The organism is Candidatus Palauibacter sp. (assembly GCF_965197445.1).
In the GTDB taxonomy this organism is placed as follows: Bacteria; Gemmatimonadota; Gemmatimonadetes; order Palauibacterales; family Palauibacteraceae; genus Palauibacter.
Window position 1 is genome coordinate 1 of record NZ_CBDANE010000002.1, and the last position, 114922, is coordinate 114922.

Here is a 114922-nt window from a genome sequence, read left to right on the forward strand (position 1 = left end):
CATCGACTCAGCTAACCGTAACAGTCCGACAAAGTGCCACCTGTTGGATCCCAAGAGCTCGATCGCGTCGACAACCGCCTTGCACTCCGCTGCTGCGCAACCTGCGGTGAGCGCGGCCGTAAGCGCTCCAAACAGAAGATACCCCCTGGCCGTCACTGGATCGGCGTCGTAAGGGTCGCTTGTTGGAGCAAAGATGAGGCGTTGGATCTCTTCGACTACGATGTGCGGCCGTTCGAACAAAGGCGCCACGTCGCTCCAGGCTCTGACAGAGTCAAAATCGCTATCACGAAACGTCGTATTAACCGGCTTTCCTGTATCGATTATGGCGATCGGCTTCGCTTGGTGATAGAGACACCGCGCTCTACGCGTAAGCTCTGGCCGATTCCGTTTGTATGCGTAGCGCTCCATGGTGCCGGCAAATCGAAGAGCTACAGTTTCGTCGACTAGCAGTTGATTCTCGGACGTGATCTGCGACAGCGCTAATTCCGGATCGTCGAGAACCAACAGAGAATTCGCTAGGTCGCCTGCGTCCACACGCGACGTCCTCTGGTCAAGTTCATGACTCAACAGGAGCAGCCTAAGCGTGTCGCCCCACCGCCCAAGAGCGGAAGCCGCAGCATGACCCGCCAGCAGAATGGGCCTGAGATGGGCGTACGGCAGGAAATCGTACATCGCGGCCCGTAACCAATCAGAGGACAGCTGTTCGAGCACATCGGCATGCCTTTCGGCCCGCGTGAGGAACAGAATTCGGGCACGTGCGACGGGATCTAGGCAAGGACGTCCACTCGATCGGTCGGCAAGACTTGAATAGAATGTCCGTTCGTCCTCGACTGAGTCACGTCCGGGCAGCCGCGAACGCGTCTCCGATTTCAGAAAGCTCACCAGGCTGTCGTGAATGAATGTCAACAGGCCATCGTCAACGCGAACGAACGGCGCCAGCAGTCCCTGATAGATGTCCTCGATCGCTCCCCTTTCAGGCCACTCGACAAGCCAAGTCACAGGCAGCGTTCGCGCCGCTCTACATAACAACCCGAGGAGGTTCCTCGTCTTGCTATCTTGCAGAGATGGCGATAGGCGCTCCTGATAATATTGCGCAATATCACCTTTGTAATCTCCGGCCAGTTCTAGCGCTGCCGTCACGCTAGCGTCACTTGACTGTTGTAATAGCAACAGGAGGTACGTCAGAATCAGCGGATTCCCAAGAGAGGCGCTGTACAGCAGATCCCGATCCTCGCCGGTCGTCGAGGTCGGTCCAAAAGGTGTGTAAAAGACATCAGGCGGCGATCCTCGGCCGACCTTCCGGGACGGGCTTTCCGTCCTCGAACCTCTTCCCTTCGTAGACATCTCCGAGCAACTGGGGAGCGTTCAGCTTCCGGAAGCGCTTCTCGGCCACCAGCAGCAGCCTCCAGATCAGCGCCGTGGCGTTGTCCACCCGCTTGAACCGCTTCGCGGCCGTGGTGCGCAGCCGAACCGAGGCGAAGGGGCTCTCGACGATGTTGGTCGTCCTCAGGTGCCGCCAGTGCGGCTCGGGGAAGTCGTGGAAGGCGGTCATGCGGTCCCAGTCGTCCTCGAGCACGGACACGGCGTCCGGTTGCGCAGCCCCGTAGCGGGCCCCGAACGCGTCGCGCGCCTCCACCGCCTCCGCCCGCGACGGCGCGTAGGCCACCGCCCGCAGCAACGTCTTCGCCTCGGCCTGTTCTCTTTTCGGCAGCCGGTCCAGCACGTTGGCCGTCTTGTGGTTCCAGCACCGCTGCTCGGCCGCCTCCGGCCACACCTCCCGCGCCGCACCCCAGATCCCCAGGTTCCCGTCGGCCACCAGCAGCTTCGGGGTTCCCAAGCCCCGAGACTTCAGATCCCTCAGCACCGACGCCCACGACTCGGTCGACTCCCGGTAGCCGGGGACGACCGCCAGCACCTCCTTCGTCCCGTCGCTCATGGCGCCGATCACCACCAGCAGCGCCGCCTTGTCCCGCTCCAGGCCCGCCTTCACGTAGATCCCGTCCGCCCACGCGTACACGACCTTCCGGTCCCCCAGCGGCCGTCGGCGCCACGCCTCGTACTCCGCCGTCCACTTCACGCGCAGCCGGCCCACCGAGGTCTTCGACAGCGGCGCCCCGTCGCCCAGGAGTCCCCTCAGCGCCAACTCGAAGTCGCCCCCGGCCAGCCCGTGCAGGTACAACTCCGGGATCAGATCCCCCACCTCCCGCGTCCGGCGCGCGAACAGCGGCAGCACCCGGCTCTCGAACCGCTCCTCCAAGCCCCGCACCCGAGGCCGCCTGACCTCGATCGTCCCCGAACTCATCGCCAGACGCCGCGGCTTCCCGTACCCGTTCCGGTAGCCCGGCGGCGCGTCCACCGCCGCCCGCCGCTCCGACTTCCCACGGCCCAGAAGCTCCGTCAACTCCTCCTCCAGAGTCGCCTGGATCATCTCCCGAACCCCCTCCCGAACCCACACCTCCAGCGTCTCCCACGCTGGCCCGCTCGACCTGCCCCGCGTATCGTTGCCCATGAGGCGACGTCCTTTCTCCGGGTCTCACCCCGGATCCGCTGTTACTGGTCAGCTGAAAGGTACGTCGCCTCCCTTTTTACACACCTTTTGGTCCTACCTCCGGTCGTCGGGCTACTGAGCTTGGAGACAAGGCTATGGACCTCCGCACGGCTTAGGCCGTCCACTTCGATTCGTCTCTTGTCGTCGGCGACTGTTGTTGCCACAGCTGCGGGAATTACGCTTGCGAGCAATGCTTGCGGCTGACTGCTCAGGATGATCAGAAAACCGGCCGGGACTTCGCTTGGGTGTGGCAACTCATTCAGCACTCGCGTTTGAAGATTGACTTCCCGCATCACATGATCTAAACCGTCGATCAGCAAGATGGTCTTGTGGCCGTCGAGAACATAACGCTCATTTGCGCGCGCCATGTGCCACCGAAGGGCGTCTCGGCCTTGGGCAACGTCAAGAACACCGACGCTACTCCGCGTCGGATCAAATCGATCGAGACGCGCAACGACATCTTGAAAAAACGTCAGTGCTTCGGCCCGGTCGCGATTCCCATCGGTGCTCGGTAAGAAGGCGTAATACGGTACGAAGAACGGATGTGCGGAGTCGGTGAGAACATCCTGCACAAGCGTTGATTTCCCAGTGCCGGCTGTGCCCGTAATCGCAACGTACCCTCCGCGGACAGCGTCAACCAGCGCGTGCAATCTATCCGCCGCTACATGGTTCTTCTCGTACGGAATATCCGGCTTTGGGAAGCGCTGGATTAGTCCGGAACGGTTCAAGTGCAGCCCGATGTCTACAAGGAGGTAGTCTCGTTCGATGAATTCTTCGTTGGGATTGTCTGTGAGCCAAGTGGCTATGGCCTTATGAAGGCTGTCGAACTGCCTAAGGTAGTGCTTCCGGTCAGGATTGTCGGGGCCAGGACCGGGAGGCGGCAGCTGTCCAAAAGCCAATATGCAGTTTGCCGCGAACTCCGATAACTCTGGTCCCGTCAGGCCGACGTGTTCGGCAATCCTACTCCACGCTTCACGCGCTTCATCAGAATCGGCTGCATCAGGACCTGAAGGCCAGTGGTTATCAACGAATTCCGCGAGGCTGAAGGATGGGATTAGCTGTGCATGATGTCTTGCGTGTGACGCTGGTCGGTTGGTGTGGAGTCGCACAGTTATGGTCTGCCGGTCCCAGCGGTCTCGGAGCGCCTTCCACCCATTGGCGAGATCTCGTAGCAGCCCTGAGGCGGCCAATAAGGTCCCTCCACAAGAAGTCTCTCGCATCTTCGGACCACTTGATCGAATTGCCCTCAACGGATTCTGTCCGTACGAGAACAAAGTCATCGACTCGACCAGCCTCAAGGTCTGCTAGCCGGACACCCTCGAAGCCTGCAGTGCCATCACGCAAATCCGTTCGCAGGGAGTCCAGGATACGCTCTGTGGCGACTTTGTCCTGGTATCCGTATCCCCATCGCGCCCTCCTTTCCCCCATGGCGGGGGCATCCGGTGGTGGTGAGGACGAGGAAGGCTCAGTCATGATTCGGCTCGGCGGATAGGACACCCGGAGCTCGTATTGGTCTGCTTCCAAATCGATGAGAGGGACGTTCGTGGCAATGGTTTCTCATGGCTCGATGCGCTGGATGCCTGCTCCAGCTATTGGCGGTTTCTCGTCAACAGTTCGCGGACGGCCGCTTCGTCTGTGATGTCCGCGGGCCAGCCGTAGGCGGCAGCTACGGCGGTGTCGAGTTGGGTGTGGGCGTTGACGAGCCACTGCGGCCGGGCGTTGTACAGGGAGGTCAAGGTTCGCTTCTTTAGTGCGGTCCGGGCCTTCTCGTCGCGGGGGACTTGGCGCGGGGGATAGCCGGGGACGGGTTCCTCGATCCACACCACCCACTCGGGCGGGTAAAGCCAGCGGTCGCGGAGTTCGACGAGTCGCCGGGCGGGCCGAAACGATGGCTTGGGCGCGTGGATCCGTGATGTAATCGGTCGCGGCCAAGTCGGGCGAAAGTCCGTCCGGGAAGGGGAAAGTCTCGAAGGTGGTCGTGGGGGTGTAGCGCGGCCGGTCTTCCAGGCTCGTCCCTTTGCGTAGCGACCAAGCCTCGTGGAAGCGGCTGTGAAGGATCCCGAACGTGGTGTCGTCGTCACGCGCGATGACGATGAGCTGGCTGTCCGGCAGGACGCGGACATCGAGCCAGTCGAATAGGCGGTGCTTGGCGACTCGCGGTGTAACGATGTACCGAGATAGCCCGTCAAGAGCCGCCCGCAGGTTCTGTCGCGGCCGAAGGTGTCGCCACCAATGGACGCGGTGGACTTCGTCGCGATTCCCCTTTCGCATCGGGTAGACGTGCTCCTGGGCGTGCTGGAAGGGGGCTTCGTACAGGGCGGCTTCTTCCTTCACCATTGTCCAGCCGAAGTCCACGATCCACTTGCCGGCGGGGCGCCGGGTGACGGCCATGCCATTCATCCAGGGGGCGAGCACATCGGAGTTGGGGCGGCCGTTGGGGTTAGTGGGCTCCTGGAGCCACTCCCGAGCGAGGTCTCCGGGAACGTCAAACGGCCCACCCTTCGTGTCCCCCATGAAGGCCACGCCCGCGTTCCGGGCGAGCCGCCGTGCCTTCGTCAAATCGACGCCAGCCTCGCCGCGGCGCGCCGTCAGGTCCGTGTAGATCTCGTCCACCCTCTCGCCGTCGAGCCGGCGCTCCGGCGTGAATTCGTCGTCTGCCTGCGAAAAGCACACCAGCGAGACGCGCACGGCCGCACCATCGATCACCCACGGCTCGTCGCTCCACGCGTCGAAGATCGGCCTTCCGCCCGTCGCTCTCTCCAGCGCCCGCCGGTTCGCGCCGCCGCGGATGGAGTTGGTCGCGACCAAGCCGACCCGCTTCGAGGCCCCTCCGCCCAAGTGTTCTCCAGCCTTCACAAACCAGTAGCAGACGAGGTCGGCTTCGCGGGGCACCCGATCCTCGTACGCGCGGAACAGGTTCGTGACGTATTCCTCTCCGAGATTAGTGATGAGCAGCTTGCCGCCCAGGAACGGCGGGTTTCCGATGATGACGTCGGCTTCTGGCCACCCCGGATCGCCACCTTCGGGCGTCAAAATCGCATCTCGGACACTCAATCGTCTCCAGCGGATCGAGGACGGGCTCGCGGGAGCCGGGAAACCCGTTGCGTCGCATCCACTGGATCTCGCCGATCCACACGGAGACGCGCGCCAGTTCCGCGGCATACGCGTTCAACTCGATCCCCTTCACGTTGGCGGGACCGACCGATGGAAAAGCGCGCTGGAGTCCCATCGCCTCGGCTTCCAACTGCACCCGGTGTTCCAGATCGTGCAGGGCGTGGAGCGCCAGGTAGAGGAAGTTGCCCGAGCCGCAGGCCGGGTCGAGCACGGTGAACTTTCGTAGCCGCTCGAGGAACGAGCCGAGCGAGTGCTCAGCCTGTCTGCGGTGCCGCGTCCGCCGCAGCCTTGGATTTCGCGGCATTCGCTCGCTCGAGGCTGCTGGCGATCCCGGCTTTGGCGGTTTCCCACTCGGCCAGCCACGGACGGACGATCAGCGGATCGATGATCCGCATGATCTTGTCCCGATCCGTGTAGTGAGCTCCGAGCTGGGAGCGCTTGTCCGGGTCGAGACCGCGCTCGAACAGCGTACCGAGGATCGAGGGATCGATGTTGGACCAGTCGAGTTCGGACGCTTCCAGCGTCGTCTCGATCTGGTCCTTGTCGAGGGGGAGGGCCGCGTCGTCCTCAAACAGCCCGCCGTTGAACCACTCTACGGTCTCGAAGCCGACGCGGCCCCCGGAAGACATCGCGCCGAACAGGCCGCGCGCCAGCGTCGCGAATGCCTCGGGCTCTTGCCGCGCGTGCTTGAGCATGCGGGTGAACATCTCGCCGGGGAGCAGACCCACGTCTTCGGCGAACATGCAGAACACGAGGCGGTTCACGAAGTGCGCCACCTCATGTGGGGCGTGGCCGTGGTCCCTGAGCGACTGCGCGAGCTGCGCGAACGTTTGCGCGGCGCGTTCCGTCAGCGTCTGGCGGGTCTCGCCCGGCCGTAGCCGCTCGGGATCGGACATCGCCCATTTGAGCTTGTCCCGGACGGCGGCGTCCACGAGATCGTCCAGCCCGAACTCCAGCGTCTTGCTCACGGAGTTCGTCCAGTTCGTCCGGATCCGGAACCGACGCATGTCCGAGACGATCAGGAGCGGCGGGTTCTCAAGCGCGAGCGCGTACTGCCTCAACTGGTCGAAGGCGGCATCGAGGTCGGCGTGCTTCCCCTTGTACTCCCACGCGAAGCAGTGCCGCTTCCACACGTCCGCCCACCCCGCCCCGCCGGAGTCCTTCCGCGCTCCGCGCTCGAAGCAGTAGTGCTCGCCCTTGGGGTCCGCCTCCGCCGGCGTGGGTTTCCCCGAGCAACCGGCACAGGTCGATGAAGTGCTCCTGCGCCGCAGAGCGCTCCTTCAGCTCCGAAGCTTGCCACTTCGCGATGAACTCGTTCGGTGTCACCGTCAGCTTCTCCCCGTTCCGCGAGGCTGGGCCGATCGTCCATCCTGATCGGCGCGATGGCCCCTCAGATCCTGGCCACTCCGCCGGATCGGTCGGCCGGCCGGTTCAGCCTGGACTCGCTGGCGCCGCAAGCGTGAGCGTCTCCGCGCAGTTGCCGCAACTGATGCGGATCGGAACGAGCAACTGGGGGGCTCGATTCGCGGTACCGCAACGTGAGCACCGAACCGTGATCGGTGCCAGCCCAGGCCCCCAAAAACCCCGATCGCGCCGTTCGCCCAAGGGGGATCGGAAAGTACTCGGCAGCCTGGTCCAGAGCCCTTGCGACCTCCACCACCGACGCCTCGAAGAACTCCCGTCCCGGGATTCACGCGGTGTTCCTGCAGCAGTTGATGCGCATGTCCCTCGGCCCGATCACGGTCGGAGACGTGGACCCAGTAGACGAGTTCGAATGGCCTGTACACGGATGTCGAACTGCTGAGCTGGTGCACTCGTACCGCCGGGGAGACCTTCGACTGCCCAATCTTGAACACCGGATCCACGAAGGACGGGTTCCGCGCCGCATAGATCCACCCGACACGCTTGTACTCCCGTCGCCGCTTGTCGAACGACTTCAGCGCCATGATGCTCTGCATGAGGGGGCCGAACTGCGGCATTTGCTGCATCGTCACTCCTCGAGAAGTCGCGTACTGATTAGGCGGCAAATCGACCACCGGCGCTGAGACTACACCTGCGCCTCGGCCTTGACCATCCCGTGTTGTTGGGCTTCGCCGGTCCGAGACAAGGTGAGGTCTCGCGCGCACTCGCACTGGGGTGCATGAGCAGATCCGGGGCGCCATGAGTCGGGCTCAACAAGGAGCAGACTCGGGGATTCGCATCAAGTCGATCCAGGTTGTGTACGGCCTCGCGACACGGGTCGTATGTTCTCTCGAAGCAGATTTGGTCGCTGCCAATTCGGCCTCAACCGCAGAACCAGTGCTCTGGAAGGCCCTAGATGTACGGAAACCTCCGTCCAGCTGAGCGAAGATCTCACCGCAAGCGCCACTTGGCGGCACGTACCGGTTGCACCCGCTGGAGGCGAGGGTCCGATCGACGAGGGCCGCCTGCAGGAAGTCCTGTTCCGGCACGCAGACATCCTGCCGCTCGGTGAGATCGACCCAGCTTACATCGATCCGGTTCCCGTCTGCATGGAACTCGCCACGCGGGCGGGGTCCGCCGATGCGTTGTACCTGACGCCGACCGGGAGGATCATTCTTGCCGAGTTCAAGCTCTGGAGGAACCCGGGCGCGCGGAGGGAGGTGATCGGCCAGATCCTCGACTACGCCCGTGTACTCGCGTCGTGGAGCTACGACGACCTGGAACGAGCGGTCAGGAACCGTACCAAACGGTCGCCATTTGACATCGTTTCCGAAGCGCACGGCGGCCGTGCAAGAGCAGGATTTCGTCGATAACGTCGCCCGCCGGCTCAGGCGCGGCGAGTTCCTGCTCCTGATCATCGGCGACGGGATCCGGGAGGACGTCGAGGACATCGTCTCTTACGTGCAGAAGCACAGCGGCCTTCGCTTCAATCTTGCGCTCGTCGAGGCCGCCGTTTTTCGTCGTGCGGACGGAGAAGACCTGATCATCCAGCCACGAGTCCTGGCGCGGACCGAACTCCTCCCCGCACGGTCCTCATTCGCAAGACGATTCTGGAGGAGCCGGACGACCACCCGATTGAAGAGCATGAACCATCCCCGATTGAGGACGAGAACGAGCGATTCTGGAGGGCGGTGCTGAGAGAGTTCGCCTTTGACGATCCTGAGCCCGAGGTGCCTCAACTTTCGGAAGACCCAAGCGTCTACGTGTTGGTCGAAGGATCAGGGTTTGGAGGCTGGGGCATCTCGTTCGGCGCCCAGGTGAAACGCAACCAATCCAGTATCGCATGCTACCTGACACGGCGGGCCGGCTTCCCGGAGTGCGAGAGAGCCTACGATGAAATCGTCAGCGCCGTGAGCGAAGACGAGGAGTTGGGAGACAGACTCGACGGATGGGCGCAGTGGGCCACCTCCGGCGGTCAGCCGCGGCTGGGGTTCCAACGCAACACGGAGTTCGTGAAGGGGACGGCGATCCGCGATTTTGACGAAGCCGTCGAGTGGATGCGTGAACACTTCAATCGCCTTGTGAGCACGCTGCACTCTGAATGTCGGCGGAGGCTGCACGGGAGGCGCTGAGCTCGTGGCGAAGCTGCGGGAGAGTCCGCGTCGGGGGCGAGGCGCCCTGCGGCAAGGGACGACACGGGATCCGACGCAATCGACTTACTTCGCCCTGTTGAGACAGTCCGCAGAACGTCTTGGGACAACTGGACGGGCCGCGACCGCTGGCGCGGTCATCGGATGGGCATGCCAAACTGCGGCACGTTGACCGGGCCGAGGGCGCCCAGATTTCGCTACGACCGCCTTCGGCGGCCCGCGTAATCCGGGGGCGACTTGGCAGACCAGGGGTCTTAACAGTACGCCCGGCCAACATGACCAGGCGGGCCGAATCGGGGCGCCCGGATTTGAACCGGGGACCTCTGCGTCCCGAACGCAGCGCTCTACCGGACTGAGCCACGCCCCGAGGGTACGGCGGAGTTCCCGCGCGCCTGGCGCGGGGCCGGGCTCGCGCTCGCTAATGGGGTCGGCGAGTCGGCAACAAGAGCGGGTGACCGGATTCGAACCGGCGACCTCAACCTTGGCAAGGTTGCGCTCTACCAGCTGAGCTACACCCGCGGATACTCCATCCTCAAAAAAAAGAGCCACCGGTCGGATTTGAACCGACGACCGCCGCATTACGAATGCGGTGCTCTACCCCTGAGCTACGGTGGCGAGCCGTCCCCCGCTACCCGAGCAGCCCGTGGCGAAAGCTCCGCTGCATTCGAGCGGCAATGTATCTTGGCTGACACGCTAACGCTCTGCGTTGCTTCTCGGTCACATAGCGCTGCTATGCTCCCTCGTCGCGCCTTGTCAGGTGCGACGGCAGTGGAGCCGGCGGGACTCGAACCCGCGACCTCTTGAGTGCGATTCAAGCGCTCTCCCAGACTGAGCTACGGCCCCTCGTTCGACACGTTGTTTGGGAACGGGGCTGACGGGATTCGAACCCGCGACCTCCGGTGTGACAGACCGGCACTCTAACCAGGCTGAGCTACAGCCCCCTGTAGCGGCGTTCCGATGGGGCCTACTGGACTCGAACCAGTGACCTCTACGATGTCAACGTAGCGCTCTAGCCATCTGAGCTAAGGCCCCGCCGAAAGACAAGACGAGCGGACCCCGGGGGGGAGCCCGCTCGGACGCTACATGCTAAAGGAACGGCCCGAATCGGTCAACCTTTGCGGGTGCCTCGGCGGGCGCCGGATCGGCGGTCCCCGGCGACGGTTGCATCCACCGGAACGGGCTTTACCTTGTTCGCGTCCCGCGCCCCCGACGCGGGGGGCCAGCCGGGTGACTCACATCGTCGATTCCCCCTCAGAGAGGCGGATGAAGATAAGCTCTCGCGCGGCCGCGGCCGTCGTTGCCGTGGCCCTCGGCGCCACCGCGATGGCGCTGTACCGGCCTTCAACCGGCGAACTCGAGATCGCAACCGCGAGCCTCGACCCGTCTTCTTTCCTGCACCTTCAGGAGAGTGCGGGAGGAGGGTCGGCCGACCCTCAGGCGGCGGGCGAGGGCGAGACTGCCGCGGCGTCCACCCAGTACGCGGATGAGCAGGATCTCGCGACCATGCCTCCGCAGTGGCGCGCGATCTACGACCACGAGAACGCGAGCCGCGGACCCGAGCAGCCGATCCCCTTCAACCACCGCTTCCACGTCACGGACCTGCAGATCGACTGCATGTACTGCCACGTGGGTACGGAGCGGTCGGTTTCCGGGATCGTGCCGTCGCTCGCGGTCTGCATGGGCTGCCACCGCGTCGCGGGGAACGGACTGCCTCCGGTCGAGGAGCTGCGCGCCTACGAGACGCGCGGCGAGCCCGTGGAGTGGGAGTGGGTGTACAAGCTGCCGGAATTCGTACAGTTCAGCCACAAGGCGCACCTGCGCAACCTGGAATGCCAGGACTGTCACGGTCCGGTCGAGGAGATGGATCGGGTGTACCAGTGGGCGTCTTTGACGATGGGCTGGTGTCTCGAGTGCCACCGACAGCCCCCGTCCGAGAGCGACGTCGCGACCGACCACACGTTGTCGCGCGACAACCCGCCGCCGCGGGCTCCGGCGCCTCGCCAGCCGGAGGGATTCTACCCGCGAGACATCGACACCGACTACGGCGAGACGCGGGCCCCCACGGATTGTGCGGCATGTCACTACTGAACGGCGGCTGCGGTTGCGGTGGATCCTGTTCCGGCGGCGCACCGCGGACGGAGCCTGACCCGGTGAACGAGGTCAGCGAGAACGGGACCTCGCGGCGACGGTTCCTCCAGGTCCTCGGGGCGTCGGGCGCCGGCGCGGCCACGATGGCGGCGTGCGGTCCGCCGAACTTCGCGGACAAGCTCATTCCCCACCTCGTGGAAGAAGAAGGGATCACCCCCGGCGTCTCCGACACGTACGCCACGGTCCTGCCCGATGCGGGTCCGGAGCCGGTGCCCGTACACGCGCAGGTGCGCGACGGGCGAGTCCTCGGCCTGAGCCCAAATGGCCGGTTCGGCGGCGGCACGAGCGGGCTCTCGTCGCTCACGCATTCGACGCTCCAGGATCTCTACGATCCGGATCGGGTGAGCCAGCCGCTACAGCGCAATCCGTCGACCGAGGAAGGGGCCCCTCCGTTCCAGTTCGCGAGCTGGGAGGATGCGACGGCCGCGCTCACGGACGCGGTGCGGGTCGGCAGCGCCGTGCTGCTCACCGGTCGGGTCACGGGCACGACGGGCCGATTCATTGCCGACTGGGCACGCGTGATGGGCGTCGAGCACGTCGCGTGGGAGCCGTTCTCCAACCGGGCGCTGGCGGCCGGCACGTCGGACGTGAGCGGCGGAGCGGGCATGCCGCGCTTCGACCTGTCCGGGGCCGACCGGATCGCCTGCTTCGGGGCCGACTTCCTCGGCACGTGGCTCGCTCCCACGCAGCTGGCGGCGGGGTTCGCCGCCGCGCGGGATATCGAGGCCCACCACCACGCGAAGTTCACCTTCGTCGGCCCGCGCCTGTCGCTTACGGGCGCCAACGCGGACGAGTGGATCGAGGCGCGTGGCGGGACCGAGGGCGCCGTGGCGCTCGCGGTGGCCGGAGTGGTCGCCGCCCAGCGGGGCACGGCGCTCCCGGCCGGACTGCCGGACGTATCGCCGGAGTCGGTCGCGGACGCCGCGGGCGTATCGGCCGAAGCGATTCGCGCGCTCGGTGAGGAGTTGGCGGCCGCGGAGAACGCGGTCGCGATCCCGCCCGGGCTCGAGTCGCAGGGCGCGGACGCACGGCAGGCACACGCGGCGGTCGCGGCGCTGAACGAACTGCTCGGAGCGGTCGGCCGCTCGGTCTTCCCGGGCCGCGGCGCCCCGGAGGGCACGACGGCCGGGTTCGGCGACATGCAGGCCCTGATCGGGCGCATGCAGGCCGGCCAGGTGCGGACGCTGATCGTGGCAGGCGGCAATCCCGCCTACTCGCTCCCCGCGGCGGCCGGGTTCGCGGCGGCGATGGCGAACGTGGCGAACACGGTCGCGATCGGACCGCATCTCGACGAGACGGCCTCGGCCTGCGGCTGGGTACTTCCGAGCCACCACGCTCTCGAGTCGTGGTGCGATGCCGAACTCGCGGGCGGCGCGATGGCACTGGGGCAGCCCCTCATGCACCCCGTGTTCGACACCCGTCAGCGCGAGGACCTGCTGCTTCATGTGGCGAACGCCGCGGGTCAGAGCGGCGCCTTCAGCGCGGCCGACTACGCGACGGTGCTCAGGAACGCCTGGACCGTGCGGCTCGGCGGCGACGACGCATGGCTGGACGCGCTCCGGCGCGGAGGCGCGACTGCAGCGGCGTGGGCGGCGGGCGGCGGGGCGGACGGCGGCGCTGGGGACGGCGAGATGGCTGCCCCGATGAACGGGGCCGGCGACCAGGGTGGATTCAGCTTCCCATCGGCGTCCTCGGGCACGCAGCTCGTCGTCTACCCGACGGCCCAGTTCTACGACGGCCGCGGGGCGAACCGCTCGTGGATGCAGGAGCAGCCCGACGCCATCACCAAGGCCGTGTGGAATTCGTGGGTGGAGATGCACCCCGACATGGCCGACGAACTCGGCGTGAAGCGAGGCGATCTCGTCCGCATCGAGTCCGGCCAGGGCGCGATCGAGGCGCCGGTCTACGTGTACCGCGGCATCCGCCCGGATACGGTCGCGATCCCGCTGGGGCAGGGCCACACGGAGTACGGCCGCCACGCGCGCGGCCGAGGCGTGAACCCGCTCGACCTGCTCGCCCCGGAGGCTGATTCCGGCTCGGGGGCGCTTGCCTACGCGGGGACCGCGGTCACCGTCACGGCGACCGGCGAACGAGGCCGACTCGTCGTCACGCAGGGGTCCACCGACGACTTCGACCGTGAGATCGTTCACGCGATGAACGTGGACGACGCGCTGCACGAGATCGAGGCACATGAGATCGATCTCGTCGAAATGGTCGAGGCCGCGTGGGACTCCGATCCCAACAGCCCGTACCGCTGGGGCATGGTCATCGACCTCAACGCCTGCACCGGCTGCGGCGCCTGCGTCACGGCCTGCTACTCCGAGAACAACATCCCCACCGTCGGCGAGGACCAGGCGAACCTCAGGCGGGAGATGTCGTGGATGCGGATCCACCGCTTCGAGGAAGAGACGGACGACGGCGGGTTCCAGACGGTCCAGCAGCCGATGCTCTGCCAGCACTGCGGCGACGCGCCGTGCGAGCCGGTGTGTCCGGTCTACGCGACGTACCACAGCCCCGAGGGGCTCAACGTCCAGGTCTACAACCGCTGCGTCGGCACGCGGTACTGCGCGAACAACTGCCCCTACAAGGTGCGGCGCTTCAACTGGTTCAACTACGACGCGCCCGGCCGCGGAGACGACCGGGCCTTCCCCTGGCCCCTGAACCTCCAGCTCAACCCGGACATCACGGTTCGCGAGGTGGGGGTGATGGAGAAGTGCACGATGTGTGTGCACCGCATCAACAAGTCGAAGATCGACGCCAAGGAGGAGGGGCGGACGCTGATGGACGGCGAGGTGGTCACCGCCTGCCAGGCCAGCTGCCCAAGCAACGCGATCACCTTCGGCAACCTCAAGGATCCGGGCAGCGAGGTCTCCCGCAAGGCGAAGAGCGCCCGCGGCTACCACGCGCTCGGAGAGCTCGGGGTTCGACCCGCGATCACCTACCTCGAGGACGTGACGCACCAGCACATGGCGGGCGGGCACGGTGAGCCGGCCGCCGGTGAAGGCGAAGAGGCGCACTGATGGCCACCGTCGAGGCGAAGGTGCCCGCCCACCCGACGCTGGCCGACGCGAACCGAGACATCACGCGTCCGATCTCGCGGCCCGACAAGCGCTTCTTCCTCGTACTCGGCGTCGCCGGCGCGGGGCTGGCGCTCATGTTCGGGGCCTGGTTCTACCAGATCGGCGCGGGCATCGGGGTCGCCGGGATCACGCACCCCGTCTTCTGGGGCGTGTACATCACGACCTTCGTGTTCTGGGTCGGGATCGCCCACTCCGGGACGCTGATCTCGGCCATCCTCTACCTCTTCCGCTCCGGCTGGCGCACGACGATCAACCGTACCGCGGAGGCGATGACCATCTTCGCGGTGATGACGGCGGGACTCTTCCCCCTCATCCATCTGGGTCGCGTCTGGTACTTCTACTACCTCATGCCGTACCCGTCGCAGCGGCAGATCTGGCCGGACTTCCGATCTCCGCTCGTGATGGACGTGTTCGCGGTCTCCACCTACCTCACGATCTCCGCCCTGTTCTGGTACACGGGCCTCATCCCCGATTTCGCGGTCCTGCGGGACCGGGCGAAGGGGTGGGCGCACAAGATCTACGGCGCGTTCTCACTGGGGTGGCAGGGAACGGTGAGCGAGTGGCGGCACTACCGCCGCATCTACCTCTACATGGCCGGGATCGCGACGCCGCTGGTGCTGTCGGTGCACTCCGTGGTCTCGTGGGACTTCGCGCTCGCGATCGTGCCGGGCTGGCACTCGACGATCTTCGCCCCGTACTTCGTGGCCGGGGCGATCTTCAGCGGCGTCGCCCTCGTGATCACGATCATGATCCCGCTCAGGTGGGCGTTCGGGCTCGAGGCCTACATCACCGAGAAGCACTTCGAGAACATGGCGAAGCTGGTCCTCCTGACGTCGCTCATCGTCGGATTCTCCTACGGGACGGAGTTCTTCCTCGCCTACTATTCGGCCGATCCGATCGAGATCGAGAGCTTCCGCTACCGGGCGCTCGGGGACTACGCGCTTCCCTTCTGGGTCATGGTGTTCTGCAACGTGGTGGTGCCGCAGGCGCTGTGGTTCAAGAAGATTCGGACGAGGCTGCCGGCCCTGTTCGCGCTCACGATCTTCGTCAACATCGGAATGTGGTACGAGCGCTTCGTCATCATCGTGGCCTCGCTCGCCCATGAATTCGAACCGGGGGGATGGGGGATCTACGTGCCGAGTTGGGTCGAGTTGTCGATTCTCGTCGGCAGCTTCTGCTGGTTCTTCTTCTGGTTCCTGCTCTTCTCGCGCAGCCTGCCGGTGATTTCGATCGCGGAAGTGAAGGAGCATCTCGCGCACGAGCACGGGAACGGTCACGGGGACGACCATGAGTAGCGGCGTCCTCGGGCAGTACGACACGCTGCCCGGCACGCTCGACGCGATCGCGCGGCTGCGGGATGCGGGGCACCGCAACATCGAGGTGTTCTCGCCGATCCCGTCGCCGGAGATCGAGGAGGCGATGGACATCCACTCCTCGCCGGTGCGCGTGTGGGCACTGACGGGCGCGATCACGGGCTGCATGCTCGGGGTACTGCTCACGGCGGGCACGTCGCTGGCCTATCCGCTCGTCACGCAGGGCAAGCCGCTCGTGTCGCTGCCTCCGTTCGTCGTGTTCATGTTCGAGCTCACGGTTCTGCTCACGGGGATCTTCGGACTCGTCGCATTGCTCGTGCATACGAGGCGGCCGGTGATCAAGCTGGACCCGGCATATCGCACCTCCTTCTCGGTCGACCGCTGGGGCATCTTCGTCCCTGCCGAGGGCGAGGGCCGCGCCGCCGCCGAGGCGCTGGTGCGGGACACCGCCGCGGTCGACGTGGAGGTGCAGGAATGACCGCCCGGGCGGCCGCGGCCGTGCTGCTGACCGCTCTCGCGGCCGGCGCGTGCGATGACCAGATCAAGCACATCGAGCAGCGGACGCCGCTGTTCAGCACCATGTCCTGGCAGCCCTCCATCGAAGCCTTCGAGGAGCGCGCCCGGATGCCGGTGCCCGGCACGATGCCGATCGATGGTGAGCGCACCTACGATCTTCTGGCGGCCGACAGCATGCTCTCGAGCCCGATCGCGGGCACCGGGGCCGACCTGGCCCGGGGAGAAGAACTGTTCGGCCAGTTCTGCACCCCCTGCCACGGTCCGGCCGGTGCGGGCGACGGCTCCGTGGTCGGATTGAACCGGATCCCCGACATCCCGCTCCTCAACATCCGCGGCGAACTCACTCGCGGCTACACGGACGGATACATCTGGGGCCTGATCACGAACGGGCGGGGGCTGATGCCGGCCTATCCCCGCATCCCGGCCGAGGATCGCTGGGTTCTCGTCGCCCATGTGCGGCGCCTGCAGGCCGAGGCGATGGCTGAAGAAGCGGCGGCCGAAGAAGCCGCAGCGGCCGCGGCGGCCGCGGCGGAAGCCGAAGCCGCGGCGGACTCGGCGACGGAGACCCCGGGGACGGGAGGCGGCCGGTGAGCGGCGACCGTCCGACGCTCGCCACGAGCGATGCGCTGAAGACGATCGGCGGCCGGATTCCAATGACGTGGCTGATGGTGTGGGGGGGCGCCATCGCGGTCGGCGCGGTCGGGTTCGTGACGACGGTCGGCGGCGACGCGCAGCGGGCCTGGATGAGCGTCTGGTCGAACTTCCTGTTCTGGACCGCGATCTCGATGGCGGGAATCGTGTTCGGCGCCGTGCTCCAGGTCGCGAAAGGGCATTGGGGGAAGAGCTTCCGGAGGCTGGCCGAGGCGGCGGGGGCGTTTCTTCCCGTTTCGTTCGCGCTCTTCTTCACGCTGCGCCTCGGCGCCGAGCACATCTTCCCCTGGCTCGGGCCCGTGGAGACGGAACATCTGAACCGCGACTGGCTCACGCTCGACGGGGTCTTCCTGCGAAACGGGGTCCTGATCGCGCTGCTCTACGCCTTCGGCTTTCTGTGGCTCTTCTATTCGATCCGGGCCGACGCCCCGCTGGTCGCCGGCGAACATCGGGGCTGGCGCAAGACGGTCGTCTCTCTCTTCGCGCGCGGCTGGCGAGGGGACGAGGAAGAGGTCACACGCTGCCGGAACCGGATCGGACGTCTGTCGGCTGCGCTGATCCTGAGTTGGGCGATCGTCTTCTCGCTGCTCGCGTTCGACTTCGGAATGTCGCTCACGCCGGGGTTCGTGAGCATGGTGTGGGGCCCGTACTACTTCATCGGCGGCTGGCTCGGTCTGCTCGCGCTCGTCGCGATCATGGCCCACCGCTACAACGGGCGCTTCGATGGACTCCGCCTGTGGGGGAAGTGGGACTTTCACGACCTCGGAAAGCTGACCTTCGCCTTCGTCGCCTTCTGGACCTACCTCTGGTTCGCCCAGTACCTCGTGATCTGGTACGGCAACATCCCGCGCGAGACGAATTTCTTCATGCCGCGTTCGACCGGTGCGTTCGGTTTCATGTTCTGGCTCCAGATGGTCCTCATCTTCGTACTTCCCTTCCCCTTCCTCCTGGGCCGAAGCCCGAAGATGAGTTCCCGATGGCTCGCCTTCGTCGGCCTGATTATCCTGGCCGGCTTCTGGGTCGAGCGCTGGAACATGGTGGCCCCGTCGATCTGGCACGGAGAGGGGCTGCCGCTCGGCGCTCCGGAGGCGATGATCTCGGTCGGATTCCTCGGCCTGTTCGCGCTCGCGTACAGCGCGTATTCGACCACCTTCCCGAAGGTTCCACTGCGCGAGACGATCGCGGTCGGGAGCCCCGGACGCGGGCCGTAAGCCGCGAGGGGTGCCCCGGTCGACCTCCGGCGCATATTCTCAAGAGTCGTAGCATGACGTGACGGCGCCAGTCATGCCGGCCGGGTGCGACCTCGCGCCGCGAAGTTTCTGACCAAGGCGAGTTGGATGGAGCTTTCCGAGAATTACGAGCAGTTGTTGCAGCGGACGAACGCGACGGTCGAGAAGTACCGTGAGGGGGCCGACGAGCTGAGAGCGAAGCTCCGGAAGGCCCGGGCCGGCCGTAAGGTCCAGATCATGGCCATGATCGACCGGCTGGAACGCAAGTACGACGGTGCGAAGACCCGGTTGGAGGAGCTCTCCGATTCCGAGGACGACGGGAACAACCGGGCCCTCGGCGCCCTCCACCAGAAGGTGGTCTCCGAACTCTCGGACATGAAGCGGACGATCCAGACCCGGATCCGCTGACCCCGGCGCGCCTCAGCATCCCCGAAGCGAGCCGCGCGATGACAGTATTGCGACCTGTTGCAGATCGTACTACCGTCTCCGCATGAATTCACTTTCCGTCAAGCTGCCCGCCGAGATGGATGCGGCCCTTACGAGGGAGGCGCGGCGGCGTCACGTCAGCCGCTCGGCCCTGGTCCGCGAACTCCTCGGTGGAGCACTCGATTGCGACTCCGGCCCAGAGTCTCCGAGTTGCCTCGAACTTGCGGGTGATCTGGCCGGCTGCTTCGACAGCGGCCGTTCCGATGCGGCGACCGACCGGCTCCTGCTCGAAGAGGCCACGCTCCTCGACGCTGACTACGTTGCCGCCGACCGTAGTCGTTGACACGGGCCCCATCGTCGCGTTCCTCGACCGTCGCGAGGCTCGTCACGATTGGGCGCGACGCCAGTTCGACACGCTGAAGGCGCCGCTCCTCACCTGCGAAGCCGTGCTTTCCGAGAGTTCGTTCATCCTCCGGCGCCTGGGTGCCGACCCGAGCCTGCCCGTGAAGCTCATCGAGCGAGGCGTTCTGCGAATCGCGCGGCTATTCGATTCCACTGGTGATGTCGTCGCCGTGGGCCGCCTCATGCGCCGGTACGCGGACGTTCCAATGTCGTTTGCCGACGCCTGCCTCGTACGGATCGTCGAGTCCACGGAGCACGCTTCGGTCATGACGCTCGACTCCGACTTCCACATCTACCGGCAGAGTCGGCGTCGAGTCATTCCGCTACTCGTCCCGGGGGAGTCGTGAGGGAGCTCGACACGATGTTTCTCCGGCGTTGTATCGACACTCTCGAACGCGCGCTCGTCCGTGCGCCAGAGGACATCGAGGACATCCGAACGCTGGCTGGAACAGGGCGGCAAGCTGCGGCTCGCCGCCTTCTTGCCAGCAACCGCTCGTGTTCAAGGACCTCTTCCGGCACGCCGCCAGACACGGTCTCGTCCGTGTGGAGGCCGCCGAACGCTGGCTGCTGTACCGGGACAACCGCAACCGAACCGCGCACGACTACGGCAAGGACTTCGCCGAGGCGACGCTGCGGCTGCTGCCTGGCTTTATCGTGGACGCCCGGGCGCTCGCAGACGCCATCGAGGAAGCGGGGGATGGCTGACCGGCTGCACCTCGGGAGCCGGCACCGGACGGTGATCGAGGCCCTGCTGCGCGAACACTTGCCCGACGTGGAAGTCTGGGCCTACGGCAGCCGCGTCACAGGGCGGAGTCACGAGGGCAGCGACCTCGACCTGGTGCTACGCGGCCCGAATCTCCAAGAGATACCGATCAGCCGTTTCGCAGACTTCGTCGAAGCACTGCGGGACTCCGCAATCCCCTTCCTCGTCGAGGTACACGACTGGGCCCGCCTGCCGGAGCGCTTCCACGGCGAGATCGAACGCGACCATGTGGTTGTGCTGGAACAGTAATGAACCGGCAGCGGCCCATCCGACAACGAATGCCGGTCAACTCCTGGCTCAGCTGCCTGAGTTTGGCGCGCGCTTCGGGGTCGTAAGCCTGGGCGTTGCCGTTGGCGGGGCTGAGGCCGCTGAAGTACTGCCCGCTCTCGAAGTCGTCGGAGTCGACCACCTGCATCACCGCATCGGCACCTTCGGCAATGGTGGAGCGCGGTGTCGCGCCCGCCCGCCGTACCATCTCGGTGGGCATGTATGTAGCCGGATGGAGCGAGCCGACCACAATGCCGCTACCGTCCAGCTCTTCGGCCAGATCGAGGGTGAACATGACCTGCGCGAGCTTGCTCTGGGCGTAGGCACGACGCCCGCTGAAGTTCTTCTCGATCATCACGTCGTCGAAGTCGATCGGGGTCTGCGCACCGGACGACACGTTCACGATGCGGGACGGCGCGCTGGTGAGGAGGCGCGGCATGAGCATGTGCGTGAGCAGAAAGGTGGAGAGGTAGTTCACCTGGAAGCGGTACTCGTGCCCGTCCTCGGTGACCCACCGCTCGTCCGGGGCCGAGCCGAAACCTGCATTGTTGATGAGGATATCCAGCCGGTCGTAGTCGGCCAGCAGCGTCTCGGCGAACTGCCGGACCTCCTTCATCGACGCCAGATCGGCGCGGTAGAAGCGGGCGCTCCCGGGTCCCGTCGCATTGATGGCGTCCACCACCTCCGCCCCCCGTTCCTCGTCGCGCCCGTGCACGATGACGTGATCGCCCCGCGCGCCCAGCCGCAGGGCGAGCTCTCGCCCGAGCCCGGAGGTCGATCCGGTGACGAGGGCCACCTTCTGTCCGGGTTCGGGCAAGGGGGTCGCCTGGGCCAGTAGCTCGGTGGTGGAGGCGGGCCAGGCTGCCATGAAGGCGGCGAGGGCCAGCGCGACCGCTGGGACGGGGTTCCTGGGTGCGGTGTTCATGGTGGGCCGACTCCCCTTCGTGTATGGTTTCATAAGGGTTCTGCGGACCGCGGCAGCGTGTCAACTTCGACATCGGCCGCGGCGGCGGCGCGGGGCAGCGCGGCCCGCGCCTCGAGCTCCTTGATCGCACTCGAGATCGCCTGACCCGTGGGGTTTCGCGCGCCGGTGCTCCTGAGGACTTCGCGGAGCCGGGGCAGCGCTTCCACGGCGTTGATCTCCGCGAGCGCGTTCGCCGCGTGCGTGCCGGAGACCCCCTCGAGCGCTTCGCCGAGCGCCTCGATGACCTGCGCCCTGTATTCGCCGTCGTACGCCTTGAGACGACCGAAGTCGCCGCCGAACGCCCCGGCCACGATGTCGACCAACTCCCCTTCGCCCAGGTTCCTCAACGCATCCGCGACCCTGTCGCCCACGCGTGCGCCGTCGGCCTCTCGCCTGTCGCCTAGAAGACGGATGAGGGGGCCGGCCGCCGTCCGGTCCTGAATCCGGGCGAGTGCTTCGATGGCCCGGGCCGCGAGCAAGGGGTCCTCGTCCCCGAGAACGGACGCGAGGGCCGGAACGGCTGCGGGGTCCCCCAGCCGTCCGAGTGCGGCGGCGGCGTCGCGACGCGGTCCATCGCCTTCCCAGAGGATGTACTTGTCCTTGATCCGGCCCGCGGGCGCACGCAGGCGCCGGATGTGGATCCGGACATCGTCCTCATACTCCTTTCCTTCGTGACAGACCTGCTGCAGGACCTCGGCGAAGAGGTCGAACAGGGTCCGGAGCTGCGCGAGATCCTTGATGGTCCCGGTCGATCGGAAGTGGAGTTCGTCCACCCCGGCGGGGAACTTGCCGAACAACCCGTCGTGCCCCTTTACGGACAGGTGAATCTTCGGCTGGGCATCAATGAGATGACGGATCTTCCTGTTGTCGAAGAGCCGCCGCACGCGCCGCGCCGCATTGCTCTTGATCACGAAGTCCCGATCGAAGCGAGTGTGGCCGACCTCGATATCCTCCATGCCCAGCGCCTTCCCCAGCTCGCTGAACAAGCCCGCCCGGTAGATCTCGAACCTGAAGCCTTCCGGATTGAAATACGGAGCGCGAAGCCTCGTGAAGGTCTGGTGCGTGTTGCCGGTGCTCTGCGTGTACGTGTCGAGCGTGATGATCCAGTCGTCGGTACGAGCCTGGACGGCAGATTGGGTCAACAGGCCTCCTTCGTGGAACTGCCCACCCACGTCTCCGGAGAGCTGACGCCAGATCTCATCACGACTCGGCCCGAACAGGGCTTTGAGCAAGCTCATCGCAGTCGTACCACCGGGTGCCTGACCCTCAGGTCGGTCTTCCGGTGCAGGTCGTGAACGGTTACACACAGCCAGCGGTTCTCGTCCACCGAGTAGGTTACGCGCAGCCGGGGTGCCGTTCCTCGGCCGGCAGGGTTGAGAGGCAGCGCCGGGTCAGCCTCGTTGAGGCACAGGCAGAAGGCCCGTTCGCCCGCGGTCCCGGGCACGAAATAGCGGGAGCCGTTGGCCCGCTCGGTCCAGTCGACCGGACGCCCGGCGACGCGCCCGACCTCGCAGATGAAGAGGTTGATCTGTTGCTGGCCATCGAAGCCGGGGGCGTAGTAGCGCGTCACGAAGTTGTCGACCGTCGGGAAACTCGTTCCACCGGGGATGAGCAGCTCGTACTCGGCCTCCTTGTCGTCGTCCGGCAAGACGCGAAGCGCATAGTCGTGGTAGATGAAATCCTCGACGTGCGCGCCACCCGCAAAGATGCACGCACCCCGAGCTACGCTCGCGAAGGGAAGCCACTCCCGTACCTTCTCCCGGCCGAGCACGTCGCCCACGACGTTGCGCACTTCCGGAAGGAGGGTGGACCCACCCTCGAGGATCACATCGTCGATGTCGTCAGCGGGTACGCCATGCCGGGTCCGCAGCTCGGTGAGCAAGGCGCCCAGGAGCTCCCGCATCCGCGCGTACAGGCCGTTCTCGGCGAGAATGTCGCTCAAGACCTTGTAGTCCAGCTTCCCGTATGATTCGTTGCGGAAGGTGAGGTCGCCCTCGCTCCCCGCGCTCGCGAGCAGCTTCACGCGCTCGGCCTCCCATCGGAGCGCGACCTCCCATTCGGGCCAATCGTGCAGGGCCGTCGGGACGAACCGCTCCAGAATCCAGCGGTCGACGTCGTCGCCGCCGAGTTCCACGGCCTGTTTCGCCAGCACCTCCGCCCGGCCGGTCTCCACCGTCCGCGCGCCGTGGGTCCTGACGACGGCGGCCTCCATCGATCCACCGCCAAAATCGAAGGCTACGAGCGTGGTGGGGCGTCCGACATCCACGCCGTAGCCGAGCGCGGCCGCGACGGGCTCGTCGAGCGTGCGGAACACGATCCGGGTTGGCTTCCCCCGGAGGCGCGCCCACATGCGCTCCCACCAGCCACGGTGCTTCAGACTCCGGATGATCGCCTGCAGCTCGGCCCGGTACGTCTCGTAGAAACCGCTCGGCGTGGCGATGGTGACGTCGGTGATGTCTTCGCCGAATCGCCCCTCGAGGACGCTGATGACCTCCCGGAGGAAAAGCGAAGCGACATCCTGAGCGGTGAAGATCCTCCCGTCCGCGCGCGCCATGGCCCGACCGCCCTCCGTGCCGAGGTAGCGCTTGAAGCCGCGCGCGAAGCCCGTGGCCTGTCCGTCCCAGTTATAGGTAACGGCCTGCTGCCCGATCAGGACGTGCTCACCGTCCCGGTCCATGACGCATACGCATGACGGCATGACCGGTGTCTGCGTGAGGGGCTCGATTTTCGCGAGGTCCGGCAGGTTCACGATGTGGGGCCGGCCGGACCGGTCTTCGCAGATGGTCGTGTTGGACGTGCCGAGGTCGATGGCCCAGTGGGTCGTCATGCCACGACCTTGCGCCGACCCGGCGGTGCGCTGACATCGACAACGAGAACCGTGATGGTGCGACGCTGTTCCCGTGGAATGCGGTCGATCAACCTGTCCCGAAGTTCATCCGATGACTCCGGACGGGTGCCTGCGGGGGGTGCTCTTTTCAAGTGGTCGGCGCCGAACCAGAAGACCAGGTAGATCCCGTAGCCGCCCGACCTCGGGTCACGCGTGTACCTGGCGATCAGCTGCTCTTCGATGGCACTCCAGAGATCCCTGCTGTCCGTCTTCTTGACTTCCACGACCACGGCATGGACGCCGTGGACCGCAATGATGTCCGACCGATTGTCCTCCGCATGGTGTCCTTCCGGCTGGGCATCGACATCGTGCGCGTCCAGCAGGAGTTGGAGATCCGAGAGCAGGGCGTCCCGGCAGGGATCCTCGGGCTTGGGCTTGTCGACCTCCCTGCCTCTTGGATCGTCCGGGTCGGTGTGCCAATACTGCTGCCAGGTATCGGTATTCCCGTCGCGGATTCTCGTGGCCAGTTTCACCAGCTTGTCGGAGACCAGCGCCGATAGGTCGGCCGCGCTGGTCGGCGGACCGCCACAAAGCGCATCCCGTATCTGACGTACGGTGGGAGCCTCATAGGTCGAAATCCGGTGCTTTGCCGCCTGCTCGTCACGAGCCCGAAGGAGCATCGCGTGCCAATTCTTCAGAGTCGGGTCGTCCGCGAGGTCGGAAAGGGCGGCGATCGCCTCCTCTTCCACTCGGCCCGCCAAGGTCTTGACCCAGGCGTTCATGAGAGGGTCCACCTTCAGCTCGGTGGCAAAGCTGCCGCTGGCCATGAACTGGGCGGAGGAGTCACGCAGATCGTCCCATGGCAAACGCAACTCTCGCCCCACGACCTGAATGAGCGCAAGCAGGTCGGCGGTTGACCAGTCCTGGTTAGGCAGGGGCTGTCTGTCCTGAACCAGGAAATCGACAAGATGACGGATCCGTCGCGTCTTCCGGCCCTTGGACACGAAATCGAAGAGTCTCGGAAAGCACGCTTTGGGCTCAACAAACAGGCCTGCACCGAGCCAGTGCGCCTGCTGGGCCACATCCATCCCCTTGCGACGCAACCTGCGCCGGACCAGCCGGCCCAGCTCATCCCGGGGCATGAATCTTAGGGCAGCCCACAGGATCGGGCGAAGCGCCTCTATCTGGGGCTCGGTGCAGCTGCTGGCGAACGGACTGAACATCCTCGGCACGGCGAGCGGCGCCACCAGCTCGTATTCCGCCTTTGTCGCCAGGTCGTACAGGTGCTGATCGGGGAACTCCTTCGCGCGGACGCGCGCACCGTGCACGGCGGCGAAGGCGTCGGCGACGGTCTGCGGGTGGGTTTCGAGAGCCTGGAGGAACCAGCCAGGCCGAGTATCCTCCGACCGGCTGAAGAGCCTAGGGGTCGGATGGCGTCTGGTGGGCAGGCCGGAGAGCAGATAGAAGCCCAGGGTCCGGCGGAGGGCTCCTTCGTTCAAACGCTGAAGCGGATCCTCACCCGCACGCTCGTCCTCGGCCAGGCCGGCCAGGAACGGGAGGGAAAAAAACGACGTCAGGCCCTGTTCGTGAAACCGAATGATTCTGTCCAGACCCGGAAGATCCGTTCGGCCCGCGAGGCCGCGGAATCCCCGGATCACAGCTTCGGGGAGATCCTGGTCGGACGCGCGGCTGGAGGCAAGATGGCGCCCCAGCTCCTCGCAAGGCTGATCGGGACCGCCTTGCTCCACGCCATTCCAGTAGACGCGTCCCAAGTCGTGAAACCGTCCTGACGGTGTCTGACCCGCCTCGACGGCAGCAAGCTCTTCGCGGATGGACGCGAGATACGCTTGGCGCCGCTCCCGGACCTCCCGGTATCGCGGGGACTCGCGTAGCTCAGCTTCATGTGCAGCGTACTTGGCCTCTGCCGTAAGGCGCTTCTCGTGCCACTCCCGCAGCAGCGGAGTGCCCTGTACAGCAGCCACGACGGCATCGTCGGATACCGGTGGTCCCCATTCCCTTCGTCGCGTCACCGCCCAGCATGCGAGCTCGATGGCAGCAGGCGGATTCGTCCTCGCCAAGGCGACCGCCTTCTCCAGACACCATCCGCGAAAGCCGGCCGGTGCTTCGTCGCCCAGGAACTTCACTCCGATCGGATGATCGAGCATCCTCTCCCTGGGCAATGATGCGTGGCGCTTCAGAGCCTCCAGAATCAGTCCGTGCTGGATTTCGCGATGCTCGCGGAGCCAGCGGTAGATCCGGCCTTGTTCTTGCACATGGCGGGAGCTCACGCCGACGTTCCGGCAGTGAGCCGGCACCAATTCGGCCCGTTCGTAGTGGGCTTCCACGACGTCAAACCACTCATACAGTTCGGAGACCTCCATCCCCTCGCCGAACAGCTCAAGGCCCCTGGCCAGCAGGCGAAACACCACCGACTCGACATCGTTCTGCGCGAGGAGGAAGATCAGCTCTTCAGCCCTCGCAACCAGGCCATCGAGGAGCGATCGTATACCCTCCGGTGCCGACTCCTTCACCAAGTGCTCTGTCCAGAACGCCTCGCCCTTGCCCCTCGGGACGGGGCTCACGGCCGGGTCGTCCGGAGCGCGGTCGTCAACGTGCCACATCCGCATCGCGCAGTCCCACACCTCCCCGGCGGCGATGTGCTGCGGATACAGCCGGGTCAGCAACTCGCCGCGCAACTCGCCGTCCTCGTCTTCCGGGATCCGGCCCTCGTCGATTTCGCGTAGCAGACCGAGCAGAATCGGTGGACCGTCTGCTTGTTGCTCCAGCAGATGGATGAGCGCGACCAGCGCCCGCTGCCTGACGGTCGACCGCCAACTGTCATCTCGCAGGACCGCAGGGAGGATCTCGCGCGCCGTGGGTGCCGTGTAGCCGCTTCGCGGGGTCGCCGCCAAACCCCGGAGGAGGAGGCCAACCAGCCCCTGCCGGGCATCGGATGGGTCCGGGGTCCGAAGCATGTCCCACAACAGGTCTCGGGCCGGACCGGCCATGAGGGCGGCGAGAGAAGCGGATGAGGCCGACTCCCCATGATGCGCGAGCTGTTCCTCCACACCGCTCAGCAGAAGTGCCGTGTCGTGGCGGTCGAAGCCCCCCGCGTCCCCGAGGAAGGCCACGCCGACCGGGTCGGATTCGATGAGGGGGCGTCGGGTGTCCGGGTTCCTTGCCGCCAGCCACACGGAAATGCCGCGCAGGTCGGGCATCAAGACCCCGTCGATCCCGCGCATCCAGGCCAGGACTCTCCTCGCAGGCACATGATTTTCCCGAATTGCACGGTCCAGGTACTTCCCGGCGAGAAACTCGGCGATGCGGCGGTGACGTGGCTGCCTTCCAGCCTCATCGGTTCCCGTGAACAGCTTGCTGTCCAAAGCGAACTTCAGCAGAGGCTGGTCCCGGCCCGCCTCGCTCAGGGCCGGAAAGTCGTCGTCGCCGGGGCCACGCCGCGACCAGCCGGACGTGCCGGTCAGCAGCAGGATTGCGCACAATCTACCTGCAGCGAGCACCACTTCATCGCTCGCGAACGGGTTGCCATCCCGGGCATCCAAGTGCCCTTGGTTCGTTTCCCTGGCCAGTTTCTCGCAAGCCCACTCGAACGCGGCGAGCTGGCCGTTGGGCCAGGATCTGGACGTCTCGGCCTGGATCACGATGTCAAGCAGGAGGGGGTTCTGCAGGAAGACCTCCAACCCGCTATCCACGGCTTTCCAGAGGAAACCCTCGCGATCCGGGACTTCGGCGGCGGCCAGAATCCGGCGGGCATCCTCCACGGTAAGAGGATCAAGCCTCAGTAGGTGCAGCTCATCACGGTCGACAACTGAAGTCAGTTCGTGGAAATCGTTTCGCCCCAGCCAGGAATCTTCACGACAGGAAAGCCTGAAGGTTGGCTTGCCCAGCTGTTCGAGCCGGCATACGAGCGCATCCAGGGGCTCGCGCGGATCGCCACCCTGGGCACGAACCTCATCGAGACCATCTATCAGGAGGGTCCCGTGTCTCCACTCCGGATGGGCGTCGAGGCTCCGGCGGATGAAGTGGCGGGCGGTGACCTCGACTCCGTTCTCGTCGTGCCCTCTCTCCAGTTTGAACGCCTCGGACTTACCGGATCCCGGCTCACCCAGGAGCACGTAGCCACTTGCCGACCGGAAGTCCGACAGCTTTTCGCCCTCCGACACCCACCTTCCCTCCCGCCATCGCGAGACCGTCCGCTCAACGAGCACGGTGGGCCTCCTCCAGCCAGAAGTCGGCGGGTTCGGACAGGAACTCGTTGAACGGCACCCCTCCTGTTCCCACTACGAGCCGCTTCGCACCAGGAAAGCGGTCTTCAAACGCCTCCAGACCGGCAGTGCGACCGCCCCGGCGACCGCTCTTCACCTCGATCGCGAGCAGTTGCCGGCCCGATGCGAGCACGAAGTCGACCTCCCGGGCTCCGTCCCGCCAGTATCGGAGCTTGACGATCCTGTCCGGCGGGAGGGTGTTGTGCAGATGGGCTCCCACCGCGCTCTCGCACAGCCGTCCCCAGAAGGCGCCGTCGTCCCTGACGCGCCCAAAGGGATAGGCGTATCCGGCGGTCATGATGGCGGTGTTCAGCACGTTCAGCTTCGGGGTCGACCGCTTCGACAGGTGCGGCTTGGCGCTGTACTTCTGCAGTCCTGTGATCAGGCCCGCGTCCGCGAGCAGGTCCAGGTAGCGGGCCAGCGTCGTGGTGTTGCCCGCATCGTCCAGCTGACCCTGCAACTTCCGGTAGGAGACGACCTGTCCCGAGTAGTCGGGGGCCAAGTCCATCAGCGCACGCATCAGCGAGGGTTTTTCGACCCGTGTCAGGGAAAGGATGTCGCGGTCGATCACCGGGTCCATGATGGCGTACCTGATATGCCCCCTCCACCGGGTGGCATCGCGAATGTGGATAGCGGCTCCCGGATACCCCCCGAAGAAGATGTATTCGTCCAGCGTCACCCCGAATGCGCGCTGCATCTCCTCGAGCGACCAGTGCATCACGGGGAAGGGATCGAACCGGCCAGCCAGGCTCTCATGCATTCCGGTCAGCATCGCCCATGGGGCAGACCCCAGGATGACCACGCGCAGCCGGCAGCCAGTCCGGCGGTCGCCGTCCCAAAGGCCCTTGACGATGCTGGACCAGTTCCGAATGCGCTGGACCTCGTCAAGCGCCAATACCAGACCCTGGGGGGAACGGTCCGCGGCCGCGCGAGCCCGGCTCCAGGTCGAAACGAGCCATTCCGGTCCGGGGGCTCGGCCGGGAAGCGGGGTCGCCGCATCAGGGGGCGCAGTGTCGAAGGGCTGCTCGTCCGGCGTGGGATCGTCAACGGCGACGTACCAGCATGGGAGACCACTCCTCCTTAGTTCCTCCCGGGCTTGAAGAACCATGGTCGTCTTCCCCGTCTGCCGGGGACCGGTGACGGCGACTAGACGCATGGGACCGTCCTCGGTGAGGAGGTCGATCAGGCGGGCTACGAGGGGACGGCGGTAGGTCGGTAGGTCGGTCATGGGGCTAATGATAGACTATTGAGCAAAAATGCTCAATAGTCCACCAGAAGCATGAGCTTCAAATTCGACCGCACGCCACCCAAGGCACGATGGCTTGGGTGGGGACATGTCAAGATTGCTCCTCCCCCTCCTTGCTGCCCGCGAATGACGCCTTCCTCCGCCGCGTCCTCTTCTCGTACGCCGCCCCCCGATACTCGCCCACTGCACGGTTCATACTTGCGAACACGGTGTGCACACTTCCCTTGTCCGTCCGGAAGTCCTGGACCGACCCATCATCCATCCGAAGCCGCCCGGCCTCCTCGGTGATGAGATGTCACCGGTCGGGGGCGTCCAGATACTCGCGTTCGCGGCCAATGGCATCGTGATCCACTCCTGCACCTCGAGGTTGTATTCGGACAGGGCTAGATCGCGAGTATGGTAGCCGTCGGCGGTGCGATAGACGTAGGGGCTCGCGGTGATGGTGCCAGCCTCGTCCGTTAGCGCGGCGGCACTGCCGTAGAACGCGGGGTGGCCTTCCAGGTAAGCCCGCAAGCGCTCCGCATACGCGGCTGCGTCGGCCGGTCGCTCCGCCACCAACTCCGCCACCAAGGTGTCGAGGGCGGCAATCACCTCGGTCTGCAGCGCCTCCTGGGCGGGCGCGCCGACACGGCAAGCCTGGGTGGCACCGAGGGTAAGCAGCAGGAGAGTCCCGGCGATCGTGGGGCGCATGGTGCCTGGGTACACGCTCGAGAGTGGAGTGATCGGGGCAGGCGGAAACTCTATGGCGTTGGCACACGCGCGACAATACGACGATGAACTGTTTCGCGCGCTCTCCGTAGCTGTCCTGGTTGGCGCCCAGATCAGCGCCAAGGAGGCCGCAGACGTCAGGACAGCCGGAGCGCGGCGCGGAGCAGGCGCTGCTGGCGGCGGGCGTGTTTGCCGAAGTAGCCCTCGGCGGGGCTGGCGCGTTCGGGGCGGCCGATGTAGACGGGCTCACGGCCGATGAGTTGACGCAGGTACGGCCGCATGAAGGTCCAGGCGCCCATGTTCTCCGGCTCCTCCTGAACCCAGCAGATCTCCGCCGTGTCGGGATACGGAGCCAGTGCCGCCTCCAGCTCCTGCGCCGGGAACGGATACGGCTGTTCCACGCGGAGGATCGGAATATCGCGTTCGGCAGGGGTCTCGGCGAGCAGGTCGAAGTAGACCTTCCCGCTGCAGATGAGGACCCGGTCCACGCGGTGGGGCTCGACGGTCACGCCCTGGTCCCCCAGCACCGCGCGGAACATGTCGCTCGTGAGATCGGCGAGCGACGAGCGGGCCCGCGGGTGGCGAAGCAGGCTCTTGGGCGTCATGACGATGAGCGGGCGGCGAGTGGCGCGCAGCGCCTGCCAGCGGAGCGCGTGGAAGTACTGCGCGGGCGTCGTGCAATTCACGACGCGGATGTTGCCCTCGGCGGCGAGCTGGAGGAAGCGCTCGAACCGGGCGCTCGAATGTTCCGGCCCCTGCCCCTCGTACCCGTGCGGGAGGAGCAGGACGAGCCGGGATTCCAGGCCCCACTTCGACCGGCCCGACACGACGAACTGGTCGATGATCGCCTGGCCGACGTTGGCGAAGTCGCCGAACTGCGCTTCCCACAGAACCAGCGCGTCCGCCGCGATGGTGGAGAAGCCGTACTCGAAACCGAGCGTGGCGATCTCGGACAGTGGGCTGTTCGCGATCTTGAGCGGCGCCTGGCCGGCTTCGATGTGTGCGATGGGGGTATGCCTGCGCCCGTCCTCGGCGTCGTGCAGCACAAGGTGGCGATGGCTGAAGGTGCCGCGTTCGGTGTCCTCGCCGGTAAGCCGGACCGGAACTCCCTCGGTGAGCAGACCCGCCAGGGCCAGGGCTTCCGCGTGGCCCCAGTCGATGGCCTCATCGAGCGCGGCGCGGCGGCGCTCCAGTTGCCGCCGCAGCTTGTGGAAGGGCGTGAAGTCTGCCGGCCAGCGATGGATCGCGTCGTTGAGTTCGCGCAGCCGGGGCTCGGCAATGCCCGTCGACCGGGCCTCCTCGGCCGGGTCCGTAAGCAACCTCCGGTCAAGGGGCGCTCCGGTGCCCGGGTCCGCTTCCTTGTGCGCTGCGATCGCTCCGCGCGCCTCTTCCAGTTCGGCATCCACCTGTTTCACCATCGCGTCGGACTCGGCCTGCGTGAGGAGGCCCCGCCCGACCACGACGCGGGCGAACTGTTCACGAACCCTCGGGTGGGCCGCGACCCGCTCGTACATCATGGGCTGCGTGTACGACGGTTCGTCCCCCTCGTTGTGGCCGTAGCGTCGATAGCCGACGAGGTCGATGACCAGATCCTCGCCGAACTCGAACCGGTAGTCGACGGCGAGCCGCACCGCCGCCATACACGCCTCGGGGTCGTCGGCGTTCACGTGCACCACGGGGAGCCGGAAGCCCAGCGAAAGGTCGCTCGCGTACCGGGTCGAGCGGCTGTCGCCCGGGAGCGTCGTGAAGCCGAGCTGGTTGTTCGTGATGATGTGGATCGTGCCACCCGTCTCGTAGGCGCTGAGCCGGCACAGGTTCAGCGTTTCGGCCACGACCCCCTGCCCCGCGAAGGAGGCGTCGCCGTGGATGAGGATGGGGAGGATCGCCGACGCGTCACAGGACTCACCGGTGAATCGTGCCGCCCTCGCCATGCCGAGCACGACAGGGTTCACATGCTCGAGATGGCTGGGATTGGGGGCGAGCCGGACGTCCAGCGAGACTTCGTCCTCCGCGACCTGTGACCTGCCCCCGACGTGGTATTTAACGTCCCCCGACCCATGCTCCGGAAGCGCCGTCATGATCCCTCGCGCGGCTTGCTCCTCGAACTCGGCCACGATCGACTCGTAGGATAGCCCCATGACGTGGGCCAGTACGTTGAGGCGTCCGCGGTGCGCCATGCCCACGAACACCTGCCGCGCACCACGCCGACCGGCGCTCCCCACGATCCCTCGCAGCATGGGGACGATCATGTCGAGGCCCTCGACGGAGAACCGCTTCTTGCCGAGGTAGGTGCGGTGGAGGAAGCGCTCGAGTCCCTGCACGCGGGTGAGCCACTCGAGGCAGCCCCTTGCCCGCGCGCGACTCATGAGGAGCCGGTGGCGGTGCGACTCGATGTAGTCCACGAGCCAGTCGCGCTGGGTCGGGTTCTCCATCTGATCGAGTTCGTAGCCGATCGGGCCGCAGTAGATCTCCTCGAGGCGGTCCAGGACCTCGGCGGCGTTGTCCCCCAGGTGCTTGAGCCAGACGGCGGAGGCGGGGACTCGCGCGAGCTCCTCGCGGCGGATGCCGTGGTATTCCGGTTCCAGCAACGGATGTCTCGGAGGCGTCGACCCCAGGGGATCGATCGTCGCACCGAGATGTCCGTACGCGCGATAGGCCTCCACCAGGGCGCCCGCGATGGCGGCGAGCCTCAGATCCTCCGTGGCCACCACCTCGGCGACCGCTGGCGTTGGGGGAGGAGCGGGAGGAGGCAGGATCTTCGGCGGCACCTCGAGCGCCGGCGCGGCCGCCGGGCCCCAGCCTGCCAGCGGAGGCGGGATCAGACCCCGGTCCCGAAGCGACCGTTCGTAAAGCCCCTCGGCGTATCCCGCGTTGTACCCGTCCGCCACCCAGCCGGAGTCCCCGGCGCCGCCGTCTCCGTCGTTGTTGTTCATCAGCGATGTGACGCGCCGGTCCCGTGTCCGTGTTCGACGTTCTCGCCGCCCGCCGCGCCGGACAGGCTGCGGTACACCGTGTCGAGCCAGCGCTCCGTCGAGATGAAGCCGCCGCCCCACTCCGCCCACTCGTCGGAGACGCCCTCGCCCTGGACCTGCTCGTTGCTCATGCCCCCGTCGATCTTCCCGCGCACCATGGCAATCGTCTCGGTAATCATCCGGTGGTACGTCCTCAGGTCGTCCACCGAGGAAAGCGGACCATGCCCGGGGATGATTCGGATGTCGGCGGGTACATTATCCAGCACGCCGGCGATGCCGCGCGCAAGCCCTTCCACGCTCCCCCCGTTGTCGATATCGACGAAGGGGAACCTCCCGGCGAAGAAATCGTCTCCCATATGGAGCACGTTGGAGCCCATGAAATAGATGAGCGCGTCCCCGTCCGTGTGTCCGTTCGGAATGTGAAACGCCCGGATCTCTTCGCCGTTGAAGTGGATCGAGAGCGCTTCGTCGAACGTGACCACCGGGAGCGCCTCGTCGGGCGACCCGCCCGCCACCAATCTCGAGCGCACATTGGTGTGCGCCACGATCGTGGAGGCCTCACCGAACTCCGCGTTGCCGCCCGTGTGGTCGCCGTGAAAGTGGGTGTTGAGCAGGAAGCCCGGCTCGGCGGCCTCTTCGGACTGGCCCACTTCGCGCAGCGCGTCGCGAATCCTGTCCGCCAGAGGCGCGAACTGGTCGTCGACCATCAGCACACCGTCGGGACCCGACGAGACGCCGATGTTCCCGCCCGACCCCACCAGCATCCAGACGCTGCCGGCGACGTGCGTGGCCTCGATCCGGACGGCCGAGAAGTCCTGCTGCGCAAGAACGGGGGTGGAGGCGATGCCGCTCCACAGGGCGGCAAGGACGAGCGATCGAACTCTGATGCGATTCATGGCACAGACTCCTGAGTACGGACTGTTTCAGCGGGCGGGCGCTCGAAGATGCGTCCACGATGGCCCCTTGCCAACTGGCGATCCGCTGCAGGGCCCCGCAGCGGGCGAGGCAAGTTCCTCCTGCCGGCCCCGCGCTACCGGGAAGGCACGTGACGCAGGGTCCCGCCGAACGGATTCACACCCACGGGATGTCGGGCCGCGACGACGCCCGCCCCGCCCGCGCCCACGTCGATGACCGCGACGTCTGCGCCACCGGAATTCATCACGTAGAGCTTGCTCCCATCGGGCGAGAAGAGAGGGAACCCCGGACCGGGCCCGAGCGTGACATGACCTGTAACTTCCCGCTTCTCGACATCGATGAGCGCCACATTCTCCGTGTCGTTCCGCGTGGACGCCGCGAACCGTCCGTCGGGCGAGATCGAGATCCGGCCCGCTCCCCGGCCTCCGGTGTCGATCGTCTCGAGTACCTCGTCCGTCGAGGTGTCGATCACCGTGACGGTCCCGTCGTAGTCGGAGTGTACCCACGCCTCCCCGTCCGGCGTGAAGTCGACGCCGACCGGGCCACCGGGCACGTCGATGATCTTCACGATCTCGTCGGTACTCGTGTCGATCACGACGACGCGATCGTCATCCCGGTGCGGGTAATACAGCTTGTCGGTCCGCGGGTCGATGGCGAGGAAGTGTCCCCCTTCCAGGAGCAGGTCGATCTTCCCGCTCACCTCGCCGCGAGACACGTCGTACACGACGAGACCCGGGACCTCGGACCACTCGACGCCGACGTACAGCTTGGTCCCGGCCCGGTTCAGCGCGACTCCGTGCGGGAGCGCGGATTGGTTCGTGACGACCTCGGGCCCGAGTTGCCGCGCCTCCGGAGGACGATGGAAGTGCTCCGACTCGATCCTCCCCTTCTCCTCGAACGTGGCCGCGTCCAGGATCACGACGTAGGGGGGGTCGCGCGGGATCGCCACGAAGATCGTGCGGCCGTCGGGCGTCACGACGGCTTCGTGAGGCTGATTCTCGGCGGTGAACTGGTTGACGATGCGGCCGGTCGCCGGATCGAGTTCATAGGCCGTGAAGTCGGAGTGGCTCAGCGCGATGATGGTATGGTCCTGCGCCGAGGCCGAGCCGGCTCCGCAGAGCACAACGCCCGCGATCGAGGCGAGGACAAGCCGTCTCAGCGACTCGGTGGCCGTTTTCGGGAAGACTCGGAACATGACGTGCTCCTCCAGTGGGGTCCGCAGCGGCGTCTGGCCCCGACCGGAACCCTTGACCGCTCGACAATCCGCAAAGCACACTGCGCGAAATGCGCAGCTATATCGTCTTTATTCTTCTCCTGGGTATCAAGGCCGCGGGCAGAGTCTTCTGCAAGGTGCGGCTGGAGTGGGTCCGTGAAGTCGACGACCCGTGGTCGGGACTGCGCGTACTCGTCCTGCTCAATCACACCAGCCTGTTCGAGCCCGTGCTCCTCGCCGCGGTGCCCAGCCGGCTGCTCTGGCAACTGGCGGCTCACGGCGTCGTGCCGGTGGCGGACAAGACGGCAGAGCGACCCGTAGCGGGGCGACTGTTCCGACTCATTGCGCGCCAAGTGGTGCCGGTGACCCGCGAGCGCGATGACACGTGGACGGACGTACTGGACCAGATCCGGGATCCGCAGGCCCTGATCGTCATCTGTCCCGAAGGGCGCATGAAGCGCCGCACGGGGCTTGATCTCGCCGGGAATCCCATGACGATCCGGGGCGGCATCGCGGATATCATCGCGCTGCGACCCGGAGGCCGGTTGTTGATCGCCTACAGCGGGGGTCTCCACCACATACAGGCGCCCGGCGAACGGTTCCCGCGCCCGTTCCAGCGAGTATGGCTGGGGGCGGAAGTCGTCGACATCGAGACCTACCGCCAGAGGCTGGTGGGATGGTACGGTGCCGATTCGCTCAAGGGTGCCGTCATCCAGGACCTGACGCGCCGGCGCGACGCGTACTGCAACCGTGCCCCCGAGCCGGCCGAGTAGACGGCCCTCAGTCGAAACGGACGCGCGTCCAGACGCCGCCCGGGCCGACGGTCCAGGCCCGTCCGCCGATCACGACCAGCGAGATCCGGCTCGCGTTTCGGATGTCCGCAACGGGATTTCCCTCGATGACGAGGAAATCCGCGCGCTTGCCGATCTCGATCGTCCCCCGTTCGTGCAGCTGGCCGAGGGCCGTCGCAGCGTTGCGGGTGGCCATGCCGATGACCTCCAGCGCGGGGATGCCGGCCTCCACGAGGAGTCGCATCTCGCGGTGAAAGCCCTCGCCCCACGTGGTCGTCCGCGGAGCGTCCGAGCCCACGAGCATCCGGACGCCGTGGCCGTACAGGGTCTGTACCAGCGCCTGCGCCCTGGGCCAGACGGCCGCGAGTTCGGCCCGTTCGGCGTCCGATGCGGGAAGGCAGCCAATGGCGGCGGGGGGGCAGTCGAGCGGCGCCGCCGCGCTGGCGAGAAGCGGGGCGAGCGAAGCGTCGTTCGACAGCAGCGCGGTGACGGCGCGATCCACCTCGGGTCCGTCGGGCTCCAGCCGCCGGAGCCATGCCACGTGACTCCGGGTCCCGCCGCCGGCCGCGAGCGTCTCGAACGCTCCCCGCTCGTCCTCCGGCAGCAGATCGGAGTCACCGGATACCAGAGGGCTCGCCACGGCAGCTCCCGCGCGCAGGGCGAGGAGCCAGCCCCCTTCCCGTCGGTCGGCCCACAGCGGCACCTCCGCCCGTCGCGCGGCGCGGGCGATGGGTACCAGCCACTCCTGGGGCACCCTCGGGGAGACGGAGATGAACTCGGCCCCATCCTCCGCCTGGCGCGCCACCTCCCGGACGGCGTCCGCTTCCGACTCCAGCGGCATGCCGCGCGCCTCGCTCCCGGCGTCCAGCACGGGCCCGCCGACGTAGACGACCGGAACGGGATCATCACCGAAGCCTCCTCTCCCCCGCTCCTCGAACACATCCATGGGCATCGCGGCGTCCCGCACGCCGGTGATCCCGGAGGCCAGCAAAGCCCGCAGGTCGTCCGTCGTCCGTGGCGACGCGTGGACATCGATGAACCCCGGGAGGAGATAGGCGCCCGAGAGATCCACGAGGGCCGTCCCCTCCGGCACCGCGATGGAACCCTGAGCCCCGATGTCGCGGATCCGGCCGCCCCACACGAGAACGGCGGAGGAGGGGCGCGGCGGCCCCCCGCGGCCGTCGATGACCGTCACATTGACGAACACCTCGGCACTCGCCGCGGGGAACGGGTCCTGCGCGCCCGGGGCTCTCCCGGGCAGACTCACGAGGCCCAGCAGCGCGGCCAGCGCTGCGACCCCCCATCCCGCCGGCGTTCCGGTTCCCGACATCTCAGTCACGGGCCGGAGTTTGAGCCACCGTCGGATTCGGACCGTATGTAGAGCTCTCGTCTGGGATAGGGAATCTCCACACCGGCCTTCTCGAAAGCCCGCAGCGCCTGTTCGCTGATCTCGTCCGCGATGCTCCGCCTTGATCTCGCCTCCAGAATCCACACACGGAGCTCCAGGTTTACCTCGGATGGCCCAAAGCCCCGCGCGATGACAATCGGGGCGGGGTCGCCCTTCACTCCCTCGATCCCGGTGGCGATGTCGACCAGCAGTCCCTTGGCTCGGTCGATGTCCGACTCGTAGGCGACCGAGAACGGGATTCTGAGCCGGATGTCCTGACCCGACATCGTGTAATTGATGATGTCCCGCTGCATGATCTCGTTGTTGGGGACGACGACGACGAGGTTGTCGGGGTTCCGGATCTTCGTCGCCCGCAGCCCGATCTCGATCACGTCACCCCACGAGCCGGTCTCGTTGGGCGTCGTCCACAGTTCGATCCGGTCCCCCACCTGGAACGGGCGATCCACGATCAGCAGCACTCCCGCGATCAGGTTCGAGAGCGTGTCCTTGGCGGCGAGTGAAAGGGCAAGCCCCATGACGCCGGCGCCGGCGAGCAGCGGCGCGATGTTGATGCCCAGCTCCGACAGCGCGAGCACGACACCGAGCGCAACGACGATGAAGCGGATGGCCGTGTTGATCATCGGGAGCGCCGTCTTGTCCAGCGGCGTCTCGGTGCGGGTGACGACCTCGCTCTCGATCGCCGTCAGGAAGTCTCCCACGAAGCGGCTGAGCGGGAAGAACAGGACGCCGATCCAGATCGCATACACCCATTGGGCGATGGTGGGCAGTCCCCAGATGCCCAGCAGGCGCCAAATCGCCCACGCCCCGCTCGAGAGCAGCAGGGCCTGCCGGAGCAGCCGGACCGCCAGGTCGTCGAGCCTGGTCGCCGTCCGCGTCACCCAGTTTCTCTGCGCGCGGCCCAGAATCGCGCGCGCCACCACATAGACGACGCCGGCGATCAGCAGCACAACCAGGCTGGGTAGCCAACGGGGAGCCGTAAATGCGACGACCTGGCCCCACCACTGGCCAAGGTCGATCGAACTCAGGTCGAATCCAAGTGTCTCCATCACGCCTCGCTGTTCACTCGGGTCGCTCGCCGGCCCCCCCGGTTCACGATCCGGCCTCCCAATGGTACCGCGGTACACGCGCTGCGGGTAACTTGCGCTAGCGAGCGGCAGGAATCGAACCAGGAGTGAAGATGTTCGAGAGAAGGTTCCAAAAGATGTGTGCGGCGGCCGTGCCCTGTGTGGTGCTGAGCGCGGTGCTGATCGTCACCGGTTGCGCGCCGGAAGCTGAAGCGGAGAACAGGGAGAACGCGGAGCACACCGTCCTGGCGGACGGCGGTACAGGCGACGCGACACTGGCTGCGGCCATCGCGGCTGCTCCGACCATCAAGGTCTACAAGTCCCCCACCTGCGGGTGCTGCGCCCTCTGGGTCGACCATATGCGGGAGGCCGGTTTCGAGCTCGATGTGGAGGACACCCATGACATGCTCGGCGTGAAGATGGACGCGGGGCTACCGCTGCAACTTCAGTCGTGTCATACGGCGCTGGTCGGCGACTACGTGTTCGAGGGGCACATCCCCGCGGACGTGATCGCACGCTTCCTCGCCGAAGCACCGTCCGCGCGCGGCCTCGCCGTGCCGGGCATGCCGATTGGCTCGCCCGGCATGGAGTTCGGCGACCGCGTCGACCCCTACGACGTGATCCAGTTCGATGCCGAGGGCAGCACGTCGGTCTACGAGAGTCGCTAGGTCCTGTGGTCCGTCAAAGGGCGCCGAAGCGGCGCCTCCGCGTCTGGCTCCTGGTGGCCTCCCTTCTTGCGCTGGCGACCGCCACTCCGGAGGCCGCCCGGGCCCAGGACGAAGAACAGGAGATCATCGAAAACGAGGTCTATCTCGCCGAAGGCAGAGCCCTCGAGCTGAGGAGCTACGAGGATTATCCGGGGCGCGCGCGGGACGTCCACACCGAGATGCATCAGCCTCAGGTCACGATCCGGGACGATGTCGCATGGATCACCTACTATTGGACGGACTCCGGCCGTATCGGCGAGGAGCGATTCACCAGCCGGGGTAAGTCAACCCGGATCTTCGTACGCGAAGGGGGTCGCTGGCTCTGCATTCACGGCCACTACACCGCGGTGCCTTGACAGCGACTGATTTCCCCCCGTCTTGTGGGGGGGAGCAGGGTTTGTCTCACGCCGGTTCGGGACGGTAGTTTCCGTCTCCCGAAAGATCCGGCGTTTACTCCTGGACGGTCATGGGCTCTATGGACTCCAGCGACGGTCGTCACGATCACGGGCATGACCACGATCATGACCACGACCACGACCACGACCATGGGCACGGGCACCATCATCACCACGGCCATGATCACGACCATGGCCACGGGATCTTCAGCGCCCACGACCACTCGGAGGAGCTGAGAAACGCCAGCAAGCGGGACCTGACGCTGGCCCTGGTGATCATCTCCAGCTTCATGTTCGTCGAGGTGGTCGGAGGCATCCTGTCGGGAAGCCTCGCGCTCATTGCCGACGCGGGGCACATGCTTACCGACGCGGCGTCCATCGGTCTCGCGCTGTTCGCCGTGCACTTTGCGACGCGGGCCGCCTCGGTGGAGCGCACCTTCGGATACCACCGGCTGGAGATCCTGGCCGCCCTTATCAATGCCCTCACGCTCTGGCTGATCTCCGCCTGGGTAATCTTCGAGGCCTACCACCGCTTCCAGGAGATACCGGAGGTCGAGGGCGGCCTGATGCTGATCGTCGGGGTCCTCGGACTCCTCGCGAATCTCGCCGCCGCCTGGGTACTCCACCGGTCGGCGAAGCACAGCGTGAATGTCGAAGGCGCCCTGGCCCACGTAATCGCCGACCTGCTCGGGTCGGTGGCGGTCATCATCTCCGGAGTGCTCGTGTGGGCCTTCGATTGGTACATCTCCGACCCGATTCTCAGCGTCCTCATCGGCGTGCTGATCCTGCTCAGCACGTGGCGCCTGCTGGCGAAGGTCGTACATGTGCTGCTCGAAGGGACGCCGGATCACGTCGATGTGTACAGCCTCTGCCACCAGATCGAGGACCTCGAGGGCGTTACGGTAATCCACGATGTCCACGTGTGGACGCTTGCGCCGGGCTACGATGCACTCACCGCACACGTTCTGGTGGACCCCGAGCACGAAGGCGATACTGCGACGCTGCTACACCAAATTCAGGAGATCGCCTACAAGAAGTTCAATCTCCAGCACATCACGGTGCAGGTGGAGGGCACGGCAAAGCTCTGTAACGAAGACCACCACGTTGACCATCTCGTGGCGACCGCGCGGCCACATTAGAAGGAGGGTGACTCATGGACGGACACGATCACGCCTGCGAAAGTCACGACCACGAGCATGTACACGGAGAGGACTGCGGCCACGAGGCCGTGGAACACGACGGGCACACCGACTACGTCGTCGACGGGCACTTGCACCATCAGCACGGCGACCACTGCGATCACCACGGACCGGCGGCCGGTCACGATCACAGGTGCGAGGGCCATGACGACGGGCACGTACACGGAGAGGACTGCGGCCACGAGGCCGTGGGACATGACGGGCACACCGACTACGTCGTCGACGGGCACTTGCACCATCAGCACGGCGACCACTGCGATCACCACGGACCCGTCGGGCAGGACTGAGCCCGGAATCTGAGTGTTTCAGCTGATAACAGTGCTCGTGGCGCCGGCCTTCGGCGTCGTTCTTTATGTTACGCTGCACCGAAGACCGGGCACCATCCGGCTCATCGACACCATCGTCTTCATCGCGCTGCCCCTCCTGATCGCCTGGCAGGTGCTCCCCCATGTCTGGCTCGAACGCCAGATCGGGCCCCTCATCGCGGTCGGCGCCGGCATCGGCCTCCTGTACCTCCTTGAGAAACTCTCCGCGACCCTGGCCCGGCACACGGACAACACAACGATCGTGCTCGGGGTGCTGTCACTGGTACTTCACGCCCTCCTGGAGGGCGGTGCCCTTCTGGTCGGGACCTCGAGCGCTCCGTTCACGTCCGCCATCGTCCTCCACCGCATCGCCGTCGGATTGCTGATCTGGTGGCTGCTCGAACCCCGGCACGGAGTTCGGGGAGCATTGACCGGGGTCGCCGCGATCATGGTGGCGACGGTCATCGGGGCTGTTGCGGGCACGGAAATACTGCCGGACGAACATTCCGTCCTCGAGATCTATCAGGCGTTCGTCAGCGGCTCCCTGCTGCACGTGGTCCTGCATCAGGGCCGTCGCGACCATCAGCACGGACCCGGACACGCCCACGTCTGAAGGATCCGGGGTCGTCGCTGGTGGCCGGCGACTCGGGAGACAGCGTACGTCGGAGCCACGGTTGGGGGCGGTAGCCGCAGTAGGCTTCGGGCGCCGTGCCCGCGAGGAACAGTTCAGGCTCGCCTCGACACCCCCACCCGGCGCGCCGTCCGGTCGCAGGCTCGATATCGACCCGTTCCACCCCTGCGGGGAAGCGGAAATCGCGACCGCCGCGCGGTCCCAGAACGCGGATCATGAAGTCGGCAAATATCGGGAGCGCGGCCCTGGAGCCAGGGATACCAACCGGCGTCCCGTCGTCGAATCCCACCCACACGCCTACCGCCAGTTCCGGTGTGTAGCCGACGAACCAGGCGTCGCGGGAGTCGTTCGTCGTCCCGGACTTCGCCGCCACCGGACCCCGATATCCCGCGGCACGGACGCCGCTCCCGGTCCCGTGCTCGATGACACCCCGGAGCGCGGATGTGACCAGGTACGCCTCCGCCGGATTGACGACCGACTCGCTGCGGGCCATGGTCTCACGGCGCGCGGTACCGTCGCGGGCGAGCACCGTTAGCGCCGAGCGCGGAGCAGTACGCAGGCCCTCTGCCGCCAGCACCGCATAGGCCGCCGTCAATTCGAGCAGCGTGACCTCGGAGGCGCCCAGCGCCAGGCTCGGATACGGCGCGAGGGGGCTCTCGATGCCCAGCCGCCGCGCTGTCTCGATGATCCTGTCGGGACCGACCGCCAGACCCAGGCGCGCGAACGGCACGTTGCGTGACCCCTCCAGCGCCTCGCGCAGCCTGATGGGTCCGAGGAACTCGCGGTCGGCGTTCGCCGGCTTCCACACGCCGGCAGGCGTATCGAGCGCCAGCGGTTCGTCCTTCAGCACGGAAGCCAGGGTGAAGGAAGGATCTGCTCCCGGTGTCAGGGCGGCCAGCGCCACGACGGGCTTGAAGGCGCTTCCCGGTTGGCGCCGGGCGTCCACCGCGCGATTGAACTGCGACTCGCCGTACGAGCGACCGCCGACCATCGCCAGGATGTCGCCGGTCCGCGGGTCCAGGGCCACCAGCGCCGCCTGAAGCGGCCCGGCCTGTTCCCTGAGGCGGGGACGCAGGCGCTCCATGTTGCGGATCCCCTTTGACACCGCGGTCTCGGCGGCGCGTTGAAGCTCCGGCGCAAGCGAAGAAATCACCGTTGGACCGCCACCCTCCGGTTCCAGCGAAGCATCGCCGGCAGCCAGCCCCCGCCGCAGGAAATCCAGATACCAGCGGGCATCGAAGTTCCGCTCCGGAGGACGTCGAATCTCCGGATCGGCTTCGAGTTCGGCGTCGCGCCGAGCGTCGTCCAGGTGCCCGACGGCGTGCATCTGCCGCAGCACCATGTCGCGCCGGGCCCGGGCACGCTCCGGGTGGCGATGGGGCGAGTACACGCTCGGCCCCCTGACAATCCCGACCAGCATCGCCGACTGACCCAACGTCAACTCCGAGATGTCGCGGTCGAAGTAGAACTGCGCGGCGCGCCCGAAGCCGTGGATGGCGGTCCCTCGGTGCTGCCCGAGATAGATATGGTTCACGTAGGCCTCGAGCAGACGCTGCTTGGAGAACCGTCTTTCCAGCGCCACCGCGATCGCCGCCTCACGCAGCTTTCGGAGCACGGTGCGGTCCGTCGACAGGAAGAGCGTGCGGGCGAGCTGCTGGGTGATCGTGCTTCCCCCCTCCACGACCCGCCGCCGCCGGAGGTTGGAGAGCGCGGCGCCGGCGATGCGGCGAGGATCCAGCGCGCCGTGCTCGTAGAAGCGGCGATCCTCAACTGTCAACAACGCGTCGACCAGGTGTTCCGGCACCTCGTCGAGGCGGACGGGCACCCGGTCCCGGCCGTGCTCTCCGAGGGACGTCCCGATCACCTCGGGATCGAGCAGAAGGCGGGCGAGGCTCTTCCCCTCGGCGTCCCGAATCGCGGAGATGCGCCCGTTGCTCCGGAACCGCACCCGCGCGCGAATGCCGGGGTCGACGAGGCCACCGAGACGAATCGCGCGGCGGCCCAGGAGAAGATCGCGGCCGCGTGCGCTGAACTCTCCGGCTAGCGGCGTTCTGCCGGAGACCGATCGGTAGCCGACTTTCTTCAGGTGGTCGATGAGGCGCCGCGGGTCGACCCGATCGCCAGCGCGGAGGGTCCACGGTCGCGCCAGGATGCGCGCCGGGGAAGAGGAATCGAGCGCGTCGAACTCGCGTGCTATACGGGCTTCGAAGACCAGATAGCCGAGGCCGGCGGCGAGAATCGCCGCGGCTAAGAGCATGAACCGCCGACCCCTGTGCATCTTCTCTCTCGGCGGGAGCCTCCGCCGAGCCCTTCCGCTGTCTCTCACACCGTCTTTGACGCCCCGGGGGCACCAAAGGGTTTCCATAGGTTTTCCACCACTGCACGAGGTTGCCTGAAACCGTAACGCCAGCCTATCGTCCCGGGCCCGCGATTCAGCTTGTGGCCCTTGACACGCCCTGACACGCAGGAGTGGCAGATTGGGAGGAACCATGCCTGCGGCATGTGTCGACGGAATCCGTCGGCATTCGCTAGCGCTCGTCTTGTGTTTTGCGGTCGCTCCCGCGCTCGTGATTCCCCAGGTCTCCGCGCAGGAGCCGGGGCAAGGGCACGTGTTCGAGGGCAGTGTGCGCGACGCGGGTACCGGTTACCCCCTGGCGGGAGCGCACGTATCGGTGGTCGGGAGGGAAACCAGGGCGGTGACCCGCGCGGACGGCACCTTCCACCTGACCGGGATGGCCGCGGGCGTGTATACCCTTCGAGCCGATCGCCTGGGGTACCGGGGCGCCACCGTGGAAGTAACCGTGGGGACCGTGCGCGCGCGCCGAGCGGTGGCGGAGTCGGCAGAGATCGTGATCGAGTTGGCGCCGTCTCCCATTGGAATGGCGGACTTGGTGGTGACGGCGACGATCAGCGAGCGCACCGCAGCCGAGGCGCTCCGGCCGGTCAGCGTCATGACGGGCGATGACTTGCAACGCCAGATGACGGCGACCGTAGCGGGGACGTTGGCGTCAATGCCGGGGCTGGCCGCCGCCGGGACGGGTCCATCGGTTGCGCAACCGGTGATCCGGGGACTGAGCGGGGATCGGGTACTGATGCTCGAGGACGGGACTGCGGTTGGGGATGCCTCCAACTCGGGCGCGGACCACGCCACCGCACTCGATCCGTCGTCGGCACGGCGGATCGAGGTTGTGCGGGGTCCCGGCGCGCTGCTCTACGGGGGCAACGCGCTGGGCGGGGTCATCAACGTCATCCGCGACGAGATTCCGACTGCCGTGCCGCACCGCCTGACGGGCGCGGCGACACTGCAGACGCAGACCGCGGCCGGCTCGCTGGCTGGCAGCGCGACGGCCGTGTTCGCCATCGCGGAGCGCGTGCCGGTGCGTGTGGAGGTAGCCGCACGGACGGCGGGAGATTTGAAGACCCCCGCCGGCACGCTTCTCAACACCGACGGCGAACTGTGGAGCGGGGGTGCGGGGACGGCCTACGTGGCCGATTGGGGTCGCCTGGGGACGTCCTTCCGCGGCTACCGCAACTACTACGGCATCCCGGGTGGTTTCGTGGGTGGGCACGAGGAGGGGGTGCGCATCGAAATGGAGCGAGTCTCATCGAAGTTCCGGACCGTGGTCGAGGAGCCGGTCGGGCCCTTCCACAACCTCCGCTTCGACGCGACCCACACCCGGTACACGCACCGCGAGATCGAAGCACCGGACATTTTGGGCACGCTCTTCGAGCAACAGAGCGCGAGCGCGGACGTCCTGGGTCGGCATGGGAGGTGGGGACCGTTTACGGCGGGTGCGATGGGCGGCCGTGCGTCCTGGGAGGATTTCGGATACGGGGGCTCCCTGCACACGCCAGACACGCGTCGGTTCAAGGCGGCCCTGTACTTGCTCGAGGAGGTCGACCTGGGCTCCATGCAGATCGAGTCGGGGCTACGCTACGACTGGACCTTGGCCGATCCAAAGGAAGATCGGGTTTCGGACATCGGTGAGATTCGTGACCGCAGATTCCACTCCTTGTCGGGGTCGTTGGGTGTCCTTTACAAGTCCGCCTCGGGGCTGGTGCTCGGTGCCAGCGTTGCCCGGGCGTTTCGCACACCCGACGTCACCGAACTCTATTCGGAAGGGCCGCATCTGGCGGCCTACGTCTTTGAAGTTGGAAACCCGTCTCTGGAGGGCGAGGTCGGGACGGGGCTCGATGTCTTCCTCCGCTTCGAGTCCGACCGGCTGAGGGCCGAGGTCACCGGCTTCCACAACGACATCAGGAACCACATCTACGGAGAGGACACGGGCCGCCTGAGCCGCGTGCGCCTCCCCATTTATCAGTTCCGGGGCAGCGACGCCGTGTTCAGCGGCTTCGAAGCCGGCGTGGACGTCGACGCTGGGCGGGGGCTGGCGCTGGAGGGAGTGGCCTCATCGGTGAAAGGCAGTCTCAAGGGGACCGGTCAGCCTTTGCCTCTCGTTCCTCCGCTCAAGGGACATGTGGCCCTGAAGTACGAGAGGCCGTCGTGGTATGTCCGGGCGGAGGCCGAGATGGCGGGCCGGCAAGACCGGGTTGGCGAATTCGAGACGCCGACGCGTGGGTACACCGTCTTCAACGCCACAGCAGGGGTGCGGCTTACGCTCGGCGGGCATCTGAACGTCCTGACTGTGAGCCTCGTCAACGGCGCGAATACCGAGTACCGCAACCACCTCTCCCGGGTGAAGGAGATCATGCCGGAGGCCGCGCGGAGTCTGAACGTCAGCTATCGGGTGGTGTTCTGACGCGCGCGTACACAAGCCTTGGTGCTCCCGCCGTCTCCCCTACGCCACCGCCACCCTTTTTCGCGACAGAGCCACGGGCTGCTAGCGCGCCAGCCAGGCGATGAAGCGCTCGTTCAGTTCGTCCTGGTTGTCGACCCAGAACGCCCAGTCGTAACGAAGCGCACGATCCACGTTGCCCGCGCCGGCCGGCATGTGGGGCGCCATGACGACCCCTGCGACTGCATGGGTCGTCACCAGTGGCATGCCTGATCTGCGCGCCGGGGAATAGGAGATGCGGCGGCCGATCCGCGCCAGAGACTCGGCGCTGGTGCTGAAGGCCACGTATCTCAGTGCCTCTTCCAGCCTCGGTGTACCCGCGACGATCCCGACCTGACCCACGTCCAACAACTGCCCGTCCCACACGATGACGAACGGTTGGTTTTCCAGGATCTGGGCATTGAAGATGCGGCCGTTGTACGCCGTGCTCATGACCACTTCCCTGTCGGCCAACATCTGCGGTGGCTGGGCGCCGGCCTCCCACCAGACCACCTCGTCCTCGATCGTTTCGAGCTTGGCAAAGGCCCGGTCCAAGCCCTCCGGAGTCTCCAGCGTCGCGTACACCTCGTCGAGCGGCACGCCATCGGCGATCAGGGCGAACTCCAGGTTCACCTGCGGTACCCGCCGCATCCCGCGGCGGCCCGGGAACTTCTCCAGGTCGAAGAAATCGGCCATGGTGGTGGGCTTTTCGCCCGGGAAGTTCTCGTCGTTGTACGCGTACACGGTCGACCAGTACAGATTGCCCACGCCGCACTCGGTCTGGCTCTCGGCCACGAAGTCGTCGGCCGCGGGAGTGCCGTCGGGTCCGGGAGGCAGATCGTCGATGTCTATCAGCTCGAGCAGCCCCTCGTCGCAACCGCGCACGGCATCGGCGATCTCCAGGTCGACCACATCCCAATGGATGTTGCCGACGTCCACCTGCGCCCGTATCTGGGCCAGACCGCCGTTGTAGGCGTCCAGGCTGACACGGATGCCGGTCGCCTCGGTGAAGGGAATGTTGGCGCCCTCGTTGACGGCGCGGCCGTAGGAGCCGCCCCAGGACACGACGGTGATCGACTGCCCGGCGACGGGGAGGAGCGGGACGCTGGAAAGGAGCGCAACGAGCCCCAGGGTGGTCACCGCCGGAACACGTATCACGACTCCTTCTCTCATTCCGTTTCTCCTTCATGGTGAAGTGGCCCCCAAAAGTTGGACACCGGACCTCCGGGTTTATTGTGCTGCTCAGCTCTCGCGGTAGAAGTCCTCGATGATCCTCAGGGGCGGCCGGTCTTCGAGGGAGGAGTGCCGGCGCACCTGATTGTAGTAGTTGATCCGGTCCCGGACGACGGCCGCGTGTTCTACCAGCTGGGGTTCTGAAGTCGCGGTAGGCTCAGGCCGGGCCGACGCCGAGGCGGGCGTCACCCGGCCGCCCGGAGGTGCATGGCGAAGGTGTCGAGGTCGATGTTCGAGCCTGAGAGGACGAGGCCAACGCGCCGACCGGCGAGTCGGTCACGCAGAGGGCCGCACGCGGCGGCCAATGGCGCCGCGCAGGCGGGTTCGGCGACCAGCTTCGCGTCGAGGAAGAGGGCCCGCATCGCGGAACGGATCGCGTCATCGTCGACAAGCACGACATCGTCCACATACCGCTGGACGAGCCCGAAAGTGTAGGGCGCGGCGTGGGGCGCGCCGAGGCTGTCGGCGATGGTGTCGATGCGGTCGAGCGCCACCGGTTCACCGGCGTCGAGGCTGCGGCGCATGGAGTCGGCACCGACCGGTTCCACTCCGTACACACGACATGCAGGCGCAAGCTGCTTCACGATGCTCGCCGTGCCGGAGATCAGGCCGCCCCCTCCGATCGGAACCACGAGGGCCTCCAGCGAGGGCAGTTGTTCGACGATCTCGAGGCCGACCGTGGAAGTCCCAAGGACCGTCGCCTCGCCCTCGAACGGGTGAACGCTGACTCGGCCTTCCTCCCTCTCGATTTCCTCCATGCGCGCGAAGCCGCTCGCCCCGTCCTGCGCGAATTCGATCTCCGCACCGAAGTTCCGGCACCGCTCGACGCGGGCCGGGTTCGCCGAGGAGAGCATCACGACCCTGGCTGTCGTGCCAACAGCCCGGGCCGCGTAGGCCACGGAGATGGCGTGGTTCCCCGCGCTGACCGCCGTGACGCCGCGGGCCAGCGTCGCCGGGTCTGCCGGGAGCACGTTGTTCAGGGCGCCGCGGACCTTGTAGGAACCGGTACGCTGAAACAGTTCCAGCTTGAGAAAGAGTTCCGATCCCGCGGGTAGCGGCGCGACTCCGGAGTCCGGGACCCAGCGTCTCACCGGGGTGCGTTCGATCCAGGGCGACACGCGCGCCCGCGTCTTTCGACTCCGCTCGGGCGTCGGTCCCTGCAACTCCCCTGCCATGGGGTCCGTCATCGTATGTCCGCAGTTGAGGTGGTTCGGGAATCCGACGCGAGCCGGCGCGACGCGACTAGCATACGCGCTTGACAAGTACACGACAGGGTGCGATCCTCCGCGCCCATGACGAACACCCATCCGTTTTTTGGCTATTATTATTTCCACCGCGAGGGCGGAGGCCGGTGATCGTCTAGCTGTATCCTGAACATAGGTTGCGAACGATCGATGCCGGCCCGAGGTGGCCGGCTTTTTTTGTCGCTGCCTCCCCGCCGGTGTCGGCCCCTGGAGCCGACGATATGACCCGCCAGACAACAAGCGTCACCGCGCCCGGACAAGTCGTCGCGTGAACCCGCTCGCCGCGTCCAGGGAGGCAGGCGGGCTCTACCGCCGGTTCCGGCGGCGAGGGATCGCCGTGCGCCGCTTCCCGAACTTCCCGGACCTGCTCCGGATCACACTTCCCGGAGACGAGGCGACGTTCCGACGCGTGCTCCGAGTGCTCGACATGCCGTTCGACGATTCCCGTGGAGAGGACTCCGATGAGCACCAACCGTAGAGACGGGCGAAACGATCAGCGGGTGGGCGAGCGATCCCGGCAGACGCTGGAGACGCGTATCCGGGCGAGCGTGGATCTCGCCCAGGCAGTCGCCCGAAGCTCCACCGCCGAGGTTCCGGGCACCAAGGGGGTCCTCGACCTCCGGAGGGTGTCCCTATGAGCGCCGCGCGGGTCGCGGGACCGGGCGAAGTCGGCATCGTCCCGACGGGCGTGGCCAACCTCGAAACGGTGGCGGCTGCGTTTCGCCGCGTGGGGCGGACACCGCGCCTCCTCGATTCCGCAGCCGGTATAGCGGGCGCCGCCTACGTCGTGTTGCCCGGCGTCGGATCGTTCGCGGACGGCATGGCGGAACTTCGACGCAGGGGGTGGAGCGACGCCATTCGCCGGCGGGTGGAGGAGCGCCGGCCCACGCTGGCCATCTGCCTCGGATTGCAGCTCCTGTGCGCCGAGAGCGAAGAGGCGCCGTCCGTCCCCGGACTTGGCTGCGTACCGGGCCGCGTGGTGAGGCCGGAGGGCGAGTGCCGGGTGCCCCAGCTGGGCTGGAACCGGATTTCAGCTCCGGCGGAAGCCGTGTTCCTGCGGTCGGCCGTGCTCTATTTCGCGAATTCCTATCGGCTGGAGGGCGGACCCCATGGCTGGGCCACGGCGATCGGACGGCATGGTAGCCGCTTCGTGGCCGGGTTCGAGCATGGGGGCGTGCTGGCGTGCCAGTTCCACCCCGAGCTGTCGGGCAGGGTCGGCACCGGGCTCCTGAACCGGTGGCTCGAACGGGCTCCGGGCGCGGCCGCGGCCAGCGAGAGGTCTGCGGACCACATGAGGCTCGCCGCGGCATGCTGAACGTTCGTGTCATCCCATGCCTCGACGTGAAGAACGGCCGGGTCATCAAGGGAGTTCGTTTCGACAACCTCGAGGACCAGGGGGATCCGGCGCGGCTCGCCCGGCGCTACGAGCGCGAGGGCGCGGACGAGCTCGTGATTCTGGATGTGGCGGCCACGGCGGACGGGCGGCTGGCAAGGTCCGAAACGATCGGTCGCGTTCGTGACGAGATTTCGATACCGCTCACCGTCGGAGGCGGCGTGCAGACGGTGGAAGACGCTGGCGCCCTGTTGGCGGCGGGGGCGGATCGGGTCGCGGTGAACACGGCGGCCGTCGAGCGGCCCGCGCTCCTGTCCGAAATCTCGACTCGCTTCGGCGCCCAGTGCGCGGTCCTCGCCCTGGATGCTTCCCGCGCCGGGGCGAAGGCGTGTCCCAGCGGCTTCGAAGTCCTCACGCACTCCGGCCGGAAACGCACCGGGATCGATGCGGCGAAATGGGGTCGGCGCGCGGTGGACCTGGGCGCGGGCGAGATCCTCCTCACCAGCTTCGACCGTGATGGCACAAGGAGCGGGTACGACCTGGCGCTGATCTCGATGATCCGCCGCGTCGTGCCGGTACCGATCGTGGCCTCCGGAGGCGGAGCCCACGCGGGCCACATGTGCGCCGCCGTCGCAGCGGGCGCCGACGCGGTGCTCGCCGCATCGATCTTCCATCAGGGCGACTGGTCGATCGGCCGGCTCAAGGATCGACTCCAGCAACTGAGCGTCGCGGTCCGGCGATGATCGTCCCGTCGATCGATCTCATGGGCGGCCGGGCCGTGCAGCTCCGTCAGGGCGCGACGCTCGAAATCGATGCCGGCGATCCACGGCCGCTCGCCGAAAGGTTCGCGGTGAGACTGGAGGATCTGGAAGGACACGCGCGCTCCGCGGCCCACCGGCTCATGTCGACGGTCCGGGCGGGTTCCGGCCCGCAGGCCCGCCTCTCGTGAGGTTGTCGAGGGCTCGATCCACGGCGTCCTTCGTAGAGGCCGTGATCCCCCCGCGCTCGTACTCCTGCACGACCATGCGTTCCAGACGGTCGACGAGCATGTCGACGCCCGGACGCGGCGGTGAAGGCAGCGCCTCCGCCTGCTGCGCGGCGCCGAACAGATTGATCCAGTATTCCGTCCGACTCCCGAACTGCAGGAGCAAGTAGAACTGGCGCCCGGCTCGCGGTCCCAGTCCCAGGAGGTCCACCAGGGCCACGAGCAGCGAGACCGGCAGCAGCACGGCGTCCCTGCACCCATCGAGGAGCAGCTTGAGCTGAAAGACCCCCACATCGCGCAGGAGATTCCAGCGTGACGGAATGACTTCAGGCCGCAACGTTGATCCCACCGGAAGCTCGCTCATCGTATATTTCGTTCCTTGTCTCGATCCTCGATCCCCGGCAATCCGGGGCGCCGCGGTCGCTCCCCGACGCGCGGCATGTGCGGCCGGGAGCCGGGAATAAAGCTCGCGGCGTTGTTTACCCTTCGCGAAGCGAACAGCCAGCGAGGGGTGCCCGCGGCGATGGGAGCCACATTTGAACAGCTCGGAGGCAACCGACAGGGCGCTCGTTCTTCGCGCACAGCGCGGCGAGCGGGCGGCTTTCGGCGAACTCGTCACACGATACATGCAGCGTGCCTACTATACGGCGCTCGGTCTGGTGGGGAACCACGACGACGCCCTCGATCTTTCGCAGGAGGCCTTCGCCAGGGCATTCCGCGCCCGAGCCACGATCGACGCCGAGCGTCCCTTCTTCCCGTGGCTATATCAAATCGTTCGACGCCTTTGTTTCAACCATACGCGCGACCAGAGATCACGCCGCCAGAAACTCGAGCGGGTGGGAAGCTGGCTCGCCGATACGACGATGGGCACGCGCCCCCTCAGCCCGGACCGGGCGGTCGAGCGCTCGGAGTTGCGGGCGCAGGTGTCTGCGGCGATCGGCCGGCTGGCCGAGCGCGAGCGGGAGACCCTGGTTCTGCGCGAGTTTCAGGAGTTGCGTTACCGGGAGATCGCTGAACTGCTGGGAATCCCCATTGGAACCGTGATGTCGCGTCTCTACAGGGCACGCCGGGCTCTGGCCCGCGAGATCGAGGCCGCGCGGGCCCGGCCCAAAGGGCGGGAGGTGCGGGACGATGAGTGACAGGAAGACTGAGAAGAACGTCAAGCACGCGATGCAGCCCGACGACGAGCGGGTGCGCCATCTCATGATGGCCGAAGTGGACCGGGAACTCTCGGGGGAGGCCCGCGCCGAACTCGAGTCGGCGCTCGCCGAGAACCCGGATCTTCGCAATGAACTCGAGACGTTCCAGCGCCTGAAGGAGGTCACCGATACCATGACGCCGTTGAAACCCCCGGGTGAGACCTGGGACACTTACTGGGAGCGCGTCTACCGACGGCTCGAACGCGGCATCGGCTGGGTTCTGGTCTCGCTGGGAACCATCACGGTCGGGACGTGGGCGCTGTGGACCGCCGTCCAGGGGTTGATCGAGGACACGACGATGCCCGCCTACATCCGCTGGGGCCTGCTCGTTCTCCTGGCCGGTTTCGTGATCCTCTTCGTGTCCGTGGTTCGCGAGCGCCTGTTCATGCAGAAAAGCGACCCCTACAAGGATGTGGTCCGATGATCATCTCGTCTCGAAACGACCTCGCCGGGCACCGGATCGTTCAGGAGTTCGGCCTGGTGCGCGGAAGCACGATTCGGGCGCGCCACCTCGGCCGCGACATCCTCGCCGGACTGAAGAGCATCGTGGGAGGCGAGATCCAGGAGTACACGAAGATGATGGCCGAAGCCCGGGAACAGGCGATCGACCGCATGGCGAAGGAGGCGTCGGACGCCGGCGGGAACGCGGTACTCTGCGTGCGGTTTTCCACCGCCTACGTGATGGGGGGCACGGCCGAGATTGTGGTCTACGGTACAGCCGTGAAAGTCGAGAAGAGCTAGCGATGGCCACGGGGCGGACACTCCGGCACGGGCTCGGAGGCCTGACAACCATGCATCGGCTGGGGATCTGGACGGCCGCCGGGTGCGCGTTCTCGGCGCCGGCGCTGGCGCAGGAACCGGCCTCCGGGATCGAGGGCAGGTGGGCCGGGTCCGTCGTTCTGCCGACGGGCGAACTGCCGTTCTCCGTGACCTTCGAGGCCACGGACGGAGCACTCTCCGCCACCATGGACATCCCCGCTCAGGGCGCCCTCGGTCTCCCGCTCACCGCGGTGTCGTACACGGACGGCCGCGTGCACTTCGAACTCCGGGCCTCAATCGGCCTCGCCGTGTGGGATGGGGCGCACGACGGCAGCAGCATCGAGGGCGGCTTCACGCAGGGGGCCGCGAGGGGCACGTTCACCGCCCGACGCGCCGATCCGGCCGCAACGGAGCCCGAAGAACCCGTGCCCTATCGGGAGGAGGAGATCTCGTTCGAGAACGGCGATGTCCATCTCGAGGGCACGCTGACGCTGCCGGAGGGCGCGGGACCGTTCCCCGCCGTGGTTCTGATCACCGGGTCCGGCCCTCAGGACCGTGACGAGGTCGTGTTCGGGTTCCCCGTCTTCCGGGTCCTCTCCGATCACCTCACGCGGCAGGGCATCGCGGTGCTCCGCTACGACGATCGCGGCGTGGGCGGGTCGACGGGCAGCGTCCCCGGCTCCACCACCTCCGACTTCGCCGGCGATGCCCTGGCCGGCATCGCGCGGCTCTCCGTGCACCCGGACATCGATCCGGCGCGCGTCGGCCTCCTGGGACACAGCGAAGGCGCGGCCGTGGCGCCGCTGGCCGCCTCGCGCTCGGACGCGGTCAGGTTCGCCGTGTTGCTGGCCGGCACCAGCGTGCCCGGCACCGAGGTGCTGTACGAGCAATCCGCGGCCATGCAACGGGCCTCGGGCGTTGGCGACGAGCAGATCGCCTGGAATACGGACTTCCAGCGCCGGCTGTTCGCAGCCATGGAGGCGGGGGAGGATCTCGACGGCTATCGCGAGGAACTGGGGGTCCGGATCCGCGACGGGATCGACCGTCTCTCCGAGGCGCAGCGCGCGCCCATTTCCGACGTGGACGGACACGTGCAGACGCAGGTCGACCAGCAGATCAACGCGGTGCAGACCCCGTGGTTCAGACACTTTCTCACCTTCGACCCGTCCGAAGCGCTCCGGGGGACCCGGGTGCCGGTGCTGGCCCTGTTCGGCGGCCTCGACCTGCAGGTTCTCGTCGACCAGAACCGCGGACCGATGGCCGAAGCGCTGGCCGGTAATCCGGACGTGACGATCGAGGAGGTGCCGCGCGCCAATCATCTCTTCCAGGCCGCGACGACCGGCTCGCCGGTGGAGTACGCGATGCTGGAGAAGACGTTCGTGGACGGTTTCCTCGACACGATCTCCGACTGGATCCTCGCGCGCTTCGGAAACTGATCCCGACGCACCAGACAGCGCCCGCGTCTGGCGCCCGGCGCAGCGGCCGGTACCTTCGCGGAAGCCGACGTCCTGCTCGAATCCGGGGAGACCGAGAACCCATGCACGCACCCACTTCAGTGGCCAGCCACGCGGTCCGGGCCGTTGCCGGCGCCGTCCTCCTCGCCGCAACCCCGGGCGGACTGGCGGGCCAGACCGCGAGCGAAGACGTACGCGCCCTTGTAGATCACCCGGCGGTGCAGAACGCCTTCGGGATCATCGAGGAACTCGAGCCGCGGACGATCCGGGAACTCATCGAACTCACGCAGGTTCCGGCGCCCCCCTTCATGGAAGCGGAGCGCGCGAGGGTCTACGCGGAGTGGCTGCGCGAGGCCGGAGCCGACTCGGTGTTCATCGACGAGGAGGGCAACGCCGTCGCGATCCGTTACGGCCGCGGCGGCGCGCGCGGGTCGACGGATGACGGGGGGCGGAGAACCGTCGCCCTGTCGGGACATCTGGATACGGTGTTCCCGGAGGACATCGACGTGACCGTCTCCCAGCGCGGCGACACGCTCTTCGCCCCGGGAATCGGCGACGACACGCGCGGTCTCATGGCGGTGATCACCGTACTTCGGGCGCTCGAAGCGAGCGGGATCGAGACCCAGGCGGATGTCCGGTTCATCGGAACGGTGGGAGAGGAGGGCCTCGGCGATCTGCGCGGGATGAAATACCTGTTCCGCGAAGGTGCGGATCCGATCCACACCTGGATCGATGTGGACGGCACGGGGCTGGGGAGAATCGTGAACAGGGGCCTCGGCTCCCACCGCTACCGCGTCACGTTCCGGGGGCCCGGCGGCCATTCGTGGGGGGCGTTCGGGCTGGCGAGCCCGGCCCACGCGCTGGGCCGCGGGATCCGCCACTTCCAGGATGTGGCCGACACCCTCACACGATCGGGCTTTCGCACGAGCTACAACGTGGGGCGGCTCGGTGGCGGCACCTCGGTCAACGCGATTCCGTTCGAGGCCTGGATGGAGGTGGACATGCGCTCGGTGAGCGATGAGAGTCTCGCGCGCATCGATGCCGCGTTTCAGGCGTCCATGCGGCGGGCGTTGGCGGAGGAGAACGCGTTGCGTCGCGCCGGGCCCGAAATCGAACTCGAACTGGACCAGATCGGGGACCGGCCCTCCGGTGAGGTCGCGGACGACCACCCGCTGGTCGAACGGGCCCGTGAAGTCATGCGCCTGTTCGGCGCCGACCCGCAGCTCGCGCGCTCATCGACGGACTCGAACATTCCGATTTCGCTCGGGATCCCTGCGGTCACGATCGGAAGCGGCGGCGTCGGGAGCGGCGCCCATTCGCCCGGCGAGTGGTGGATCAACCGTGACGGCCATCTCGGGATCCAGGCCGGACTCCTCCTGCTTGTGAGCGAGGCGGGGCTGGCCGAGCCCATCCCCTGAGCAACGCGGACGTGCGGACGCGGACCGGAGACGAAGCCGGCTTCGGGCTCCACACGGCGATCGCGGTCGTCGTGGCCAACATGGTGGGGACCGGTGTCTTCACCAGCCTCGGGTTTCAGCTCCAGGACCTCAGGTCCGGCTTCGCCCTGCTCATGCTCTGGGTCGTGGGCGGCGTGACGGCGGTGTGCGGAGCGCTCACCTACGCGGAACTCGGCTCCACGATCCGGCGGTCGGGCGGCGAGTACGCCTTCCTGTCGCACATCTATCATCCCGCGGGGGGATTCGTTTCGGGCTGGATCTCGGCCACGATCGGCTTCGCCGCTCCCACCGCGCTGGCCGCCATCACCTTCGGTACCTACCTGTCGTCGGTCTTCCCGACGCTCTCCGCGACGTGGCTGGCCGTCGGCCTGGTGGTACTGCTCTCGGGGGTGCACGCCAGTACGCGCCGTGCGTCGGGCGGCTTCCAGCGGTGGTCGACGACACTCAAGGTGGGGCTCATTCTCGCCTTCTGCGCGGCCGGGCTCTTTCTGGTCGCCGAACCTCGGGAGGTCGGCGTCCTCCCTACGACTTCGGGCGTCTCGAGTGTGTTTTCCGGCGGGTTCGCGGTCTCGCTCATCTTCGTCTCCTACTCCTACTCGGGGTGGAACGCCGCGACGTATGTGACCGGCGAACTCCGCGACCCACGCCGCATTCTGCCCCGCGCGCTGGCGGCCGGAACCCTTCTCGTGATGCTGCTGTATGTCGGGCTCAACTATGTCTTCCTTCGGGCCGCGCCCCAGGAGGAGCTGGTCGGGCAGCTCCAGGTCGGGTACATCGCCGCCGGCCACATCTTCGGTCCGCGGGGCGCCGACCTGATGGGGATCACGCTCGCCCTCCTGCTCGTCTCCACGGTGAGTGCGATGGTGCTGGCGGGTCCGCGAGTCCTGCACGCGATCGGGGGCGACTACCCGACGTTCCGGTTACTGAGGCGGGAGAACGCGCGCGGGGTTCCGGCCGTGGCCATCTTCACGCAGGCCGGGATCAGCCTCGCCTTCATCCTGACGGAGTCGTTCGAGACGATCCTGGTGTTCTCGGGGTTCACGATGGGCCTGAACACACTGCTCGCCACGGCGGGCGTGTTCGTGCTGCGGCGGCGCGGTCCCCCGGTGCCCGCATCCGAGACCCCGCCATACCGCACGTGGGGGTACCCCGTCACGCCGGCGATCTTTCTGGCGGTCACCGGCTGGACGCTGGCGTATATCCTCATCGACCGACCCCTCGAAGCGGGACTGGGATTGGGCCTCATAGCGGTCGGGTTCGCGATCTACGCCGTGACACGGGCCCGGGACCGGGCGCTCGATCGCTGACCACCGGCATCGCCGCATGACCCGACCTCACGCTTCCACCAGGGATCTGCTGCTGGCGTTCGCGGCAGTGTACCTGGTCTGGGGGTCCACCTATCTGGCGATCCGCTTCGGCGTCGAGACGATCCCCCCCTTTCTGCTGGGCGGGGTCCGGTTCTTCACGGCGGGTCTCATCCTCACCGCCGTATCGCGCCTGCGGGGCGCTCCCGCGCCTAAGCCCTCGGAGTGGAAGGCGGCGACGATCTCGGGGACGTTCATGGTCGCCGGAGGCAACGGGCTCGTGTGCTGGGCCGAGCAGTACGTGCCCTCGGGGCTGGCGGCCCTCCTTGTCGCCACGGTGCCGTTGTGGCTCGTCGCGATTGCGCGTCTGGGACCGGATCGCGAGCCGACGAGTCGCCTGGAGGTTCTGGGGCTGGTACTCGGCCTCGTCGGCGTGGTCGTCCTCGTCCGTGGTTCCGGCTCGGAGATCGGGATCGGCGGGGCGAGTTCGGACAGGGTCATGCTGGGTGCGTTCGTGATCCTCGGCGCCTCGCTGAGCTGGGCCATCGGATCCATGTACAACCGTCGGGCGGCGCTTCCCTCTCCGCCGCTCTACGCCACGGCGCTGACCATGACGGCGGAGGCCTGGTCCTCATACTCATCGGGCTGGGCGCGGGAGAGTTCGGCCGCCTGTCGCTGGCCGACGTCTCCGCCAGGTCGTGGTGGGCGCTGCTGTACCTGATCCTGTTCGGTTCGATCGTCGCCTTCTCGGCCTACATGTGGCTCCTGCGCACCGTGCGGCCCGCCGCGGCCGGGACGTACGCCTACATCAACCCGGTCGTGGCGCTGTTCCTGGGATGGTGGCTCGCGGATGAAGGGTTTACGCTGCCGATGCTGGCGGGGACGGTGATCATCGTGGCGGCGGTGGTGCTGGTGCAGCGGGGGCGGGCGCCGAAGGGCGGCCCGAGGCCGGCGACCGTGCGGGCACCGGCCTCGAGGTAGCCACCCGGGCGCAGATCAGTCGAAGGGCGGGCGGCGGCGTTGCATTTGTTCGGCGACCCAGCCCTCGTACAGCGCCATCTGATCCTCGCTCAACACCTCGGCGAGCTTCGTGTTCGTCTCCGCTTGCATGTTCTGCACGATCTCCATCATGGCCTCGCGGTTCATCGAACCCCGGGCCCCCTGGAAGCGCTCGCGCCGGCTCGTCGCCTGCGCTTCGAGGATTTCGCGGACCTTTGTTGCCTGTTCCTCATCGAGTCCGAGGAGTTCCGTGAGCTGTGCCATCTGGGCGTCGAGGTTCATGCGTGCGCCGGCGCCACCGCGCCGCTGCTGGGCCTCGAGCGGCGCCACAAGGGCGAAACCGACCACGATGAGGGCGAGCCCTCCGATCATCTTTCTCATCAACCGTCTCCTTCCTGGGTATTCGGCTGTGTATTCGTTTCTGCGCGGGAATCGGCCTTCAACCGTCCCTTTTCTGACGACACGCGCGCGCGCCGAAACGTTATGGCCCTTGCGCCAGGCGCTCCCGAGCCGAGACGCTCAGCTACCGGTCGTTGGCTTCCCATCGCCAACGGGACCGGATCGGCCGGGTCAGCCAAATGGGGGTTCGCATGCGCACTCGTCATCCATCCCGGGTTCTGTCCGTCCTCGCGGTCATCCTTCTGTCCTCCGCCTGCGGCGTGGAGGAGGGAGTCGAGGCTGCGGCGTCCGACGCAGCCGGGGCCGGGGAAGTCGGCACCTCGGATGAAGCCCATGTGCGGGGGCACATCGCCGGGATGGCTGCCCACCACATCTGTTCGGGCGTGTTCGTCGTCGGCCGCGACTACGAACGCTCGGTCGAGGAGGTCGTGGCACAGGATATTCGGCGCTTCGACATCTTCAAATGGCAGGACGACTTCGAGTATGCCGTGAACTTCGAGACGCGCACCGCCACCGTCTCGGCAGCGGACTTCGGGACACGGTCCGCCGAGTACAACGGGGACCAGGGCTGCACGATCCTGCCGGCCGGTCTGGAGGATGTGACGTACGAGCCGCAGGTCGTCGAGCGGCTCAGCCCGGATCCGGAGGTGACGGTCTGGCCTACGGGCGACGTCGGCGCGTACTACGACCCGCCGCCGCCGGAGGTCGACATGGCCGCGCTCGAGGCGGCACTCGACTGGACGATGGCCCAGAGCGAGCACAACACCCGCGCGCTCGTCGTCATCTACGCGGGAAAGATCCTCGGCGAGCGCTACGCCCCCGGCTTCACGCGCAACACGCCGCAGATCTCATGGTCCCAGGGGAAGAGCATCGCGAGCGCCCTCGTCGGGGCCGCGATCCAGGTCGGCCATCTTGACGCCGGACTCGACGACCCGGTGCCCGTGCCCGACTGGCAGGGGGAGGAGGACCCGCGCCGGGAGATCCGCATCCGCGACATCCTGAACATGAGTTCCGGGCTCGACTTTCTGAACCGGGGCCTGGGGAACGAAGACTCCTGGACGCATACCAACGAACACTTCAGGATCTACTTCGAAGGCATCGACGTGTTCGAGCACGCGATCGACCAGCCCATGGACACAGTTCCGGGCGCCATCTTCCGCTACCGGAACTCCGACCCGCTCACGGCCAACCGAATCGTGCGCGCGGCGGTCGAGGCGCGCGGGGAGGACTGGCTCACGTACCCCCAGCGCATCCTGTTCGACCGCATCGGGGCGCGGAACTACGTCCTCGAGACAGACGCCTGGGGCAACTTCATCATCACCGGCTACGACTACGGGAGTGCGTGGGACTGGGCGCGGTTCGGGCTGCTCCATCTCTGGGACGGCGTGTGGCCGACCCCTCATGGCGGGTCCGATCGCATCCTGCCGGAGGGGTGGGTGGACTTCGTCAGCGCACCCGCTCCCGGCGCCGAGGCCCTGCAGTACGGCGGGCTGTTCTGGCTCAATCGCGGCGGCTCGCTGCCCCGGGCTCCGGAAGACGCGTACTGGTCGGCCGGGTTCATGGGGCAATACACGGTCATCATCCCCTCGTACGACCTCGTCATCGTGCGGCTGGGGCCGAGCCCCGGGGACATCGGCGCATACCTGTCGGACATCATCGGCGAGGTGACGGCGGCGATCGACCGCTAGCCCGCTTCGTCCTCGCGAAATGGGGGGTCGCATGAGCGCTCGTATCGGAGTTCACCGCCGGTGCTGGACCGTGGTCGCGGGGACGGCCGCTCTCCTGGTGCCGGGCTGTGCGCCGGAGCCGGATGGAACCGAGGAAGACGAGGCCCACATGCGCGGACACGTCGCCGGGATGTCCGCGCACCACCTCTGCGCCGGCGTTTTCGTGGTGGGCCGGGATTACGAGCGCTCGGTCGAGGAGGTCGTGGCGCAGGACATCCAGCCGTTCGACCGGTTCGACTGGCAGGTTGATTTCGAGTACGCGGTGGACTTCGAGACCCGCACCGCCTCGGTTTCGGGAGACGGATTCCTCACGCAGTACGCGGAATACAACGGCGACCAGGGCTGCACGCTCCTGCCGGCCGGGTTCGACGATGTGACCTTCGAGCCTGCGGTCGTCGAACGACGCAGCCCGGATCCCGAGGTGACCGCGTGGCCCATGGGTGATGTGGACGCAACCCATGACGCGCCGCCCGCGGAGGTCGACAAGGCCGCGCTGGATGCTGCGCTCGACTGGGCGATGGCCCAGAGCGAACAGAACACGCGCGCCCTGGTCGTCATCTATGCCGGGAAGATCCTCGGCGAGCGCTACGCGCCCGGCTTCACGCGCAACACGCCACAGATCTCGTGGTCCCAGGGAAAGAGCATCGCGAGCGCTCTCGTCGGCGCCGCGATCCAGGCCGGCCACCTCGACGTCGGACTCGACGATCCCGCGCCGGTGCCCGAATGGCAGGGAGCGGACGACCCGCGCAGGGAGATCCGCATCCGGGACCTCCTGAACATGAGTTCGGGGCTCGACTTCCTGAACCTGGGCTCGGATCCGGCACTCCGCTGGACGCACGCTCACGAACACTCCCGGATCTATTTCGAGGGGATCGATGTGTTCGAGCACGCCATCGACCAGCCGATGGACACACTTCCGGGCGCGATCTTCCGGTACCGGAACTCGGATCCGCTCACCGCGACCCGCATCGTGCGGCAGGCGGTCGAGGCGCGCGGAGCGGACTGGCTCACCTATCCCCAGCGGATCCTGTTCGACCGCATCGGGGCGCGGAACTACGTCCTCGAGACGGACGCGTGGGGCAACTTCATCATCACCGGCTACGACTTCGGGAGCGCGTGGGACTGGGCGCGGTTCGGCCTCCTCCATCTGTGGGACGGAGTGTGGCCGGCCCCTGATGGGGGATCCGACCGCATCCTCCCCGAGGGCTGGGTGGACTTCGTCAGCACGCCCGCTCCGGGCGCCGAACTCCTCAACTACGGCGGGTTGTTCTGGGTCAATCGAGGCGGGGCGTTTCCCAGGGCCCCGGAAGACGCCTACTGGGCGGCCGGGGCCATGGGACAGTACACGGCCATCATCCCGTCCTACGATCTGGTGGTCGTCCGGCTGGGACCGAGCCCCGGCGACCACGGCGCGTACATGTCGGACATCATCGGCAAGGTGACGGCGGCAATCGACCGGTAGCGGTCCGCCATCGTAATGTGTAGGCCCTTTCCCCGACGTTCCGGGGGGAATCGTCCAGTTCCCGTCGCCAGGAGGCGTCCGTGTACTCCGTGACCCGTTTCCGGAAGCTTCTTCCCGTCTTCCTCTTCGTTCTCATCCCTGCTTCGACCGTGGCGCAGGACTCCGGGGGCGGACTCCCCTCGATCGAGGACAAGACGGCCTCCATGCGGGCCATCGACGGCTTCATCCCCATGCACTGGGAGACGTCGACCGGCAAGCTGTGGCTGGAGATCTCGCGCTGGGACACGGATCTGCTCCACATGACGGGCCTCGCTTCGGGGCTGGGCTCGAACGACATCGGACTCGACCGCGGTGCACTCGCCGGTTCGCGGCTCGTGCGCTTCCACCGGGTAGGGCCGAAAGTCCTGATGATCCAGCCCAACCTCGACTTCCGGGCGAGCAGCCCGAACCCGCGCGAGGTCCGGGCGGTGACGGACGCGTTCGCCCCTTCCACGCTGTGGGGCTTCACGGCGGCGGCGGAGACGGATGGGCGCGTGCTCGTCGACGCGACGGATTTCGTCGTGCGCGACATGATCAACTGGGCCCAGCGGCTGCGGCCGGGGACGTACCGGTTCGACGCGAGCCGGAGCGCGGTCCACCTGCCGATGACGATGGGGTTCCCGGAAAACACGGAGATCGAGGCCTCCCTCACCTTCGTCCGCCAGCCGGGGGGGGGGCGGCGGCTTCGGCGGTTTCGGAGGCGGGGGCGGCGCGTTCGAGGGGGTCGGGAACGTGGCTTCGACCGGAGAGGCCGCGACGATCCGTCTCCACCACTCCTTCGTGGAATTGCCGGAACTGGGGGAATACACGCCGAGGGCGTTCGATCCGAGGGCCGGCTTCGGCGCCATGAGCTACGCGGACTACAGCGGCGCCGCTGGGCGAGGACATGCAGCAGCGGTTCATCCGGCGGCACCGGCTCGAGAAGCGGGACCCATCGGCGGCCGTGAGCGAATCGGTCGAACCGATCGTCTACTACCTGGACCCGGGCGCGCCGGAGCCGATCCGGACGGCGCTGCTCGAGGGCGCTCGCTGGTGGAACCAGGCGTTCGAGGCGGCCGGTTTCCGGGACGGTTTTCAGGTGGAGATGCTGCCGGACGGCGTGAGCTCGCATGATGTCCGGTACAACGTGATCAACTGGGTGCATCGGTCGACCCGAGGCTGGAGCACCGGGGGCTCGGTGACGGACCCGCGCACGGGCGAGATCCTCAAGGGCGTCGTGACGCTGGGGTCGCTCCGCTGGCGGCAGGACTATCTCATCGCCGAGGGTCTGCTCTCCCCCTACGCGAACGGCGACGAGGTCCCGGAGGACATCGCCGCGTGGGCGCTGGCGCGCATTCGCCAGCTGTCGGCACACGAGGTGGGGCACACTCTCGGCCTTGGCCACAACTACTACGACAGCGAGCGCGGCCGGATCTCGGTCATGGATTATCCGCACCCGCTGGTGACTCTGGGGAACGACGGCCGGCTCGACTACTCCGAAGTCTACGACGTGGACATCGGGGAATGGGACAAGGTCGCGATCACGTACGGCTACTCGCACTTCGCGCCCGGGACGGATCAGGCCGCCGAGTTGCGGCGGATCCTGGACGAGGCGTGGGACGAGGACATCATCTACTTCACGAACCAGGACATCGGCATCCACGCGCGCGCCGACCAGTGGTCGAACGGGGTGGACGCGGCGGTCGAACTCACGCGGATGATGGAGGTGCGGCGGCACGCGCTCGACCGCTTCGGGGAGGCGGCGATCCGAGGCGGTCGGCCGATGGCCACGCTGGAGGAGGCACTGGTTCCACTCTACATGCACCATCGCTATCAGGTGGACGCGGCCGCTTCGGTGCTCGGCGGGCTCGAGTACATCTACGCCTTCAGGGGAGACGGGCGGACGCCGGTGCGACGGGTGTCGGGCGGGGCGCAGCGGGCCGCCCTCGGAGCGCTCGCGGCGACGCTGAGGCCTACCGAGTTGGCCGTCCCCGAGGGCGTGCTCGATCAGGTGCCGCCCCGGCCGCCCGGCTACGGTCGCTCGCGTGAGACGTTCCCGCGCTATACGGGGCCGGCCTTCGATGCGGTCACGCCCGCGGTCGTGGCGGCGGACCATACGGTGTCACGGGCGCTGGAGCCGGCGCGGGCCGCCCGACTGGTGGAACAGCACGCGCTCGACCCGCAACTGCCGGGACTGGACGAAGTGCTGGTGGCGCTCGTCGACGCGGTTCGCCCCGAGGCGAACGAGACGCCGTACCACACGGAGCTGCGGCTCGCGGCGTACCGAGTGCTCGTGGACCGGATCATGGCGCTGGCCGAGGGGGCTCCCATGCCGCATGTGCGGGCCATTGCCACGCACCGCCTCGTGGAGCTGCGAGCCGAAATGGCGGCCAACCCGCCGCCGGAGCGGGACGCTGCCTTTGTGAGGCTCGTAGACCGCGACATCGAGCGCTTTCTCGACAAGCCGTCGTCGCCGTACCAGATGCCGGGGACGCCGAATGCGCCGCCGGGTGCGCCGATCGGTCAGCCGGCCATGGACTGGCTCGCTGGAGACACATGGTCGATGGCCGGGCCCGCAGGCTGGGCAGCGGAGTGGCTTGGAGGCTCCCCCGCCTGCTCGGCGGAAGGTGGCGGGTTCTGAGGAGCGCCGGCGTTCCCGCGGGAACGCGTGAAGGTCAGCTGTACCCGATCGCGATGGCAATCACGAGAGCGACCGCGCCGAGCGCCATCAACATGAGGTAGCGGGGGACGACGAAGCGCAGCCACGCCTCGTAGCGCACGCCGCTGGCGGCCAGAATCGCCATCAGCGCGCCGTTGGTCGGCGTGATCAGTTCACAGAGCCCCGCCCCGTACTGGTAGGCGAGGATCGTGATCTGCCGAGAGGCCGAGCAGGTCCGACAGCGGCACGAGCACCGGGAGCGTGAGCACGGCCTGGCCGCTCACGCTGGGCACGGCGAAGTGCAGCACGCCCTGCGCGGCCGACATACCGATGGCCGAGAGCGCGAGCGGCAGTTCCGCGAGCGGGATGAAGAGCCCGCGTACGATCGTGTCGATGATCCGGGCGTCGTCCATCACGACGTAGATCGCGTTGGCGAACCCGATCAGAAGCGCGGCGTACCCCATCGACTTGAAGCCCTGCGCGTAGGCCTCGGCCGTCCCCGTGATCCCGAGCCGACCGACCATCCCGACGACCACCCCCATGACGAAGAAGAGCGCCGACATGTGATCGAAGTCCCACCCCAGCCCGAGCAGCCCCCACACGAGGATGCCGAAGGTGGAGGCGACGATCCCGAAGATCATGAAGTCCCTCCAACCCATCGCCGCCTCCGGTCCGGCTACATCCGATCTCGACTCTTCCTCCATCTCCGGACCCACCCGTGTGCTCGCAGCGTACCGCATCGTCCACCAGATCCACAGACCGAGGGCGATGGCCAGGAACACCAGACGGAACACGCTGCCCGAGAGCGGCGCCACGTCGGCTACCTCCTGCGCGGTCAGGACCTGGAACGGGTTGATGGGGCTGAAGGCCGATCCCACGAAGGCGGAACCCGCGCTCACCGCGACCCCCACCATCGGCGAGTAGCCGAGCCGCTTCGTCAGGAGCATGAGCGCCGGAACCAGCGGGATGATCTCTTCCTGTAGATTCTCCGTTACGCCGCCCGTCGCGAAGGCGAGCGAAACCACGGGGATCGCGAGGATCTCGCGGCCCTCCAGCCGCTCGACGAGCCAGGCGATGCCGCGCCGAAGGGCTCCCGTCGCGTCGAACACGGCGAAGGCCCCGCCGATGAGGAAGATCAGGAACACGACATCGGCGCGGTCCGCCATCCCCCGGGGGATGGCCACGATGGCGTCGAAGATCCCGATGCGGTTGGCTTCGACCTCTTGATAGGTCCCCGGCACGACGATGCTGCGCCCGGTCTCCGGATCGTCCCGCCGCTCGTACTCCCCCGCCGGCAAGACGTAAGACAGCGCTGCAGCCGCGAGGACTACCGCCGTCAGCAGCGTCAGCGGGTGCGGAAACCGCAACCTCCTCACCCGCTGGCCGAACCGCCCGCGGAACGCCCGTAATGTCGCCATGGATCCCGAAGATGCGCCTGCCCCGCCCCGCCTGACAATCGGAAGCGTAGAGTCAGAAGAGGCAGGTCTCCCGGGCGACCCGCGTACCGGCCGCACTCTGAAGCCGGAGGCGGATTACTGAGTCCACGCCCAGCGCATCCGAGACGATGCCAAGGACTACGCCGTCCGCTGCAATTTCCAACGGGACACGGGGCCCGAGCAGCCCACGTGGATGTTCAATGGCTCCAAGTCGCACCGGGGTCCCGACCTCGCCCCGATAGCGGCCGCAGTTGTCGAACAGGTCCCAGGTTGCGCCGGCCTCGGGCCCGGCGGACTCACGCCGGACCCACAGCCAGCCCTCCGGCGACACGTCCAGAGCCGCAATGATGGGCTCGAATCCGGATTCGCCACCGGCGTCGTTCGCAACGGGCGCGGGATCCCCAAGCGCGACCGTTCGAACCGTATCTCGGTCGAACGTCACCTCGTGGAATCGATACGCCGACCGGTGAGCCACCCAGAGAGTTCCAACGCTCCCAAACCCCCAAACGAATTGTTGAGGGGCCATGAATGAGGGCCAGCTCATGATCAACTCACCGCGGCCATCCTCGGTGGTGCTTGATTCCGGGGGGCCCATGGTTACGAACCGGGTCTCGATCAGGAGCGTATCGCCGGCGAGGAGCTCATGATCCCCGGACACTGAATGACGCACAGCGTAGGTGTGTCGCAGGTAGTCGCGGTCGGGCGTCCGGTAATCGACAAGAGTCACTTCCTTATAGACGAAACCCAAAGTGTCCGCGTCAATCACCCTGCCCCAGATCGGCACATTTCCCGGCCAAAAGCCAGCACGCCGATCGGAACGGTGGAGTTCATTCCCGAGCGAATCGAGACTCAACTGCTGACGCCCATCGCCCACCCACAGCCGATTGGGCGCCTGCCATACAACGTCCTGGTCGATTCGGGACCCGTAACGTTTCTCGCCGGGTCCCCCGCCTGCGCGCGCCATGCGCCGCAGATACCGGCCTTCGCGACTGAAGACGCGGACCTCTTTCCAGCCGACATCCAGCACGTAGATGAGCCCGTTCTCCCCTACGGCGATGTCGCGTATTTCTGCGAAGATGTCGGGTCCACTGCCCTCGACGCGGCCAAGCCTGAGGTCCTCGACCAGACGCCACCCAACGCTTCCGCCACCCTGCGTGCGCGAAGGATTCGTCACCACGATGCGCCCTCCCGCCAGGGTGTCCACGGTCACCTCCTGGGGCAGCGCCACGCCGCGCACTGCGAACGGGCACAGGAACACGATGAGCACGGTCATCGCAGCGGATCGCATGGGGGTCAGAACGGGCAAACCTCTGCGACGATCGGCGTCCCGCGTGCGCTTTCCAGGCGGAGACGGAGGACGTAGCTCACATCCAGGGCGTCGCGGGCGATCCCATGGATTACGCCCCCCGCACCGAGATCGATGGGTTCCACCATATCGCCCTCATACCGAACGGTTCCGATTCGCGCCGACGTGGAAACCTCGCCCCGATAGCGGCCGCAGTTGTCGAACAGATCCCAGACGGGGTCCTCGTCCGGGCCGTCCGGGTGCCGCCGCGCCCAGAGCCAGCCCTCCGGCGACACTTCCAGACTCGCAATCCGGGGTTCGAACTCCGACTCGTCGGAATCATCCGGCGGGGGCGGGGGCGGGTTGCCGAGTTCGACCGTACGCACGGTGTCGCCGGCGAACGTGACCTCGTGGAAACGGTGTACCGCCCTGTTCGCCAGCCACGCGGCTCCGCTGCGCCCGAACGCCCACACACGCCTCGGAATGGACACCTTCACGACGCCTCCGATCGAGATCGTTGCGCCACTCCGACCTGTTGTTTGAAGGGTGCTCGTCGAGACGCGCCTGTCGAGCAGGAGCGAATCCTGCGGCGGGACCGGGTCCGGATGCTCAGGGTATACGGGGAGGCGCACACCGTAGGTGCGGCTACGCGTGACGGTCTCGTCTCCTTGAGTGGTGCGGTCCCAGACGCCGATCTGCTGATAGACGAAGCCCTCGCCATCGGCGGCGACGATCCTGCCGCCACGCACGCTACGTATTAAGGCGGCGGCTCCGCCGATCGGCATCCCGGGGCCGAAGGGCTGGCCGGATCGGCTGAGTTCGTTTCCCAGCGAATCGAAACTCAACTGCTGATGGCGATCACTGATCCAGAGCCGGTTCGGAGGTTGCCAGATGATACGGTACACAGGGGAGAACCCGGAGTAGCGGAACTCGCCGGGTCCCTCTCCGTCGCGGGCCATGTTTCGCAGATGCCGACCCGCACGGTCGAAGACGCGGACCTCCTTCGAACCGTAATCGAGCACGTAGATGTGGCCCTTCTCGTCCACGGCGACGTCGTGCACGTCCCCGAAGACCTGCGGCCCGGTCCCGTCCACCCGGCCAAGGCGGAATTCCTCGACGAGGCGCCACTCGTCGGGTCCCCCGCCGCCCGCGGAGTTCGACACGACGATGCGGCCGCTCTCGAGCGTATCGACGGCCACCTCCTGCGGGAGGTGTGGCGCCCCCGCGCCGAGAGCGAGCGCGGGCACCGGGATGATCAGGAGACCAGCCGCCACGGCTCCTTTCGCGCGGAGGAGGACGCGAAGGAGAGACTCGTGTAACATCGGCGACCTCCTATCCGCTTGAGCCGCCGCGCTCGCCGGAGACGCCGCCCTGTTCGGACACCGGCTTGCCGATGAGTTCGAGGCCCAGGTCGCGGCCCTTCACGACGGCCGGGACGCCCTCGGCCATCCAGCGCGGGGCCGGGGCGTCGACCAGGTAGTGGTCGAAGAACTGCTGCATGCGGATCGCCCAGTCCTCCTGGTTCGGCTGGCGTCCGAGGCCGTGGCCCTCGCCGTTGTAGTTGAGCATGAACACGGGCAGCGCCAGACGGCGCATGGCGACGAACATCTCGATCCCCTGGTACCACGGCACGGCGCCGTCCTCGTCGTTGTGGAGCATGAGGAGCGGCGTCCGGATCTTGTCCGCGAAGAAGAGGGGCGAGTTGTGGACGTAACGGTCGCGCTCGTCCCACAGCGTGCCCCCGATGCGGCTCTGGGTGCGCTCGTACTGGAACATGCGGCTCATGCCGGTCTGCCAGCGGATGCCCCCGTATGCGCTTGTCATGTTGGACACCGGCGCGCCGGCCTCCGCCGCGGCGAAGATGTTCGTCTTGGTGATCATGTAGGCGATCTGGTAGCCGCCCCACGAGTGGCCCTGCACGCCGACCCGGTCGGGATCGATGAAGCCCTGTTCGATCAGCGACAGCACGCCGGGCACGACGGCATCGAGCGCGCTCTCTCCCGGATACCCGATCTCATAGGGGATATCGGGGACGAAGACCACGTAGCCGCGGCTGGCGTAGAAAGAGAACCGTACCGAGGCGCGGTTCGGCACGGGCGGTTGATACGCGTGCAGCCCGTCGGACATGCGCTCGTAGAAATAGACCATGAGCGGGTATTGCTGTGACGGATCGAAGCCGTCGGGCTTGATCAGGATCCCGTCGAGCGGCGTGCGGTCGCTCGACATCCAGGTCATCAGTTCCGCGTCCCCCCACCGGTACTCCGCCTGCTGGGGGTTCGCGTCGCTCAGCTTGCGGGGGTTCCCGAAGTCCGAATCGCCGACCCAGACATCGGGAAACTCTACGAACGTCTGGCGCGTCCACACGTAGCGATCGGCGTCCTCGGCCTTGGCCGGAGACCCGTACCGCGCGTCGCCCATCAGCAGTTCCTCCAGCCGGCCCGTCTCGTCCGTCCGCCCACGGACATACCCCGCTGACTTCGTGCCGAGATCGAAGACCGAGAAGAGCACTTCCCCTTCCTCGATACCCTCGCCGCCGCCGCCGAAGCCGAAGAAGTTGCCGCCTCCGCCCTCCCCCACACGCTGGACGCGGTACCTCAGATCGGCGCCTCGTCCGTCGGTGAGGCGCACCGCCGCCCGCTCGCCGCTCGGGTCCAGGCGCCAGACATCGTTGCGATCGTAGACGAGAAGCGCCCCGTCGTCCTCAATCCACACGGGCGCGCCATATGGCGGCGGCCCCTGAGGGTGATCGTCCAACTCGTTGAAGAAGGCGACCGGCAGATGACCCGTCAGGCTCCGCGCGGGCTCCTCGCCTTCCATCCGCGCCGCCTTCCAGTCCCGGTCCGCCTCATCCCACCAGTAGGCGTACGTGCCGGCGGGAGAGAGGCTGGCGCCGCCGAAGCCGCGCACCCTCCCCACGACCATGCGCCGTTCCCCGGTCGCCACGTCGACGGCGTACGCGTCCTCGTACCGGCCGTCCCACGAGATCTCCTGGCGGTGGGGCATGTCGGTCGTGGCCAGGACGTAGTCGCCGGCCCCGGTCTCGGTCCGCTCCACCTCGGGGACGCTCGATGTGCCCAGCTGGACCAGGCCATCCCGTCCCTCGTGCACGACCGCGAGATAGGAACGGTCCCGCTCGCGGTTCGCCTGAACCAGCTGCATCGGCTGCAGGTAGTCGTCCCGCCAGTTCCAGATGTCGAGGTTCACGCGGTCGTCATCCAGGATCTCCTCGTCCGGCTCCGGTTCGGGGCGCGGCGCCGTACCGAAGAACACCCGCTCGCCGTCTTCGCTGATCGAGACATCCCCGTTCTCGCTCACCCACCATCCGTCGGGCACCCCGCTCGTCTCGTGGTCCGCCAGCCGCTCGAGCGATCCCTCGGCGTACCGGTACAGGGCGAAGGATGGCTGGTCCATCTCCCATTCGTCGCGGTTGCTCAGAAAGGCGAACCGTTCCCCGGATTCGTCGAACGCCAACTGCGCGTAGTGGCCCTCGCCGGAGAGGATCTCCATGCTCTCGCCGCTCGCGGGATCCACGAGGTGGACGCCGTCCCCTCCCTCGTCCTCGGTCGAGGTCACATACGCGACTCCCGTGCCCGAGTCCGCGACCTCGTAGGTCACGACATCGGCGAACGAGTGCTCGGAGCCCGAGTCCGGATTCAGGAGGACGAGGGGCGTCCCGTCGTCCTTCTCATGCCGCTTCTCGTACTCCGCGGAACGCTCTTCCTCTTCTTCGCCCTCCTCGGCCTCAGGCTCGGCGTCCTCTTCTTCCTCGTCTTCTTCCTCAGGGTTCTCGGACAGGAGATAAGCCACGAAGGCGCCCCCATCCTCGGGAACGCGGAAGGACTCGATGGGGCCGGCCCGCGTGACTCCCGCGTCGTCGTCCTCGGCGCCGAAGGCTTCGGCGAGCGTTACGACCGCGAGGGAGTCTCCCGGGATGTCGTCTCCCTGCTCCCCTTCCAGCCGGAGCGAATCGACGACCGCCTGCACCGGCGTGACGCGGAAGGCGAGATGACGGGAGTCCCGCGTAAAGGCCGGACTACGGCCGCGGAAGCGACGCTCCGCCGATCCATCCGTGCGTGCGATCACCAGCGTGGGGTCGCCATCCCAGGGCTGGAGCACATAGGCCAGCCAGGCGCCGTCGGCGGAGATCGTGCGTCCGCCGATGGAGTTCCAGCGATACGTGTCTTCGTGATCCAGCGCCGGTTTCGTCTCCTGCGCGGCCAGCCAGCCGGGCGCCAGGGCGAAGGCCGCGAGGGCGGCGACGGAAGCGGCCATAAACGTACGAGAGGTCGAGGACATCCGGCCCTCCTGTTTCGGGGTGCGTTTCGGAAATCGGGTGGCGGTCATCGCTTGAAGTAGACGGGTTCGGTCGGAAGCGCATCTACATCGATGATCTTTCCGGCCGCCATGACGACCGACTGCTTGCGGATGTTGCTGATGTCGGCGAGCGGGTCGGCGTCGAGCACGAGGATGTCTGCCAGCTTACCGGCTTCGATGGTGCCGAACTCGTCGAGCGCGCCGGCCGCGATGGCTCCGTTGCGGGTGCCGGCCACGATCGCGTCGCCGGGCGTCATCCCCATCTCCACGAGGCCTTCGATCGCGAGCAGCGTCCCGATCCCGGGCTCCTGCCAGATCGGCTTGGGCGTGCGGCCGTATTCCGGCGCCACGCCCGCGTAGTTGTCCGTCCCCAGCGAGGTGATGCAGCCGCCGTCGATGAGCTTCTTCGCGTTCAGGCGCCGCACCTCGTTGCCGTGGCCCACGGCGCGCTGTTCACGGCGGATCTGGTAGCTCGTCTTCTCCCGCTCGACGGGACGCCGCAGCCGCCCCCACTCCCGCGCCCGGGCTCCCTCCGCCTCGCGCGCGAGCCGCTCCTCTGCCGTCTTTCTGTTCGCGAGATGGTTCTCCCAGGCGGGACCCGTGAAGGTGTTCACCAGCATCGAGCAGACGATGCCGCGATCCACGATCTGCTTCACGAGGGCGTCGGAGATTTCCCGGCTGGCGAGGACTTCGGGGTGCTGTATGAGGTCGATCCCGGCCTCGACCGAGAGCCGGAGCCCCTCCGGGTTGGTCGAATGGGTCTCGGCGATGAGGCCGCGCGCGTGCGTCTCCTCCACGATCACGCGCTGTGCTTCGGGCGAAAAGCCGATGAGGGTGGGGAAGGACCAGTGACTCGTCCCGCCGTACTTGAGAAAGTCCACGCCCTTGTCGAGATACTCGCGCATTCTTGCCCGCAGTTCCTCCGGGTAGAGGTCCATCAGGTCCTCGCCCGCCCCCTGCGCGATGTGATCGGAGAACTGCTCTTCGTAGAGCGAAAGATCGTCCTCGGGAATGAGGGCGAAGGTGATGGAGTAGGGGCCGCCCCAGCCGACGATGTTGCCGGCCACCTGGAGTCGCGGGCCGATCGCCTTGCCCGAGGCGATGGCGTCGCGCACCTGCTGGAGTTCGGGCAGCGCGCCGTAGCTGTCGCGGAGGTGGGTCACGCCGAACTTGAGGTGCATCTGTGCCGCCTCGAGCGTCAGCTCCCGGCCCATGCTCCGGTAGAAGACCGAGCTTTCCTTGCGGTCCTTGTTTCCGCCGCCGTAGAGGGAGATGTGGACGTTGGTGTCGACGAAGCCGGGAGTCACGAACTTCCCGGCGCCGTCGATCACGCGGGCGCCCGCGGGGACCTCGACATCGGCCCGCGGTCCGACGGCCGTGATGCGGTCCCCTTCCACGACGACGGTGGCATCGGTCAGCGGAGCGCCGCCGTTTCCATCGATGAGGGTCGCACCCACGATCGCGGTGGCCTGGGCCCAAGCGTCGCTCGTGCCCGCGACGGCCGCGGCAAGGGCGAGGAAAAGCAAGGCGGAAACGCGTCGGACGTGGCGGGACATGGCTTACCTCCGGTCTTCTCGGCCTATACGTCCGCTCAGACTAACAGATTGTTCGGGTCGCGAGTAGCCGCGCGCGCGGAGGCGCGCTAGGCTGTGCGGGATTCACGTGAGCGCCCCGCGCGAACATGATTCCGCGAAACACCAGCTGAGAGACACGAGAATGGCGACGACGGCGACGACGGCGACGATGACCTCGAAGTTCCCCGTCAGGCGCGTCGAGCGATCGAGGCGCCCCTCGGTCGACTTCGACAACCTTCCCTTCGGCTCGATCTGGTCGGACCACATGTTCGTGGCCGACAACATCGACGGCGCGTGGACCGGCGCGGAGATCCGGCCCTACGGCCCGATGGAGATCTACCCGAGTTCGAAGGCGCTCCAGTATGCCGTCTCGATGTTCGAGGGATTCAAGGCGCACAAGACGCCGGAGGGCGATCTCGTCGTCTTCCGGCCGGACATGAACCAGAAGCGGTTCAACCGCACCGCGTCCCGGTTCGTGATGCCGGAGCTTCCGGAGGAACTGTTCTTCGACGCGATGCGGGAGCTGCTCGATGTCGATCGCGGCTGGCTGCCGGATGCCGCTCAGGGGGCGCTCTACATCCGTCCCAGCTACTTCGGTACCGATCCGACCCTGAACGTCACCCCGGGCCGATCGTTCCGCTTCGTCCTCATGACCACGCCGGTCGGGCTCTACTTCACCGGATCGCAAACGGTCAGTCTCGTGGCGACGCGGAAGTTCGTGCGCGCATTCCCCGGCGGGACCGGCGCCCACAAGCCCGCGGCCAACTACGGCCCCACGATGCTGGCCTCCGTGCACGCGCAGGAGCAGGGATACGACAACGTGATCTGGCTCGACGGGCACGAAGGACGGTTCGTCGAGGAGTGCGGCGTCATGAACATGTGGTTCGTCATCGACGGTACGGCGATCACGCCTCCGCTCGAGGGCACGATCCTCCCCGGCGTGACCCGGGACTCGCTGATCCAGCTGTGCGCCGACTTCGGGATCCCGTGCGAGGAGCGACGGATCTCGGTGGAGGAACTGCTGGACGCGCACGCCGCCGGCACGTTCGAGGAGGCGTTCGGTTCGGGTACGGCCGCTACGGTCCAGCCAATCGACCGCCTCGGCCTCGACGGGACCGACGTCACGCTGCCGCAGCATCCCGATTCGGTCGCCGCGCGCCTGAAGGCCGAACTGTACGGGATCCAGACCGGACGCATCGAGGACCGGCACGGCTGGCTGTGGCGCCCCTGACCCAGCGTAGATGACGCAGCCCTAGGAGGCGCGCCACCATGTCGTCCGAACCGCCGTTCAAAGCCACTCTCTGGATCAGGCCGGCTTTCCGGACGGACTTCATCGATGTCCGGGCGAAGCTCGAGGAGGAGTTCGGGTCCGAGTTCGACCGGTATCCGAAGGCGCTCTACATCTCCGACCATACGACGGCGGGGTTCCTGGACCAGCGGCTTGCGCGGCGTCTCGACAATGACGACGCGAAACTCCAGGAGTTCATCAAGGTCTTCCACAGGATTTTCCCGCCCAACGCCGGCTACGTCCATGACGAACTCGACCTCCGTACCGAGCTATCGGACGAACAGAAGGCCACCGAACCGGAGAACGCGGACTCCCACCTGACGTTCATCGGCGCCGGACTCCAGAGCGCCGCTACCTACGATCACGATAGGGACAAACCCGTCTGGTTCGTCGATCTGGACGGCGTGCACCGGGGCGGAACCCGGCGGCGGCGGACGACGGTCGTAGGGTACGGGGCGGAGGAAGTGGTGGCCCGGATCGAGGTGGAAGTGGAGGCCTCGCAACGCGCGATCGATACGACCGACCTTCGGCAGCCGGACTTCGGCTTTGTGGACCGTCTCCAGAAGTTGGTCGAGGAGCACGGCGTTTCGTTTGGGCGGCTTGATATCTCCCTGGCGCCGGAGGAGAGCGGCGCCAGCCTGACGGTGAACGAGTTCGAGCCGCTATTGATGAATCGAGATGTCCGCGGGGCCCTCCTCAGTCCGCTGCGTTTCATGGCGGATCAGGGCAAGGAGGTGCTGAAGGCGCCCCTGACGCTGCCCGGCAAGGCGCTGCGTCTGCCGGGCAAGGCGCTGCGCTTTTCCGGCAGGGCGCTCGACGTGGCCCGGAAGGGAAAGAACGTGCTGAGAAGTCCATCCGGCCCGACCAGGGCCCTGGACTCCGCCACGGTGGAGGCCGTCCACATCCTCAACACCGCCCTGGAGGGAATGGGGGTGGATGAGTCGGTGATCGCGCGCGTGATCAACCGCAGTCTGGCTCTCCCGGTGTCCCGCTTCCATGGACTGCGGAGGGGGATCAGCCTCCCCGTCATCGATCAGGACGGTGACGGGACGGGCGAGATCCCATGGGGAACCTACCAGAGCCCGATCCTCATCCAGTGGAAGGCGCCGGAGGGAGCGACCCGGAAGTTCGACGTGAAGCTGGTCCGCTTCGTCTAGATCGAGCTGCCGGACCGGGTGTCAGGCGGGGTCGGCCGCAGCGTCCGGAACAGACACTCCGAACACCTTGTCCTCAAGTCGAGCCACACGGTCGGTCAGGGCCACGCGGGTATCGGCGAGTTCGCCCCGGAAGGCATCGATGCGACCGCTCAGGCGGCCCTCGACCTCGCGGAGTTCGGTCCGGAATCCCGCGATTTCCCCCCGAAGCTCCTCGCGGACGCCCCGTATCTCGCTCCGAAGCCCCGCGACATCCCGGTCGAGCTTGTCGCGCACGCCATGGATCTCGCCACGAAGCTTGTCGCGCACGCCATGGATCTCGCCACGAAGCTCGTCGCGACGCCATGGATCTCGCCACGAAGCTCGTCGCGAACGCCATGAAGCTCGCCACGAAGCCCGTCGCGAACGCCATGAAGCTCGCCACGAAGCCCGTCACGAACGCCATGGATCTCGCCACGAAGCCCGTCCTGGACGCCCCCCAACTCGGCCCGGAATGCCTTCATCTCGGCGGTGAGCTTGCGTATGGCAGCAAAGGTAAGGCCGCCTATCGCTGCGCCCACGCCGATGATGGTGAGCATCAGGGTGATGATTCCGGCCACATCCAATCCCATCATCGGGGCTCCGGTCAAGGTTCGTGCGGCACGACGACTGCGTGCCTGTCCGCACCAACCTCCGGAGGCCAATCAATGTGGTATCAACCGGGACGTCGCTTCAAGCGGCAGGCCCGCCGTCTTCGCCAGTGGCCCGTCTCCGGCGGCGGCGGGGCGCGGGCCGGTTCAGGCAGTGGGAGTTAGACGAGGGATCGGCCCTGCGAACCGTCCACGGCGATACAGGCGCCCGTGATCAGGCTGGCCCGCTCCGAAGCCAGGAACGTGACGACGTCCGCGACCTCGTCGGCCCGCCCGAACCGCCCCAGCGGCAGGTTCGCCTTCACGAACTCCCGCATCCCCTCGGGGTCCGACTTCACTCGCTTGTCCCAGCTCCCGCCGGGGAACTGGATGGATCCGGGGGCGACGCAGTTCACCCGGATGCCGTCCCTGGCCAGCTCCAGAGCCATGATGCCCGCCGCCGAGATCAGCGCCGTCTTGGTCGTGTTGTAGATTGAGAGTCCGGGACCGCCCTTTTCCCGCCCGAACACCGACGACACGAAGACGATCGACCCGCCACCGGCGGCACGCATGTGAGGGATCGCCAGCCGGCTGGCCCTGAACCCCGACAGGACGTTGAGCTGGATGATGTCCAGCCAATCCTCGTCGCTGGTCTCCTCGAACTTCCCGCGCCGGTTGCCGCCGACATTGTTCACGAGCACATCCAGCGCCCCGTAGCGGTCGGTGGTCGCCCCCACCAGCTGAGCGGCCCCGTCCTCCTCGGCGATGTCGCAGACCACGGTGAGAACGTCCGCGACACCTTCAGCCCGTAGCGACGCCGCGGCCGATTCGAGCCCCTCACGGTTGCGCGCGCATAGCGCCAGCCGCGCACCTTCGGCCCCCAGCGCGCGTGCGGTGTAGAGGCCGATCCCTCGGCTCCCCCCGGTGACGACCGCGACTTTTCCCTTCAGTCCCATATCCATGCGCGAGACTCTACCGGGCGTCCCGATCCCCCGCCAGCCCTCTTCCTCCCGAGTGGACCCGCCGCCCCGGTACTGACATGTTCACCCGCCGAAACCGGATCCTTCCAGCCGAGGACGCGCCATACAGAGCTTGCGGATGATGTGGTGCGGATCCTGCTCCTAAGTGCAGAAGCTGGGCGACGCGGGACTCAATGGCCGGGACGACACTCACCGGTTCACCCATGCAACGTGGCGAGCCATGCTCTGGCGACTGCTGGATTCGAGGCCGACCTGAGTCGCGGTGCTCCCTCCGGCGCCGCGCGTGCGAGATCAATCGTCCGGGGCTTCTTCGCCCGGATCGCCACGCATGAGCTCCACAAGTTCATCCGTTGGTTCGGGGGGGCGACGCACCAGGTCCGCCACGAGGGCAAAGCCCTTGCGGGATAGAAGCACTCTCTCCCTTCGCTCCCACGGGTCGAGGGTGACCAGTTCCGGGAAGAGCGCAAAATCGCGATCTCGCGTGAGTAGGGCTTCCACGCCGTGGGCCAGGCAGAGGGCGGCAACGCGGGCATCGTGGACGAGCGGGCCGCGGACGCGCTGGCGTGTAATCAAACGTTCCAGCAGGTCCAGGAAACCGTCCGTTTCTCCCAGCAGGCGGTTGGAGGGGGACTCGGTCCAGGCGCGAAGCTGGGCCCACGCTCGGTCGGGTGGCGTCGCCGCGTTACGCCAGATACGCCGGTTCGTCACAACACCCAGAAACTCGTAGAGGCAGGGCCAGGGGATGGCCCAGGCCAAGTCGCCCTCGGCCAGCGTCCTGAGCATGTTGCGCGCGGACTCGTGGAGGGGCGACTCCCGGCGATGCGCGTATACCAGGATGTTGGTGTCTACCGCGATCAAGGGGCGTCGGGCTGTTCGTAGATCCTTTCGGGCTCGTAGATCATCTCGGAGAGATCCTGCCACGTGTACGCGGCGAGCGGATCGTCGTCACAGGGGTCTCCGTGGCTGAGGTCCGGCATCCGGTACCTGGAGGCGGTCGGGCTCGCCGACAATACCCTCCTCAGACCCTCTTCGACCACGGACCGCAGGGAACGACGGTTGTCTCTGGCGTACCGCTTGGCCCGAACGAGAAGCTCACTGTGGATATCGATGGTCGTTTTCATGACCCATACTACCCATACTGCTTCGTATGGGCAAGCAATAGTCATTCTCGAACAGGGTGCCCGGCGTCCCTCGGTTCTCTGGTCAGCGGACGAACATGACCGGGCGGGTGGGGAGTGCCTCCACGTCGATGACCTTCCCCTCCTTCATCACCATCGTCTGCCTTCGGATGTTGTGGATGTCCTCGAGCGGGTTCGCCTCCAGGAGGACGAGGTCCGCGAACTTTCCGACTTCGATCGTCCCGAAGTCGTCGAGACCGCGCGCGGCGAGAGCTCCGTTGCGGGTCCCGGCCACGATCGCGTCCGATGGGGTCATTCCGAGTTCGACGAGACCTTCGATCGCCATCAGCGTACCGATGCCCGGCTCCTGCCAGATCGGCTTGGGCTCGCGCAGGAACTGGATGTCCGCAGCCGGGAAGTTGTCCGTGCCGGGGGTGACGATGCAGCCCGCCTCGATGAGGCTCTCGGCGTTCTGGCGGCGCATCGCGTTTCCGTGGCCGAGTGCGTTCCGTTCCCGGCGCAGTTCGAACGATGTCTTCTCCCGGGTCACGGGACGGCGCAGGCGCCCCCACTCGGCCGAATCCCCGGCATGGGCCCGTCGTGTCTCCGCCGCCGCGACATCCGCGAGATGCTGTTGCCACGCCGCCCCGGTGATCGTGTTCACGAGCATCGCGCAGATCACGCCCCGCTCCCGGATCTGCGTTAGCAACGCCTCCGAATACGGCCGGCCGGCCAGCAATTCCGGGTGCTGGATGAGATCGATGCCCGCTTCCACGGCGAGGCGCAGGCTTTCCGGGTTCGTGGCGTGCGTTTCGGCGACGAGCCCTCGCCGGTGGGTCTCCTCCACGATCACGCGCTGCGCTTCGGGCGAAAACCCGATCATCGTCGGGTAGGACCAGTGGCTGCTCCCACCGTATTTGACGAAGTCGACGCCCTTGTCGAGATAGTCGTTGATCGCGACGCGGAGTTCCTCCGGATACATGTCCATGAGGTCTTCCCCCGCTCCCTGCGCCAGGTGATCGGAGAACTGCTCCTCCCACAGCGACAGATCCGAGTCGGCGATGAGGGAGAAAGTGACGGAGAAGGCCCCGCCCCAGCCGACGATGTTGCCGGCGACCTGCATCCGCGGGCCGATGTCGCGACCCTCCGCGATCGCGTCCCGCACCTCGATGAGCTGAGGCAGCTGTCCGTAGCTGTCCCGGATGTGCGTCACCCCGTGCTTGAGGTGCATCTGCGCGGCCTCGAGGGCGATGTCGGCCCCGCGCTCCCAGTAGAAGACCGCGTTCTCCTTGCGGTGCTTCCCGAAGCCCGCGCCGTACAGGCTCGTGTGCACGTTGGTGTCGACGAAGCCCGGGGTGAGGAACTTCCCTGTCCCGTCGATGACCCGCGCCCCATCGGGCACGCCCGTGCTGGCGCTGGGTCCTACGGCGGTGATGCGGGCGCCCTCGACGACCACGGTGGCGTCGGGTATCGGAACGCCCCCGTTCCCGTCGATGACGGTGACCCCCACGATCACGATCGTCTCCTGGGCCATCGCCCCCAGGGAAGGCGGCCACGCGATGAAGCACGCAAGAACCAGTGAGACAACCGTTCGACGAATCAACATGCGGACCTCCTTAGGCATTAGAGGGCAGCTGCTTTCTCCAGGAAGCGGTCGTACCGCAGGGAGAGTGACGACGCTGAGGGGTAGTCGGCGCGGCGGCGAGGAAGAGCGATACGCCGACCGTGAAGACCCTGGATGGCGTGTCGCAGCGTAGGGCCGTCTTCTTCCGCGAGGATCGCGGGGCGAACCCGGATGGTGTAGTCAGGGCGTACGCCGAGGAAGAATCGGTCGAAGGCCGCATGGTGCAATCGACACAGCGCCAATCCGTTCCTCACCTCCGGCTCTCCCTCCGGTTCGGCGTCGGGGATGATGTGGGCGGCGTCGAGCAGCTCCTCATGACGAAGTCGGCAAAGAGCGCATTGACGTCTGTACGCTTTGAGAACCCGCTCGCGGAAAGCCTGTTGATGCAGTCTCCGGCGAGTCTCCACCGTCACATACTCACGGCGTAGCGACGTCTCGCGACGTACCTCCGCGCCCTCCCACACGCGCATCGAGGTCGAGACCGGACCCAACTTCTCGGCATCGACTTCGATGGAAAACGTCAGCATCTCCGGTGCATCTCCAACCACATACACTGGCCACACAGCGCAATACCTGCCCGGGAGAAGACCATGAAAGTACACCAAGGGCAGGTTGTGGTACATCGCTTTGCGGAGTCCGACGTTGTCGAGGTGGTCGGGGTCAGTCCCACGGTAACGGTATCGAAGGAAGTGGCCGGGCCCGAACGCATCGTTGTAGGGTCCCGTCGGAGTGGTGGTGATCGACAGCGGGACGGCCATCGTCCGGGGCTTGAAGATCCCCTGATGGCCGACGAGGTGGATGCGTCGCCCTGCGAACTCGAAACCCTTCTCAAGGAGAGGACGTCGCGGAAGCACGTCCCCGTGAATGTTTCGTTGGCTGGCGAGCCACTCGAAGGTCGCCATCCTGACCCGCTGGTCATACAGCTGGTCGAAGTCCGCTGTAGACACGGGGTGGTCGTAGGGCATGCCGCAGACTACCGATGAATTGCGCGACCCGTCAATCAGGTTGCGGGACGACGCCACCGATATGTCGCGCGTTACCGAGGGACCGACTTCCAGGGACAACCGGGATGTGCGCAAGGCGAGTCTTCAGGTGCAGGTTGGGGGCGGACGCAAACCATTCGCACGAGGTGCCGATGAAATACGCTCTTCCTCTGCTACTGATCTCATCGCTGACGCTCGGTTCCGGCGGCAGGTTACGGGAGACGCCGCCCGACAGGCCCACGGACACGTATCCCAAGAACCCCGCCATCGACGCGCTCAACTACGCGTTCGAACTCGCGCTGAGCGACGAGACCGATCTGATCTCGGGCGAGGCAACCATCGATCTCCGTTTCCTGGCGGACGGCGTGGATCGGGTCCGTCTCGATCTCGTCGGGATGCGTGACGATGGCACCGGAATGCGAGTTCGGGACGTCATCGGGAATTCGGGGCCGCTCGAGTACACGCACCGGGATGATGCGCTCTTCGTCTCGCTGGCGAGGCCGACCGAGGCGGGTGATCGGCGGCAGTTCATCGTGGCCTACGAGGGAGTGCCGGCCACCGGCCTCATCATCGGCCCCAACAAGTACGGGGACCGGACGTTCTTCAGCGACAACTGGCCGAACAAGGCTCGCAACTGGCTGCCGACCATCGACCATCCCTATGACAAGGCCACGAGCGAACTCATCGTCACGGCCCCGTCCCACTACCAGGCCATCTCCAACGGACTGTTGATCGAGGAGACGGACCTGCTGGACGGGACCCGCCGGACACACTGGAAACAGTCCGTCCCGATCGCGACCTGGCTGTATGCGCTCGGCGCCGCTCGGTTCGCGGTACAGACTGTAGACTACTATAACGGCGTGCCGATCCAGACGTGGGTCTATGCCCAGGATCGTGACGCCGGCTTCCATGACTTCGCGGTGCCGACGAAACAGGCGATGGAGTTCTACGGGGATTGGGTCGGACCCTATTCGTACGAGAAACTCGCCAATGTGCAGTCGAACAGCGTGGGCGGCGGGATGGAGGCGGCGACCGCGATCTTCTATGGCGATGAATCGGTCACCGGAGAGCGCTCCGTCCGCTGGCGGAACGTCATCATCCATGAGGTAGCCCATCAATGGTTCGGAAACGCGGTCACCGAATACGATTGGGACGACGTCTGGCTCAGCGAGGGATTCGCCACCTACTTCACACTCCTCTTCATAGAACACCAGTACGGGCGGGATGAATTCGTTGAACGGTTGAAGGTGAGCCGCGACGGGATTCGCGCGTTCATGGCCGAGAACCCGGACTATCGGATCGTCCACGACAACCTCTCCGACATGAGCCGGGTGACCAGCGGGCCCGGCACGTACCAGAAGGGTTCGTGGACGCTGCACATGCTGCGCGGCGTGGTGGGCGAAGACGCGTTCTGGGCCGGAATTCAGGCGTACTACCGTGAGTTCCAGGACCGGAATGCGACCACGGCGGATTTTCGTCGTGCGATGGAGGAGGCCTCGGGTCTCGACCTCGGCGACTTCTTCGATCAGTGGCTGTATCGGGGCGGGTGGCTCGAGGTTGAAGGAGGCTGGAAGTACGACGCGGAAGCTGGGGCGATTCACGTCGAAATCGATCAGGTCCAGGAGGAGCGCTACACGTTCCGCATGCCTGTCCAGCTGGCCATCCACCTTCCGTCGACGGAGCCCCCCGAGAGAGGCGTACACGGGTCCGCACCGCCCCCGCGTATCGAGACGGTGCGGGTCGACGCGCGGCGGAGCCGGTTCACGATCCCGGTCGGTCGCGAGCCGCTCGACGTGGTCCTCGATCCCGGCACCTGGCTCCTGATGGACGCCGCTTTCGCGCGGCGGCGCTAGCGGAGGGTGCCGCACCGCCACGGTTGCAGGAGACATGGCGGGGGCGACAGCTTTGACGCCACGGATTCGCTTTGCGAGGGGACGGCGCAATTGGCGATTGATCGACGCGACTTTCTGAAGACAGCCACGGCTGGGGCGGCCGGGTTGTCGCTCGGATCCGCTGCCCCGCTCGCCGGAACGACTCCCGCGCCGCGGACGACCCCCCTGCGAAGACCCGCCGGCCAGGCCCCCGATGTCGTCGTGATCGGGGCGGGCAACTTCGGCATCTGGACGGCCCTCAACCTCGTTCGCCTCGGCGTCACCGTGACGGTATTGGACGCATACGGCCCCGGGAACTCGCGCTCCACGTCCGGTGGGGAGACGCGCGGCGTTCGCTCCTCGTACGGCGGCCGCCCCGGAGGCCTCGTCTGGAATCGGTGGGCCAACGAAGCCATCCGGCGCTGGATCCAGTGGGATGAAGAGGGACAGGAACTCCTCCTGCCGCGCGTCTTCTACCAGACGGGCGATCTCATCCTGCGCGAGGAGATGGTCCCCTATATCGAAGACACGATGGCCCAGTGGGACCAGCTCGGGGTCGACTACGAGTTGCTGGACACAGATGAGATCAACCGCCGCTGGCCCTGGATCCGGACGGAAAGCGTCTCCCTGGGACTCTACGAACCCAACGCGGGCGTCGTCCGGGCGCGCCGGGCGATCGAGTCGGTCGCCAAGCGGTTCGAGATGGAGGGCGGCGAGATCCGGATCGCGAGAGCCGCTCCCGGGCAGTCGGACGGCCGCCGCCTGGGCGACGTGACGATCGGCGACGAGTCTCTCGCGGCCTCCACCTTCGTGTTCGCGGTCGGCCCCTGGATCGGGAAGACCTTCCCCGAACTGGTGGGCGACCGGATCCGCATCCCCATCGGCAACGTCTTCTACTACGCCGTGCCGGACCCGCGCTTCATGTTCCCCAACATGCCGAGCTACGGGGTGCCCGGCTGTACCGGCTGGCCCGCCCTCGGCCCGGATCACCGCGGCTTCCGCGTGCGGACGGGCGGGCAGCAGGGCGACGACCCGGACACGAGCGACCGCTGGGTGCCTCCCGAGGCGCACGAGCGCCCCCGCCAGATCCTCGAGCAGTACTTCCCCGACATGGTGGGAGCGGCGATCAACGAGACACGAGCCTGCCACTACTGCTTCGGCCCCAGCCGCAACTTCCTCATCGACAAGCACCCCGACTTCGACAACGTGTGGCTCGCCGGTCTCGGGACCGCCGAGTCGTTCAAGCAGGGGCCGGTGCTCGGCGAGTACATCGCGAAGCGAGTCCTGGAGATCGAGGACGATCCGGAACTGGCGGAGCAGTTCAGATTCTCGATGGAAGCGTCGGAAGGCAGGGAGCCCGACCCGGAGGATCTGGGCGGTTGAACGCGCGGCGATCCTTCGCTGCGGCCGCCGTCACTGCCGTCGTCACCGCGATCACGGTGACTGGATGCTACGGCCCGCTCCGGCTGACCCCGTCGGACCACGCCACGGTGCTGGCCGGGCAACGGCTGGAGGCGGATCATCCCGCCCTTCCCGGATCCTACGAAGTGCAGCGGCTCTACTACGGGAGCGGGACCGACCGGCGCCGGCCCGAGTACCGGGACTCCATCTCGATCGTGACCGAGACCGTCGATGCCTCGAAACTCGTGTCGCTGGGCGAGTCGGCGAAGGAACGGAACGGCTACTGGGGCTTCACTCCGAAGGCGTTTCCCATCAACGGCCGCGCCTGGTATCCCGACGGCGAGGGCCCCTTCCCGCTGGTCCTGATCGTCCACGGGAACCACAACATGAAGGACTTCTCCGACCCCGGTTACGGATATCTCGGCGAGTTGCTGGCGAGCCGCGGCTACGTCTTCGCGTCCGTCGACATGAACTTCATCAACGGGGGTATCCGGAACGAGAACGACGGGCGTGGCTGGTTCCTCCTCAAACACATCGACGCCTTCAAGGAATTCGCGGCGGACGAGTCCACCCCCTTCCATGGCAAGATCGACTTCGACCGCATCGCCCTCATCGGACATTCGCGCGGGGGCGAAGCGGTGGGACACGCCGCGGCCTTCAATCGGCTGTCGCGATATCCGGACGACGCCTCGCTCGAGTTCGACTTCAATCACGGGATCCGCGGGATCATCGCGATCGCCCCGGTGGACGGTCAGTACCTGCCCACCGGACGTCTCGTCCCGGTCGAGAATGTCAACTACATGGTGTTCCACGGCTCGCACGACGGGGACGTCACGAGCTTCCACGGCCTGCGCCTGTTCAACCGGCTCGAGTTCACCGACGGCGGGGACTACTTCAAGACCTCGATCTACATGTACCGCGCGAACCACGGCCAGTGGAACACCGTTTGGGGGAACAAAGACAACGGGCCCCGTAGCGCGCGACGGCTCGATCTGCGGGGACTCATCGACGGCGAAGCCCAGCGTGAGTTCGGGAAGATCTATATCTCGGCCTTCCTCGAGACCGTGCTGCGCGGCCAGCCCGACTACATGCCGATGTTCCGGGACCATCGCGCGATCGGCGGCTGGCTGCCCGAGACGATGTACATCACGCAGTTCGAATCGAGCGGTTTCCGCCCGCTCGCCACATTCGAAGAGGACATCGACGTCACCACGGGGACCGCCACCGGCGTGACTCTGGAGGGGGACTCGCTCGGGGTCTGGCGGGAGGAGCTACTCGACCTCCGTTCGCGTAACCGGCCGACGTCGTCGAGTTCGCAGCAGAACAACGCGCTCCGGCTGGGCTGGAACAACCGCGTGGCCGGAGACGAGGACGCCCTGGGGGCGCCCGCGAGCTACGCCATCGCGCTGCCCGCCGGGCTGGGCGCGGACTGGGGGCTGGGCGCAGGCTCTCGCCTGGACCTGCAGGTCGGGGCGGTGGAGGGCCGGCCGGGGCCGCGCAGCGCCGGAGACGAAGACCAGGGGCAGGGCGACGACGCGAACGCCCCCTCCGCCGGACGAGGCGACGACGATCGGGACGAGGACGAGGAACCCGTGGATCTGTCCGTCGTGGTCACCGACGCGGACGGAGAGTCGGCGAGCGTGCGGCTATCCGACTACGGGCCTGTCCGCCGGCCCCTCGATACCGTGGTGCGGCGTCGCAATGACGCGGATTCGTTCGACAATCAGTGGGAACTGGTGCTCCAGTCGTTCTCCATCCCGCTCTCGGATCTCGTCGAAGCCAATCCCGCCTTCGATCCGGCCCGCCCGCGCGAGATTCGACTTCTCTTCGACCGCACCGCCGCCGGGACCGTCGTCGTGGACGACATCGGCTTTTCCGAAAACCGGCCCGACCGTTGAACCACGCCGACACCCGACCGGTGGGCTCTGTCACGCGCGAGCTCAGCCAGCGCGAGCATGAGGGCAAATCCGTGCACGCGCTCGTTGCGGCGAGGGTCTATGGCGTGGATCGGGAGGACCTGTGGGACGCCCTGACCAACGCGACCCGGATCCCGAAGTGGTTCCTGCCGATTTCCGGCGACCTGCGCGCCGGCGGCAGCTACCAACTGGAGGGAAATGCGGGCGGCGAGATCCTCGCGTGTGAACCGCCGGGACGCTTCGCCCTGACGTGGCGAATGCACGGAGACGTCAGTTGGGTGACCGTGACGCTATCGGAACTGCCGGGTGGCCGAACCGAGGTGCGCCTCGAACATCTCGCGCAGTTCCCGCAGGAGTTCTGGGCAGAGTTCGGGCCGGGGGCGGTCGGGATCGGCTGGGACCAGGCGTTGTTCGGACTCGATCAGCACTTCTCCCCGGCCCCTTCGGTCGTCCCGGAGACGGCGGAGGCGTGGATCGCCTCGGAGGAAGGGAGGGACTTCACCCGCCGGAGCGGCGCTGCGTGGTGTGAGGCCTCCATCGCCCTGGGAACCGACCGGGAAGCGGCGCGCGCCGCCGCCGACCGGGTGGCTGCCTTCTACACGGGGGAAGACGCGACCTGATCCGAGCCAGCTGTCAGCCCGCGAACTCCAGGCGTTGGAGACGGGGGGCGATTCGGCGGGCCACGAGCCGGGGCGTCAGGGCGTTTGCGATGACCAGCGCCACGATGGTCGAGGCGGTCGCGGCAGTGCTTGCGTACGCGGCGTGGAGGGGCAGGGGGAGCAGCGCGATCAGGATCCCGGATATCACCATCGCCGTGAACACGCCGGCGCTGAAGCCGCCCTTGGCGGGTGGCTCGGAGAACGGGAGGCGCGGCGCCAGCAGCAGTCTCAACTGAACCGCCAGGTTGGAAACCAGCCCCAGAACTCCGGCGTGCGCGACGGCGTGCAGGACATCCCCGAAGGCCCACACGAAGACCCCGGCCAGGATCGCCAGGTACGGGATGAGCACGAACAGCGCGATACAGTGACCCGCACCGGTGACGAGTCTCGCGCGGTCCACCGGGAAAGCGAAGAAGATCCAGCCGGCACGAAAGGAATCGCTGCGGAAGAGGCTCTCCAGCAACATTTGCGGCCCGCCGATCGCCACGAAGTGGATCGTCCAGAGGCCGCCGGCTCCGAACCCCAGATCGACGAACGGATCGGGCAGCGACCCTTCGCGTAATGACAGATAGACGTAGAACAGCGTCATCGGAACGATGCTCAACACCGTCATCCGAAAGTTCCTGTCGTGTCTGAAGTTGCCCTTCATCAACGTGGCCACTGCCCGCGACTCCACGGGGAATCGGCGCCTCGCGGGCCGCCTTGGCGAGACCTTGCTGCGGTCGGAGCCAGAGGCGGTGAGCAGGGCACCCATCCGCTCGGCGTAGGAAAGCGACAGGCGCCGGCCCACAATGTAGAAGAGACAGACGGTACTTCCGGCCGCAGTCAGGACGGCGAGCACTCCCGTCACGCTCCACTCCCCGTGGACCAGCGGCAGGGCGCTGGCAAACCAGGCGGCGGGAAGGGCATACAAGGCGGGAGACGTGCCGACCTCCACCGCTTCCAGCCGATCCTCCAATTCCCCCAGGAGCAGCGGCGCGGCCACGACGCTCGTCACGAGCAACACCTGGATGTATGAGAGGATGCGGTCGAATCGGGCCGGCCGAACGGCGCGGAGGAGTGCTGCGTAGACGGACACGAGGGCGAGGGTTGTCCAGGCAACGGTGGCGGCCACGATCACGGGGAACAGCACGCCGGCCGCGAGGCCGTACCTGACAATGAGGAATATCCACGTGGGTGCCGCGACGAGGGTGCCGATCATCCCCGAATAGAGGAGGACGTTGGTGAGCTTGACGAGAAAATACGTGCGCGATGAGACGGGTTGATGGGCGAGAATATCGTAGTCGGCCGGCGAAATGACGACGGATCGAAAGTCGATGAGAATGACCATCGCTACGAGGAGTCCTACCATGCTCAACGACCACACGGCCGACAGGAAGAGATCCGGAAGCACCAGGGTCACGGCAAGCGTGTAGAGGCCGAAACAGCCATACAGGAGTACCGCGACCCACTGCCTGGAGGCCCCTTCGCGCGCCGCGGACGAGCCCATCTGCATGGCAGAGGCGGAACGGAAGTCGGTCTTCAGCATCACGCGCGTGAGCACCCGCCACTGGGCGTAGTCCGCCCCGAGCGCCTCGACGCACCGCCCGACGAGCCGTGCCGGGAGCTTCACGCCGGACCCTCGGCGGACTCCGGGGTGTTGGCGGCCGGAACGGAGTCCTCGAGCGCTCGAAGGAGGTCTCGGGTCACCTCTGCGGCATCTCTCACGCCCGTGAGCCGGGCGAACGCCTCCTCGAGGCTCTTCGCGCCTGCCTCGGCGGCGATGTGGTCCGGCACGCCCTCGATGATCTTCCGGCCGTCGTTAACGATCACGATGCGCGTGCAGATCCGCTCCACGACTTCGAGGATATGAGAGCAGAAGAGGATCGTCCGTCCCTTTGCGGCAAGCTCGCGCAGGAGTTGCTTGACGACGAGGGCGGCGTTCGCGTCGATCCCGCTCAGGGGCTCGTCGAGGAACAGCACCTCCGGGTTGCCCAGCAACGCGGCGCTGATCAGGACCTTCTGCCGCATCCCCTTGGAGTGCCCGACCAGACGCCGGTCCCGCGCATCGAGAACGTCGAATAGGTCCAGCAACTCGTTGACCTTACGGTTCGCGTGCTCTCCGTCGATGCCCCGCAGGTTCGCGATCATGGTCAGGTATTCGCCGGCGGTCAGCGTTTCGTACAACGCCCCGGCCTCCGGGACGTAGCCGATCCGGCGCTTGACCTCCAACGGATCCTCCTCGACATCGAAACCGGCGATCGATGCGGAACCACTCGTCGGCTTGATCATGCACGTGAGGATCTTCACGGTCGTCGTCTTGCCGGCTCCGTTGGGCCCCAGCAAGCCCAGGATCTCCCCGGGTTCGACGCGGAGATCGAGATCCTCGACCGCCTTCGTCGCGCCAAAGTGTCGGGTCAGACCGCGGGTCTCGATCAACGTCAGCGGAAGCTGAGGCCGAACCGGTGCGCGTTTCCGGCCACGTCGAAGGCCTGGAACGCGTACTCGAGCGTCAGGGCGTCGCCCGTGAACGCGAGACCGAAGGTGAACGGGCTCCTCCGGTCCTCCACCACGCGCTGGAGTCCGGCGCGGAGGCGGAACGTGTAGCCCTGGACGGGCCAGTAGGAGATCTCGACACCGCCGGCCGGGATGATCTCGCCGTCCCGCCGCCGGGCGACCTGGCTGGTGAGGAACATGTCCAGTTCCCCGACCTCGAAGCCCTCCGTCGAAATGCCCATGACGAACTGCGTCGGGATCCTGAGCCCTCGCCCCCTGAGTTCCAGGTCCGATCCCAGGTTCCGGACGGCGAGACTGACCATGGTCGGTCCGAACTCTCGCGCGATACCCACGTCCAGCAAGGTCGTACGCTCCGTCCGGCTGACGAACTGATACTCCAGGTACTTCGCCACGACGCCGACGTCCACCGCGGCGAACAGTTCCCGCGCATAGCCGAGCGAAGCGACGAACTCGGTCAATGGCGGGCCGTCCGCCGTGACGGCCGGCCACTGAATGTCCGGCGCCCGGGGGAGTCCTTCGGTGTTGTAGCGGAGGTACTGGAGGCCGATGGCAAAGTCCCCGAGTCCCACCGACCCCGTGCCGGCGAGCGTCGCCAGCGTTCCCTCGGATCCGTATCGCTGAAGTCCCGCCGCCAGACCATCGGCGCGGCCGATCAGGGCGGGCGCGTAGAAGATCAACTCCGCTCCGCCGCCAAGCAGGTAGGGCGCGTTCCCGAAGGCCGCCGCCTCGATGCCGGCGGGAGCTTCAAGTACGAGACCCGCGTAAACGTTGGAACGGGACTGGGCCGCCGCCGCACTCGCGCCGACGGCCAGCCACAGGGCCGCGACCGCGGGCCCTGGCAGCCCGTGGCGAAAGCCCCGCTGCGTTCGAGCGGCGCTGCTGCTCAGTCCCACAGGCGCTCCGTCTCGATGAACTCCCGGAATCCGTCCGGATCGTCGGCGGCCCGCTCGACGCGCGCCACGCCGCGCTCGATGTCTTCCATGCTGTTCGCGATCGAGATGCGGAGGAAGTGCTGGCCCTCGGAGCCGATGCGGCAGAAGGAGGCCCGGTCCATCGTGGCCACGCCGTACCGGTAGAGCAGGAACATCTGCAGCATCCCAGACGGCGTCGTCCGGGCGCGGGATTCCGCGGGCATGGCGTCGTGTGCCTCGAACACCCCCAGACGCTCGCACATGCCGGACACGTTGGGGAAGACATAGAACGCCCCCTTCGGCAGCTCGCAGCGCAGGCCCTCGATCGCGTTGAGCGCAGGGACGATGAAGTCCCGTCTCCGTTCGAACGCTCCCACCATGTGCCCCACGACGCCGACCGTGGCCGGATCCTCGTACGCCGCCCGTCCCCCTTCCTGCAGGAACGGCGGCACACACGACATGATGTTGATGTTCAACTGCTTGAAGACGTCGGCCTCTTCTTCCGTTGGCAGGACGGCCCAGCCCAGGCGCCACCCCGTCATGGCGAATCCCTTCGAGTGGCCGCTCGCGATGACCGTCCTCTCCGCCATCCCCTCGTGCGAGCCGATGCTGTGGTGTTCGAGGCCGTCGAAGAGGATGTGTTCGTAGATCTCGTCGGAGTAGATCCGGACGTCCGGATGACAGCGTTCGCGGATCACCGCCGCGATGCCCGCAAGATCTTCCGCCGAGAGCACGGCTCCGGTCGGATTCGACGGCGAGCAGAGGATGATGAGCCGGGTGCGCTCGGTGAGGAGCGCCCCGAGGTCGTCGGCCGTGAACGCGAAGCCCTTCTCCTCGGATAGGTGCAGAGGCACGGGACGAGCCCCGACGAAGGTGGCCCACGACTCGTAGATGGGGAATCCGGGACTCGGGTAGACGACCTCGTCACCCCGGTCCACGTACGTCTGGAAGGTGTAGCCGATCGGAGGCTTGGCCCCGGGCGTGACGACGACCTGATCCGCCCCCACGGGAATCTCGCGCGTGGCCGAAACATGGCGCGCGATCGCCTCACGGAAGGACGGGAGGCCGGCAGCGTCGCAGTACCCTGAGTTGCCGGCCTCGAGCTCGGCCACGGCGACCCGATTGAGATGGGGCGCGCTGCGGAAGTCCGGCGCCCCGATGTTGAAGCGGATGACATCCATCCCGCGGTCGAGACACACCTGGATGTCGTCGTTGACCTTGAACGCGTTCTCGGTCCCCAGATCGGCGAGGCGCTGCGCTAGGACGGGCATGCCCGATAATGTCCCTGACGCTTCCCGGGTGCCAGTGGATCAGTTCTCCGTCCATTTGATGCGTCATACGCTGCCCCATACGATGCCTGCATGAAGAAGAAGAGGACCAACAGTGGTTCGCGGGAGGATACCGAGGGTCGGGCACGACCCTCGGAAGTCTTTGAGCGGTACTTCGGGCCGGAGCACGGCGTCGAGTTGTCCGAGCCGCATCGCTACGGAATTCAGGACACCTCGGAGGATCCATGAATCGAAACATCCTGAAGGGCCGGAGCGCGAGCGCCGGACTCTGGGCGCTGTTGTTGCTTCCCCTGCTTCCGGTTCCGGCGGAGGCGCAGGAGGCGCGGCGGCGCTGGGAGCGGATGAACCAGATGCGGCGCGAGAAGTTCGACATCGTGCTGCCCGAGGTCATGCGCGAGAACGGGATCGATATGTGGATCACGATGCGCCGCGAGGGGCTCGACGATCCGCTCACCCCCGATTTCGGCCCCGGGTACGTGAACCCGATCGGCTACTACATCTTCACCGACCGCGGCAGTGACCGGATCGAGCGCGCCGCCCTGGGAATCAGCGGCTACCTGTTGGCCGGGAACGGTGCCTACGACATCGTCACGGGCAACTTCGACCTGCGGGCGTTCGTCGCCGAACGCGACCCGGAGCGGATCGGCCTCAACATGGGGGAGAACATCGGGGCGGCGGACGGGCTCTCCTACACGAGCTACCACCATTTGGCAGAGACGCTGGGCGAACCCTGGGCGTCGCGGTTCGTTTCCGCCGAGAAGCTCGTTTCCGATTTCAGGGCGCGGCGGGTTGCCTCCGAGATCGCGGGCTTCGCGGAGGCGGGCGAGATCTCCAGGGAACTCGCCGAGCGTGCGCTCTCGAACGAGGTCATCACGCCCGGCGTCACCTCCCTCAAGGACGTCGCCTGGTGGCTCATGGACCGGCTGCTCGAGCGCGGGCTCGGGTCCTCCTTCGGCTTCCCGTCCATCTATATCACGGGACCCAACGGCATCGAGGCGAGCTCCAGCGACCGGATCATCCAGGGGGGCGACGTCATGATGATCGACTGGGGCGTCTGCCACCTGAACTTCTGCACGGACATGAAGCGCGTCGCCTACGTTCTGCGGCCGGGCGAAACCGAAGCGATGCCGGGCGTGCAGAACGCTTTCGACCAGGCGATGGCCGCGCGAGCGGTATCGCGACGCGCGATCCGGCCCGGGATCACGGCCCGCGAGAACATGGATCGGATCGGGGCCGCGCTGCGGGGGGCCGGGTTCAATCCCATTCCGTTCAACGAGCCGACCGACGGCCCGCAGACGGACGTCACATGGGAGGGGCATCATTCGGTCGGCAACCTGGGACACGGAATCGGTCCTTCGATCGCGACCTGGAATCCGCGCCGTCTCACGTTCGAAGTCGTGCCCTCGAATCTGCTCTCGATCGAGTTGTTCGCGTACACCCCCATCCCCGAGTGGGGCGGGGCCAAGCTGCGCGTGCCGCTCGAGGATGACGCGGTGGTGACGCAACGGGGCGCGGAGTGGCTCTATCCCGCGAACAGCCGACTGCTCCTGATCAAGTCCGATCCTGTCGCGGGGCGGACCGTGTCCTGAACAATCCAGCCATGACCACTCTTCAGGATCTTCTCGTGCGGTCCAGCCGCACGTTCGCGGTGGGAATCCAAATCCTCCCCGATCCACTTCGGGGCGAGATTACCGTCGCCTATCTGCTCCTTCGCGTATCCGACTATCTCGAGGACAACCAGGAACTCCGCGACGACGAGAAAGTCGCCCTCCTGAACGAATGGAGACGCGTCCTCGACGGTGGTGGAGAGCGAGAAGCCCTGATCGAGCGCCTTGGGGAGTCGGGGGAGGATACGCCGGATGCCCTCGTCGCCCGCCACGCGAAGGCCGTGCTCGACGGACTGGACCGGCTGGCGCCCGCAGCTCACGAAATTCTGGTACGTCACGTTCGGCGGTCGAGCGCCGGGATGGCGCGCTGGACGCTTCGAGGATCGGTCTTTCATACCGAGGCGGACCTGGACGACTACATGCACGAGGTGGCCGGGCGCGTGGGTCACCTGCTCACCGAGTTGTTCGTGCTCCGGCTCTCCGGGTTGGGTAACGAGCGGGAGCGCATGATGGCGCTCGGACGCGAGTTCGGCCTGGCGCTACAGACCGTGAACGTCATTCGCGGGCTGCACGAAGACCGCCACCGTGGGTGGGTGTACGTCCCGGCCTCCTTCCTCCCCGACACGGACGTGGGCGCCGCTGAACTGTTCGAACCGGCCAACCACGAGGCCGCGATGACGGTTCTCGGCCGGCTCGTCAGCAAGGCCGACGGCCATTTGGCCGCCGCGCGCGCCTACATGCGCATGATCCCGAAGCGGCATCACCGCGTGCGCCTGTTCTGCCTGCTGCCGCTTCTCTTCGCCGTCCGTACGCTGGCGATCAGCCGCACCAACCCCGAGGTGCTGGACCGCGAGACAAAAATGACGCGCCGCGAGGTCGTGGCGATCACGCGCCACGCCAGGATCATGGGGTTCTCCAACCGGTGGATCGACTGGTACTGCGACCGCCTCGCCGAGCGAGGCGCATAGGACGCTACGCGCGCGCCGGTCGGCGGCTGTCTCTCCACTCCGCGACGTTGTACTGCACCATGACCAGCGCCGGTACGACCAGCATCAGGAGGAGAGTGGCGATGAGGACGCCGAAACCGACCGACGTCGCCAGCGGCACGAGATGTTGAGCGTGCGTGCTCGTCTCGAACACGAGCGGGGCCACACCCAGGAAGGTCGTGATCGACGTGAGCATGATCGCCCGAAACCTCTCCTTGGCTCCGGCGATGATCGCCTCCGCCGACCCCAGGCCTGATGCCTTCAGGTCGTTTATGAACTTGATCATCATGAGTGAGTCGTTCACGACCACGCCGAAAACTCCGACCAGCCCGTACAGAGACCAGAGGCCCCAGCTCAGGCCCAGCAGTACGTGCCCCGCCAGCGCGCCGATCGCACCCAGGGGGACGGCGGCCATGATGATGAGGGGTTGGGAATACGACCCGAACGGGATCGCCATCAGCGCGTACATGATGAGGAGCGCGAGAATGAGCGACCTGCCCAGCACGGCGACCGCTTCGTCCTGTTCCTTTCTCTGTCCGCCGTAGGTGTAGGCAAGCTCCGGGTTCCCGGCGGTCAGGCGCGGAAGGACATCGCTCTCCAGCGTTGCGTTGGCCTGCTGGCTCGTGCTGATCCTGGGGTCCACATCGGCGGTGACCGTAACGGCGCGTCGTCCGTCGACCCGGTGAATGGCGGCTGATGAGCGGGAGAACCGGGCGGAAGCGACCTGCCCCAGCGGCACCTCTCCACCCGGCGTCCGCACAAGGTAGCTTTCGACGTCGGTCGTCGAGTTGCGCTCTTCCTCGGGAAGCCGAACATACACCCGCATGTCCTCGCGGCCGCGCGGCACTCTCAGCGCTTCCGCCCCGAAGAAGGCGGACCGCACCTGGGCCGCGAAGTGATCGAGGGTCAGGTTCAGCGAGCGGCCCCCGGGCTTCAGCTCCAGTTGAAGCTCCCTGAACCCGTCGTCGAGGTTGCTCCGAACGTCGAATGCTCCGTCGATGGCGGCCAGATCCGTGGTGAACTCGTCTGTGATGGCGTCAAGACGCGCCGGGTCCGGATGGGAAAGCTCGAAGTGGACGGGCAGGCCGAGTCCCAGCAGGTTCGACGAGATCGAGAGGGACTTGACTTCCGGGAGAGGTCCGACCTGATTCCGCCACGCTCGCTCGAAGGCGGACGAGGCGATGCCGTACCGGTTCCAGTCGCGCAGCTTGAACTGGACAGTCCCGAGGTGGCCGCGAGGAGCCTGCACGGCGTCCCCTCCCAACGGGTCGTAGAGCGCCGCCAGCTCGCCGACCGTGACGGCCACGTCGAAGCTCAGCGACTCCGCGTCCTCGCCCTGGTCTTCCGAGAGGCGCGACACCGCCCGGCGCCCCGCGGCCTCGACCTCCGCAACGACCCGGGCGGTGCGCTCCGCCGGCGTCCCCACCGGCATCTCCACGTTCGCCGAGACGACTTCACCTTCGATGGGCGTAAGGAACTGGTTCGGGACGATGCCCGATGCGAGAACGCCCAGGGAGAGGACCAGCAACCCGACCGCGGAGGCGATGACGATGGAGGGTTGATCGGTTGCGAGCCGCAGCCCACGGTCGAGCGGGCCCTCCGCGATGCGCTTCATTAGCCGGTCCACAGCCCGTTGAGCTCGCTGCAATTGTCGGTACGCGGCGGAGGGCTGTCTGTCGCCGGGCGCCCTCAGATGCGAAAGGTGGTTCGGCAACACGAGCAGCGACTCCACCAGCGAAATCAGGAGCACCGTGATGACCACCAGCGGAATGCCCCGACCGAGTTGCCCCTGCGGGCCGGGCGCGTTCAGCAACGCGGCGAAGGCTGTTATGGTCGTGAGGACCGAGAATATGACCGGAATGCTGACGCGCCGCGTCCCCCGGATGGCTGCCGTCAGGCCTCGCGCTCCGCGTTCCCGTTCGCCAAAGACGCTCTCTCCCACCACGATCGCGTCGTCCACGACGATGCCCAGCGCGAGCACGAGCGCCATCATGGAGAACATGTTGATGGAGATGTCCAGGAACCCCATCACCAGGAACGTGCCGAGGAACGAGACCGCCAGGCCCACGGCTACCCACATCGCCAGCCGGATCTGCAGGAACAGGGCCAGCGCTCCAAAAACAAGAAGGAATCCGATGAGCGCGTTCTTGATCATGAGGCCGAGACGCCCGCTGACCTGCTCGGAATCATCCTTCCAGAATTCGACGGAGACGCCTTCGGGAAGGCTCGGCACCACATCGGCCGCGAGGTAGTTCTTGATGGCCTCGACGATGTCCAGCACCTGCTCGCCCGATGTCCGGTACACATCGACGCGCACCGCGCGCTGTCCGTTGTAGCGCACGCTGAGGTCAATATCCGCGAAACCGTCACGGACCGTCGCAATGTCGCCCAGCCTGACAGACGTGCCGTCCGGGCGAGTGAGGACGATGATGTCCTCGAAATCCGCCTGGTCGTAGTTCTGCCCCAGCGTACGGACGAGAATCTCCTCGCCCTCCGTGGACACCTTGCCGGCGGACAGTTCCAGCGAACTCTGCCGCACGGCAAACGCGACATCGTCGAGCGTCAGACCAAGGGCCCGAAGTCGTCTCAGCGGCAGCTCGATCGAGATCTCGTACGGGCGGGCGCCGTTGGTCTCGGCCAGGGACACTTCCGGGAGAGAAGAGAGTCCTTCCTCGATATCGTATGCCAACTCCTTCAGCGTACGCTCCGGGACATCGCCGTACACGAGGAGACGGACGACGCTCTGCCGACTCGTGATCTCCCGCACTTCGGGGCGTTCGGCAGCGGCGGGGAAGGTTGGAATCCGGTCGACCTCGGCCTTGACTTCGTTGAGGGCGCGGCCGAGGTCCGTCCCCGCCTTGAACTCCGCGATCACCGAAGCGAGCCCCTCGGAGGCGGTGGCTTCCACTCGCCTCAGGCCTTCGACCGCCCGGATCTGTTCCTCGATCCGGCGGACGATGGACTCCTCCACCTCTTCGGGCGCGGCGCCGGGATAGGGTACAACGATCTGGACGCGGTCCAGGGAGAATTCGGGCAGGACCTCCTGGACCAGATTGCGGGCCGCACTGAGGCCGGCGATTACGAGAAACAGCATGACGACATTCGCCGCGATGCCGTTCTTCGCCATGAAGCCGATCGGGCCCCGGCGGCTCTCCATGCGGCTGTCTTCGGTCACGTTCCGCCTACCTGAAGCTGAGGCCGGAGTGATCGCGCCCGCCCACCATGATGAACGCAACGTTGCCGATATCACGGATATCCGCGTCGGGTCGTCCATCGATCGCGATGATGTCCGCGAACATACCGGCATCGATCGTCCCCACCTCATCTCCGATCCCCACGATCTCCGCGTTCAACCCCGTGGCGGCAGTGATCACCTCCATCGGCGTGAACCCGGCCGCGACCAGGTTCTCCATCTCCAGGGGCATGAACCCGTGCATGCTGTCCGTACCGATACCGACCCTTACGCCCTTCTCCTTCGATTGGCGGAGCTGTCCGAGGCGATCGAGGCGCCGCTGCGCGCGACCCTCGTTCCGGGCCAGCTCCCGCTCATGCACCTGACGGCCGCGCTCCAGCCAGTCGCGGATGTTCTCCGCCTCATTGTCGAGGAAGCCCCACTCGTTGAAGACGCTCTGGTATCCGATCGTGTAGGTGTTCACGAAACCCACGTCGTGGCTCACCATGAGGTCCATCAGGTCTTCGTTGAGGTTGCCCCCGTGCTGGATCGAGTTCACGCCGGCCTCGACGGCCAGCCGGATCGACTCGCCGTTGGCGTGCGCCGTGGCCTCGATCCCCAGGCGGTGCAGTTCGTTGACCGCCGCGTCGATCTCCTCCTTGGTATAGTTGCTCTCGCCCGGAGCGTATGGCGTCCCGTTGTTGGGGCCCACCCGGGCCCTGTCCGTGATGGTGAGCTTCATATGATGCGCGCCCATCTCGTAGTTCTGGCGGACGAACGTGCGCATCTCCCACGGTCCGTTGGTCGTGCGGTACTCGGCCGGGCCGTGGCCTGCCGTGGTCGAGATGAAGTTGCCGCTGGGATAGATCCGGGGCCCGGGGAGGACGCCTTCGGCCACCGCCTGCGAGGCCTGGATGTCGTTGTAGTGAACTTCGCCCACCACGTATACGCTGGTGACGCCGGACATGAGCTGGACGCGGATGTTCCGCACGATGCGGGCCATCTGCAGTGCGTCGTGCTCCTCCATCCCCTCCAGCTGGCCGCGGAGGGTGCGGATATCGGGCCGAATCGAGAGGTGCGCGTGCGCGTCGACGATACCGGGCATCACTGTGTAGCCGCTGAGGTCGACGACGCGGGCGTCCGCCGGGATCGAGACGGACGCGGCGTCGCCCACGGCCTCGATCCGCTCCCCCCGGACGATAATGACCTGGTCGTCACGCGCCGGCGCCCCGGATCCGTCGATGAGACGGCCAGCCCGGATCGCCGTCACCTCCTGGGCCGTCGCCGACGCGGCGGTGGTGGCCGGGACGGCGGAAGCCGCGGCCAGCGAGACGGTAAGCAGGGTAGTCAGCCTGGTTCGCATCGGACGCTCCTCGATCGCGGGTGGACGGAACCCGGCAAACTGTCGTGGCGGAGCCGACCCGGCCAGCCGACACGGCGCCGGATCCGCCCGGCGTTGGCACAGGTAGACGGGCGGGTGCTATGTTGAAATGTTGTGTGGACCGGATCCGTCGATGAGACGGCCAGCCCGGATCGCCGAGGCTCGGAAGCCGCGGCCAGCGAGACGGTAAGCAGGCGGAGCCGGAGCCGACCCGGCCAGCCGACACGGCGCCGGAGCCCGGCGTTTCCACGGGCGGGTGCTATGTTGAAAGGTGGACCGAGGCTCAGGCGAGCCTGAAGGAAAGTTTCCAGGAGGTCGAATCCAGTGAACGTTCCGACGGCGTACGCGGAGGGCTACAGGACGGGTCGGCCAACCGATCCCGAGGCTGTCGACAACTACGTCAAGCACACGGGCATCGGCGATCCTGAACTGGATCCGATCATGGAGGAACTCTCCTCGATGCCTCCCGGCGAACTCCACCGCTTCATCGGCGCCGGCATCGAGGGGCACGATGACGTTCTCAAGACCGCGCCGGAGCCCCTGCGCAATTTCTTCAACAACCTCGAGGAGCCGCCCTGGCTCGACTACGAGGCCCTCCGTCCCGGCATCCGTGCCTTCCATGGGAATGTGGACCTCATGCTCGCCGCATTCGTCACCGGGGTGCTCGTGGAGGGCTTTTCCACGCTGATTGCCAAGTCGTTCAACATCACCGGGCGGGTGGCGTCAACCAAGAGACGCCTGCAGCAGAACAACCGCCACATGATGGACATCTTCTTCCCTGGCGGCCTCGGCAGAGACGGTGACGGGTGGAAGCTGTCCGCGCGCATTCGTTTCGTGCATACGCGGATAAGGACTTTGCTCAACAAGTCCGAGGAATGGGACCACGACGCCTGGGGTACGCCGGTAAGCGCGGCGCATCTTGGCTTCGCGATTTCCGTCTTTTCTCAACGCCTGATTGAATACTCGTTGCTGCTGGGCGCGAAGTTCAACGAAGAAGAACAACGGAGCGTTCTCCAGGTCTGGCGCTACGCCGGGTACGTCATGGGCATCCCGGAAACCATCCTCTATACCTCCGCCGAGGATGCAAAGAGGGTCTACAAGATCAGCTATATGTGCGAACCGGAAGCGGACATCGATTCGATAACCGTGGCGAACATGCTGATCAAGGCGATTCCGAGCGTTGCGGATGTTCAGGATCCGCAAGAGCAGCAACAGCTGGTGGGTTTGGCATACCGCCTTTCGCGGGCGCTCATAGGAGAGAGACTCGCTACCGCATTCGACTTTCCGAAGCGGTCTTTCTGGGAAAGAGGAACACTGCTCCAATATCGGTCGAAGCAGCGCTTCCTGCGCACGCTGGCAGGTATCCAGCGGGTCCGGGCACACAACTTCACGCAGCTTCTCCAGATCTCCGTGTACGACGACGAAGGGTTGAGCTACAAGATGCCCGATCACGTCCACACGTCGAAATCGATCAGTTGGTGAGCCTGGTCGACAGCCCGTCGTAAGACCGGCCGGTGCGTCCGCACACCGGTGCGTCAAGATCGACTTCGATCACGATCTCAATGCCGGGTTGCAACACGCTTCCGGGCATCTCCGCGTTGGACGAACCTGCCGGACTAGACTAACTTCGGCACCTTGTGTGGCCGGACGAAACCGTCGTCGGCCATTGGGTCACATCCTGACTAGTCGCCTTGCATGCTGAAGAACTCGTACCAAACTCGAGGCCTGAGCTTTGCTTTCCTGATTGGACCGCCCAAGAACCTCACGCGGCAGATCGGGATGAGCATTCACTCGGCCGTGTGCGAGGCCCTTGGTGTCGACGACATCGGCTTCAGGTATCAGCCCGGTGAGTCACAGCCCGGCGGCGAACGGACGTTCTCAATCAACCTCACGCGTGAAGAAGGCCGGCAACGGCTCACCGTCGAGGTTGGCCAACAAGCGCATCAGCAGCCGATTCGGTTGTTGCTACGCTACGAGTGGCCGGCTTCGAACAAGCTGGTCTTCGATGATTTCGATTCGACGTGCGACGCAGCCTTTGCGGTCCTGGGAGACGGGTGGCAGCGGGTTCTTGCTGAAGCTCGCATACGCGGACAGGTGCATGCGCCGGGTGACTCGGCCATTTCGTTTCTGAGCAGAGATGTTCTGCATTTGCCGAAGAGTGGTCGTCCAATCGACGACGGCAGGCTCTCCTTCATGGCGCTGCAGTACGAGACCGTAGCTGCGGAGTTCACCCAGGGCGCGGAGCTATCCAACCCGAAGCGTGATGTATCGGTTGAAGTACTCCGCCAGGATCCGCGTTCACTTTATTTGGAAGTGATGTCTCAGTGGCCCCAGGTTGCCGCCGCCCCCGATGGGACAGTTCACATCGACCCTGGCACGATCCGCAGCTTTCAATCCCCGCCCAGCGAATACCTGACGAACACCATCGACTACACGGAATCGGTACTCTTGCCGTTCCTGGACCAAGCCGGCTTAGACCAGCGATAGGATCATGAGACATTCGACAAAGCAGGCACGCGTGACCTTGACCGGCAGTCTCCTACCGGTGACCGACGCTTCATCTGACGTCCAGAATGAGCCGGCCGGACAGTGGATGCCCGCGATCTACGAGACGTCGGCGATAACGGATTCCGGTCAGCGCACCTACGGTGAAGAAGAGGCGTGGGCTGATCTGGCGGCGTCCGCGCGCGCCGACTGGGCTTCGGAAAACCCGTTTTGAGTGAAGTACTCCCCGGCGAAATCTATCTGGCCCGTAACGGATCACGTAAGACGCGGCCCTTCGTAATTCTGTCTCAGTCCACGTTCAACCGCGGTCACTACTGCCTCGCTGTGCCATTCACGACTGGAAGGTTGGCGCAGAGGCGCGACCTGCCGAATTGCGTATTTTTTCGCAAAGGAACTTTCGGGCTCGCGAAGTCGTGCGTCGCACAGGCTGAGGCTCTCACACTCATCCGGAAGAGTGATTTCGTCCAACCCCTCTCGCGTCTGGGAAAGGTCAGTCAAGTCCGAATGACAGCCCTCGTTGCAGCGGTCGGCTATGTAATCGGTGCGGATTGCAAGCCGCTGGCCGCGCCGCGCCCAACGCAAGGAGCCGGATAGCTCCGTGCGGCGGGCGTCTCTGCTTGTCCTCTTCTTCCTGTCGGGAATCAGCGGGCTGATCTACCAGATCGCATGGGTGCGGCAGTCCATCTTCACGTTCGGGGTCAGCGTCTACGCCTACAGCGCCGTGATCGGGGCCTACATGATCGGCCTCGCGCTGGGCAGCTACGTCATGGGCAAGCGAATCGACGCCCACGCGCGGCCCCTGCGCACCTACGCGCTGCTGGAAGCCGGCATCGCCGCTCTCGCCGCCCTCTCGCCGTTCCTGCTCGGCGCGCTGCACGGCGTGTATCCGGGGCTCAGCAACGCCCTGCCCGCCGGAGGCTTCTGGCTCACGCTTACCCGGCTCGTCTTCTCGCTGGCCGTGCTCACGCCAGCGACCTTCCTCATCGGCGCCACGCTCCCGGTCATGAGCCGCGTCTACGCGACGCACGGGGGCCGGGTCGGAAGCGATGTGGGGCGGCTCTACCTCGTCAACACGGCGGGCGCGGCGCTGGGGTGCGTCCTCACGGGGCTCGTGTTCCTCCGGTATCTGGGGGCGCGTGAGACGATCTTCCTCGGCGCGGCGATCAACCTCTTCGTGGCGGCGGCCGCCCTCGCCATCCCCCGGCTGGCGCGAGGGCGGGAGGCGGTGGGCGCCATGGACGGAGGACAGGCGGGTGCGGCGACGGGAGGAGAGTCGACGCTCGCGGAGCCGGGACTGCCGATTTCGGCGCGAGCCCTGCGCTACGTGGCGCTCGCCTACGGCGTCTCCGGTTTCATCGCGCTCGGTTACGAAATCGTGTGGGCCCGGATTCTGTACATCCACACCTCGCACGCGGCGTACTCGTTCTCGCTCATGCTGACGGTGTTCCTGGCCGGGCTGGCGCTCGGGAGCGCGGGCGGCAGCTGGATCCTGCGGCGGCGCCGAGCGGCTCTGCGACACTTCGGGGCGCTCCAACTCGCGATCGGGCTGCTGGCCGTCGTCATCCTCCACACCTTTGCGAGACTGCCGGCGTGGCACTTCGAGGACTGGTTTGGCGGCTACACCGTCCCGTACGAGTTCCTCATCGCGTTCGTCATCCTCTTTCCGCCCACATTGCTCCTCGGGGCGCTGTTCCCCGTCGTCGGGAGCCTGTACACGCGCGAGAGGGCCGAGGCGGTGGGACTGCGCATCGGCCGCGTGAACGCGTTCAACACGGTGGGGGCCATCGCGGGCTCCCTCGGCGCGGGGTTCGTGCTGGTGCCGCTCCTCGGACTCCGCAACACCACGGTGGCGCTGGCGGTGCTGAACCTCGCCATCGGCGCGGGCGCGATGTGGCTCGACGGCAGGGGCCGGCGGGCGCTGCGGTGGGCACCGGCGGGCACGACCCTGGCCGTCATCCTGGCCGTCGCGGTTCTTCCCACCGGGTTCTACCTCGGCTCGTACTACACGGAGACCGACCGGCTCATCTTCTACAAGGAGGGTGTCGAGACCACGGTCGCCGTACTCGAGGTGCCCGAGGACAACTTCAAGATCTCCTTCGTCAACGGACGCGACGAAGTACCGACCGACCGCTCGAGCATGTCCGCCTTCCGGCTGCTCGGCCACCTGCCCCCCCTGCTCCGGCCCGGGGCCCGCAACGCGCTCGTACTGAGCTTCGGGAACGGGATCGCGACCGGGACGCTGAACACGCACGGGATCCCCGTCATCGACGCCGTGGATCTCTCTCCGGAAATGATCGAGGCCGCGGCGGTCTATTCGGAGGAGAACTACAACGTCCTCGACAGTGAACAGCTTCGGCTGCATGTGGAGGACGGACGGAATTACCTCCTTCGGACCGAAGACCTGTACGACATTATCTCGGTGGACGCGACGCACCCCGCGAACGCGAGTTCGTGGGCCCTGTTTACGAGTGAGTTCTACCAGCTCATCGAGAGCCGGCTCGCCGAAGATGGGGTATTCATGCAGTGGATTCCCGTCCACGGCGTCCGGGAACGCGACTATCGCAACATATTGAGAACAGTCTGGGATGTGTTCCCCAATATGACGCTATGGTCCACGGGATCGACGCATAGTTACGTGGTCGCCACACGCGAGCCGTTGACGACGGTGGTGCTGCAGTCGCTCCTTGCGCGGGCCGCCGCCAACCCGACGATCGTGCGGGACCTCGGAACACCGGAGACCATCGCCGGCTACATCGCAATGGTCGGTCCCGACCTGACGAGCTACATCGGTCAGGGGCCGATTGTCTCGGACAATGACGCCTTCTTCATGCCGGCGCGCGACTAACCCACCGCGCGCGGCCGAGGCGCTACCGGGGGCCGCCGGAGCTTCGGGAATCCCAGATGTCGACCGGCACCGGGCCGATTCTGAGGGCATCCGCGTTCACCCACGGGCGCGCGCCGTAGGGCTTCTGCCGCGGCCACATTTCGTCCAGTGTGTCCCCGAGATAGAGCCGCCCACCCTTCATCACATAGGCGATGTCCTCGGTGTTGCGGATGTCGTCGAGCGGGTTCGAGCTCAGCACCATGAGGTCGGCGAGCTTGCCCACCGAGATGGTGCCCAGGTCGTCCTCCGCCCCGAGGAAATAGGCCCCCTCCACGCTGGCGAGCTCGAGCGCGCCCATGGCTCCGAGCGCGGTGGCCGCCATCCACACCTCCCAGTGGGAGCAGATGCCGTGCTGCTGGCCGTGTCCGCCGATCGCGCCGCGGCCTCCCTCGGCCATGATGTCGGCGAGGCCCTGCGCGACGATGGGGAAGATGTAGTCGGTCTTCGGGCGCAGCGCCCGACGCCGGGTGTGGCCGACAAGCTGCTGCCACGGCATCCAGGCACGCAGCTTCTCCTTGAGCCACACATCGCTCTCGCCGAACCAGTATTCGTCACTCCAGGGCCCGGCCCGCGTGTTGAAGGTCGGGGAGTACACCGCCTCCGCCCGGCCGAAGAACTTCGCCACATCCCCGTAGATCGGCGCGTAGGTCAGGGAATGCTCCCACGCCGTCTGGCCGTCCATGATCTTCGTCAGGTTGTGGAGAAGGTCGTTGCCCTGTGACGTGACCATCAGGCCGCGCCGGCGGGCGATGTCCGAGACCCACTGCCGCTGGTCGCGCCGAGGCTGGAGATATTGTTTGATGGAGACGGCACCCCACGACTGGAGGCGCTCGATCTCCTCCTCCGCCACCGCGTACGAGGTGATGTCGTTCTGGCGCGCGGCGTCGCCCAGGTAAAGCGGATCGCCGGTGCTGTAGGTGCGGGGCCCGATCAGCATCCCCGCCTCGATGAGTTCGGCCGCCGGGAAGACGTCCTGCGACCACATCGAGTTGTCCATGTTGCTCGTGACGCCGTAGGCCAGCGGCACCGCGGCCTCGAACGCCTTCATGGGGATGATGCCGCGGTACTCGCGGAAGAAGTGCGAGTGCATGTCGATGAAGCCGGGGATGATCGTCTTGCCCGCCAGCGACTCGACGCGGTCCGCCCCCGTCGTGTCGCATTCCCCGACACAGGCGATGCGGCCATCGCGCACGAGTACGGTGCCGGACTCGACCACCTGTCGGTCCTCGAGCGTGATGATCCGGGCATCGGTGAGGGCGATCGTTCCCGGCGCGAAGTCGCGCGGCACCCGCAGGTCGATCTCCGTCGTGTCCGCCCGTCCCGTGGTCACGTCGTACGCGATGTACGTCGGACCGCTCCCGAACTGGACGGTCCGCCCGTCCCGCCACGAGGGGAAGAGGCCTCCCGCCCGGCTCAACCGATGGACCGGGAGCGTCCCATTCTTCTTGTCGACAACTACGGGGTCGCCCGCGGTGCCCCCGGCGGGGAGTGGGGTCAAGTACACGTTGTCCCCTTCGTTGAAGGCGATCCAGTCTCCACCGGGGGAGATCACGATCTCGTCGGCGAAGGGGAAGCTCGCGTGCTCCCGCCGGTCGCTCCCATCGGCGCGGACCGATACGAGGGTGGACGACTCGCCGCGTTCCATCCCCAGCTGCGGATAGAAGATCCTCCCGTCCGGCCCGAACGACGGGCGCACGAACTGGGTGCGCGTGGACAGGGTGGGTCCGGAGACACGGGTCACTTCCGTCGCGCCCCCCCCGTCCGGCGGGAAGAGGACGATGTCGAACCAGGGACCGTGCGCGTAGGTGCGGGTGCGGGCCGTCACTCCGGAGCCGCGCGCCGCCATGATGCGCTCGCCGTCGGGGCTCCAGACGGTCTGGCTGTATTCCCCGTACTCGTCCGACAGTCGAGTCGGGGCCGCACTTCCACCGCCCTCTCCGGCCCGGGCCTTCCACAGATGGCCGCCGCCCGCCTCGTCGACGCTCGTGAACGCGATCCACTCGCCATCGGGCGACCACGCCGGGGAGTACTCGAAGTCCGTGAACGAATCCGGAGTCAACCTTTGGGGCGTTCCCGCGGGAACGTCCATGACCCACACCTTGCCGACCGCCTGAAAGGCGAGGCGCCGTCCGTCGGGGGATCCGACCTGCCAGCGGGTGAACCGCGCGCGGAAGGCGTCATCTCCCATCGCCAGCGGCGCATAGGCCTGTTCGGAGATCACGCGGTGGACGCGCGCCTCGAAGGGGATCGTCCCTACTTCCCCGCTCTCGACGTGCAGTCGGCGGATCTTCCCGCCCTGAGCGAGGATGATCGAGCGACCGTCGCGGGACCACGAGTAGCCGGGCAGGACGCGCAGCGTGTTCGTGTCCTCGACCATGTCGCGTTCGATCGGGTCCATGATCACGCGCTCGGCGCCCGTGCGGAGGTCGCGCAGCCAGAGCGCGGTGCGCGGCCCGTATTCGTGTCCCTTCCACAGAATCGTCCCGTCCGGAATCCGCCGGGCGAAGGCGAGCCAGCGTCCGTCCGGCGACACCTCCGGCGCCCACGCGCCCCCGCTCGAGAGCCGGTACTGACGCGACGGTTCCCCGTGAGTGATCGAGATGATCTCGCCGCTCCCGAGGTCCATGCGACGCAGGTTGTACGCCCCCTGCAGCGCGTCCCGCTCCGCGCCTGGCGGTCCCGCCGCGTCGTCGAACCCGTCGAATCCGCCGAGTCCCGCCTCGGCGAAGGCCACCCCCTGCCCCGGCGTATTCACGTGGAAGTAAAGATAGCGTCCGTCCGCGGAGACGGAGGGCCAGGACGGATTTTCGACCTCGTCGCCTACCAACTCCACCCCTTCCCCGCCGTCCCGGTGGTACATCCAGATCCCGCGTGCCCGCGCGCCGGCCAGCTCGTAACGGCGGACGACGATGTAGCGGCTGTCGGGCGTCCACGTGGGTTCAACCACGCGCAGTTGATCGCCATTCATGTCCTCGAACACGGGACGCGGGTTGCCGCCGTCGGCGTCCATGACCCAGAGGTTGTTCTGGCCCCCACGGTCCGACACGAAGGCGATCGACCGGCCGTCGGGCGAGATGCGGGGGTGGAAGTTGATCGCGACGCCGCTGGTCTGCGTGAGAGCGACGGCTTCGCCTCCCTCCGCCGACACGCGGTACACATGACCGAGGAGATCGAACACGACCCAGCCGTCATCGGGGGCGACGTCCACCGACATCCAGGTGCCCTCGCGGGTCGTGAAGTCGATCTCGCGCGTGGCCCCGTACGCGGCGGTGACAGGCCCATGTTCGGGAGCCTCCGCCGGAGTCCTGGGCCAGCAACCCTCCCTCGCTTCCGGGGCAGAGACTGGCGACCACAGCGACGATGGCGGGAACGGCGACGGGAACACTGCGTGACCTGGACACGGAATCCTCCTTGGTGGTGGGCCTCGATCCGAAGCTGGTTCCGCAATCGTGTTCGACCCGCGACAGCAAGACGACGGCGGCGGGCGTGGAGTCGTTCCACGTCCCCTTCGTCCACCCCGAAGAGAGGGTGGCGGGTCGCGCCAGCGTAATGTTTCCTTGTGTTTCCTTGTTTGCGCGTCGACCTGTATGCAGGAAAAAGAAGAGCCCCGGTGAGCACTTCAGCCTGGGGCCTCTTCGCCCGCGCGTATTCGAAGCTGACATCCAAGAATCAGTTGACCCTCCCGACGGACCGCGAGCGAGAGGACCTGCTGGCGGACTCACCCCGGGAGGCTTCGCAAAGCGGAAACAACCGGGAATCGACCCGGGGACCCGGGCGACGTAGACTAGGATCATGCGCCGATTCGCCACGGTTCCCTGCTTCTGGTCGTACTCGTCCTGCCGTACGGGCGGGCGTCGCTCTGTCAGGCGGGATCGCACGAGCACGCAGAGGACCACCAGATGGCGGGGATGACCGCGTTCCTCGATGCCCCGAGCGATGGTTCGGACGCCGCCGCCGACTGCCACTCGCTGATGGGCTGCGCCATCGTGCTGCAGGCCTCGCTCCCGGCGGTCGGGTCGGGTTTCCGCGAGTTCACTCAAGCGGTGGACCCCACGCTTCAGGGCAGCGCCGCTCCGATTCGGTCGCGCGCCTCTCCGGACACACCCCCTCCAAGAACTGCCTGAACGGACGTAGCCGCACAGGCACCCCGACCGCCGCCACGATGACGTGCCGCGGCCGAGTGTCACCGTTCAGACGAGGGGACAATACATGCCATCCGCTCAGTTCGCCCGGCGTCCCGCAGGGATTCTCGGGCTCGCCGCGGTCGCCGCGGTCTTCACAACCGCTTGCGGGTCCGCGCAGCGCAACGACGTCTACCGCCTGGCCGCACCCTACAACTTCGCGTTCTACGACACGCACGAAGAGGCGGCGCGATCGTTCTACGCTGCCCACTTCACCCATTTCGCCGCCTACGAGATTCTGATGAACCCGGGGGAGGACACGCCGGGGCGCATGTCCGAGTTCGAGACACAGGTCCGGGCCTACATCGCCGATCCGCCAAAGTTCGAACCGCCCGCGGAGATCATCGCGCCGGGCTGGACGCGCCTCTCCTTCGAGACGGCTCAGGCGATGGACTGGACGCACATGCTGCACTCCCAGCTCTACGACGTCCTCACCGACGACCGCGTCGCCGATAAGCGGTCGGCCGGAGAGCGGGCCATCGCCTACTACCTGTCGGAGCCGGAGGCGGCCTTCTCCACACGAGGCTACGGGCACCGCTTCATGGAAGGCGGGGGGGACTGGGCCGGCAACTTCCACACGCAGTATCCCGACGTCAACGGGATCCTGTGGGCCTACCACTGGCACCACGCGGCCGTGTACGAGGCGCTGATGGAGACGGATCCGGAACGTCGGCGGGTGGAACTCGACCGCGTGATCGACGTCTTCACCGACTCCGTCCTCCACGAACTTCCGCACGTCATGCCACTGACGGGGGAGGTCGCGCCGCGGTTCTCGCGCATGTTCCCGGCCGCCGCGCACATCTTCGACAACCTCCACATGATGCACGATGTCGTGAACGACATCATGGCCGAGCCCTCCTACTCGCGACGCGAGAAGGCGGCGGAGATCGAGCGCCTGCGCCGGCAGATGGCCTACGCTGGCCAGGACACGGTCGAAGCGCCGGGGATGCCGATGGGCGGGGACCATCGCATGAGCGACCGGGGGATGCGAGTGCCCACGGAGCTTACGACGGGGGAGTGGCTGCCACAGGGGCATCCCGAGGCCCGGATGGCACCGATGGACGAGTTCATGCGACCCCTCCCCGCACCCGTATCCGGCCGGCCGGCGGGCGCGCGGAACGGAGGTGTACGGTGAGGGCCGCAGCGCGAGGCGTCTGGCGGGCTGTCGCGCGGACCATCGCGCTGGGACTGGGAGCCGCCGCCCTTCCCGGGCCGGTCGCCGCGCAGGAGGACTTTCGCGCCGCCGAGATCGACCGGCCGGTACGTGTCGAGGATGCGCACCCGATCAAGTTCCGCGAATGGGAGTTTCAGAGCGGGGTGCGCGGCTCCATCGGAGAGGGCGACCGCGGCCTGCTCGGCCTGCTGGAGTTCAAGACCGGGTTGTTCCGCAACGGACAGATGGGGATCGAGATCGAGGGTGGCATCGAACGCCCGTCCGGGGACGGAACCGGTGGCGGGATCGAGTCCGCGTCCGCGCACCTACTCTACGGCTTGGCGCGCGAGACGGTCTCGCTTCCCGGCGTGGCCGTTCGCCTCGACGCGAGCACGCCGGGCGCCGGCGACATCGGCCACGACGACTGGCAGTTCGGCGTCACGGGGATCGCCACGCGCTCCATGGGTCGACTCCGCCTGCACGGAAACGGCGGCTACCGGCTCGCCGGCGAGGCCGACGGCGGTGACTACTGGCGCTTCGGCCTCGGCGCGGACTACCCCCTGGGATTGTTCAGCCGCGCGATCCTGGCCGACCTTTACGTGGAGGCTCCGGTTTCCGCGGGTCGAGCGCGGGTCTGGGCCGAGATCGGTACCCGCCTCCAGGTCAGCAACTGGAGTGTCCTCGACCTCGGCCTCGCCACAAGGCTCGACGAATGGGACGAGGGGAACGCCAACGTCGAGATCGTGGTCGGCATGTCGCGCGCGTTCGGGATCCCGGGGCTGACGAGAGTCCCCCGATACCCGAACCCCACGATCCCGTGAGGGCGGTGCTACGGTCCGGCAGCCCGGCCAACGCCCTCAGTACGACACACCGGTCGCTCGGCACAGCCATCGCTGGAAGGGCGCGGCCGTGCGGCACAGGGCGGTAAACCTGTCCAGGAAGTCGTCCGACATCAGGTCATCTTCGCTCAGTTGCACCACCGCGATGAAGTCCTTGCGCCGCAGGTCCTCGATCAGCGGATGATCCACGCTGAAGCCCTGCGGGGCCCGGATGAGCGAGTCGCCCGAGAGCTCGAAGGTCGTGCGAAAACCGGCGCCGCGCGACGCCCGCTTCCAGGCTTGCGGATCCTCGTCGATGGACTCGCGGATCTGCCGGAGCGCCGGCCCGCCGGGGCGCCAGGAGCCGCAACCCATGAAGCAATCTCCAGGCTGGATGTGCAGGTAGAAGCCGGGAGCATGGGCGTCCCTGCCCGCCTCGTGTCGGAACTGGATGCCGGTGGCGGTCTTGTATGGGGTCTTGTTCCTGGAGAAGCGGGTGTCGCGGTAGATCCGGAAGAGCGAGCCGCCATTCGCCCTCGGGTCGGCGCGAAAGTGGGGGCTCATTCCCTCGAGGGGCATGGAGAAATCGGAGATGAAACGGAGCGCCGGCTCTTTGACGTCCGCCTCGTATCGTGATTTGTTGGCGAGAAACCACTCCCGGTTGTTGTTGGCGGCCAGATCGCTCAGGAAGCTGAAGGTGTGGGGCGTGAAGTAGGCCGCGGTCATCGCAAGGTGGCTTGTCGGCTGGGGAGACGGGTATGATGAGCGGGGGCGATACCTATGGTGTCGGTCCGAAGGAAGCAAGCAGGGTGATCTACCATGGACCAGACAACCTCTCACCATGACGCGCACCGAACTCAGGCGTACCGTTGACGCTCCGGTCGGAGTGGTTTTCTCGACCGTCGCCGACATCTCCAACTTTTCCGAGGCAGTGCCGCACATCGAGCGTGTGGAGTTCCTGTCAGAGGCAAAGTGGGGCGTGGGTGCCCGCTTCCGGGAGACGCGGCTCATGGGGAGCAGAAGGGCAACCACGGAGCTGGAGGTGACCGAATACGTTCAGGACGAGCGTGTTCGCCTGGTATCCGACCAGGGTGGCACGGTCTGGGACACGACATTCACCGTCGAGCCGGGCCCGGATGGCCGAGGGACGCGGCTGGTCATGGTGATGGAGGCGAGGCCCTACAGGCTTGTCGCCAAACTCGTCACGCCGCTCATGAAGGGAGTCGTGGCCAAGGCGATTGCAGCGGATCTCGATGCCGTGAAGGCGTACGCCGAGGCGGCCGGAAAGGATGGTGCCCCATGCCCGCCGGTTTGAATCCTGCGACGCGACGTATCCGTTCAGGAGCGGCCGGAATCGCCCCTGCGCTCCTGGCGACGATGGCGATCTCGGCGGCGCCCGGGATCGCGGGAGCCCAGCAGGTGATCGAACTCCCGGGAGAAGACCGCTGGCTGGAGGCCGATTTCGAGGAGGTCTACCGCGTCGGCTCCGCGCTTGGAGAAGCGTGGGAGGAGTTCGGCACGATCGGCCGGGTGGGGTTCGACGATGCCGGGAACCTCTACCTGTTCGATCGCCTGGCGGCGCGGGTCGTCGTCGTCGGACCCGATGGAGATTTCGTACGCGAGTTTGGTCGCAGAGGGGAGGGGCCGGGCGAATTCCAGTCGGCCATGGATATGGTCCTCATGCACGACGGCAGGGTGGTGATCGCGGACATGGGACATCGCGCATACCACATCTTCGACCCCGGCGGGGAACTCGAGCGGATGGTGCGCATGGGCGGCGTCGCGCAGCAGGTCCGGCGGATGTACCCGGAGGCTGGCGGCGAATCCGTCGTCAGGGGTGCGAGAATGCTGGGCTTCAGGTTCCAGTCCCCGTCGGGCGAGTCGACCATCGGGATACCCGACCCGCGTACGATCGAACGAATCTTCCTCACCGGGGACGAGGCGACGGTGGAAACCGCGGCCGAGGTCTGGGGCCCCGCCTGGACCAAGCTGAGGGAACGTCTCCTTGCCGGGGGGCCGCAGAAGATCATGAGCCGGGGGCCCCGGAGAGGGTTTGAACCGGAGCTGTTCGCGGGTGTGCTCCCTGGCGGGCGCATCGCGTTTTCCGACTCATCCGCGTACGGGATCAAGATTGCGGAGCGGGATGGCCGGATCAGTTCGATACTTACCCGACCCCTCTCACCTGAGCCCGTTACGGAACGCGTGATGCAGGCGGAGAAGGACCGCAGGTTGAGGGATCTCGAAGATCGTCCGGAAAGTTCGGTCTCTCGGTCCGGGGGCAGAATGACGGTATCCGGGACCGGCGGCGGGGCCCGGGCGCGCGCGCAGATCGAGACGCTCGAGTTCGCCGAAGAGGTTCCCGTGGTGCGAGACCTGCGCACGACCTGGAGCGGTCGGATCTGGGTCCTGCGCCGCAGCGACGAGCCCGTCAGCGACGGCCCCGTCGACATCCTTGCCGCGGATGGCCGCTACCTCGGAAGCTATCGCACCGGAGCAACGAAGCTTCCCGACGCGTTCGGACCGGAAGGGCTGGCGGCCTTCATTGAACGGGACGAACTCGATGTGCAGACCGTAGTCGTGAAGCGACTCCCGCGTACGGTCAACTGATGTCGGCGGAGACGGCGAGGATTGCGAGAGATCGATTCAGGACGGGGGTGCTTGGCGTCTGCGTCGCCGCGATCGGATCGCTATCGGCGACGGACCGGGCGGGCGCTCAGGAAATCATCGAACTCCCGGGCGAGGATCGCTGGCTCGAGGCCGACTTCCAGGAGGTGTACGAGGTCGGGGCCGCTGTTGGCGTGGCGTGGCAGGAGTTCGGGAGGGTTCGCAACGTAGCGTTCGACGGAGCCGGGAATCTCTACGTTCTGGATGCCCTGGCCGGTCGGGTCATCGTTGTGACGCCCGCCGGGGAGCTCCTCCGAGTGGTGGGGCGCCTTGGCGAAGGACCGGGCGAGTTCGGGGGCGCAACGTGGATGGCCGTCATGCGCGACGGTCGGATCGTTGTCGGTGATCTCGGGCAGCGTGCCTATCTGGTATTTGACGCAGACGGGGAATTCGAACGGCAGGTTCGCCCGGATGGCAATCCAGCCCACGTATCGTTCATGCGGATGTGGCCCGAGAGCGGCGGCGAGTCCGTCGTCGTGGGCACACAGCTCGCCGGTGGGTCGTATTTCGGGGGATTTCCGGAGGGGATCCCCCGTCCGCTCACGCGTCCGATCGCGCGGCTGATTCTCACCGGGGACGACGTGCTTCGGGAGACGATCGCGGAGGGGTGGCGACCGCCACGCGGAGAGGCGGACGAGCGTCGAGCCTTCGAACCGGGCCTCTGGGTGGGCCCGCTTCCCGGCGGGAAGGTCGCATTCTCGGATTCCTCTGCCTACGCAATCAAGATCGCGAGCGCGGAAGCCGGCGTCTCCCACGTTCTCACGCGACCGTTCTTCCCCGAAGCTGTTACCGAACGCATGGAAAGAGCGGAAAGGGACCGGAGAATCGTCGAGGCGGGAGGAGGATCCATCACCCGGACCCCTGATGGGGTGCGCGCAGTCGGGGGCGGGGGCAACTATTGGGTCGAACGGGCCGAGACCATCGAGTTTTTCGAGGAGGTTCCGGTGGTGCACGCGCTCACCACCAGCTGGGGAGGCCGGATTTGGGTCCAGCGGCGCGGCGAGGAGCCTCACGAAGACGGCCCCATCGACATCCTCACGGCCGACGGCAGCTATCTGGGGAGCTTTCGTACCGGGGCGACGCGAATCCCGGATGCCTTCGGACCCGGAGGACTGGCCGCGTCCATCGAACGGGACGGGTTCGATGTCCAGACAGTGGTCGTGAAGCGTCTCCCGCGTGCCGCTAACTGACTCACCCGTCCCAAGCAAGGAATGTAAGGGTGAGAACGGGACGCTCCAGAGGAGCAGCGATCACGGCGCTCGCCGCATTCCTGGCACGCGTGGCAGGCGCAGGTGCGCAGGAGATCGTCGAGCTCCCGGGGGAGGATCGCTGGCTTGAGGCCGACTTCGAGGAAGTGTACCGGGTGGGGGCCGCGGACGGAGAGGAATGGGAGATGTTCTCCGAGATCGTCAGCCCGGGCTTCGATGCGAGCGGGAATCTGTATCTGTTCGACCGGCGGGCCAGCCGGATCATCGTCGTGGATCCGAGCGGACAGCTCCTGCGCGAGTTCGGGCGCGAGGGGGACGGCCCCCGTGAGTTCAGATCCGCGTTGGCGATGGCCGTCATGCGCGATGGACGGGTCGTCGTCGGCGACGCGCAGCATCGCGCTTACCTGGTCTTCGACGCGAACGGGGAATTCGAGCGAGATGTACGGATGGACGCGGATGCCGGGCGCGTCACGGTTCCGTGGATGTGGCCGGAGTCCGGAGGCGAGTCCGTTATCGTGGGCACGCGGAACGCCGGCTTCTTTACGGTCTATTCGGAGGGCGCTTCGCCCGAGATTGGAAGACCCCCCGCATCGCGTCCGATTCAACGGCTGATCCTCACGGGCGAGGTGGTGACGCGAGAACCTGTTGCGGAGGGCTGGGCACCCCCGCGGACGGCGTCCGCCGTCGGCGAAGGATACAGCCGTCGTGGTTTCGAGCCGGAACTGCATGTAGGAGTACTACCGGGCGGGATGGTCGCGTATTCGGATTCCTCCGCCTATGCCATCAAGATTGCGAGCCGTGAGACCGGGATCT

Annotated in this window: 98 protein-coding genes, 6 tRNA genes and 4 pseudogenes; 58 read left to right on the forward strand and 50 right to left on the reverse strand. The window is 66.7% G+C overall.

Annotated features, from left to right (window positions below):
* The 7 genes from ACN9M6_RS00030 to ACN9M6_RS00060 form a co-directional block, all read right to left on the reverse strand.
* Positions 1–1140, reverse strand: a 1140-nt coding sequence (locus tag ACN9M6_RS00030; RefSeq protein WP_419160872.1) for a hypothetical protein, incomplete at its 3' end; no start/stop codon positions are given.
* 133 nt (positions 1141–1273) lie between these two features.
* On the reverse strand, positions 1274–2509 hold the full coding sequence (locus tag ACN9M6_RS00035) for an IS256 family transposase (protein WP_419160873.1): 1236 nt from the start codon (positions 2507–2509) through the stop codon (positions 1274–1276).
* Positions 2510–2550: 41 nt separating this feature from the next.
* Positions 2551–3657: an ATP-binding protein gene (locus ACN9M6_RS00040; protein WP_419160874.1), complete on the reverse strand. Its 1107-nt coding sequence runs from the start codon at positions 3655–3657 to the stop codon at positions 2551–2553.
* A gap of 448 nt (positions 3658–4105) precedes the next feature.
* The gene (locus ACN9M6_RS00045) at positions 4106–5581 is read right to left on the reverse strand and encodes a DNA methyltransferase (protein ID WP_419160875.1); all 1476 of its coding nucleotides are present in this window, start codon (positions 5579–5581) and stop codon (positions 4106–4108) included.
* Complete coding sequence (locus ACN9M6_RS00050; RefSeq protein WP_419160876.1) at positions 5490–5966, reverse strand: DNA methyltransferase; 477 nt, start codon at positions 5964–5966, stop codon at positions 5490–5492. The genes ACN9M6_RS00045 and ACN9M6_RS00050 overlap by 92 nt, the downstream gene beginning before the upstream one ends.
* Positions 5917–6795 (reverse strand): type IIL restriction-modification enzyme MmeI, encoded by an 879-nt coding sequence (locus ACN9M6_RS00055; protein ID WP_419160877.1) that lies wholly within the window; start codon positions 6793–6795, stop codon positions 5917–5919. The genes ACN9M6_RS00050 and ACN9M6_RS00055 overlap by 50 nt, the downstream gene beginning before the upstream one ends.
* Before the next feature lie 195 nt (positions 6796–6990).
* On the reverse strand, positions 6991–7824 hold the full coding sequence (locus ACN9M6_RS00060; RefSeq protein WP_419160878.1) for a GIY-YIG nuclease family protein: 834 nt from the start codon (positions 7822–7824) through the stop codon (positions 6991–6993).
* A gap of 81 nt (positions 7825–7905) precedes the next feature.
* Between ACN9M6_RS00060 and ACN9M6_RS00065 the strand changes: the two genes are divergently transcribed.
* Both ACN9M6_RS00065 and ACN9M6_RS00070 read left to right on the forward strand, forming a co-directional pair.
* Positions 7906–8436, forward strand: coding sequence for a hypothetical protein (locus ACN9M6_RS00065; RefSeq protein WP_419160879.1), 531 nt, complete (start codon positions 7906–7908; stop codon positions 8434–8436).
* A gap of 444 nt (positions 8437–8880) precedes the next feature.
* Positions 8881–9195, forward strand: a complete 315-nt coding sequence (locus ACN9M6_RS00070; protein WP_419160880.1) for a hypothetical protein — start codon at positions 8881–8883, stop codon at positions 9193–9195.
* Positions 9196–9506: 311 nt separating this feature from the next.
* On the opposite strand, the gene ACN9M6_RS00075 is transcribed toward ACN9M6_RS00070, so the two are convergent.
* From ACN9M6_RS00075 to ACN9M6_RS00100, 6 genes are all read right to left on the reverse strand, one after another.
* Positions 9507–9580: transfer RNA gene (locus ACN9M6_RS00075), tRNA-Pro, on the reverse strand.
* A gap of 79 nt (positions 9581–9659) precedes the next feature.
* Positions 9660–9732 (reverse strand) — tRNA-Gly (locus ACN9M6_RS00080).
* A 24-nt stretch (positions 9733–9756) separates the two neighbouring features.
* Positions 9757–9828, reverse strand: a tRNA-Thr gene (locus tag ACN9M6_RS00085).
* A gap of 154 nt (positions 9829–9982) precedes the next feature.
* Positions 9983–10056: transfer RNA gene (locus ACN9M6_RS00090), tRNA-Ala, on the reverse strand.
* 23 nt (positions 10057–10079) lie between these two features.
* A tRNA-Asp gene (locus tag ACN9M6_RS00095) sits at positions 10080–10154 on the reverse strand.
* Between the two features lie 17 nt (positions 10155–10171).
* Positions 10172–10245 (reverse strand) — tRNA-Val (locus tag ACN9M6_RS00100).
* Positions 10246–10476: 231 nt separating this feature from the next.
* Between ACN9M6_RS00100 and ACN9M6_RS00105 the strand changes: the two genes are divergently transcribed.
* The 11 genes and pseudogenes from ACN9M6_RS00105 to ACN9M6_RS00155 all read left to right on the forward strand — a co-directional run.
* Positions 10477–11301: a cytochrome c3 family protein gene (locus ACN9M6_RS00105; RefSeq protein ID WP_419160881.1), complete on the forward strand. Its 825-nt coding sequence runs from the start codon at positions 10477–10479 to the stop codon at positions 11299–11301.
* A gap of 62 nt (positions 11302–11363) precedes the next feature.
* On the forward strand, positions 11364–14381 hold the full coding sequence (locus ACN9M6_RS00110; RefSeq protein WP_419160882.1) for a molybdopterin dinucleotide binding domain-containing protein: 3018 nt from the start codon (positions 11364–11366) through the stop codon (positions 14379–14381).
* Positions 14381–15736 carry an NrfD/PsrC family molybdoenzyme membrane anchor subunit gene (gene nrfD / locus ACN9M6_RS00115; RefSeq protein WP_419160883.1) on the forward strand — a complete coding sequence of 452 codons (1356 nt, stop codon included), beginning with the start codon at positions 14381–14383 and terminating at the stop codon, positions 15734–15736. The genes ACN9M6_RS00110 and nrfD overlap by 1 nt, the downstream gene beginning before the upstream one ends.
* Positions 15729–16232 (forward strand): DUF3341 domain-containing protein, encoded by a 504-nt coding sequence (locus ACN9M6_RS00120; RefSeq protein ID WP_419160884.1) that lies wholly within the window; start codon positions 15729–15731, stop codon positions 16230–16232. Before nrfD ends, ACN9M6_RS00120 begins: the two co-directional genes overlap by 8 nt.
* The gene (locus ACN9M6_RS00125) at positions 16229–16861 is read left to right on the forward strand and encodes a c-type cytochrome (protein WP_419160885.1); all 633 of its coding nucleotides are present in this window, start codon (positions 16229–16231) and stop codon (positions 16859–16861) included. Before ACN9M6_RS00120 ends, ACN9M6_RS00125 begins: the two co-directional genes overlap by 4 nt.
* Positions 16858–18132 carry a hypothetical protein gene (locus tag ACN9M6_RS00130; protein WP_419160886.1) on the forward strand — a complete coding sequence of 425 codons (1275 nt, stop codon included), beginning with the start codon at positions 16858–16860 and terminating at the stop codon, positions 18130–18132. Before ACN9M6_RS00125 ends, ACN9M6_RS00130 begins: the two co-directional genes overlap by 4 nt.
* 126 nt (positions 18133–18258) lie before the next feature.
* Complete coding sequence (locus tag ACN9M6_RS00135) at positions 18259–18558, forward strand: hypothetical protein (RefSeq protein WP_419160887.1); 300 nt, start codon at positions 18259–18261, stop codon at positions 18556–18558.
* Between the two features lie 82 nt (positions 18559–18640).
* Entirely contained in the window at positions 18641–18919 is a 279-nt protein-coding gene (locus tag ACN9M6_RS00140; protein ID WP_419160888.1) for a CopG family transcriptional regulator, read from the forward strand.
* Positions 18897–19325 (forward strand): type II toxin-antitoxin system VapC family toxin, encoded by a 429-nt coding sequence (locus ACN9M6_RS00145; RefSeq protein WP_419160889.1) that lies wholly within the window; start codon positions 18897–18899, stop codon positions 19323–19325. Before ACN9M6_RS00140 ends, ACN9M6_RS00145 begins: the two co-directional genes overlap by 23 nt.
* A 148-nt stretch (positions 19326–19473) precedes the next feature.
* Positions 19474–19683 carry a nucleotidyltransferase substrate binding protein gene (locus ACN9M6_RS00150; protein ID WP_419160890.1) on the forward strand — a complete coding sequence of 70 codons (210 nt, stop codon included), beginning with the start codon at positions 19474–19476 and terminating at the stop codon, positions 19681–19683.
* Positions 19676–19831 (forward strand): annotated as a pseudogene (locus tag ACN9M6_RS00155) (nucleotidyltransferase domain-containing protein); the annotation flags it as partial. The gene ACN9M6_RS00150 and the pseudogene ACN9M6_RS00155, both read left to right, overlap by 8 nt.
* Positions 19832–19850: 19 nt before the next feature.
* Here the strand turns inward: ACN9M6_RS00155 and ACN9M6_RS00160 are convergent.
* The 9 genes from ACN9M6_RS00160 to ACN9M6_RS00200 form a co-directional block, all read right to left on the reverse strand.
* Entirely contained in the window at positions 19851–20933 is a 1083-nt protein-coding gene (locus ACN9M6_RS00160; RefSeq protein WP_419160891.1) for an SDR family oxidoreductase, read from the reverse strand.
* 29 nt (positions 20934–20962) lie between these two features.
* Positions 20963–22210 carry a HEAT repeat domain-containing protein gene (locus tag ACN9M6_RS00165; RefSeq protein WP_419160892.1) on the reverse strand — a complete coding sequence of 416 codons (1248 nt, stop codon included), beginning with the start codon at positions 22208–22210 and terminating at the stop codon, positions 20963–20965.
* Entirely contained in the window at positions 22207–23799 is a 1593-nt protein-coding gene (locus ACN9M6_RS00170) for an Hsp70 family protein (RefSeq protein ID WP_419160893.1), read from the reverse strand. The genes ACN9M6_RS00165 and ACN9M6_RS00170 overlap by 4 nt, the downstream gene beginning before the upstream one ends.
* Complete coding sequence (locus tag ACN9M6_RS00175; RefSeq protein ID WP_419160894.1) at positions 23796–27980, reverse strand: hypothetical protein; 4185 nt, start codon at positions 27978–27980, stop codon at positions 23796–23798. Before ACN9M6_RS00175 ends, ACN9M6_RS00170 begins: the two co-directional genes overlap by 4 nt.
* 34 nt (positions 27981–28014) lie before the next feature.
* Positions 28015–29310 carry an ATP-binding protein gene (locus tag ACN9M6_RS00180; protein WP_419160895.1) on the reverse strand — a complete coding sequence of 432 codons (1296 nt, stop codon included), beginning with the start codon at positions 29308–29310 and terminating at the stop codon, positions 28015–28017.
* Positions 29311–29520: 210 nt separating this feature from the next.
* Positions 29521–30018, reverse strand: coding sequence for a hypothetical protein (locus tag ACN9M6_RS00185; RefSeq protein ID WP_419160896.1), 498 nt, complete (start codon positions 30016–30018; stop codon positions 29521–29523).
* 155 nt (positions 30019–30173) lie between these two features.
* Positions 30174–32969: a 2-oxoglutarate dehydrogenase E1 component gene (locus ACN9M6_RS00190; RefSeq protein WP_419160897.1), complete on the reverse strand. Its 2796-nt coding sequence runs from the start codon at positions 32967–32969 to the stop codon at positions 30174–30176.
* Entirely contained in the window at positions 32969–33904 is a 936-nt protein-coding gene (locus tag ACN9M6_RS00195; protein WP_419160898.1) for an MBL fold metallo-hydrolase, read from the reverse strand. The genes ACN9M6_RS00190 and ACN9M6_RS00195 overlap by 1 nt, the downstream gene beginning before the upstream one ends.
* Positions 33905–34038: 134 nt before the next feature.
* On the reverse strand, positions 34039–35118 hold the full coding sequence (locus ACN9M6_RS00200) for a hypothetical protein (RefSeq protein WP_419160899.1): 1080 nt from the start codon (positions 35116–35118) through the stop codon (positions 34039–34041).
* 89 nt (positions 35119–35207) lie between these two features.
* Here ACN9M6_RS00200 and ACN9M6_RS00205 point away from each other — a divergent pair, with 89 nt between their 5' ends.
* Positions 35208–35909, forward strand: a complete 702-nt coding sequence (locus tag ACN9M6_RS00205; protein WP_419160900.1) for a 1-acyl-sn-glycerol-3-phosphate acyltransferase — start codon at positions 35208–35210, stop codon at positions 35907–35909.
* Between the two features lie 7 nt (positions 35910–35916).
* Here ACN9M6_RS00205 and ACN9M6_RS00210 read toward each other — a convergent pair whose 3' ends face one another.
* Positions 35917–37257 (reverse strand): amidohydrolase family protein, encoded by a 1341-nt coding sequence (locus tag ACN9M6_RS00210; protein ID WP_419160901.1) that lies wholly within the window; start codon positions 37255–37257, stop codon positions 35917–35919.
* Between the two features lie 5 nt (positions 37258–37262).
* Positions 37263–38381, reverse strand: coding sequence for a mechanosensitive ion channel family protein (locus ACN9M6_RS00215; RefSeq protein WP_419160902.1), 1119 nt, complete (start codon positions 38379–38381; stop codon positions 37263–37265).
* A gap of 131 nt (positions 38382–38512) precedes the next feature.
* Between ACN9M6_RS00215 and ACN9M6_RS00220 the strand changes: the two genes are divergently transcribed.
* The 3 genes from ACN9M6_RS00220 to ACN9M6_RS00230 all read left to right on the forward strand — a co-directional run bounded on the left by ACN9M6_RS00220 (position 38513) and on the right by ACN9M6_RS00230 (position 40640).
* Positions 38513–39067, forward strand: a complete 555-nt coding sequence (locus tag ACN9M6_RS00220; protein WP_419160903.1) for a DUF411 domain-containing protein — start codon at positions 38513–38515, stop codon at positions 39065–39067.
* A gap of 53 nt (positions 39068–39120) precedes the next feature.
* Entirely contained in the window at positions 39121–39462 is a 342-nt protein-coding gene (locus ACN9M6_RS00225) for a nuclear transport factor 2 family protein (RefSeq protein ID WP_419160904.1), read from the forward strand.
* A 119-nt stretch (positions 39463–39581) separates the two neighbouring features.
* On the forward strand, positions 39582–40640 hold the full coding sequence (locus ACN9M6_RS00230; protein WP_419160905.1) for a cation diffusion facilitator family transporter: 1059 nt from the start codon (positions 39582–39584) through the stop codon (positions 40638–40640).
* Here ACN9M6_RS00230 and ACN9M6_RS00235 read toward each other — a convergent pair.
* Entirely contained in the window at positions 40637–40966 is a 330-nt protein-coding gene (locus ACN9M6_RS00235) for a hypothetical protein (RefSeq protein ID WP_419160906.1), read from the reverse strand. The two genes, ACN9M6_RS00230 and ACN9M6_RS00235, sit on opposite strands and share 4 nt — an antisense overlap.
* 34 nt (positions 40967–41000) lie before the next feature.
* On the opposite strand from ACN9M6_RS00235, the gene ACN9M6_RS00240 reads away from it, so the two are divergent.
* The gene (locus ACN9M6_RS00240) at positions 41001–41618 is read left to right on the forward strand and encodes a hypothetical protein (RefSeq protein WP_419160907.1); all 618 of its coding nucleotides are present in this window, start codon (positions 41001–41003) and stop codon (positions 41616–41618) included.
* Here ACN9M6_RS00240 and ACN9M6_RS00245 read toward each other — a convergent pair.
* Entirely contained in the window at positions 41539–43914 is a 2376-nt protein-coding gene (locus ACN9M6_RS00245; RefSeq protein ID WP_419160908.1) for a PBP1A family penicillin-binding protein, read from the reverse strand. The genes ACN9M6_RS00240 and ACN9M6_RS00245 overlap by 80 nt on opposite strands.
* A 211-nt stretch (positions 43915–44125) precedes the next feature.
* Here ACN9M6_RS00245 and ACN9M6_RS00250 point away from each other — a divergent pair, with 211 nt between their 5' ends.
* Positions 44126–46396, forward strand: coding sequence for a TonB-dependent receptor (locus ACN9M6_RS00250; protein WP_419160909.1), 2271 nt, complete (start codon positions 44126–44128; stop codon positions 46394–46396).
* Between the two features lie 81 nt (positions 46397–46477).
* Here ACN9M6_RS00250 and ACN9M6_RS00255 read toward each other — a convergent pair whose 3' ends face one another.
* From ACN9M6_RS00255 to ACN9M6_RS00265, 3 genes are all read right to left on the reverse strand, one after another.
* Complete coding sequence (locus ACN9M6_RS00255) at positions 46478–47584, reverse strand: ABC transporter substrate-binding protein (protein ID WP_419160910.1); 1107 nt, start codon at positions 47582–47584, stop codon at positions 46478–46480.
* Positions 47585–47653: 69 nt separating this feature from the next.
* The gene (locus ACN9M6_RS00260; RefSeq protein ID WP_419160911.1) at positions 47654–47833 is read right to left on the reverse strand and encodes a hypothetical protein; all 180 of its coding nucleotides are present in this window, start codon (positions 47831–47833) and stop codon (positions 47654–47656) included.
* Complete coding sequence (locus ACN9M6_RS00265; protein ID WP_419160912.1) at positions 47830–48831, reverse strand: threonine ammonia-lyase; 1002 nt, start codon at positions 48829–48831, stop codon at positions 47830–47832. The genes ACN9M6_RS00260 and ACN9M6_RS00265 overlap by 4 nt, the downstream gene beginning before the upstream one ends.
* Positions 48832–49156: 325 nt before the next feature.
* On the opposite strand from ACN9M6_RS00265, the gene ACN9M6_RS00270 reads away from it, so the two are divergent.
* Genes ACN9M6_RS00270 through ACN9M6_RS00290 form a run of 5 tightly spaced genes read left to right on the forward strand, consistent with a single transcriptional unit; the run spans position 49157 to position 51170 of the window.
* Complete coding sequence (locus ACN9M6_RS00270) at positions 49157–49366, forward strand: hypothetical protein (protein WP_419160913.1); 210 nt, start codon at positions 49157–49159, stop codon at positions 49364–49366.
* Entirely contained in the window at positions 49350–49526 is a 177-nt protein-coding gene (locus tag ACN9M6_RS00275; RefSeq protein ID WP_419160914.1) for a hypothetical protein, read from the forward strand. Before ACN9M6_RS00270 ends, ACN9M6_RS00275 begins: the two co-directional genes overlap by 17 nt.
* Complete coding sequence (gene hisH, locus ACN9M6_RS00280; protein WP_419160915.1) at positions 49523–50203, forward strand: imidazole glycerol phosphate synthase subunit HisH; 681 nt, start codon at positions 49523–49525, stop codon at positions 50201–50203. Before ACN9M6_RS00275 ends, hisH begins: the two co-directional genes overlap by 4 nt.
* Entirely contained in the window at positions 50197–50964 is a 768-nt protein-coding gene (gene hisF / locus ACN9M6_RS00285) for an imidazole glycerol phosphate synthase subunit HisF (RefSeq protein ID WP_419160916.1), read from the forward strand. The genes hisH and hisF overlap by 7 nt, the downstream gene beginning before the upstream one ends.
* The gene (locus tag ACN9M6_RS00290) at positions 50961–51170 is read left to right on the forward strand and encodes a hypothetical protein (RefSeq protein ID WP_419160917.1); all 210 of its coding nucleotides are present in this window, start codon (positions 50961–50963) and stop codon (positions 51168–51170) included. The genes hisF and ACN9M6_RS00290 overlap by 4 nt, the downstream gene beginning before the upstream one ends.
* Here ACN9M6_RS00290 and ACN9M6_RS00295 read toward each other — a convergent pair.
* A complete protein-coding gene (locus ACN9M6_RS00295; RefSeq protein WP_419160918.1) occupies positions 51121–51570 on the reverse strand; it encodes a hypothetical protein in 450 nt (149 codons plus the stop codon). The genes ACN9M6_RS00290 and ACN9M6_RS00295 overlap by 50 nt on opposite strands.
* 172 nt (positions 51571–51742) lie before the next feature.
* Here ACN9M6_RS00295 and ACN9M6_RS00300 point away from each other — a divergent pair, with 172 nt between their 5' ends.
* The 8 genes from ACN9M6_RS00300 (at position 51743) to ACN9M6_RS00335 (ending at position 58360) form a co-directional block, all read left to right on the forward strand.
* Positions 51743–52345: an RNA polymerase sigma factor gene (locus tag ACN9M6_RS00300; RefSeq protein ID WP_419160919.1), complete on the forward strand. Its 603-nt coding sequence runs from the start codon at positions 51743–51745 to the stop codon at positions 52343–52345.
* Positions 52338–52829, forward strand: coding sequence for a hypothetical protein (locus ACN9M6_RS00305; RefSeq protein ID WP_419160920.1), 492 nt, complete (start codon positions 52338–52340; stop codon positions 52827–52829). Before ACN9M6_RS00300 ends, ACN9M6_RS00305 begins: the two co-directional genes overlap by 8 nt.
* On the forward strand, positions 52826–53146 hold the full coding sequence (locus tag ACN9M6_RS00310) for a YbjQ family protein (protein WP_419160921.1): 321 nt from the start codon (positions 52826–52828) through the stop codon (positions 53144–53146). The genes ACN9M6_RS00305 and ACN9M6_RS00310 overlap by 4 nt, the downstream gene beginning before the upstream one ends.
* A 50-nt stretch (positions 53147–53196) precedes the next feature.
* Positions 53197–54600, forward strand: a complete 1404-nt coding sequence (locus ACN9M6_RS00315) for an alpha/beta hydrolase family protein (RefSeq protein ID WP_419160922.1) — start codon at positions 53197–53199, stop codon at positions 54598–54600.
* Positions 54601–54701: 101 nt separating this feature from the next.
* Positions 54702–56036, forward strand: a complete 1335-nt coding sequence (locus ACN9M6_RS00320) for a M20/M25/M40 family metallo-hydrolase (RefSeq protein WP_419160923.1) — start codon at positions 54702–54704, stop codon at positions 56034–56036.
* A gap of 11 nt (positions 56037–56047) precedes the next feature.
* Positions 56048–57382 (forward strand): APC family permease, encoded by a 1335-nt coding sequence (locus ACN9M6_RS00325; RefSeq protein WP_419160924.1) that lies wholly within the window; start codon positions 56048–56050, stop codon positions 57380–57382.
* A gap of 16 nt (positions 57383–57398) precedes the next feature.
* Positions 57399–58100, forward strand: coding sequence for an EamA family transporter (locus ACN9M6_RS00330; RefSeq protein ID WP_419160925.1), 702 nt, complete (start codon positions 57399–57401; stop codon positions 58098–58100).
* On the forward strand, positions 58055–58360 hold the full coding sequence (locus tag ACN9M6_RS00335) for an EamA family transporter (protein ID WP_419160969.1): 306 nt from the start codon (positions 58055–58057) through the stop codon (positions 58358–58360). Before ACN9M6_RS00330 ends, ACN9M6_RS00335 begins: the two co-directional genes overlap by 46 nt.
* Before the next feature lie 15 nt (positions 58361–58375).
* On the opposite strand, the gene ACN9M6_RS00340 is transcribed toward ACN9M6_RS00335, so the two are convergent.
* Positions 58376–58759: a hypothetical protein gene (locus tag ACN9M6_RS00340; protein WP_419160926.1), complete on the reverse strand. Its 384-nt coding sequence runs from the start codon at positions 58757–58759 to the stop codon at positions 58376–58378.
* Between the two features lie 209 nt (positions 58760–58968).
* Here ACN9M6_RS00340 and ACN9M6_RS00345 point away from each other — a divergent pair, with 209 nt between their 5' ends.
* The 4 genes and pseudogenes from ACN9M6_RS00345 (at position 58969) to ACN9M6_RS00360 (ending at position 64625) form a co-directional block, all read left to right on the forward strand.
* On the forward strand, positions 58969–60465 hold the full coding sequence (locus ACN9M6_RS00345) for a serine hydrolase domain-containing protein (RefSeq protein ID WP_419160927.1): 1497 nt from the start codon (positions 58969–58971) through the stop codon (positions 60463–60465).
* Positions 60466–60496: 31 nt separating this feature from the next.
* Positions 60497–61966 (forward strand): serine hydrolase domain-containing protein, encoded by a 1470-nt coding sequence (locus tag ACN9M6_RS00350; protein WP_419160928.1) that lies wholly within the window; start codon positions 60497–60499, stop codon positions 61964–61966.
* A 407-nt stretch (positions 61967–62373) separates the two neighbouring features.
* A pseudogene (locus tag ACN9M6_RS00355) lies at positions 62374–62607 on the forward strand (hypothetical protein); the annotation flags it as partial.
* A gap of 284 nt (positions 62608–62891) precedes the next feature.
* The gene (locus ACN9M6_RS00360; RefSeq protein ID WP_419160929.1) at positions 62892–64625 is read left to right on the forward strand and encodes a zinc-dependent metalloprotease; all 1734 of its coding nucleotides are present in this window, start codon (positions 62892–62894) and stop codon (positions 64623–64625) included.
* Between the two features lie 34 nt (positions 64626–64659).
* Here the strand turns inward: ACN9M6_RS00360 and ACN9M6_RS00365 are convergent.
* The 5 genes and pseudogenes from ACN9M6_RS00365 to ACN9M6_RS00385 form a co-directional block, all read right to left on the reverse strand.
* Positions 64660–66061 (reverse strand): annotated as a pseudogene (locus tag ACN9M6_RS00365) (YfcC family protein).
* 52 nt (positions 66062–66113) lie between these two features.
* Complete coding sequence (locus tag ACN9M6_RS00370; RefSeq protein WP_419160930.1) at positions 66114–67352, reverse strand: hypothetical protein; 1239 nt, start codon at positions 67350–67352, stop codon at positions 66114–66116.
* 20 nt (positions 67353–67372) lie between these two features.
* Positions 67373–68686, reverse strand: a complete 1314-nt coding sequence (locus ACN9M6_RS00375; RefSeq protein WP_419160931.1) for a hypothetical protein — start codon at positions 68684–68686, stop codon at positions 67373–67375.
* A 10-nt stretch (positions 68687–68696) separates the two neighbouring features.
* Positions 68697–71660 carry a prolyl oligopeptidase family serine peptidase gene (locus ACN9M6_RS00380; RefSeq protein ID WP_419160932.1) on the reverse strand — a complete coding sequence of 988 codons (2964 nt, stop codon included), beginning with the start codon at positions 71658–71660 and terminating at the stop codon, positions 68697–68699.
* Between the two features lie 44 nt (positions 71661–71704).
* Positions 71705–73234, reverse strand: a complete 1530-nt coding sequence (locus ACN9M6_RS00385) for an amidohydrolase family protein (protein ID WP_419160933.1) — start codon at positions 73232–73234, stop codon at positions 71705–71707.
* 160 nt (positions 73235–73394) lie between these two features.
* On the opposite strand from ACN9M6_RS00385, the gene ACN9M6_RS00390 reads away from it, so the two are divergent.
* Together ACN9M6_RS00390 and ACN9M6_RS00395 are read left to right on the forward strand one after the other, a co-directional pair.
* Entirely contained in the window at positions 73395–74483 is a 1089-nt protein-coding gene (locus ACN9M6_RS00390; RefSeq protein ID WP_419160934.1) for a branched-chain amino acid aminotransferase, read from the forward strand.
* 38 nt (positions 74484–74521) lie between these two features.
* Positions 74522–75697, forward strand: coding sequence for a hypothetical protein (locus tag ACN9M6_RS00395; RefSeq protein WP_419160935.1), 1176 nt, complete (start codon positions 74522–74524; stop codon positions 75695–75697).
* A gap of 21 nt (positions 75698–75718) precedes the next feature.
* On the opposite strand, the gene ACN9M6_RS00400 is transcribed toward ACN9M6_RS00395, so the two are convergent.
* Positions 75719–76003, reverse strand: a complete 285-nt coding sequence (locus tag ACN9M6_RS00400) for a hypothetical protein (protein ID WP_419160936.1) — start codon at positions 76001–76003, stop codon at positions 75719–75721.
* A 35-nt stretch (positions 76004–76038) separates the two neighbouring features.
* On the opposite strand from ACN9M6_RS00400, the gene ACN9M6_RS00405 reads away from it, so the two are divergent.
* Positions 76039–76488 (forward strand): hypothetical protein, encoded by a 450-nt coding sequence (locus ACN9M6_RS00405; protein ID WP_419160937.1) that lies wholly within the window; start codon positions 76039–76041, stop codon positions 76486–76488.
* Here ACN9M6_RS00405 and ACN9M6_RS00410 read toward each other — a convergent pair.
* The 5 genes from ACN9M6_RS00410 to ACN9M6_RS00430 all read right to left on the reverse strand — a co-directional run bounded on the left by ACN9M6_RS00410 (position 76485) and on the right by ACN9M6_RS00430 (position 80989).
* Positions 76485–77264: an SDR family NAD(P)-dependent oxidoreductase gene (locus tag ACN9M6_RS00410; protein ID WP_419160938.1), complete on the reverse strand. Its 780-nt coding sequence runs from the start codon at positions 77262–77264 to the stop codon at positions 76485–76487. The genes ACN9M6_RS00405 and ACN9M6_RS00410 overlap by 4 nt on opposite strands.
* Before the next feature lie 309 nt (positions 77265–77573).
* On the reverse strand, positions 77574–78140 hold the full coding sequence (locus ACN9M6_RS00415; RefSeq protein WP_419160939.1) for a type II toxin-antitoxin system VapC family toxin: 567 nt from the start codon (positions 78138–78140) through the stop codon (positions 77574–77576).
* Positions 78137–78403 carry a hypothetical protein gene (locus ACN9M6_RS00420; protein WP_419160940.1) on the reverse strand — a complete coding sequence of 89 codons (267 nt, stop codon included), beginning with the start codon at positions 78401–78403 and terminating at the stop codon, positions 78137–78139. Before ACN9M6_RS00420 ends, ACN9M6_RS00415 begins: the two co-directional genes overlap by 4 nt.
* Before the next feature lie 82 nt (positions 78404–78485).
* Positions 78486–80006: an amidohydrolase family protein gene (locus ACN9M6_RS00425; RefSeq protein WP_419160941.1), complete on the reverse strand. Its 1521-nt coding sequence runs from the start codon at positions 80004–80006 to the stop codon at positions 78486–78488.
* Between the two features lie 17 nt (positions 80007–80023).
* Entirely contained in the window at positions 80024–80989 is a 966-nt protein-coding gene (locus tag ACN9M6_RS00430) for an HNH endonuclease (RefSeq protein WP_419160942.1), read from the reverse strand.
* A gap of 170 nt (positions 80990–81159) precedes the next feature.
* Here ACN9M6_RS00430 and ACN9M6_RS00435 point away from each other — a divergent pair, with 170 nt between their 5' ends.
* From ACN9M6_RS00435 to ACN9M6_RS00450, 4 genes are all read left to right on the forward strand, one after another.
* Positions 81160–82860: a M1 family metallopeptidase gene (locus tag ACN9M6_RS00435; RefSeq protein ID WP_419160943.1), complete on the forward strand. Its 1701-nt coding sequence runs from the start codon at positions 81160–81162 to the stop codon at positions 82858–82860.
* 90 nt (positions 82861–82950) lie between these two features.
* Positions 82951–84261 (forward strand): FAD-dependent oxidoreductase, encoded by a 1311-nt coding sequence (locus ACN9M6_RS00440; RefSeq protein WP_419160944.1) that lies wholly within the window; start codon positions 82951–82953, stop codon positions 84259–84261.
* Entirely contained in the window at positions 84258–86177 is a 1920-nt protein-coding gene (locus tag ACN9M6_RS00445; protein ID WP_419160945.1) for an alpha/beta hydrolase family protein, read from the forward strand. The genes ACN9M6_RS00440 and ACN9M6_RS00445 overlap by 4 nt, the downstream gene beginning before the upstream one ends.
* A 71-nt stretch (positions 86178–86248) precedes the next feature.
* Positions 86249–86815 carry an SRPBCC domain-containing protein gene (locus ACN9M6_RS00450; RefSeq protein WP_419160946.1) on the forward strand — a complete coding sequence of 189 codons (567 nt, stop codon included), beginning with the start codon at positions 86249–86251 and terminating at the stop codon, positions 86813–86815.
* A gap of 13 nt (positions 86816–86828) precedes the next feature.
* Here ACN9M6_RS00450 and ACN9M6_RS00455 read toward each other — a convergent pair whose 3' ends face one another.
* From ACN9M6_RS00455 to ACN9M6_RS00470, 4 genes are read right to left on the reverse strand one after another with little or no spacing between them, the layout of a single operon-like run.
* Positions 86829–88466, reverse strand: coding sequence for a hypothetical protein (locus tag ACN9M6_RS00455; RefSeq protein WP_419160947.1), 1638 nt, complete (start codon positions 88464–88466; stop codon positions 86829–86831).
* Positions 88463–89272, reverse strand: coding sequence for an ABC transporter ATP-binding protein (locus tag ACN9M6_RS00460; RefSeq protein ID WP_419160948.1), 810 nt, complete (start codon positions 89270–89272; stop codon positions 88463–88465). Before ACN9M6_RS00460 ends, ACN9M6_RS00455 begins: the two co-directional genes overlap by 4 nt.
* Before the next feature lie 2 nt (positions 89273–89274).
* On the reverse strand, positions 89275–90243 hold the full coding sequence (locus ACN9M6_RS00465; RefSeq protein ID WP_419160949.1) for a hypothetical protein: 969 nt from the start codon (positions 90241–90243) through the stop codon (positions 89275–89277).
* Entirely contained in the window at positions 90234–91532 is a 1299-nt protein-coding gene (locus ACN9M6_RS00470) for a pyridoxal phosphate-dependent aminotransferase (protein ID WP_419160950.1), read from the reverse strand. The genes ACN9M6_RS00465 and ACN9M6_RS00470 overlap by 10 nt, the downstream gene beginning before the upstream one ends.
* Before the next feature lie 90 nt (positions 91533–91622).
* Between ACN9M6_RS00470 and ACN9M6_RS00475 the strand changes: the two genes are divergently transcribed.
* The 3 genes from ACN9M6_RS00475 to ACN9M6_RS00485 are packed head-to-tail and all read left to right on the forward strand — an operon-like array spanning position 91623 to position 94125.
* Positions 91623–91778, forward strand: a complete 156-nt coding sequence (locus ACN9M6_RS00475) for a hypothetical protein (RefSeq protein WP_419160951.1) — start codon at positions 91623–91625, stop codon at positions 91776–91778.
* Positions 91775–93139, forward strand: coding sequence for a M24 family metallopeptidase (locus tag ACN9M6_RS00480; RefSeq protein WP_419160952.1), 1365 nt, complete (start codon positions 91775–91777; stop codon positions 93137–93139). The genes ACN9M6_RS00475 and ACN9M6_RS00480 overlap by 4 nt, the downstream gene beginning before the upstream one ends.
* Before the next feature lie 11 nt (positions 93140–93150).
* On the forward strand, positions 93151–94125 hold the full coding sequence (locus tag ACN9M6_RS00485; RefSeq protein WP_419160953.1) for a phytoene/squalene synthase family protein: 975 nt from the start codon (positions 93151–93153) through the stop codon (positions 94123–94125).
* A gap of 4 nt (positions 94126–94129) precedes the next feature.
* On the opposite strand, the gene ACN9M6_RS00490 is transcribed toward ACN9M6_RS00485, so the two are convergent.
* Positions 94130–97318, reverse strand: a complete 3189-nt coding sequence (locus ACN9M6_RS00490; protein ID WP_419160954.1) for an efflux RND transporter permease subunit — start codon at positions 97316–97318, stop codon at positions 94130–94132.
* A 7-nt stretch (positions 97319–97325) separates the two neighbouring features.
* Complete coding sequence (locus ACN9M6_RS00495) at positions 97326–98678, reverse strand: amidohydrolase family protein (protein ID WP_419160955.1); 1353 nt, start codon at positions 98676–98678, stop codon at positions 97326–97328.
* Between the two features lie 459 nt (positions 98679–99137).
* Between ACN9M6_RS00495 and ACN9M6_RS00500 the strand changes: the two genes are divergently transcribed.
* From ACN9M6_RS00500 to ACN9M6_RS00520, 5 genes are all read left to right on the forward strand, one after another.
* Complete coding sequence (locus ACN9M6_RS00500; RefSeq protein WP_419160956.1) at positions 99138–100178, forward strand: oxygenase MpaB family protein; 1041 nt, start codon at positions 99138–99140, stop codon at positions 100176–100178.
* A gap of 213 nt (positions 100179–100391) precedes the next feature.
* Entirely contained in the window at positions 100392–101183 is a 792-nt protein-coding gene (locus ACN9M6_RS00505) for a hypothetical protein (protein ID WP_419160957.1), read from the forward strand.
* Between the two features lie 31 nt (positions 101184–101214).
* Complete coding sequence (locus tag ACN9M6_RS00510; RefSeq protein WP_419160958.1) at positions 101215–101415, forward strand: hypothetical protein; 201 nt, start codon at positions 101215–101217, stop codon at positions 101413–101415.
* Positions 101412–101795: a type II toxin-antitoxin system PemK/MazF family toxin gene (locus ACN9M6_RS00515; protein WP_419160959.1), complete on the forward strand. Its 384-nt coding sequence runs from the start codon at positions 101412–101414 to the stop codon at positions 101793–101795. Before ACN9M6_RS00510 ends, ACN9M6_RS00515 begins: the two co-directional genes overlap by 4 nt.
* A 4-nt stretch (positions 101796–101799) precedes the next feature.
* Positions 101800–104046 (forward strand): fused MFS/spermidine synthase, encoded by a 2247-nt coding sequence (locus ACN9M6_RS00520; protein WP_419160960.1) that lies wholly within the window; start codon positions 101800–101802, stop codon positions 104044–104046.
* Positions 104047–104068: 22 nt separating this feature from the next.
* Here the strand turns inward: ACN9M6_RS00520 and ACN9M6_RS00525 are convergent, their stop codons facing one another.
* Positions 104069–107299: an amidohydrolase family protein gene (locus tag ACN9M6_RS00525; RefSeq protein ID WP_419160961.1), complete on the reverse strand. Its 3231-nt coding sequence runs from the start codon at positions 107297–107299 to the stop codon at positions 104069–104071.
* A 685-nt stretch (positions 107300–107984) separates the two neighbouring features.
* Between ACN9M6_RS00525 and ACN9M6_RS00530 the strand changes: the two genes are divergently transcribed.
* The 3 genes from ACN9M6_RS00530 to ACN9M6_RS00540 all read left to right on the forward strand — a co-directional run bounded on the left by ACN9M6_RS00530 (position 107985) and on the right by ACN9M6_RS00540 (position 110240).
* Entirely contained in the window at positions 107985–108209 is a 225-nt protein-coding gene (locus ACN9M6_RS00530; protein WP_419160962.1) for a hypothetical protein, read from the forward strand.
* Positions 108210–108294: 85 nt separating this feature from the next.
* Positions 108295–109401, forward strand: a complete 1107-nt coding sequence (locus ACN9M6_RS00535; RefSeq protein WP_419160963.1) for a hypothetical protein — start codon at positions 108295–108297, stop codon at positions 109399–109401.
* The gene (locus ACN9M6_RS00540) at positions 109398–110240 is read left to right on the forward strand and encodes a hypothetical protein (protein ID WP_419160964.1); all 843 of its coding nucleotides are present in this window, start codon (positions 109398–109400) and stop codon (positions 110238–110240) included. The genes ACN9M6_RS00535 and ACN9M6_RS00540 overlap by 4 nt, the downstream gene beginning before the upstream one ends.
* Before the next feature lie 36 nt (positions 110241–110276).
* Here ACN9M6_RS00540 and ACN9M6_RS00545 read toward each other — a convergent pair whose 3' ends face one another.
* A complete protein-coding gene (locus ACN9M6_RS00545) occupies positions 110277–110963 on the reverse strand; it encodes a DUF2461 domain-containing protein (protein WP_419160965.1) in 687 nt (228 codons plus the stop codon).
* Between the two features lie 115 nt (positions 110964–111078).
* Between ACN9M6_RS00545 and ACN9M6_RS00550 the strand changes: the two genes are divergently transcribed.
* From ACN9M6_RS00550 to ACN9M6_RS00565, 4 genes and pseudogenes are all read left to right on the forward strand, one after another.
* Positions 111079–111552, forward strand: coding sequence for an SRPBCC family protein (locus tag ACN9M6_RS00550; RefSeq protein WP_419160966.1), 474 nt, complete (start codon positions 111079–111081; stop codon positions 111550–111552).
* Positions 111537–112844: a 6-bladed beta-propeller gene (locus ACN9M6_RS00555; protein ID WP_419160967.1), complete on the forward strand. Its 1308-nt coding sequence runs from the start codon at positions 111537–111539 to the stop codon at positions 112842–112844. The genes ACN9M6_RS00550 and ACN9M6_RS00555 overlap by 16 nt, the downstream gene beginning before the upstream one ends.
* A complete protein-coding gene (locus tag ACN9M6_RS00560; RefSeq protein ID WP_419160968.1) occupies positions 112844–114091 on the forward strand; it encodes a 6-bladed beta-propeller in 1248 nt (415 codons plus the stop codon). Before ACN9M6_RS00555 ends, ACN9M6_RS00560 begins: the two co-directional genes overlap by 1 nt.
* Before the next feature lie 29 nt (positions 114092–114120).
* Positions 114121–114922 (forward strand): annotated as a pseudogene (locus tag ACN9M6_RS00565) (hypothetical protein); the annotation flags it as partial.

Excerpts from the sequence above, each read along its gene's own strand:
- ACN9M6_RS00125 (WP_419160885.1), top strand. The coding sequence starts at position 16,229 with ATGACCGCCCGGGCGGCCGCGGCCGTGCTGCTGACCGCTCTCGCGGCC.
- ACN9M6_RS00220 (WP_419160903.1), top strand. The coding sequence starts at position 38,513 with ATGTTCGAGAGAAGGTTCCAAAAGATGTGTGCGGCGGCCGTGCCCTGT.
- ACN9M6_RS00330 (WP_419160925.1), top strand. The coding sequence starts at position 57,399 with ATGACCCGACCTCACGCTTCCACCAGGGATCTGCTGCTGGCGTTCGCG.
- ACN9M6_RS00480 (WP_419160952.1), top strand. The coding sequence starts at position 91,775 with ATGAATCGAAACATCCTGAAGGGCCGGAGCGCGAGCGCCGGACTCTGG.
- ACN9M6_RS00290 (WP_419160917.1), top strand. The coding sequence starts at position 50,961 with ATGATCGTCCCGTCGATCGATCTCATGGGCGGCCGGGCCGTGCAGCTC.
- ACN9M6_RS00035 (WP_419160873.1), bottom strand. The coding sequence starts at position 2,509 with ATGGGCAACGATACGCGGGGCAGGTCGAGCGGGCCAGCGTGGGAGACG.
- ACN9M6_RS00255 (WP_419160910.1), bottom strand. The coding sequence starts at position 47,584 with ATGAGAGAAGGAGTCGTGATACGTGTTCCGGCGGTGACCACCCTGGGG.
- ACN9M6_RS00050 (WP_419160876.1), bottom strand. The coding sequence starts at position 5,966 with ATGCCGCGAAATCCAAGGCTGCGGCGGACGCGGCACCGCAGACAGGCT.
- ACN9M6_RS00160 (WP_419160891.1), bottom strand. The coding sequence starts at position 20,933 with ATGAACACCGCACCCAGGAACCCCGTCCCAGCGGTCGCGCTGGCCCTC.
- ACN9M6_RS00305 (WP_419160920.1), top strand. The coding sequence starts at position 52,338 with ATGAGTGACAGGAAGACTGAGAAGAACGTCAAGCACGCGATGCAGCCC.
- ACN9M6_RS00470 (WP_419160950.1), bottom strand. The coding sequence starts at position 91,532 with ATGCCCGTCCTAGCGCAGCGCCTCGCCGATCTGGGGACCGAGAACGCG.
- ACN9M6_RS00430 (WP_419160942.1), bottom strand. The coding sequence starts at position 80,989 with ATGCCCTACGACCACCCCGTGTCTACAGCGGACTTCGACCAGCTGTAT.
- ACN9M6_RS00135 (WP_419160887.1), top strand. The coding sequence starts at position 18,259 with ATGGAGCTTTCCGAGAATTACGAGCAGTTGTTGCAGCGGACGAACGCG.
- ACN9M6_RS00360 (WP_419160929.1), top strand. The coding sequence starts at position 62,892 with ATGCAGCAGCGGTTCATCCGGCGGCACCGGCTCGAGAAGCGGGACCCA.
- ACN9M6_RS00120 (WP_419160884.1), top strand. The coding sequence starts at position 15,729 with ATGAGTAGCGGCGTCCTCGGGCAGTACGACACGCTGCCCGGCACGCTC.
- ACN9M6_RS00560 (WP_419160968.1), top strand. The coding sequence starts at position 112,844 with ATGTCGGCGGAGACGGCGAGGATTGCGAGAGATCGATTCAGGACGGGG.
- ACN9M6_RS00505 (WP_419160957.1), top strand. The coding sequence starts at position 100,392 with ATGCTGAAGAACTCGTACCAAACTCGAGGCCTGAGCTTTGCTTTCCTG.
- ACN9M6_RS00215 (WP_419160902.1), bottom strand. The coding sequence starts at position 38,381 with ATGGAGACACTTGGATTCGACCTGAGTTCGATCGACCTTGGCCAGTGG.
- ACN9M6_RS00405 (WP_419160937.1), top strand. The coding sequence starts at position 76,039 with ATGGATCTCGCCACGAAGCTCGTCGCGAACGCCATGAAGCTCGCCACG.
- ACN9M6_RS00320 (WP_419160923.1), top strand. The coding sequence starts at position 54,702 with ATGCACGCACCCACTTCAGTGGCCAGCCACGCGGTCCGGGCCGTTGCC.
- ACN9M6_RS00550 (WP_419160966.1), top strand. The coding sequence starts at position 111,079 with ATGACGCGCACCGAACTCAGGCGTACCGTTGACGCTCCGGTCGGAGTG.
- ACN9M6_RS00420 (WP_419160940.1), bottom strand. The coding sequence starts at position 78,403 with ATGAAAACGACCATCGATATCCACAGTGAGCTTCTCGTTCGGGCCAAG.
- ACN9M6_RS00060 (WP_419160878.1), bottom strand. The coding sequence starts at position 7,824 with ATGGCGCCCCGGATCTGCTCATGCACCCCAGTGCGAGTGCGCGCGAGA.
- ACN9M6_RS00370 (WP_419160930.1), bottom strand. The coding sequence starts at position 67,352 with ATGACCGTGCTCATCGTGTTCCTGTGCCCGTTCGCAGTGCGCGGCGTG.
- ACN9M6_RS00410 (WP_419160938.1), bottom strand. The coding sequence starts at position 77,264 with ATGGATATGGGACTGAAGGGAAAAGTCGCGGTCGTCACCGGGGGGAGC.
- hisF (WP_419160916.1), top strand. The coding sequence starts at position 50,197 with ATGCTGAACGTTCGTGTCATCCCATGCCTCGACGTGAAGAACGGCCGG.
- ACN9M6_RS00205 (WP_419160900.1), top strand. The coding sequence starts at position 35,208 with ATGCGCAGCTATATCGTCTTTATTCTTCTCCTGGGTATCAAGGCCGCG.
- ACN9M6_RS00200 (WP_419160899.1), bottom strand. The coding sequence starts at position 35,118 with ATGTTCCGAGTCTTCCCGAAAACGGCCACCGAGTCGCTGAGACGGCTT.
- ACN9M6_RS00185 (WP_419160896.1), bottom strand. The coding sequence starts at position 30,018 with ATGCGCCCCACGATCGCCGGGACTCTCCTGCTGCTTACCCTCGGTGCC.
- ACN9M6_RS00530 (WP_419160962.1), top strand. The coding sequence starts at position 107,985 with ATGGCGGGGATGACCGCGTTCCTCGATGCCCCGAGCGATGGTTCGGAC.
- ACN9M6_RS00425 (WP_419160941.1), bottom strand. The coding sequence starts at position 80,006 with ATGTTGATTCGTCGAACGGTTGTCTCACTGGTTCTTGCGTGCTTCATC.
- nrfD (WP_419160883.1), top strand. The coding sequence starts at position 14,381 with ATGGCCACCGTCGAGGCGAAGGTGCCCGCCCACCCGACGCTGGCCGAC.
- ACN9M6_RS00555 (WP_419160967.1), top strand. The coding sequence starts at position 111,537 with ATGCCCGCCGGTTTGAATCCTGCGACGCGACGTATCCGTTCAGGAGCG.
- ACN9M6_RS00395 (WP_419160935.1), top strand. The coding sequence starts at position 74,522 with ATGTCGTCCGAACCGCCGTTCAAAGCCACTCTCTGGATCAGGCCGGCT.
- ACN9M6_RS00435 (WP_419160943.1), top strand. The coding sequence starts at position 81,160 with ATGAAATACGCTCTTCCTCTGCTACTGATCTCATCGCTGACGCTCGGT.
- ACN9M6_RS00525 (WP_419160961.1), bottom strand. The coding sequence starts at position 107,299 with ATGTCGGTGGACGTCGCCCCCGATGACGGCTGGGTCGTGTTCGATCTC.
- ACN9M6_RS00165 (WP_419160892.1), bottom strand. The coding sequence starts at position 22,210 with ATGAGCTTGCTCAAAGCCCTGTTCGGGCCGAGTCGTGATGAGATCTGG.
- ACN9M6_RS00315 (WP_419160922.1), top strand. The coding sequence starts at position 53,197 with ATGCATCGGCTGGGGATCTGGACGGCCGCCGGGTGCGCGTTCTCGGCG.
- ACN9M6_RS00500 (WP_419160956.1), top strand. The coding sequence starts at position 99,138 with ATGGAGGAACTCTCCTCGATGCCTCCCGGCGAACTCCACCGCTTCATC.
- ACN9M6_RS00180 (WP_419160895.1), bottom strand. The coding sequence starts at position 29,310 with ATGACCGACCTACCGACCTACCGCCGTCCCCTCGTAGCCCGCCTGATC.
- ACN9M6_RS00345 (WP_419160927.1), top strand. The coding sequence starts at position 58,969 with ATGCGCACTCGTCATCCATCCCGGGTTCTGTCCGTCCTCGCGGTCATC.
- ACN9M6_RS00105 (WP_419160881.1), top strand. The coding sequence starts at position 10,477 with ATGAAGATAAGCTCTCGCGCGGCCGCGGCCGTCGTTGCCGTGGCCCTC.
- ACN9M6_RS00375 (WP_419160931.1), bottom strand. The coding sequence starts at position 68,686 with ATGTTACACGAGTCTCTCCTTCGCGTCCTCCTCCGCGCGAAAGGAGCC.
- ACN9M6_RS00350 (WP_419160928.1), top strand. The coding sequence starts at position 60,497 with ATGAGCGCTCGTATCGGAGTTCACCGCCGGTGCTGGACCGTGGTCGCG.
- ACN9M6_RS00340 (WP_419160926.1), bottom strand. The coding sequence starts at position 58,759 with ATGAGAAAGATGATCGGAGGGCTCGCCCTCATCGTGGTCGGTTTCGCC.
- ACN9M6_RS00485 (WP_419160953.1), top strand. The coding sequence starts at position 93,151 with ATGACCACTCTTCAGGATCTTCTCGTGCGGTCCAGCCGCACGTTCGCG.
- ACN9M6_RS00535 (WP_419160963.1), top strand. The coding sequence starts at position 108,295 with ATGCCATCCGCTCAGTTCGCCCGGCGTCCCGCAGGGATTCTCGGGCTC.
- ACN9M6_RS00065 (WP_419160879.1), top strand. The coding sequence starts at position 7,906 with ATGTTCTCTCGAAGCAGATTTGGTCGCTGCCAATTCGGCCTCAACCGC.
- ACN9M6_RS00140 (WP_419160888.1), top strand. The coding sequence starts at position 18,641 with ATGAATTCACTTTCCGTCAAGCTGCCCGCCGAGATGGATGCGGCCCTT.
- ACN9M6_RS00275 (WP_419160914.1), top strand. The coding sequence starts at position 49,350 with ATGAGCACCAACCGTAGAGACGGGCGAAACGATCAGCGGGTGGGCGAG.
- ACN9M6_RS00495 (WP_419160955.1), bottom strand. The coding sequence starts at position 98,678 with ATGCGAACCAGGCTGACTACCCTGCTTACCGTCTCGCTGGCCGCGGCT.
- ACN9M6_RS00295 (WP_419160918.1), bottom strand. The coding sequence starts at position 51,570 with ATGAGCGAGCTTCCGGTGGGATCAACGTTGCGGCCTGAAGTCATTCCG.
- ACN9M6_RS00230 (WP_419160905.1), top strand. The coding sequence starts at position 39,582 with ATGGACTCCAGCGACGGTCGTCACGATCACGGGCATGACCACGATCAT.
- ACN9M6_RS00170 (WP_419160893.1), bottom strand. The coding sequence starts at position 23,799 with ATGACGACCCACTGGGCCATCGACCTCGGCACGTCCAACACGACCATC.
- ACN9M6_RS00210 (WP_419160901.1), bottom strand. The coding sequence starts at position 37,257 with ATGTCGGGAACCGGAACGCCGGCGGGATGGGGGGTCGCAGCGCTGGCC.
- hisH (WP_419160915.1), top strand. The coding sequence starts at position 49,523 with ATGAGCGCCGCGCGGGTCGCGGGACCGGGCGAAGTCGGCATCGTCCCG.
- ACN9M6_RS00245 (WP_419160908.1), bottom strand. The coding sequence starts at position 43,914 with ATGCACAGGGGTCGGCGGTTCATGCTCTTAGCCGCGGCGATTCTCGCC.
- ACN9M6_RS00190 (WP_419160897.1), bottom strand. The coding sequence starts at position 32,969 with ATGAACAACAACGACGGAGACGGCGGCGCCGGGGACTCCGGCTGGGTG.
- ACN9M6_RS00265 (WP_419160912.1), bottom strand. The coding sequence starts at position 48,831 with ATGACGGACCCCATGGCAGGGGAGTTGCAGGGACCGACGCCCGAGCGG.
- ACN9M6_RS00475 (WP_419160951.1), top strand. The coding sequence starts at position 91,623 with ATGAAGAAGAAGAGGACCAACAGTGGTTCGCGGGAGGATACCGAGGGT.
- ACN9M6_RS00310 (WP_419160921.1), top strand. The coding sequence starts at position 52,826 with ATGATCATCTCGTCTCGAAACGACCTCGCCGGGCACCGGATCGTTCAG.
- ACN9M6_RS00195 (WP_419160898.1), bottom strand. The coding sequence starts at position 33,904 with ATGAATCGCATCAGAGTTCGATCGCTCGTCCTTGCCGCCCTGTGGAGC.
- ACN9M6_RS00545 (WP_419160965.1), bottom strand. The coding sequence starts at position 110,963 with ATGACCGCGGCCTACTTCACGCCCCACACCTTCAGCTTCCTGAGCGAT.
- ACN9M6_RS00390 (WP_419160934.1), top strand. The coding sequence starts at position 73,395 with ATGGCGACGACGGCGACGACGGCGACGATGACCTCGAAGTTCCCCGTC.
- ACN9M6_RS00250 (WP_419160909.1), top strand. The coding sequence starts at position 44,126 with ATGCCTGCGGCATGTGTCGACGGAATCCGTCGGCATTCGCTAGCGCTC.
- ACN9M6_RS00380 (WP_419160932.1), bottom strand. The coding sequence starts at position 71,660 with ATGTCCTCGACCTCTCGTACGTTTATGGCCGCTTCCGTCGCCGCCCTC.
- ACN9M6_RS00385 (WP_419160933.1), bottom strand. The coding sequence starts at position 73,234 with ATGTCCCGCCACGTCCGACGCGTTTCCGCCTTGCTTTTCCTCGCCCTT.